Below are 114644 nucleotides of genomic sequence, written 5' to 3' on the forward strand. Positions count from 1 at the left end.
CGGTCCGACGCCCCGCGCTCCGCCCCGGCGGAACGTGGCTGCGCGTGCCGGCCGTGCCGCCCGACGGGCGCCGTCAACTCCTCCTGGGCACAGCAGTGTTCGCCCCCCGGCATCACCGCCACGTCGTTCGTTCTGTCACTCGGCCCGGCGCTGCTCTCCCGCCTGCTGCACTCCACCAGCCGCCTGGTCGCCGGGGCGATGGCCTTCGCGATGTTCCTGGCCGCCACCGGCGTCCGGTTCGCCGTCCAGCGGCTGCGCCGCCGCACGATCCTGCTGGCCGGGGCGGTGAGCACGACGGCGAGCACGGCGGCGATCGCCACGGCCGTGCACGCGGGCTCGGCCGCCGCCCTGCTGGCCGCCGCCGTCCTGGCCGGCGCCGGCCAGGGCCTGGGCCAGCTCGGCGGCCTGTCCCTGCTCAACTCGACCGTCCCGCCGCACCGCCTGGCCGAGGCGAACGCCGCGCTGAACGTGGGCGGTTACACCCTCGCCGGCACGCTCCCGGTGGCGGCCGGCTACCTGAGCGACGCGACGGACCTGACCACCGGCGCCACGGTGTTCGCCATGGCGCTCGCCGCGCTGGCGGCCCTCGGCGGCCTGATCGTGACGACGGCGGGACGGCCCTGACTCCTCTTCTGGTTCCCCCGGCTCAACGCAGGGGTTCGCTCAGCTCGATGGCGCGCAGAGCCGCCGCCAGGGCCGGTTCGTCGCCGACGTCGAGCGCCGTGTCGGTCAGCTTGATGACGTGTTCGTCGCCGTGCGCCAGGGCCCGTTTGAAGACCTCCTCGGGTGTGACGGTCTCCGGCGGGGTATAGACGACCGGGGCGTCCGGCGCGTACATCGCGGTCACCGCCGCGGAGGCCGTCCACGCGGCGCGCAGGCTCGGCGCCCACAGCGCGCGCGGGAGGGCGGGCAGGGCGCGCAGGACGGCGTTGGGAGCCGTGGCCGCGTGGACCAGCATCGTCTCCTCGCCATGGCCGTGGGTGGCATACCGGTGGGTGGCCGCCCGCACCAGTTCGGCGAGGCGGCGGCGCGCCTCGTCCGGGTCCGTGACCGAAGCGGCCCACACCGGCAGGGCCCGGACGCGGCCGAGCCGGACGGGGAAGCCGCCGTCCCGCGCGTCGATGGGCGGCACCGCGTCGAGCGCGGCGGCGGCGCCGGGCGCGCCGGTCAGCGGGGCGAGGTCGCCGACGCGGTGGTGGCGGGCGGCCCAGTAGCCGAGGCCATGGGCGAGTTCGGTCAGCCGTGGCGCCGTGTCCTGGCCGGCCAGCAGAGCGCGCACGGCGTGGCCCACCCGGATCACCGGGTGCGTCGAGCCGCCGTACATGCCGGGCAGCAGGCGGGGCCACCACTGCGTGAGCACGTCGCGCCAGGGGCGTTCGGCGATCTCGCGCTCGAAGTAGCCGATCCAGTCGGCGGCGCGGCGCGGATCGCCCAGCGCCGGACGCCAGTTGGCGGCCGTGACCGGCTCCACGCCGGAGGGGAACTCCTCCAGCTTGCGGGCATAGAGATCGAGCCAGCGGTGCACCGAGCGGGCCTGTCCGCGCGCGGCGAGGGCCTCGACGGCCATCGGCGCGTGATTGGTGAGCCGCCCGTGCCGCTCGGGTCCCGAGGTGTGCAGTCGCTGGAGCGCCTCGTCGAGGGCGCCGGTCGTATCCATGGCGAGGACGGTAGGCGGGGCGCCCCGGCGGGCGTAACAGGCGGAAGGCTTAGGACCCGGCCAACGTCACGGCTGGTCGGGGAGGGAGAAGCCCTCGGGCGGCGAGCCCTCGGCGAACAGCATCCCCACCCGGATCCTGCCCTCCCGGATCTCCCGGGCCCGCCGGTACTCGGCGGAGTCGTACCACTCCCGGATCCGGTCCATACCGGGGAACTCGATGACCAGGAACCGGGCGGAGTCCCAGGTGCCCTCGACGGGCTCGGGCGTGGGGCCCGCGACCAGGTAACGGCCGCCGTGGTCGAGGACCGACTGCTGGGCCACGCGGGCGTAGGCGAGGCCGGCCTCCTCGTCGAGCACGTCGACGTTGACGATGACGTAAGCGGGCATGGGGTTACCCCGTTTCCTTTTGACACGGCGTGTACTAATGGCACGGCGGAGACTATTGCACCCCTGTAACCTGATCAAGTGACCATCGACGAGGGCCGGCGTGTCGCGGGCGTGATGAGCCGCCGGGAGCGGCTGAGGGCCGAGACGAGCCGGGACATCAAGGCCATCGCGCTGCGGCAGATGGCGGAGGGCGGGCCCGGGGCGATCTCGCTGCGCGGCATCGCCCGCGAGATGGGGATGACCCCTCGGGCCATCTACAGCTACTTCCCCACCCGGGACGACCTGATCACGGCGTTGATCAGCGGAATCGCCGCCTCGCTCGCGGAGGCGCTGGAGACCGCCAGCAACGCCGTGCCCGACACCGACCCCGGCGGCAGGCTGCTGGCGTGGGGCCAGGCCCTGCGGGAGTGGGCGCTGGCCCACCCGGAGAGCTTCCGGCTCTTCTACGGCCACCCCGTCCCCGGCTACCAGCCCCCGGAGGACGGCCCGGTGGACCGAACGGCACGCCGCGTGTGCCGCGAGCTCACCCGCCTGGTGGCCGCCGCGTGGCCCCACGCTCGGCACCACCAGCCCGAGGACACCTCGTGGTCCGACCTGCACCCGGACTACGTCGCGAAGATCCAGGCGGACCTCCCCGACGTGCCACCCGCCGCGGCGGCGCTCGCCCTGCGCGTCTGGGGCCGCATGCACGGCCTGGTGGCCCTGGAGATCGACGGCCACATCCAGCCCGTCGCGGGCAACCCGGCCGCGCTGCACCGCGCCGAAATGCTGGACCTGGTCCGGTCGTTGGGCCTGAGCTAGCCTCCTGCCCCGGATCAGCCCCGGCGGCTCCCGGCGCGGCCGGGCGGCCGATACCGCAGGAGGACGTTGCCCGAACGGAACACGGTCACCGCCCGCGCCGTCAGATCGACGCGGTCCTTCAGGCCGGCGAACAGGCTCCGCCCGCTGCCCAGCAGCACCGGATGCACCAGGATCCGCAGCTCGTCCACCAGCCCCCGCTCCAACAGCGACACGGTGAGTCCCGAACTCCCGAAGACCGCGACATCACCGGCGGATTCGCCACGGAGCCGGACGACCTCCGCGTCGAGATCGCTGCCGTCGGTGACGCGCGTGCCCTCCCAGGGGGTGACCGAACCACTGCTCGTCACCACCGTCTTGGGCACGGCGTTCATAAAGGCGGCGATGTCCGGCAGCCGTTGGGCGGCGTCGGCCGAGGGCCAGACCTCGGCGAAGTGCTCATAGGTGCGCCGGCCCAGCAGCAGTGCGCCCACCTCACGGGTCTGTCGCAGGTTCCACTCGAAGAACTCCTCGTCGTACACGCCCCAGCCCAGCTCCCCGCCGGGTCCCTCGTGATACCCGTCGAGGGAACAGAACAAGAACGCGAACACCTGCTGGTGCGGGCGCTGCGGCGCCGGGTCGCGACTCATCTCATCTCCTTCCCATTCACCGTTGGAACACCGGGCAGACCGCCCCCGGGGACAGAACTCATCGGAAGGTGACGCACGTCGGCAGCCCGACCGCGGGCCAGGTCCTGAAGCACATCGTCTCGGCGCACAAGGCGATCACGGACGCGGCCGGAGGCGTCACGGACGAGGTCTGGGCGAACGCGGCCAAGCACGACGACGAGGAGCAGCTCAACTTGACTTGGGAGTGCGACGAGGAACGGCGAGGGCCTGCTGGGGCCATCCGGCACCGACCCCGGCAGGCCCTCGCCCGCGGGTTCAGGTCGCGGGACGCTCCGGAACGAGCTCGCCGTGAGCCTCCAGGGACAGACCCCGCCCATCGGCCCAGGTCTTGAGCCGGTCCGCGTAGGCCCGCTCGATGATCTGGTGGAATCCCTGACCGAAGAGCACCCGCAGGGGCGGGTTGTCGGAGTCGACGATCTTGAGGAGAGTCCGGGCCGCGGCGGCCGGGTCGCCGGCGGGCTTGTCCGCCGCGAGCCCGGCGAGGTGCCGGCGGAGACCGTCGTAGACCGGGTTGGTCTCGGCCAGATGGCCGTTGCTGAGCGGATCCGGGTTCTTGCCGTCCCTGGTGGCGAAGCCGGCCGGCTCGATCACGGTCACCTTGATGCCGAAGCCGGCGACCTCCTGGGCGAGCGTTTCGTTCAGGGCTTCGACGGCCCACTTCGAGACGTGGTACGCGCCGCCGAGCGGCATCGCGACGAGCCCGGCCACCGAGGACAACTGGATGATGTGCCCCGCGCCCTGCTCACGCAGGTGGGGTAGCGCGGCCTGAACGACCCACACCGCACCGAACAGGTTGGTCTCCAACTGGTCGCGCAGCTCCCGCTCGGTCAACTCCTCGATCGCGCCGATCTGGGCGTAGCCGGCGTTGTTCACGATGACGTCCAGCCGGCCGAAGTGCTCCTGGGCCCGCCTCACGCTCTCGAAGACGGCGGCCTTGTCGGTCACGTCCATCTCAAGCGGGAGAATCGCGTCGCCATGGGCGGCGACCAGGGCATCAAGGCTTCCGGTACTCCGGGCGGTCGCGGCCACCTTGTCGCCGCGAGACAGGGCGGCCTCCACGAAGCTGCGGCCCAGACCGCGCGACGAACCGGTGACGAACCAGGTCTTGCTCACGATGTCTTTCCGTTCTGCCGAAGTTGGCTGTCGGTCACGAGACACCGGAGACCTGAGCCCTGTGACAGCGGCACCTCCGTGACGCGCGTCACGGAAGGGCGCACGGACGCCGGCACACGGCGTTCTTCAATCTCCCAACGCCGGTTGCCGGGCGGTGGATCGGGGACCGTTCAGCAGCATCCCGCCCTTCGGGAGCAGGCGTTCGTCCCGGGGGTCCACCCAGGTCAGCCCACCGCACACGGTCAGCACCGGCCACGTGTACTGGTCACGCCGCCCGTTCGGCTCGATCAGGCAGCGGCCCTGTTCAAGCGCGTCGGCGAGCTCGGTGAGCCACGCCTCCAGCGGCCATCCCGACGTGAACGTCGGGATGGGCTCCGGTTCCTCGTCGACCGCCCACCGGCCGAGGTTCCCGTAGGACGGCTCATCCGGGCGGGCGTCGATGTAGCGGCCGTACCAGATGTCGCCCGGGGTACAGGAGATGGGGATACGGCCCGGCTCGCGCTCCCAGTCGCGGATCTGCACGACGTAGGCGTCCTGTAGCTGTTCAAGTCGGTACCAGCCCTGGTGTCCCGGCAGGAATCCGGCGGGCCACCAGCTCGTGCCCGCCGCCGGATCGTCGATGCCGTCGTGAAGCCCGTACCACGCCCGCAACGCGGGCGGGAACGCCACACCGATCGCCTCCTCCACGGCCGCGATATCGGTATCACCGGCGGGAGGGCGCAACAGCGCTGCCGATGCCGGAGCGTGCGTCCGGAGCCAGGCTTCGATCCGGCTCCAGGCCGCGGTGACCTGTGCGATTGAGACGGCCGGATTCCGTTGATCATCCATCCCGCCACCGTAGAGGCAGGCAGGAATGACCCCGCGGCCCATGAGTCCGGGTCGGAGGTGTGGCGATGGCCGTCTTCAGCGCTTGGTGACGAAGTCCTCGAAGGTGATGGAGCCCAGCTTGTTCTCCGGTACGAGGTTCCCGCCGTCGGCGAAGCCGCGTGCGGTTCTGCCCGGCAGGCAGAGGGAGACGATACGGCGACGGCGGCCGTGCGCCCGGTGGTAGGCGGCCGCGAGGTCCCGCATGTCGCGCACCTGCGGCCCGCCGATGTCGGGCGCCCGCCCGGCCGGGGTGCCGAGTGCGAGATCCACCAGCCGGGCGGCGGCGTCGCGGGTGTCGATCGGCTGGAACCGGAACCGCTTCAGGGCGAGAGTCAGCGGCAACCGGCGCTGATACGCGAAGACGGCGGCCAGCAGGTCGTGGAACTGGGTGATCCGCTGGACCGTCCACGGCAGCCCGGAATCCGCGACCAGCTTCTCGGCCGCCAGCTTGGCGCGGTAGTACGGAAGGGGAATGATGTCGACACCGACGATCGAGACGTAGACCAGGTGCGGGGTGCCGCCGGCGCTCACCGCGGCGTCGATCAGATTCCGGGTGGCGACGATGTCCCGCCTGCCGTTGGTGGTGGCACAGTGCACGATGGTCCCCACCCCCCGCACGGCGTCCTCCAGTCCCGCTCCCGTCCTCAGATCACCGGTGATCGTCCGGTACGGCACCCGCGAGCCGGGCGCCCGGCCGCGGCGGCTGAGCACGCGGACCACCTGCTCGCTCTCGCAGAGAAGCCGCACCACTTGCCGCCCGAGCTTTCCGGTCCCACCGGTCACCAGGAATGGCTCCATGAACGCTCCCGTCTCTTCGCGTGCGGCTGCCGCTCGGGCAGCCGGGGTTCGGTTCATGAGTGATGACGGGGACATGGGGCCGGAACGTGACATCCCCCGGCCGTTCAAGTCCGCCGCCTCGCGGACCCGCGCGCTCAGCCGGCCTCCAACGCTTCGGCTCGCCTGGTCAGTTCCGCCGCGATGTCATCCCAGTCCGGGCCGTGCAGCCAGAGGTTCTCGGCGGCCTCCCGCAGCAGTGCCGGCTCGTCCGGCCGCTGCAGGAGCACCAGCCGATAGGCCAGATTCCGGACCCAGACCGGCAGATGGCCGTCGACTGCCTGCGGGCAGAGCTCATACAGCATCGCGAGGATCGAATCCGCGTCGGCGAAGGTCAACTCCTCGATGAAGTAGTGCTCCCGGTGTTCGAGTCCACATTCGGGCACCGGTCGGTACTCGTCTCCGAAGAGACACCGGGCATGCTCCGTCAGGGTGCGGTGCATGCCCCGGAGCCCTGACGCGATCCGACGACCGCCGTCGCCCGCTGGTTCTCCCGGTGCGTTCGGGCAGCGGCTATGACCCCGTCGAGCGCGCGCCGGGTGCGCATGAGGTCGGCGATGTGCTGGGAGAGCCGGTCGCGCTCCTGCACCATCCGCTCCAGCGATGTTTCGGAGTTCTCCTCACTGGGCGACTCGACGCAGGGCAAAAGCTCGGCGATGGTGCGGCTCGACAGCCCCGCGGCGTACAACCGCTGGATGAACGTGACCCGTTCGACCTCGCTGTCCGTGTAGTGCCGCTGCCCGCCGGCGCTGCGGCTGCTCTTGAGCAGTCCCTGTTCTTCGTAGTAGCGCAGGGACCGGACGCTGACTCCGGTCCGGGACGCGAGCTCTCCGATGCGCATGCCACCCCCTGGTTGTGATCCGTGGCACAAAGCCTTGTCCCTGACATCCATGTGAGGTTCTAGCGTACCTGGCGTGCCCGGAAATCGGGCGTTTCACTTCCCGAGGGAGTCCTGACGTGACGACGCTTCTCGACAGCCATCGGCTCGGAGACCTCACCCTGCCCAACCGGGTGGTGATGGCCCCGATGACGCGGGTCCGGGCCGCCCCCGGTGGACTGGCGACCCCCTCGATGGCCACGTACTACGCGCAGCGGGCGACGGCCGGACTGATCGTGACCGAGGGCGTTCAGCCCAGCGTGATCGGACAGTCCAATCCGGGGACACCGGGACTGCACACCGAGGAACAGGTCACCGCGTGGCGCCAGGTGACCGCGGCCGTGGGCGCCAACGGCGGCCGTCTCTTCGCCCAGCTCATGCACGGCGGACGGGTCTCCCACCCCGACACCACCGGTCTGCGGCCCGCCGGTCCCTCCGCGGTCCCCGCCGTGGGGGAGGTGTTCACCCCGATCGGGCCCCGGCCCGCGCCGACGCCGCGTGCCCTGGAGACCGCCCAAGTGCCCGAGCACGCCCAGTCGTACGCCCGGGCGGCCCGCCGCGCCATCGAGGCCGGCTTCGACGGCGTGGAACTGCACGGTGCCAACGGCTACTTGATCTCGCAGTTCCTCTCCTCGAACGCCAACCTGCGCACCGACCGCTACGGGGTCTCGGTGGCCAACCGGATCCGCTTCGCCGTCGAGGCGGCCACCGCGACCGTCGAGGCCGTCGGCGCGGCCAGGACCGGCATCCGCCTCTCCCCGGGCGGGACGTTCTGGGGGGTCGAAGAGACCGATGTCCCCGCGCTCTACGCGGAGTTGCTGGCCGAGCTCGCCCGCCTGGGGCTGGCCTACGTCCACCTTGAAGCCACCGCCGACGAAGAAGTGCTGATCGGCCTGCGCCGCGCGTGGCCGGGCACCCTCATCATGAATCCGTCGATTCCGATGGGGCGCCGAAGCAGACCGGGCGGGCCGAGGCCGACCACTGGCTCGGACTGGGAGCCGACCTCATCAGCTTCGGCCGGGCGTTCATGGCCAACCCCGACCTGGTCGAGCGCCTGCGCACCGGACTCCCGATCGCCCCCGTCGACGAGGCCACGTACTACCAGGGCGGTGACGCGGGCTACCTGACCTACCCGGCGTACCAGTACACGGCCTGATGCCCACTGGGCCGGACAGGGCCTAGCCGAAGCGGACGACGAAGCGGCGCTGCCAGGGGGTTTCCACGGCCCGGCGGGCGTAGTGCTCCCTGACGTAGGCGACCGCCTCCGCGTTCGGCACGCCGTCCAGGACCGCGAGGCAGGCCAGCGCCGTTCCGGTCCGGCCGACGCCGCCGTCGCAGGCGACCTCGACGCGCTGCGACTCGGCGCGCTCCCACGTCTCGCGCAGGGCCTCGGCCGTCGCCGCGCGGTCGGACGGCAGCCAGAAGTCGGGCCAGCGCAGCCAGCGGCTCTCCCAGTCGACGGGGGACGGCTCGCGCCCCCGCAGATAGAGGCCGAACTCCGGCTGCTGTCCCGGCGGCAGCGGCCGGCGCAGTCCCCGGCCGCGAACGAGCCGGCCGGAGGGCAGCCGCAGCAGGCCCGTGGTCGTGGGCTCCCATGAGGTGTTACGCACGCCGGAGAGCTTAGGGCGCCTCGCACGCCCGCGCTGTCCGGTGTGCCGCACATTCCGGGTGCGGAAAACCGGAGCAACGGGCTCTGGGACGCCGGGCCCGCCGTTGAAGTGCCGCCCGGAAATCGAGTGCGGACCGTTGGCCCGGTGGTGTGTGATTGGGCGCATGGCAATTCGGTTGGGCAAGCCGACAGTTGACGGGCTGAGCGAGGCCGTGGGCGTGCTGCGGGAGTGGCAGTCCGACCGGGCGCCGTGGCAACTGCATCCGGGGGACCTGGGCTGGTACTGGCGGTTCGGCGCGGAGGCGACGGCCGAGGCGGTCCGGACCTGGAGCCGGGACGGACGGATCCTCGCCGTCGGGCTGCTGGACGGTCCCCAACTGCTGCGGCTCACATTCGCGCCGGACGCCCAGCGGGACAAGGAGCTGGCGCGGCAGGTGGTCGCCGACGTGACCGAGCCGGAGCGCGGCGTACTGCCGGCGGGGGAGGCGTACGTCGAGGCGCCCAAGAGCGCACTGGTCCAAGATCTGCTGTCCGGGGACGGCTGGGACACCGACGAGCCGTGGACGCCGCTGCGCCGCGACCTCAGTGAGCCGGTGGAGGATCCAGGCGTGCGGGTCGAGGTGGTCGGACCGGAGCGGGCGCACGGGTGGGCCGCCGTGCTGCGGGCGTCGTTCGACGCGTCGACGTTCACGGACGAGCGCTGGCACGCGATGGCGGCCGGATTGCCGTTCGCCGACGCCCGGTGCCTGATCGCGTACGACGACGAGGACAACGCGGTGGCGGTGGTGACGGTGTGGTCGGCCGGTCCGGGAAAGCCCGGACTGCTCGAGCCGATGGGCGTGCACCGGGAACATCGCGGTCACGGCTACGGCAAGGCGATCACTGTCGCCGCGGCGGCCGCACTCCAGGAGCTGGGCTCGTCGAGCGCGATCGTCTACACCCCGAGCTCCAATGTCGGCGCCGTCGCCACCTACTCGTCGGCCGGCTTCCAGCAACTCCCCGAGGTCCGGGACCGACGCCGGGACGCCTAGGTTCTGTCCGGCCGCGGCCTCCGCGAACGGCAGCTCATCGACGTAGCGGTTCCAGTTGACCCACCGCGACTCGATGACCGGATGGTCGTTGACGACATCGTCGCGGGAGCGGAACGGACGCGGCGGCGCCCCGCGACGGTCCGCCCGGTGGTCGCGAAAAACGGCTGGACCGTGTGGAGGAGGGGCGCCTAGCCTGGCCTCTCCATCTACGTGAGGACCTCACGCGCATGACGCCGCCCGCGCTCTGAACCTGACACCCCCTGCGCATTGGTCGCCGACGAAGCCGTCGGCTCTCTTTTCCATGCCTTCGTCAGGTCTTCAGAGAGCTCATGTCCTCATATCTTCATGCCGTGCTGCCCTGGGCCGTGCGGCGCACCCGCCTGCCCCTGCTCGCCCTCCGGTGCGTGGCCTGCCCTTCCGGCCGCGCCACCGTCGGCAAAGGCAAGTTCCGCGTCAACGCCAACGGCAAACGTCTCGACGTCTGGCTTCTGGTCAACTGCGTCTCGTGTGACCGGACCGGAAAGATCACCGTTCACGATCGCGTCCCGGTCCGCTCACTGCCCGCCGACCTGCTGGCCGGTTACTCGGACAACTCGCCTTCCCTCGTCGTGGACACCCTTCTCGCCCCGTTGATCGCCCGGCGCAACCGGTTCGCGCTCGACTGGGACGGGTGCTGGGAACTCCACGCGGCTCCCGTTCCGGTGGATCCGTGGCCCCTTGAGATCACGGTGACCTTCGACGTTCCCGTGCCGGTCCGTCCCGAGCGGCTCATCGCTCGGGGATTGGGCATCACCCGGCATGAGATCGCCCGGAGAGTCAAGATCGAGATCCCGCTGAACCGCAGGACGAAACAGGACTTCTCATTCGTCCTGGTGGGGTCGGATCAGTAGGTCGAGTGTCGATGTGACGCTCTGTCCGGCGTGGGCGGGCCGGGAGTTCCGGCCCGCCCACCGCCGCGTCACGCCGCCAGCGCTTCGGTGAGCGTCGAGGGCTTGAGCCCGAAGGTGTCGCGGATATCGCTGTCGTCCACGAGGAAGGGACGCTCGGACATGTAGCTCATCTCGGCGAACTCCCGCCACACGGGATCGGCGAAGGACAGCAGCGCCATATCCCGTTCGGTGAGCGGCTCCAGCCGCGGTTCGGGCGCTCCGTGGAGTTCGGCGAAGTCGGTCGCGGCCTGGCGCAGGGTCGTGGTGATGACCGGGGCGTGCCAGGCCCGTCCCCAGGCCCGCTCGTCGCCGCCGACCGCCACCAGCGCCGCCGCGACGTCCTCGGTGAACGAGAACGAGTGCGCCGCGTCGGGGTTGCCGTGGACGAGAGCCAGTTCGCCGTCGCGGACCCGGGGCGCGACCAGCAGCGTGAACGCCGAGACCGCGCCCGGGCCCAGGTATTGGCCGGCGCGCACTTCGGTGACCCGCAGCCGCCCCTCGTCGTGGGCGTTCTTGGCCTGCCGCCACAACTCGGCCCGCACCCGGCCCTTTCGGGTGTGCGGGGCCAGCGGGGTGCGCTCGGTGACCGGCCCGGTGGTCCGCTGATAGCCGTAGTGATTGCCGAGCATCACGTAATCGGCCCCGGCCCGCTCGGTCGCGGCGAGGATGGAGGCGAACAACGGCGGCATGGTCTCCGGCCAGGTGTGGTAGGCGGTCATGGCGGCGTTGAAGACCGTGGTCGCCCCGGCCAGTGCGTCGGCCAGCTCGTCGGTGTGGCCCGCGTCCAGGGCGAGCCGTTCGATGCCGGGGTGGTCGGGCCCACTGCCGCTCCGGGTGATGAGGCGGACTCGCTCGCCGCTGTCGGCCAGTTGCCTCGCGGTCGCGATTCCGGTCGCGCCCGCCCCGATGACGACTCGTTCAGCCATGACGGTGTTCTCCGTTTTCCCTGAAAGGTGGAACGTTTCCCGGAAGGGGGAAACGCGGTGCGCGGGGGCCCGGCCGCTCGCCCAACTCTGCCGTGCGGCCGCGAGGTAGAGTCAGTGGCCTGAATGCCATGAGCTCCAAGGATCTGGCCATGCCCCATCGTGTCGCCGTCCTGGCCGTCCCCGCGGTCAAGCCCTTCGACCTGTCCATGCCGGAGACGCTGCTCGGCGCCGCCGAGCTCGGCGGACGCCCCGGCTACGAGGTGACGGTGTGCACCGCCACCCCCGGCGTGGTCGCCGCCTCCGGCGGTATCGAGGTGGTGATTCGGCACGGCCTCGAGGCGGTCGCGGCGGCGGACACGGTGATCGTCCCCTCGACCGCCAGCCGGCACGACGCCGAGCCGGCCGCGCTGGACGCCCTGCGGGAGGCGGCCGCCGCGGGCAAGCGCGTTGCCTCCATCTGCAGCGGAGCCTTCGTCCTCGCCCAGGCCGGGCTCCTCGACGGCCGTGTCGCCACCACCCACTGGGCCCTGGCCGAGGAACTGCGGCGCGCCTTCCCCGCGGTGCGCGTGGACGCCGACCGGCTGTTCGCCGAGGACGGACGGATCGTCACCGGCGCGGGCTCGGCCGCCGGGATCGACCTGTGCCTGCACCTGATCAGCCGCGACTACGGCGCGGCCGCGGCCAACGCGGCGGCGCGCGCCGCCGTCGTCACCCCGGTGCGCAACGGCGGGCAGGCGCAGTTCGTGCAGACCCCGCTGCCGGCCGAGACCGACTCCTCGTTGGACGCGGCCCGCATCTGGGCACTGCGGCACCTGGACCGGCCGATCTCTCTGCACGACCTGGCCGGCCAGGCGAAGGTCAGCGTGCGGACCCTGACCCGCCGCTTCACGGCCGAGACCGGTGTGACCCCGTTCCAATGGCTGCTCCAGCAGCGGCTGTTGCGGGCCCGCGAGCTGCTGGAGACCACCGACCTCACCGTCGACCATGTGGCCCGCCGCAGCGGCCTCGGCTCCGGCGAGTCGCTCCGCCAGCACCTGAGCCGCCAGATCGGCATGACCCCGGCCGCCTACCGGGGCGCCTTCGCCCACCGCCCGGGCGTGAAGACCGGTCGGTGACCGCGCGCGGCCCGGCCCGGACGCGGCGTTTCACAGGCGGTCGCCGCACCACACCGCCCGCTTCGGCCCCCGGCCCGGCGGCGCCGCTGGAGTGCGCGGGCCGGTGCTCAGCTCAGGCGGGTTCGCAGGAGGCAGAATTCGTTGCCTCGGGGTCGGCCAGGACGTGCCAGGACTCCTCGCCGGTCTGGCCGACGTCGGCCGGGCGCGCCCCCAGCTTCAGGAGGCGGTCGAGTTCGGCGTCCTGATCGCGGTCGGTGGCGTTGACGTCGAAGTGCAGCCGCAGCTTGCCCGCCTTGGGCTCCGTCGTGGCGCTGAAGAACAGAGTCGGCTGCAATCCGCCGAACCCTTCCCGCGGTCCGATCTCCACCGAGCCGTCGTTCTCGGTGCCGAGCACGATGAAGCCGAGCACCTCGCACCAGAACTCCGCCAGTCGCTGCGGGTCCCGGCTGGGGATGATCAGTTCGGAAATGCGACAAGCCATGATCGGCACCCTAAGGGCGTCAATCGCACGCGGCCACTCATTGAGCGGCTCCGGGGCCGCGACGCGGCGGGCCGACCCGGCCCGCCGGGACCGTTCCGGCGGCGACGGCTGTGCCCGGCGAGGCTAGGCCGTCCGTCCCGCCCACCTCCGCAACCGGGGATCGAAGCGGCGGGAGGCCCACAACACCGTGTTCCGCGTCATCATGAATGTCTCCCCACCGGAGAACATCAACCGCTTGCGGTCAGGCGCCAATTGGACCATGTCGACCACGGTGAATATCTGCCCACCGATCGTCAACTGATCGCCGCGCCGGATACTGCGGACGTCCACCTCAACAGAGATCAGGACATGGGACGCCGGGGTGGCTATGCGGTACGCGGGATGAGAGGCCATAGTCATTCTCTCTGTGTCAGAAGGAACGATGGGCGGCCGTTGCAGGCCAGCAGGAATGCTTCGCCTCCGGCCACAGGGGCACGTGGCAATCCGGGCACTCGGACGAAGAACACTCGGCCGGTGTCTCGCTGGTGGTATCACGGGGACCGTCGGAGTTCTGCTGATCGCTTCTCCCTCCACCTGGGCGAGCGGAATCGCTACTCTGTTTCATGTCGACCTGCCTTCATTCAGCTTCAGGTTGGCCGACCCCCGGGCCTTGTAGGGAGGCCGCGGGGGGCCGTTCCTCGGGGTCGGTCACGAAGCGCCTACCAGGGGCGCTAGCCTTGTGTGTCCGACTGCTCACGTATAGCCAACCGGCGGTGCCCCGTTCGCGGCACCGCTGTCGCAGGGCCGATCTATAAAAGCTATGCAGGAGCTGCTATGACGAAGGGGCAGCCGAACACTTCCCTACGGCGCCTCATCAAGGCGACGGGGCTGTCCATCACCCAGTTCGCCGCAGTGGTGAACCGCGTGGCGCATGGAGCAGCGATGCAGCCAGCCCTCGGTCAGTCAGTGGATGAATGGGACAACGCCGCGCCCGGAGATGCGCCCGTGCATCTTGGAGGCTCTGGCCCGGAAGTTGAGCCGTCCCGTCACGTATGAGGAGGCGGGAATCCCCAGATGCGAAGACCAGCCCACCGCCCCCAACTTCAGTACCGTGGAGGAACTGATTGAGCTTGGGAGGATCGACATGGACCCGTCCCGCAGGGGCGCCCTCAGTGCTGGGCTCTTCTCCGTCGCTCTGACCGTACCCGGGTGGCCAGACGTGGTCAGCCGGATGGAGTTCGCGGTGTCCGGTCACGCCCGGCGTATCGGTAGGGCCGACGTCGAAGTCGTGGAGGCCATGACCGGAAGACTGTCGGAGCTTGACGACCAGTTCGGCGGTCGGCACGCGCGCCCGATGACAGCCTCCTTCCTGGTGAACACCGTTGGTCCGCTACTCCGTGCCGACGCATCAACAGAGGTCCGGAACGCCGTTTACTCCGCCGCTGCGTTCCTCTCCTACCTCACTGGGTGGATGGCCGTGGACGAAGGGCTCCATGGCCTGGCCCAGCGCTACTACGTGAAGGGACTGCAACTGGCCGGGGCCGCCGGAGACCATCGCACCTACTGTCACATCCTCCGGGGCATGTCCGTGCAGGCAGTCGATCTGGGGCATGGCAGTACAGCCCTTCGCCTGGCAAACGCGTCTGCGTCGGCCGCGCCGAACACCGGCCCGCGACTTCGGGCGTTCATGTCCGGGCAGGTGGCACACTCGTGCGCCGTCGCCGGTGACCGCGCTGCCGCACTTCGGAGCCTCAGGGAGACTGAAGTAGCAGTGGATCAGGCGGAGTCCAGCACTCGGACCTTCGGCGGCTACGGCCCCTCGACATTGGCATATCACACCGCACAGGTCCGCTATGCCCTGGGGGATATCGCCGGCAGCGTGTCTTCCCTGCACCTGGCCTCCCGACTCCGGGACCCGACTCGCCGACGCACCCGCGTTCGCCTGGACTCCTTCCTCGCGGAACGGCAGTTGGAGTTGGGGCAACTTGAGGCAGCTTGCGCTACGTGGGATCGGGTCCTCGACGACTATCCGTTTGTTGATTCGGCACGCGCAGACGATCGCATCGCCACTATGCGGGCCTTGCTCCGTCCACATTCCAGCGCTCCGTGTGCCAAGGAACTGCTGGAACGTACGCGGGGCATTCTGGCAACCCGGGCCAAGAAACCGTGACTTGGGCAGTCTTACGAGGGGGTGGTGCGCCCGGCGCTTGGCGACTCGTCCGCTTCGCTTCCGGTTTTATGGGTTTTACGACTCTCTCCGTGCTCCACGGTGCCGCCGCACCCATGCGCCGCGTTGTACTGAGCGGGACACGGCTCCCATCGGCCCGCCTCCTGAGGGCTGCGCCACGTGCGGGTAGATCCGACCGACGAAGGAGATCTGGTGTTCGCTCACTCAGACCGGTTGCCGACCAGCGCCCCGTTACCGAACGGCCTTGCCACTCGTCGTCCGTGGGGAGTGCGGCGCATGGCGCCGTATCCGGCCAGCGGTTCGGTGGACTTCGCTCAGGCCGTGCTGGACCCCGAGACACAGACCACGCGTTATCTGGACGCCAGCGGCGCCGTGCTGGACGCGCCGAAGCACGGCACCAGCACGGGCACCACCCCGCCGACCGGTACCGGCAACCCGAGCGACGGTTCCGGACCCGGTGGTCCCGCAGGTGGGGACCAGGACAAGGGGAACGACAACGACCAGTGAGACACGCGTCCCGCCCGGTGGTCGTCATCACGAACCTGGATGACGCCACCACTGATCTCGTGATTGCCGAGCTGCACGACCGGGGGGTCCCGGTCGTGCGGTTCGACTCCGGGGACTTCCCCGCCCTTCTGTCCTTCTCCGCCCACATTCATCGGGCAAGCTGGGAAGGTAGGTTGACGACCACTACACGGGAGATGCGCCTCGAAGACGCGCGATCTCTGCTGTACCGTCGTCCTTCCGGTTTCTCGTTCCCGCACCTGTCGGAACAAGACGCACGGTTCGCCGTGGGGCAAGCGCGCTACGGGCTCGGCGGTGTTCTGGCATCCCTGCCCGACTGTCTTTACGTGAACCATCCGAACCGCATCGGGGATGCCGAGTTCAAGCCCGCCGGCCTTGCCGCAGCCGTGCGCTCCGGATTCGCCATGGTCACCAACGAGCCTGCGGCTGCCAGGGAGTTCGCCAAGAGGTACGGGCCGGTTCTCTACAAGCCGCTCCATGTTCCGCTCTACCTGCGAGACGGCGTCTCCTGCTCCGTCGAGGTCGCTCCGGTGGCGCCCGAGGAGATCGACGACGACATCGCCGGCACGGCTCACCTTCTGCAAGTCATCGTTCCCAAGGTGGCCGACATCCGGACGACCGTCATCGGCGAGAGAGTCTTTTCCGTGCGCATCGACTCGGAAGCTCTCGACTGGCGCACAACCTACGGTCGGCACACGTATACGGTGGTCGACACGCCGCCGGACGTGGCAGCGGCGTTGTTCGCGTACCTCAAGAGTTTCGGTCTCGTCTTCGGCGCATTCGATTTCGCTCTGACCTCCGACGGTCAATGGATGTTCTTGGAATGCAATCCTTCTGGGCAATGGGCGTGGTTGGAGAAAGAAACGGGACTGGCCATGATCTCGGCATTTGCTGACCTACTTGAGAGAGGCGCCACATCATGACCGACCCGGAGAAGTCGGCGGCGCGATTGCGACGGCAGCTCGCCGATCGGCTTTCCGAAGCCGGACATCTGAAGTCGCCCCAGTGGCAGGCAGCCGTGGAGGCGGTGCCGCGTCATAAGTTCCTGAGTGGCGGTTTCTTTCGTTCCGTCCCGGGCTCGTCGCCGACTGCATACGCGCCCGTCCTGCCCGACGAGTATTCGGAAGGCTGGCTCAGTCTGTGTTACGCGGATGAGTCATTGGTGACGCAGATTGCCGGAACTGTCGTGCCGCGTGACATCACCGGCACCATCGCCCGGCAGCCATCGTCTTCGTCAACGCTGCCGTCCCTCATGGTCGACATGCTGGAAGCGCTCGACGTGGAGGACGGAAACGCAGTTCTGGAGATCGGCACCGGTACCGGCTACAACGCCGGTCTCCTCGCCCACCGTATCGGGGTCGAGAACATCACCACTGTCGAGACGGACCCCGATGTCGCCGCGAGCGCGCGGCATGCGTTGTGGGGATGTGGCTATCAGGTGGACGTCGTAGTGGCGGACGGCAGAAAAGGCTACGCGGACAGCGCTCCCTATGATCGCGTCATCGCGACATGCGGCGTCACACGCGTACGGCAGGAATGGGTAAACCAAACCAGGCCCGGCGGAATAATCCTCACCACGCTTCGGGGCGGTCTTTGGTCCTCCGGACTTGCGAAACTCACACGAACGGGAGACGGGACGGCCGAAGGTGCGTTCATCTCCGAGGCGTCGTTCATGCGTGCGCGGCAAGAAAAGCCCGAATCGAACCTCGACATCCCCGGCCCGGACGATGGAGAGCGGCGGCGTACCCACCTCGGTGGTGACATCGCCCACGACTGGACGGCGCGGTTCATCATCGACAACACCATGGACGGACTTTCACTCATCGGCGGTGTAAGCCTCGCCGGAGAACCCCCAAGTGACTACTTCCTGCACCCGGAATCAGGGTCATTCGCGGCGGTTTCCGGGAGCGGCGACGAGGGATACACCGTTCGGCAGGGCGGCCCTCTGCGGATGTGGGACACGGCGGAACGCGCCATCGGAGAATGGCGCGAGCAAGGCTCGCCAGGCGTGACCGCGTTCCGTATCCGCGTTACCCCGGAAGCTCAGACGGTGTACCTGGAATCAGCGCCCGGCGTCGCATGGGTGAAGCCGGCCGGCACAGCATCCTCTCTCTGACGCGGGCGGTCGCCTCCGCGCTCGGGAGGCCGTCCGGTACCGCCAGACACGCCGATGCCGCCGCCCGTTGGCGGCTCGGTCGCGGGCCGGTTCCGCCGGGTGGAGGCCCGGCGTCGGATGCGGCGGCGTCTCCGACTGCCGAGCCGCGCATGCGGGGGCGCGATCGTGGCCGGGTCAGCACATGACTGAACGACGTCCTCGGCAATGACGGGCGGTGGGGCAGGCCCACGGCGGCCCGACTCCTGGTCGGGACGGGCCCGTTGGGCGGGTGCCGGCCGGGGAGCGGGGGGCCGCCTCGAAGCCGTCCGCGCACGGTTATTGACGCGTTCATGGAAGCGTTGGAATACTCCCAGTGATCGCAAGCGCTTTCCCGAGCCGCCACGGGCGCTTCGCGCACCTTCCCCTCGGGCGCCATCACATCCCTGGTCAAGGACGGGTCGGTTATGAATCGATTCACGGTGGTCAGGAGTGGTCAGCCCCGGCGGCGCGTGGTCAGCCCTGTTCCCTTAACTCAACCCCCCACCAGGAGCGACACGATGGGACGCAGAGCCGCACTTCTTTCCGGAATCATCTCGCTGGTCACCGCCGCCGCGACGCTGACGGGGTCGGCCGGTGTCGCCCAGGGCGCCGATGTCGGCGCGCTCGCCTGCGGTGACGGCTCGTACCAGGCCGAGGCCGTTCGCAACGGCAACACCTGGACCGCCCCGGGCTACTCGGGCACCGACATGCTCTCCGCGATGCGGGCCGCCGTGAACAGCCTGCCGGCCGGCCGCACCTCCAAGGCGCGGGTCGTCGTGCGCGGTTCCGGCAGCGTGCCGGGCAACCAGTCGCTGGACCTGCCCAGTTACACCGTGCTCGACGTCTGCGGAACGATCAGCGTGACCGGGTCCATCGGCGCCAACCACGCGCCCATCCGCACCCAGAACACCCGGGACGTGGAGATCCAGAACGTCAACATCACCGGTGCCCCGTACTTCGCGATCTTCGTGCGCAACGGCACCAACATCACCATGGGCCAGATCAACCTCCAGATGTCCGGCGGCCTCGGCATCCGGATCGACAACCACGCCAACCGCAACGTGCGCACCCGCAACGTCCGCATCGACAACGTCTATGTGTCGGGCAGCGGCAGCCACGGCGTGGAGACCTATGGCGTGGACGGCCTGACCATCGGCACCGTCACCGCCCGCAACACCGGTGAGTCCGGCCTGCTGCTCAACGACACGATCAACGCCACCATCTCGCGCGTCGACGGCGAGGGCACTGGCGCGGGCACCGGCTACGCCGCGTTCCGCATGGCCAACCGCAACGGCCGGATCGGCGGCAGCTACCCGACCAACATCCGCGTCGGCGAGGTCATCGCCCGGGGCGGCGGGCGCGGCATCTTCTGCGTCTCGGAGAGCGGCGGCGCCGTGATCGACCGGATCACCCTGTCGAACACCGGCAACAACTCGGTGCTGATCGAGAACTGCTACAACGTGAACCTCGCCGCCCAGAGCGGCAGCGTCTCGGGCGGTGGCGAGTTCCGGCTGGCCGCGCGCACCGAGTTCCCGGGCAACCGGGACATCACGGTGCAGAACATCACCTTCACCAACTCGTCGCTGCGCGAGAGCCCCTGCGGCACCAACGTGGTGTACCGCAACCTCACCCTGAACAACACCAGCCGCAACACCTGTAGCTGAGCCTCACCCTCCACCCCCCCACAGCCCATCCCCCGGCGGAGGTGTCCGCCGGGGGATGGGCGCGCTCCCGCAAATTTTCACGGGGTTTGTCAGAACCGTTGACGTGGCCCGGGCGCCCACCTACCTTCGTGCGCACCGCACGTCGTACGCCATATGTCATATACGAGATGCCATATGCGAGATCTTTGAGGGCCGTCCCGAGTATGAACGCTCCCCTGTCCGGTGCCGCGCCGGTGCCGATTCCTTCCCGGACGCAGTTCGTCCTGGAGCATGTGACGCACGCGATCCTCACGGGTGGGCTGGCTCCTGGTTCTCCCTTGGTGGAGACGGAGTTGGCCGCCCGGTTCGGGGTGTCGAAGACGCCGGTGCGGGAGGCGCTGAAGACGCTGGCCGGGCGGGGGCTGGTGGTGATGAGCGAGTACAAGGGCGCCTCGGTGCGCACCGTGGACGCGGAGATGGTCCGTTCCGTCTACGACGTCCGGCTGCTGCTCGAACCCGAGGCGGTGCGCCGGTCGGTGGTCTCGGGCGCCGGCCTTGAGGCCGCGCACGCCGCGCTGGAGCGGGCGGACGCCGCGAGCGACGCGGCCGAACGCTCCCTGGCGAACCGGGACTTCCACCGCGCCCTGTATCTGCCGTGCGGCAACCCGCTGCTGGCGCGGATGCTGGACGACCTGCGCGACCAGGCGGCCCTGGTGTCCTCCGTCGCGTGGCAGGCGCGGCCCACCTGGGAGCGGGAGGCGGACGAGCACCGTTCGATCCTGGCCCGGGCCGAGGAGGGCGACGCGAAGGCGGCGGCCGACTTGTTGCGGGAACACATCGAGGCTTTTGTCCACCGGGCCTTCCCGTCCCCGGACGGGCAGCCGCCCCTGGACAAGCAGCGGGACGGACGGGGAGACGAGGAGAGGGCATGAACGACTTCACCGCTCAGCGTGCGGCGCTTGCGGATGTGGTGGCCATTCCGGTCAGCCCGTTCGACGCCGAGGACCGGCTGGACCGGGATGTCTACCGGGCGTTGGTCCGGCGGCTGCTGGACGCCGGTGTGCGGGCGCTGACCCCGAACGGCAACACCAGCGAGTTCTACTCGCTCACGCCGGAGGAGCGGCGGGTGGAGGTCGAGCTGACCGTCGCCGAGGCCGGTGGGGGCGCGCAGATTCTGGCCGGGGTGGGGCAGGAGGTGCCGACCGCCGTGGCCGCCGCCGTGCACGCGCGGGAGGCGGGGGCCGGGATGGTGATGGTCCACCAGCCCGTTCACCCCTATGTCTCCGGCGAGGGCTGGGTGGAGTACCACCGGGCGATCGCGGCGGCGGTGCCCGAGCTGGGTGTTGTTCCCTATATCCGCAATCCGGCGATCGAGGGTTCGCACATCGCCCGGCTCGGTGACGCGTGCCCGAACGTGATCGGGGTGAAGTACGCGGTGCCGGACCCGGTGCGGTTCGCCGCCGTGGCGCGGGACGCGGGTCTGGAGCGTTTCGTGTGGGTGGCGGGGCTGGCCGAGCTGTCCGCGCCGGCCTACTTCGCGTGCGGCGCCACCGGGTTCACCTCCGGGCTGGTCAATGTCGTGCCGGAGGTGTCGATCGAGATGCTGCACGCCCTGCGCGCCGGTGACTACCCGGCGGCGATGAAGGTGTGGGAGCTGATCCGCCCCTTCGAAGAACTGCGCGCCGAGCGGCAGTCGGCCAACAACGTCACGGTCGTCAAGGAAGCGCTTGCGGCGCTCGGCCTGTGCCGCCGCGACATCAGACCGCCCAGTTCGGAACTGCCCGAGGACCAGCGGCAGACGGTCGCGGCGATCGTGCGTGAATGGGAGGCGCGGTGAACGACCAGCCCACCAACGAAACCGACCGGCCCACCAACGAAGAGGCCGGTGCTCCGGTGTTGCGGAGTCACCAGTGGTACGGCACCGACGGACTGCGGTCGTTCAGCCACCGCGCCCGCACCCGCCAGTTGGGGTTCCTGCCCGAGGAGCACATGGGCAAGCCCGTGATCGCGATCCTCAACACCTGGTCCGACATCAACCCCTGCCACCAGCATCTGCGGGAGCGCGCCGAGGCCGTGAAGCGCGGGGTATGGCAGGCGGGCGGGTTCCCGCTGGAGTTCCCCGTCGCCACCCTGTCGGAGACCTTCCAGAAGCCCACCCCGATGCTCTACCGCAACCTCCTGGCGATGGAGACCGAGGAGCTGTTGCGCTCCTACCCGGTGGACGGCGCGGTGCTGATGGGCGGCTGCGACAAGACGACCCCGGCGCTGCTGATGGGCGCGGCCAGCGTCGATCTGCCCACCGTGTTCGTGCCGGCCGGGCCGATGCTGCGCGGGCACTGGCGCGGCGAGACCCTGGGCTCCGGCACCGACATGTGGAAGTACTGGGACCAGAAGCGCGCCGGCCGGATCGGGGACCGGGAACTGGCCGAGCTGGAATGCGGCCTGGCCCGTTCCCCGGGCACCTGCATGACCATGGGCACGGCCTCCACCATGACCTCCGCCGCCGAGGCCCTGGGCGTGACCATGCCCGGTGCCGCCGCCATTCCGGCCGTGGACTCCGGCCACAGCCGGATGGCCGCCGCCGCGGGACTGCGGGTGGTGGAGCTCGTTCGCGAGGGGGCGACGCTGTCGCGCTTCCTGACCCGGGAGGCGTTCGAGGACGCCATCACCACGGTGCTGGCGCTGGGCGGCTCGACCAACGCCGTCATCCACCTCACGGCCATGGCCGGGCGTTCCCGCATCCCGCTGGGGCTGGAGGACTTCGACCGCATCGCGCGCCGCGTCCCGGTGCTGGCCGACATCCGCCCCGGCGGCCGGTTCCTGATGGAGGACTTCCACTACGCCGGCGGCCTGCCCGGCCTCCTGGCCCGCCTGGGTGCGGAGGGCCTGCTGCATCTGGACCGGCCCACCATCGCCCACCCCACCATGCGCGAACAGCTCGCCGGCGCCCTGGTCCACGACGACGAGGTCATCCGCACCGTGGACAACCCGGTGGCCGAGCAGGGCGGGCTCGCGGTGCTGCGCGGCAACCTCGCCCCGGACGGCGCGGTCATCAAGCACATCTCGGCCGAGCCGCACCTGCTCAAGCACACCGGCCCCGCCGTGGTCTTCGACGACTACCGCACCATGCAGGCCACCATCAACGACCCCGCCCTGGGCATCACCCCGGACAGCGTGCTGGTGCTGCGCGGCGCGGGCCCGCTGGGCGGGCCGGGCATGCCCGAGTACGGCATGCTGCCCATCCCCGACTACCTCCTCAAGCAGGGCGTCACCGACATGGTCCGCCTCTCCGACGCCCGGATGAGCGGCACCAGTTACGGCGCCTGCGTCCTGCACATCGCCCCCGAGTCCCACATCGGCGGCCCCCTCGCGCTGGTCCGCACCGGCGACCTCATCACCCTCGACGTCACCCAGCGCACCCTCCACCTGGAGGTGTCCGAGGACGAACTCGCCCGCCGCCGCGCCGCCTGGCAGCCACCCCCACCCCGCTACGGCCGCGGCTACGGCGCCCTGTACGAGCAGCACATCACCCAGGCCGACACCGGCTGCGACTTCGCCTTCCTCTCCCGACCGGGAGAGGTCCCCGAGCCCTACGCGGGCTAACGAGGCCGTCAGGTCCTGTCCGGTTGGTCTTGTCGGATCAGCCCTTGGCTCCCCCAGGCCCTTGGGGACCTGGGAGGTACCCCCCGCAAGGCGCCGGATCGCCACTCGTACTTGTCCGTACTTGGGCGATTCGGCTGGGGGCACCTCCCAGACGAAGTCTGGGGGAGCAGCGAGGTGCCGTGTATGGCGGCGCGGGCCCGGCAAGACCGACCGGACAGGGCCTAGGTCGACCCACCCCCGGGACAGTCCACATCCGGGCTCGTTCACCACCATGCGGAAAGCGCTTAACACGCGGTCCGCCAAGCTGAGAACGGAGATGCGGAATGGCCGTCGCCGTCAAGGAACGGACCCGGCCCCCGCGGCGCCGCCGTGGCGGAAGCACCCCACGCTCCCTGCCCTACCTGCTGATTGCCCCCGCGGGGCTGCTGATGCTGGGCTTCATCGCCTACCCGATGCTCAGCGTCCTCTATTACAGCCTTCGGAACTACAACGTCACCAAGCCCTGGCGGAACGGCTTCGCCGGACTGGACAACTTCAAGGAGATCTTCACCGACGACCCGTTCTTCTGGGACACCCTGCTCTTTAGCGCTCGCTGGGTCGTCGTTGAGGTCGGACTCCAGTTGATCTTCGGCCTCATCCTGGCCCTGATCATCAATCAGACGTTCATCGGCCGGGGCGTGGCCCGCGCGCTGGTGTTCTCGCCCTGGGCCGTCTCGGGCGTGCTCACCTCCACCATCTGGCTGCTGATCTACAACCCCTCCACCGGCCTGAGCCGTTATCTGGCCGACGCGGGAATCGGTGAGTACGGCACCTCGATCCTGTCCGACCCGGGCACGGTCTTCTGGGGCGCGGTCCTCGCCGAACTGTGGCGCGGCGTCCCGTTCTTCGCGATCCTCATCCTCGCCGACCTCCAGTCGGTCTCGAAGGATCTCTACGAGGCCGCCTCCGTGGACGGGGCGAGCCGGCTGCGGCAGTTCTGGCACATCACGCTGCCGCACCTGAAGGACGCGATCGTGCTGTCCACGCTGCTGCGCGCGGTGTGGGAGTTCAACAACGTGGACCTGCTCTACACCCTGACCAACGGCGGCCCGGCGGGCGAGACGACGACGCTGCCGCTGTATGTCGCCCAGACCGGAATCGACGGCAACGAGTTCGGCTACGCCGCCGCGCTGACCACCGTGGCCTTCGTGATCCTCCTCTTCTGTTCGATCCTCTACCTGCGCCTGAGCAAGTTCGGAGGCGACGACAAGTGACCGCCGCAGTCATCGACCGGGACACGGTGCCCGCGTCCGCCCCTCCGGCCCCTCCGGCGAAGCGCCGCCGCCGGTCCCTCGACCAGCCGCCGCGCTGGCAGATCTTCCTGCCGCTGGGCCTCTACCTGCTGTTCACGCTCATCCCGTTCTACTGGATGCTGCTGTTCGCGCTGCGCGAGCCCGGCTCCGACTCGCTGGTGCCCTGGCCGATGACCGGCCAGCACTTCGAGAAGGTGTGGACCGAGCGCAGCTTCGACACGTACTTCCTCAACAGCACCTATGTGGGCATCGCCTCCATGCTGATGACGATGCTGGTGGCGCTGTCCGGCGGCTACGCACTGGCCCGCTTCAAGTTCCGGCTGCGGATGCCGTTCATGCTGGCGCTGCTGTGCTCGCAGTTCATCCCCGGCGCGCTGATGCTCGTCCCGCTGTTCGAGATCTTCCGCGAGCTTCAGATGCTGAACTCCATGTGGAGCGTGATCCTCGCCGAGACGGTCTTCCAGCTTCCGCTGTCGATGATCCTGATCAGCGGCTTCATCAGAAACGTGCCGGTCTCGCTGGAGGAGGCCGGCTGGGTGGACGGCTGCTCCCGGCTGCGGGCGTTCCTCGCCATCGTGCTGCCGCTGCTGCGGCCGGGTCTGATCGCCGTCGGCTCGTTCGCCTTCGTGCATAGCTGGAACCACTTCCTGTTCGCGCTGATGTTCCTCAACTCGCAGGACAAGCAGACGATTCCGGTCGGCCTCAACACGCTGATCGGCTCCGACAGCGTGGACCTCGGCGCGCTGGCCGCCGGCGGTGTGATCGCCGCGGTGCCCGTGGTCCTGGTGTTCGCCTTCATCCAGAAGTGGCTGATCACCGGCTTCAGCGCGGGGGCGGTGAAGGGATGACCGAGCCCCTGCCCATCGTGCTGGCCGGTGCCCGCGGCCACGGCCACTGGCACCTGGCCAACATCCGCCGCCTCACCACCCAGGGCCTGGTCCGGCTCGTCGGCGTCTGCGAACTCCAGCCGCTGGACGAGGCGGAGCTGGCCGGGCTCGGCCGGCCCGAGCAGTCCGACGACCTGCCCGGGCTGCTGGAACGCACCGGCGCCGAGGCCGCGGTGGTGTGCACCCCGATCCACACCCACGCCGAACTCGGCCACGCCGCCGCCCGGTTGGGCGTGCACCTGCTGCTGGAGAAGCCGCCCACCCCGTCGTTCGCCGCGTTCACCGAGCTCGCCGAGGCCGTCGAACGGTACGGCACCGTCTGCCAGATCGGCTTCCAGTCGCTGGGCTCGCACGCCATCGGCGAGATCCGGGAGCTGATCGCCGACGGCGCCATCGGCAGCGTGCGCGGCATCGGCGCGGCCGGCGCGTGGGTGCGCGAGGAGGCGTACTGGCAGCGCGCGCCCTGGGGCGGGCACCGCCGGCTGAACGGCCGCGACGTGGTGGACGGCGTGCTCACCAACCCGCTGGCCCACGCGGTCGCCACCGCGCTGCGCATCGACGGCTCGGACCGGGCGGAGGACATCGAGTCCATCGACCTGGAGCTGTACCGGGTCAACGACATCGCCGCCGACGACACCTCGTGCGCCCGCATCCGCACCACCTCCGGCCGGCCGATCGTCACCGCCGTGACGCTGGCGGCCGAGCAGCCCGGCGAGCCCTATGTCGTGGTGCACGGCGACGCCGGGCGCATCACGTTCTGGTACAAGGCCGACCGGGTGCTCCTGGAGCGCGACGGGCACAGCCCGGAGACCACCCGGCACGGGCGGACCGACCTGCTGGAGAACCTCGTCGCGCACCTGCGCGAGGGCACGCCGCTGGTCGTTCCGCTGGAGCGCACCGGCGCGTTCACCCGGCTTGTCGAGGCGGTGCGCACCGCGCCCGAGCCGGTCGAACTGCCCGCCGACGCCTGGATCACCGAGCCCGGCGAGCGCGGCCCGCGCCGCGTCATCCCCGGCATCGACGCCCTGACCGCCGACGGCGCGCGCGACCTCGCCCTCTACTCCGAGCTGGGCGCGCCCTGGGCCCACCACGCGGGAGCCCGCTCATGACCGGCCACTACTCCAACCCCGTGCTGGCCGCCGACTGGTCCGACCCCGACGCGATCCGGGTGGGGGACGACTTCTACCTCACGGCCTCCAGCTTCGGCCGGGCGCCCGGCCTGCCGCTGCTGCACTCCCGGGACCTGGTCCACTGGGAGATCATCGGCCACGCGCTGGAACGCCTGGAGCCGGCCGAGGCGTTCGCCGTGCCGCGCCACGACTGCGGCGTGTGGGCGCCGTCGCTGCGCCACCACGACGGCCGGTTCTGGATCTTCTGGGGTGACCCGGACCACGGGATCTACCGGATCAGCGCGCCGGAGATCACCGGCCCCTGGTCGCCGCCGCTGCTGCTGAAGGCCGGCAAGGGCCTGATCGACCCGTGTCCGCTGTGGACGGAGGACGGCCGGGCCTATCTGGTGCACGGCTGGGCCAGGTCCCGCTCCGGGATCAAGAACCGGCTCACCGGGCACCGGATGAGCCCGGACGCCACCGAGCTCCTCGACGCGGGCACGGTCATCGTCGACGGCGACGCGCTGCCGGGCTGGTTCACGCTGGAGGGACCCAAGCTCTATCGGCGCGACGGCTGGTTCTGGATCTTCGCCCCGGCCGGCTCGGTGGAGACCGGCTGGCAGGGCGCGTTCCGCTCGCGGGACTTCTTCGGTCCCTACGAGGAACGGATCGTGCTGGCGCAGGGGTCCACGGACGTCAACGGGCCGCACCAGGGGGCGTGGGTCGACGCACCGGACGGCTCCGACTGGTTCCTGCACTTCCAGCAGCGCGGCGCGTTCGGCCGGATCCTCCACCTCCAGCCGATGACCTGGGACGGCGACGGCTGGCCGGTGCTGGGCTCGGGCGGCGAGCCGGTGGCGGGGCACCGCCTGCCGGTGCCGGGCGGCCCGGCGACCGCGCCCGCCAGGGACGACGACTTCCCCGGGGGCGCGTTCGGCGTCCAGTGGTCCTGGCTGGCCAACCCGGCGCCGGGCTGGACGGAGCCGCACGACGGCGCCGGCCTGCGCCTGGCCTGCCGCCGCACCGCCGACGCGCACGACCTGCGCCTGCTGCCGGCCGTGCTGGCGCAGCGGCTGCCGGTCGGCCCGGTCACCGTGGAGGTGGAGCTGGCCCTGGACTCGACGGAGCCGGGGGCCAAGGCCGGACTCGCCGTGCTCGGCGACGCGTTCGGCTGGATCGGTCTGGAACGCGGTCCGGACGGCGCCGTCAGCCTGGTGCACCGTTTCGCGGAGCAGGTCTCGACGCGGGAACGGGACGCCGCCCGGCCCTACCCGGCGCCCGGCGGCACCGCGCGCCTGCGGATCGAGGTCACGGCGCACGCCCGCTGCCGGTTCTCCGCCGTGGTGGACGAACCCCGCGCTTCCGGGCCGGAGTTCGCGGCCACGCCGTGGCGCTGGGTGGGGGCGCAGCTCGCGCTGTTCGCCACCGCGCCGGAGGGCGACGGTCCCGCCGGGGCCGCCGAGTTCCGGAATTTCCGGGTCACATGAGCACCCCCACGTTGAACACCCCCATACGAACGCATTCTCATTCAGTCAAGGGAGACACACGATGAGAAGACACCTGACACGCGGTATGGCAGCCGCGGTCACCGTGTTCACTCTCGCCGCGACCGCGACCGCCTGCGGTGACGACGGGACCAGCTCGGGCGCCGAGGGCGACGGCACGGGCCAGATCACGTTCTGGGACAACAACGGCGGTGTCCGCACCGACGTCTGGAACGAGATCATCGCCGCATTCGAGGCCGAGAACCCCGACATCGATGTCGAGTACGTGGGCGTGCCGATCGCCGATGTGCAGTCGAAGTACGACGCGGCCATCCAGGGCGGCGAGGGCCTGCCCGACGTCGGCGGCGTCAGCACCGCCTACCTGTCCAACCTGGTCGCCCAGGGCGCGCTGGAGCCCGTCGGCGACCGGCTCGCCGAGAGCGGCCTGGACGAGCAGCTCATGCCCGCCATGCTGGCCGGCGTCGAGGCCACGGTGGGCGAGGAGGGCGAGTACTACTCCGTGCCGACCTCCGCCAACCAGGGCGTGCTGTGGTACCGCACCGACCTGTTCCAGCAGGCCGGGCTCGAACCGCCCACCACCTGGGACAACTTCTTCACCGCAGCCGATGAGCTGACCGACGCGGGCAACAACGAGTTCGGCTTCACCATCCGCGGCGGCGAGGGCTCCATCGCCCAGGCCCTGGACATGATGTACGCGCAGTCCGGCATCGACACGTTCTGGGAGGGCGAGGAGAGCACCGTCAACGCCCCGGAGAACGTGGCGGCGCTGGAGCGGTATGTCGAGCTGTACAACACGGTCACGCCCGAGGCCGACCTGAACAACGACTTCACCAACATGGTCGCCACGTTCACCGGTGGCAATGTCGGCATGCTCCAGCACAATTTGGGCTCGTACACCGACCACATCGCCGCCTTCGGCGCGGAGAACGTCGCCGGGTTGCCGATGCCGGCCGGTGACGACGGGGCGCACACGTTCGTGTCCAACCCGGTCGACGGGCTGGGCCTCTTCCAGTCCAGCGACAACAAGGAAGCGGCCTGGCGGTTCATCGAGTTCGCCGTCTCGCACGAGATGAACAGCCTCTGGAACGAGTCCGCCGGGTCGATCCCGAGCAACACCGCCGCGATTGACGACCCCTGGATAGCCGAGGCGCCGCCGACCCAGGCGGCCGTCGCGGCGCTGAGCGACGAGAACACCACCATCGTCCAGCTCCCGTACTACCTGCCCGACTGGAACAACATCACCAAGGCGGACACCGAGCCCAACTTCCAGCGGCTGCTGCTGGGGGAGATGAGCGCGCAGGAGTTCGCCGACGACCTGGCCGAACGCCTCAACGAGGCGCAGGCCGAATGGCAGGAACAGCGCGGCTGATCCGCCCGGCTCCCGGCCGCACCGCCCGCGCGGTGGTGCGGCCGGCCCGGTTCCCCCCACACCCCGTGTCCGTCAGGAGTCTCTTCTTCTTTTTCACTGGAGCCGCGATGCCTTTCAGATGTCATGCTCGCGTCGTTGCCTTCGCGGGCTGCGCCGCACTCACCCTCGGCCTGGCCGCGCTGCCGGGCACGACCGCCGCCGCCCACGACCGGGACCGCGCGGCCCGCGCCGTTCTCCCGGCCGGCGACGGCTGGGGCTCGGCCGAGGGATCCGTCACCGGGGGTGCGGCGGCGGACGAGAACCACGTCTTCACCGTCCGCACCCGCGAGGAACTGGCCACCGCCCTGGCCGAGGGCGGCGACACCCCCAAGATCATCCGGATCTCCGGCACGATCGACGCCAACAGCGACGCCTCGGGCGCCCCGCTCGCTTGCGAAGACTACGCCACCGACGGCTACACCCTGGACGGCTACCTGGCCGCCTACGACCCCGCCACCTGGGGCCGCAAGGACCCGTCCGGCCCGCTGGAGGACGCCCGCGCCGCCTCCGCCGCCCGCCAGCGGGAACGGGTCGTGCTGCGCGTCGGCTCCAACACCACCCTGATCGGCGCGGGCCGCGATGCCCGGCTGCTGGGCGCCACGCTGGACGTGCGGGGCGAGGAGAACGTCATCATCCGCAACCTGACGTTCGAGGACGCCTTCGACTGCTTCCCGCAGTGGGACCCCACGGACGGCGAGTTCGGCGAGTGGAACTCCGACTACGACAACCTCGTGCTCTACGGAGCCCGCCATGTCTGGGTGGACCACAACACGTTCACCGACGGGCGCCGCCCCGACGCCGAGCAGCCGCGCCACTTCGGCCGGCTCTTCCAGCAGCACGACGGCCAACTCGACATCGTGCGCGGCACCGACCTGGTGACCGTGAGCTGGAACGTCTTCACCGAGCACGACAAGACGGTCCTGGTGGGCAGCAGCGACAGCGTCACCGCCGACCGCGGCCGGCTGCGGACCACGTTCCACCACAACCTGTTCCACAACGTGAACGACCGCGCGCCGCGTGTCCGTTTCGGTCAGGTCGACGCCTACAACAACCACTACCGCCAGGACCCCGACGCCCGGTACAGCTACAGCTACAGCTTCGGCATCGGCTTCGAGTCCGCCCTCGTCGCCGAGTACAACGCCTTCACGCTGCCCGCCGACGTCGACCCGGCGAGCGTCCTGCACCGCTGGAACGCGGGCACCGGCCTCACCGAGAACGGCAACTACGTCAACGGCCGCCCCGTCGACCTGCTCGCCGCCCACAACGCGGCCAACCCGGACGCCCAACTCGGCGACGACGCCGGCTGGACCCCGGAGCTGCGCCGCCGGGTCGACCATCCCCGTGCCGTCCCGTTCCTGGTCAACGCCTGGGCGGGGGCCGGCAAGCTGCGCTGAGCGCTCCGCCGGAAGTGCCCCTCACGGGGAGCGATACCGTACCGGGATTCGTTGAGCCGGCCGGGACGAGTCGGACGAGTTGTCGAGGAGAGAGACCCATGGACATACCGGTGCGAGGCACGGTGGCGCCCGGATACGAGCCGCTGGGCGAGGAGTTCGCCGCCGTGCTGCGCGAGACGGAGGCCGGGCACGGTGCCCAGCTCGCCGTCTACGTCGACGGCTGGCCGGTGGCCGATCTGTGGGGCGGCCCTGACGCCGGCGGCGACTGGCTGACCGGGGTGTTCTCCTCCACCAAGGGCGCGGCGTTCCTGGTGCTCGCCCTGCTCGCGCAGGCTGGCGAGCTGGACCTCGACCGCGAAGTCGGGGCCTACTGGCCGGAGTTCGCCGCCGAGGGCAAGGGCACCGCGACCGTGCGCGACCTGGCCGGGCACCGTGTCGGCTCCATCGGCGTCGAGGACGGCTTCAGCCCGGCGGAGCTGACCGACGACCGCGCGGTCGCCGAACGCCTCGCCCCGCACCGGCCGTACTGGCACCCGGGCGCGGCGTTCGGCTACCACTCGCTGACGGTCGGCGCCCTGGTCGGCGAGGTGATACGCCGGGCGAGCGGGGCGACGCTCCGGGAGGTCTACGAGGAGCGGATACGCCGCCCGTACGGCGTCGACTTCTTCCTCGGGCTGCCGGCGGAGGAGGAGCGCCGCTTCGTCCCGGTGCTGCCCCCGGCCGACCCGGGCGAGCCGTCGGCGGACGCCCCCGACGGCCTGGGCGGCATCGCAGGGAACCAGCACCACAAGGAGCCCACCGTGCTGTGGGAGCTGGTCAACGAGCCGGCGGTGGTGGCCGGCGGCCCGGCCTCGGTCGGTGGCGTCGGCTCGGCGCGCGGCCTGGCCCGGCTGTACGCCGCCGCCGTGCACGGCACGGACGGGCTGCCGCCGCTGCTGACCGCCGCGACGGCGGCGGAGTGCGCCCGGCCGTTCTCCACCGGGCACGACCTGGTGCTCGACATGCCGCGCCGCTATGGCCTGGGCTTCATGGTGGGGCTGCCGTACCTCGGCGCGGACGCCTTCGGCCACGACGGCGCGGGCGGGTCGATGGCGTTCTGTGACCCGCGCGCGGGGCTGGCGTTCGGCTATGTCCGGCGTCGCTTCCCCACCCCCGGCGGCGCGGGCCCGGACGCCGACCGCCTGGCACGGGTGGCGCGCGCCTGCGCGCTCGCCACCCGCTGAAATGCGCGTTCGGCGCGTTCAGCGCGGCCAGATCGGCGGGTCGGTGACGAACGCGCCGCCGAGGTGGGCGTGGTCGGGGCGGGTCGCGGGGTCGAGCTCGCCCTGTTCGGCGATCAGCTTCGCGGCGAACGGCTCGGAGTCGTCCCGCGGCTCGTATCCGATCGACCGGGCCGAGGAGAGGTCCCAGACCTGGCGGGTGTTGGCCGAGGAGCCGTACACGACGGTGTGGCCGACGCCCTCGGCGGACAGCGCCGCGTCGAAGAGGCGGGCGCCGTCGGAGGGGCTGAGCCACACGGAGAGCATGCGCACCGAGGTGGGCTCGGGGAAGCAGGAGCCGATGCGGACGGAGACGGTCTCGATGCCGTACTTGTCCCAGTAGAGCTGGGCCAGGTCCTCGCCGAAGCACTTGGACAGGCCGTAGAACGTGTCCGGCCGGTGCGGGGTGTCGATCGGGACCGGCGCGGCGCCCGGCTCGGGCCAGGGGGTGTAGCCCACGGCGTGGTTGCTGGAGGCGAAGACGACGCGGCGCACGCCCTCGGCGCGGGCGGCCTCGTAGAGGTTGTAGGTGCCCTCGATGTTGGCGCGCAGGATCTTCTCGAAGCTGGACTCCAGGGAGATCCCAGCGAGATGGAGAATCGCGTCGGTGCCCCGCACGGCCGCCCGCAACGCCTCGCGGTCGCCGAGGTCGGCGATGATCGCGCCCGGCTCGCCCTCGACGGGAACCACGTCCAGCAGCCGCAGGTCGTACCCGCGCGGCGGGAGCAGGTCGCGCATCAGGGTGCCGACGCCGCCGGCGGCGCCGGTGAGCAGCACGGTGCGTCGTTCGGCGGGCTGACCAGCGGACATACGAATCTCCATCCTTAAATATGATTCATATATGGGGACAACCTAGGGGGTCGCCGGGGGTCCGTCAACGACTCCTTGACCGCCGATTCGCGTCTCAACTAGCGTGTGTGTTCAGCTATATGGACAAGAGTCATAATCGTGCACGGTGGGGAGAGGGACGCGCATGACCGAAGCAGCACTCGCCGGCCGGCTGGAGGGCCTGCTGTTCTTCCCCGTGACCGCCTATCGCGCCGACGGATCGCTCAACCTCGACGCCTATCGTGCCCATGTCCGGGCCGGCATCGACGCGGGCGCGGGCGCGGTCTTCGCCTGCTGCGGCACCGGTGAGTTCCACGCCCTCACCCGGGAGGAGTTCGGCGCCTGCGTCGCCGCCGCCGTCGAGGAGGCGGCCGGCGCCGTGCCCGTCGTCGCCGGCACCGGCTATGGCACCGCGCTGGCCGTCGAGTTCGCCGGCACGGCCGAACAGGCGGGCGCCGACGGCCTGTTGGCCATGCCGCCCTACCTCGTCAACGCCGGCCCGCGCGGGCTGCTGCGCCACTACAGGGAACTGGCCGCCGCCACCCCGCTGGAGGTGATCGTCTACCAGCGGGACAACGCCGTGCTCGACCCGGCCACCGTCGTCGAACTGGCCCGCACCCCCGGCATCGTCGGCCTCAAGGACGGCCTCGGCGACCTCGACCTGCTCCAGCGCGTCATCTCCGCGGTCCGCGCCGAGCTGCCGGACACGCCGTTCCAGTACTTCAACGGCCTGCCCACCGCCGAGCTCACCGGCCCCGCCTACCGGGGCCTGGGCGTGCGGCTGTACTCCTCCGCCGTCTTCTGCTTCGCCCCCGAGATAGCGCTCGCCTTCCGGTCCGCGCTGGAGAAGGACGACGAGGCCACCGTGTGGCGCCTGCTCGACGGCTTCTACCGGCCGCTGGTCGAGCTGCGCAACCGCGGCAACGGCTACGCGGTGTCCCTCGTCAAGGCCGGCGTACGGCTGCGCGGCCTGGACGTCGGCGGGGTCCGCGCCCCGCTGGCCGAGCCCGAGCCGGAGCATCTCGCCGAGCTGTCCGCCCTGCTGGACCGCGGCCTGGAACTGGTGACCCGCTGATGCGCGCCGCGGCCTTCGTCTACCCCTGGGACATCGCCGGTGACCCGGCCGCCGCCCGACGCGTCGCCGACCTCGGCGTGCGCTCGGCCACTCTCGCCGCCGCCTACCACTCCACCCGCGCCCTCACCCCCCGCCACCCCCGCCACCGCATCGTCACCGCCCGGCACTCCGCCGTGTACTACCCGCCGGACAGGGCGCGCTGGGCCGGCCGCGAGCTGCGCCCCCGCCCGCAGGAGTGGGTGGCCGGCCCCGACCCCTACGCCGAGGCCGCCCGCGCGCTGGCCGACGCCGGGGTCGAGGTGCACTCCTGGGTGATCCTCGCCCACAACTCCCGGCTGGGCGAGGAGCATCCGGGCAGCACCGTGCGCAACGCGTTCGGCGACCGCTACCCCTGGGCGCCGTGCATCGCCCGCCCCGAGGTGCGCGACTACGCCGTGACGCTGGCCGCCGAGGCGGCCGCCCGGCCCGGCACCAGCGGCACCGAGCTGGAGTCCTGCGGCTGGTACGGCCTGGAGCACCTGCACGCGCACGACAAGATCGGCGGCGCGCCGCTCGGCGGCGTCGGCGCCTATCTGATGTCGCTGTGCTTCTGCGAGGTCTGCCGCGGCGGATACGCCGCCCACGACGCCGACCCAGAGGAGCTGCGGGAGACCGTGGTCCGGGCGCTCGCCCCCGTCTTCGCCGGCCGGCCCGCGCCCGCCCCGGGCGACCGCGCGGAGGAGTGGGCGGAGATCACCGCGCTCCTCGGCGACAGGCGGGCCGCCGCCGTGGCCGGCTGGCGCGACGCCACGGCCGACGCCTTCCAGCGCGCCGCGGTCGCCGCCGTCCGCGCCGCCGCCCCGCCCGGCTTCCGCGTGCTGCTGCACGCCGACCCGGCCCCGCACCGTTGCGGCGCCAACGTCGGCACCGACCCCGCGGGCGTCCTCGCCCACGCCGACGGCGTCGTGGTGCCCTGCGCCGGCGGCCCCGCGGCCGCCACCGCGGCGCTCGGCCCGTTCGTCCCGCACCTACGCCAGGGCGGCACCCTCGCCGCGAACTTCCCGGTGGTCGCCGGCATGGGCGGCCGGCCGGCCACGCTGGCCGCCGACGCCGCGCACGCCGCCGGGCTCGGCGCCACCGAGCTGCGGCTCTACCACGCGGGCCTGGCCACCGACGAGGATCTACGGGCCGTGACCGAGGCCCTGCGCGAGCTGGACCGGGCGGGGGGCTGAGAGAGCGCATTTCGGTAACGGTGCGGCATCGTGTTACACCCCGAAAACCCGCGCCCGAAGGTGAACAGGCAGAATCCCTGAGTCCCCGAAGCCGTTCAGTCAAGGATTCAACAATGCCGTCACCCAGCGTCACCCCCGGTCGTGCCGCCGCACGCGGGCGCCTGGACGCGTTCTTCCAGATCTCCGAACGCGGCTCGACCTTCGGCCGGGAGGTGCGCGGCGGCTTCGCCACGTTCTTCACGATGGCCTACATCCTGGTGCTCAACCCGATCATCCTCGGCGGCGCCCAGGACATGAACGGCAACCAGCTCTCCGTCGAGCAGCTCGTCACCGTGACCGCGCTCGTCGCCGCGATCATGACCGCGCTGATGGGTATCACCGCCAACGTGCCGCTCGCGCTGGCCGCGGGCCTGGGCATCAACGCCATGGTGGCCTACCAGATCGCGCCCCGGATGACCTGGCCCGAGGCCATGGGCCTGGTGGTGATCGAGGGCGTCATCCTGTGCGTGTTGTCCGCCACCGGGCTGCGCGAGGCCGTGATGAACGCCATCCCCATGGGCCTCAAGCAGGCCATCGGCGTCGGCATCGGCCTGTTCATCGCCCTCATCGGCTTCGTCGACGCCGGCTTCACCGTCGGCCACGAGATGTCGCCGCCGCTGAGCCTGGGACCCGGCGGCGAGCTCACCGGCTGGCCCCTCCTCGTCTTCTGCCTCGGCCTGCTGCTCACGCTCGCGCTGCTCGCCCGCAAGGTCAAGGGCGGGATCCTCATCAGCATCGTGGCCATGACGGTCGTCGCGATCATCGTCAACGCCATCGCCGACATCGAGGACTCCGCGTGGGGCCTGACCGCGCCCAAGATGCCGGACGACCTCGTCGCCGCCCCCGACTTCGGACTGGTCGGCGAATTCAGCCTGTTCGGCGCGTTCGGCGAGATCAGCTTCATCACGGTGGTGCTGATCATCTTCACGCTGTTCCTGACCGACTTCTTCGACACGATGGGCACCGCCGTCGGCGTCACCAGCGAGGCCGGGCTGCTCGACGAGAAGGGCCGCGTGCCGCGGCTGGGCCGGCTGCTGTTCGTCGACGGCCTGGCCGCCGCGGCCGGCGGCGCCGCGTCCGCGTCGTCCAACACCTCCTACATCGAGTCGGCCGCCGGCGTCGGCGAGGGCGCCCGGACCGGCTTCGCCAACCTGGTCACCGGCGGCCTGTTCGCCCTGGCGCTGTTCCTGTCCCCGCTGGCCGCGGTCGTCCCCGCCCAGGCCGCCGCGCCCGCCCTGGTCGCCGTCGGCTTCCTGATGATGGCGCAGGTCGGCCGCATCGACTGGACCGACACCTCGCTGGCCATCCCGGCGTTCATCACCATCGCCGTCATGCCGTTCACCTACTCCATCACCAACGGCATCGGCGCGGGCTTCATCGCCTACGTCGTCCTCAAGGTCGTCCTCGGCCGCACCCGCGAGATCACCTGGCTGCTGTGGGTCACCGCCGCGCTGTTCGTCGTCTACTTCGGGATCGACCCGGTCGAGCAGTTGCTGGGCGTCGAATGAGGCGGCGACCGGCGCGCCGCACGGCGCGCGTGCTGCTGCTGGACGGCGCCGGCCGCCTGCTGCTCTTCCGGATGACGGACGCCACGCCGCTGTGGATGACCCCCGGCGGCGGCATCCGGAAACACGAGCCGCCGCGGGAGGCGGCGGCCCGGGAGCTGTGGGAGGAGACGGGCCTGCGCGTCACCCCGGACGAGCTGGGCCCGTATGTGGCCTTCACGGAGGGCGAGGCCGATCTCGGCTGGAAGAGCGGCTGGTTCGAGGACCACTACTTCCTGCACCGGACGGCCGCGCACGAGGTGGACACGAGCGGGATGGAGGACCGGGAACGCGGCAACACCGTCGGCCACCGCTGGTGGTCGGTCGCCGAACTGGCCGCCACCACCGACGCGGTCATCCCGCGGGGCCTGACCCCGCTGCTGACCGACATACTGGCCGGCCGGACACCCACCGAGCCGGTTCGGCTGCCCTGGCACCACGCGCAGAACTGACCGGGGGCCATGGCTTCCGCCGGGGGAGCCTGTCCGTCACAGATGCCGGGTGGCCAGGGCCAGCCGGTCCCGGGCGTCGAACAGCGCTTCCTTGATCAGTTGTTCATGGGCCGGGGTCAGCCGCGCCACCGGCACCGAGCAACTGATGGCGTCCCGGGCGGGGGTGCGGTAGGGGATGGCGATGCCGAAGCAGCTCAGCCCCAGCGTGTTCTCCTCGCGGTCGCTGGCGTAGCCGCGCTCGCGGATCAGCGCCAGCTCCTGGATCAGCCGCTCCCGGTCGGTGATGGTGTGCTCGGTGAGCGCGTCCAGCGTCTCGGGCAGCATCTTGCGGACCTGCTCGTCGGTGTAGGTGGCCAGCAACGCCTTGCCCAGCGAGGTGGAGTGCGCGGGCAGCCGGCGGCCGACCCGGGTGAACGGGCGCAGGTAGTGCTCGGACTGGCGGGTGGCGAGATAGACGACGTTGGTGCCGTCCAGCCGGGCCAGGTGGATGGTCTCGGTGGTGTCGTCGGAGAGCCGGTCCAGCGTGGGGCGGGCCGCGGCCACCACCTCGTCGCCGTCGATGTAGGAAGTCCCCACCAGCAGCGCGCGGACCCCGATGCCGTACCGGGTGCCGGTGGCGTCCGTCTCCACCCAGCCGAGCTCGACCAGGGTGCGCAGCAGCATGTAGAGACTGGATTTGGGGTACCCGACGGCCGCTTGGACATCGGCGAGCGAGTGCATGCCGGGCCGGCCGGCGAAAAACTCCAGCAGTTCCACCGTGCGGACTGCCGATTTGACCTGGGAACCGCCCGTCTCACCGGCTGGCATCGCCTTGACCCCTTTGTTCGAGCCGCTATAGAGTCCCCACGATAATTCACATACAGGGACGTTGTTCAATATCTCGAACGTGCACTATATCGAACGTCGCCTGTGGCAGCGGATGTTCGGGAGGATCGATTCCGGTGGCAGTACCAGTGTGGAGTGTGGACCCGCGGACCGGAAAGCAGCGGGAGCAGGTCGCGACGGAGGCCACGGCCGCGGACGTGGACGCGGCGGTGCGCGCCGCGCACGCCGCCCGCGCACCGCTGGCCGACCGGGACACCCGGATCGCGCTGCTGCGCGCCGCCGCCGACGAGCTGGCGGCCGACAGTGCGCGCATCATCGCCGCGGCCGACGCCGAGACGGCCCTGGGCGAGACCCGGCTCACCGGTGAACTCGCCCGCACCACCGGGCAGTTGCGCGCGTTCGCCGACGAGGTCGCGGACGGCGGCTACCTCGATGTCATCATCGACCACGCCGACGACTCCCTCACCCCGCCCCGCCCGGACCTGCGGCGTTACAAGATCCCGCTGGGAGTCGTCGCCGTCTACTCCGCCTCCAACTTCCCGCTGGCCTTCTCCGTCCCCGGCGGCGACACCGCCAGCGCGCTGGCCGCCGGCTGCCCCGTGGTGGTCAAGGCGCACCCCGACCACCCCGCCACCTCCGAGCTGACCGGCGCCGCGCTGCGCCGGGCCGCCGCCAAGGTGGGCCTGCCCGAGGACATCGTCTCCGTCCTGCACGGCTTCGAGGCCGGGGTCGAGCTGGTCAAGCACCCGCTGGTGACGGCCGCCGGCTTCACCGGCTCCGTCCGCGGCGGCCGGGCCCTCTTCGACGCCGCCGCCGCCCGGCCCACCCCCATCCCGTTCTACGGCGAGCTGGGCAGCCTCAACCCGGTCGTGGTCACCGAGGCCGCGGCCACCGAGCGCGCCGGGGAGATCGGCGGCGGGCTGGCCGCGTCCATGACCCTGGGCACCGGGCAGTTCTGCACCAAGCCCGGACTGGTCCTGGCCCCGGCCGGGGAGGCCGGTGACGAACTGCTCGACGCGCTGACCAAGAAGGTCGGCGAGGCCGCCCCCGGTGTGCTCCTGGACTCCCGCATGCGCGACGCGTTCCTCGCCGGGGTGCGCGCCCGCGCCGAGCTGGAGGGCGTCGGGACGCCGGTCGCCGCCGGCGAGGGCGAGGCGAACACCGTGGCCGCCGGCGTCCTCACCGTGGACGCCGAACGGCTCGCCGCCGACGGCCCGCACGACCTGCTGCTGGAGGAGTGCTTCGGCCCGGTCACCGTCCTGGTCCGCTACACCGACCCGGCCCAGGCCGCGGCCGTGCTCTCCCGGCTGCCGGGGAACCTCACCGCCACCCTGCACCTGAGCGAGGCCGAGGGCAACGGCGACGGCGGCGAGGGCGCCCGGCTGCTGGCCGAACTCACCCCGCTCGCCGGCCGGATCCTGGTCAACGGCTGGCCCACCGGCGTCGCGGTCACCCCCGCCCAGCACCACGGTGGTCCCTACCCGGCGACCACTTCCCACTCCACCTCGGTGGGCGCCACCGCCATCGAGCGGTGGCTGCGGCCGGTCAGCTACCAGAGCGCCCCGGCCGCGCTGCTGCCCCCCGAGCTTCGTGACGACAACCCGCTGGGGCTGCCCCGCCGCGTGGACGGCCGACGCGAGAGCTGACATTCCGTGCTCGCCGCCAAGTGAACCGTTACGGTGAATCGGCCGTATGTGCGGAGGTGGCCGTTCGTTCACCTTGGTGGCCACTCGGCGCCACTGTCTGCTCCTAGCCTCGCGGAAACGTCACTTCCATCACACGGCAACAAGTGAGGATCCCGCGATGGCAGCACAGCGCCCGGTTTTTCCCGAGTTCGATCCGGATGACGTGAGTTCGAATCCGTCCGGAAACCGTTCCTTCGGGGAGGTCGTCCAGCAGAGGATGTCCCGCCGCGCCGCCCTCAAGGGCGGCACCGCCGCCGCGGCGGGCTTCCTCGTCGCGGCGCAGGCGGGCACCGGGACGGCCGCCGCCGCGACGCCCGCCGGCCGCGGTGGCGGAGGTGGCCGGCCGGGCGGCGGGAGCCCGCGCGGCCTGCTCGGCTTCACACCCGTACCGACCAGCACCGCCGACGACTTCACCGTGCCGGAGGGCTACGAGACCCAGGTCCTCATCCCCTGGGGCACCCCCATCCGCCCCGGCGGCCCGCGGTGGCGCAAGGACGGCTCCAACTCGGCCGAGGAGCAGGCCGAGCAGATCGGCATGAACCACGACGGCATGCACTTCTTCCCGCTCGGCAACACCCGGGAGGGCAGCCGCCGCGGCCTGCTGGTGCTCAACCACGAGTACGTCGACCAGTCGCTGCTCTTCCCCGACGGCGCCGAGGAGATGACCGCCGACAAGGTGCGCAAGGCCCTCGCCGCGCACGGCGTCAGCGTCGTCGAGATCGAGCGGCGCCGCGACGGCGACTGGCACGTCGTCGACTCCCGCCGCGCCCGCCGCGTCACCGGCTCCACCCCGGTGGACTTCTCCGGCCCGGTCAAGGCGAGCCACCCCAGCCTGCGGGCCGACAACGAGCCGCTGGGCACGCTCAACAACTGCTCCAACGGCTACACCCCCTGGGGCACCTACCTCGCCTGCGAGGAGAACTGGAACAACTACTTCGGCACACAGGATCCCTCCTGGACGCCGACCGCCTCCCAGAAGCGGTACGGCGTCTCCGCCTCCGGCGGCGGCTTCCGCTGGCACGAGGCCGACCCACGCTTCGACCTCGCCGCCAACCCGGGCGAGGTCAACCGCTTCGGCTGGATCGTCGAGATCGACCCGAAGAACCCGGACGCCAAGCCCGTCAAGCGCACCGCGCTCGGCCGCGTCAAGCACGAGGGCTGCACCGTCACCGAGTCCCGCGGCCGGGTCGTGGCCTACACCGGTGACGACCAGGACGGCGACTACATCTACAAGTTCGTCGGCCACGGCTCCTGGCGCGTCCAGCGCGCGCTGGGCCGCAGCCCGCTGGACCACGGCACGCTCTACGTGGCGCGCTTCGACGACGACGGCTCCGGCGAGTGGCTGCCCCTGGAGCACGGCACCGGCGCCCTGACCACCGCGGGCGGCTGGGCCGACCAGGCCGATGTGCTGCTGCGCACCCGCGAGGCCGCCGACGCCGTCGGCGCCACCAAGATGGACCGCCCGGAGTGGATCTCGGTCGACCCGCGCACCAAGGACGTCTACTGCACGCTGACCAACGGCAGCGGCTGGAACAGCGCGGTCAGCCCCCGCAAGCCCAACCCGTACGGCCACATCGTCCGCTGGACCGAGCGGGGCGGCGACAACGCGGCCACCACGTTCGAGTGGGACATCTTCCTGCTGGCCGGCGACCCGGCCTACGACGACCAGGTCACCCTGGACGAGTCGAACCTCTTCGGCTCGCCCGACGGCCTGGCCTTCGACGACGACGGCCGGCTGTGGATCCAGACCGACGTCTCCAACTCCTCGCAGAACCTGGCCTCCAAGGGCTACGACAACATCGGCAACAACCAGATGCTGGCCGCCGACCCGCGCACCGGCGAGATCCGCCGCTTCCTGACGGGCCCGCGCGGCGCCGAGATCTCCGGCGTGACGTTCACCCCGGACCGGCGGACCATGTTCGTCAACGTTCAGCACCCCGGTGAGGCCACCACCGCCTGGGGCACCCCGACCCCGGAGAACCCGCGGGCCGTCAGCAACTGGCCCGACTTCGACCCCGAGGGCCGCCCGCGCTCGGCCACGGTCGTGGTCCGCCGCACCGACGGCGGCGTCATCGGCTCCTAGCCACCCGCGCCGAAAGGGCCGGGCGGGCGCGGAATCCCGCGCCCGCCCGGCCCTTGCGCGACGTCGGGCCTACGGCGCCACGCGCTCGAACGGGGTCGGCGTGTTCCCCGTCCAGCGGTAGAGGTAGACCTCGCCCTCCTGCCGCCCGTCCGGGATCCGCCGGCCCTCGGCCGCGTAGTAGTAGCCGTCGCCGAGCGCCGCCAGGCCGTAGTTGCCGTGGAAGTCCCAGCCGTACACGCCGGTGGCCGGGTCGTACCGCCCGTCCTGGACCAGGCTCAGCAGCCGCCCGCGCTCCGGCTCCGGCTGGCCCACTATCTCCCCGCGCCGGGGGCGCTCGGCGCCGTCGACGATGAAGAAGGAGTAGTTGGGGAAGCCCTCCTTGACGCCGGTGTAGACGGCCATCATCCAGTTCCCGGTGTACGCGTCGTACTCCAGGTTCTGCACGCCGTACGTGGTGTTGCCCGTGTACACGAAGTACTTCCCGTCGGTGCCGCGCGGCCCGCTGCGGTGCGGGTCGGCCTGCGACAGCGGCCGCTCGTAGCGCTCCCAGTGGTCGACGTCGTACTCCAGGATCACCTGGTGGTCGTTGTCCGTCCGGCTCGTGTTGGAGTAGACGCCGTAGGCCACCATCAGCCGCTGCTCGCCGCGCCGCGAGCCGAACGACGGGCCGAAGGACACGCCGTCGATGCCGCTGCACCCGTACCGGTGGTCGTCGGTCGCCGCGGTGTCGCCGTCGAACACGCCGTCACCGTTCATGTCGGCGGTGAAGTCCGCCACCACCTCGTCGAGGTGCACGGCCGTCATCACGCCGTCCGTCTCGGCGTTCATGCCGACGCGGTCGATCTTCTCGACGTCGAAGACGGCGATGTAGAACGCCTCCTCCGCCTTGTACTCCAGCGAGCCGTAGACGCGGCCGTCCGCCGGGTTGATGTCGATGTCCCCGAGGTGGCCGGTGAGGCCCACCACGGTGCCGAGGACGTTCCCCGACAGGTCCGTCTTCACCAGCGCCTGGGTGAACGACCAGTAGACGAGGCCGTTCTCCCGGTCGACGGTGACGCCCTGGACATGGCTGGTCGGCCACGCCCCGCCGTGGATGTGATCGGGCAGCGGCTCGGCTTCGGCCGCCGGCCGGCGCTCCTGCTGCGCCGCGAGCGCGGGCGCCGCGACCGCGACGCCCGCCAGGGCGAGGACGGCGACGAGGGTCGTTCTGGCCTTGTTACGCACGTGATTCTCCCGAGGTCGGTGCACACGTAAGCACCCGGACCCTAGGGAAGGCGGAAGGCCGGCGGTAGACGGCCGCGTGAACTCCCCGGCTGGCGCGCCGGAATGATTGGCGCTCCGTTCCCCCGCCCGCACCGGCCACGGCGCGGACGGGGGAACGGACGCGGTTTTCGTCAGATCTGGTCGCGCAGCGCCCGCGCCACGGACAGCAGCAGTTCGCGCACCTCCCTGTCGCCCAGGTCCTCGGCGCGCCGGGCGAAGCGGTCCAGCGCGTCCCGGGCCTTCCGGTCCTGACCCTCGTCGCTGAAGTCCCGGGCCGATGTCAGATACCGGGTCAGCCGCTCGCCGTTCCGTTCGCTCACCCGGTCCTCGGCGACCAGGCGTTCCACGAGGCCGATCGCGCCGTCGTAGTCGGCGACGACGGTGAACGCCACCCGGGACTCGGCCGTGTTGCCCGCCGCGTCGGTCACGGTGCCGGCCAGCACGTGGTCGCCCAGGCCGAGCGCCGCCGGGTCCAGGGCCGCCGGGGAGGAAACCGGTGCCCCGTCCAGGGTGATCTCGACACCACCGGCAACGCCGGAGGTGGTGTCCTCGGCGGACACCTCCGCCTCGACGATGCCGGCCAGCCCGATTTCGCCGCCCGCGGCCACCCCGCGGAAGGAGACCGTGGGTGCCGTGGTGTCGACGCGGTACTCCGCCGAGACGGTCTCGGAGACGTTGCCGCCGGCGTCGCGGGCGCGGACCTCCACGGTGTGCTCGCCGTCGTCGGACAGGGTGAGGGGCTCGGTGTACTCGGTCCAGGGGCCGCCGTTGATCCGGTACTCGGTGGCCACGTCGCCGTTCCCGTCGTCCTCGGCGCTCGCGGTGACCGTCACCGGGGTGGTCCACCAGCCGTCCGCGCCGGTGGGTTCGGCGGGGTCGGACCCGAGTTCGACGGTCGGCGCGGTGGTGTCCGCCGCGACCCGGAAGTAGTCGAACCGGGCCGTTTCCGAGGCGGTTTGGCCGGGGCCGAAGGCATAGACCCCGACGCGGGGGGGACTCCCACTGGCCAGGGCCGCGTTGGTCACCGGCGCCAGGCTCGTCCAGGTCTCGCCGTCCGCGCTGTAGGCGCCGGTGTAGGTGTCGCCGCGCTTGGTCAGGCGCAGGTGCCAGACGCCCTGCGTGGGCGCCGGGTCCGCGTTCGGCGCGGGCTGAAGCACGGTGTCACCGGCCTCGCCCCGCAGTTCTATCGTGCGGGAGACGGGCTCGCCGGGCGCGTTGGTCGTCAGGTAGTCGAGTTTCACGTAGGTGGTGTCGTCGGCGTAGACCATGAGTCCCGCCTGCTGGTAGCGCTCGTTCAGGGCGGAGGCGTCGACCTTCGTCTCGATGGTCCAGTCGCCCTCGGGGGCGGGCTGGAGGACGAGGTTGGTCGGGTCGGTCGCCGTTTCCTGGTAGATGTCGCCGTCGCTGGTGTCGATGTGCAGCGCCCCGTCCGCCATGAGCAGCCCGCCCGGGTCGGGCCGGACGACGTCCGACCAGCGGCACCCGTCGAGCGCGCTGCCGTCGAACTCGTCGGACGGCTCGGGCCGGGTCGCGGTGTCGTCCGGGGTGAGGGTGAAGTGGTCCACCAGGGCGGTCGCGGGCAGCGCCTCGGCCCGGTTGGCCAGGCCGAACAGGCCGATGCGCGGATTGTCGATCCCGGCCAGGGCCTTGGTCTGCGGCATCGCGGTGAACGTGCCGCCGTCCGCGCTGTAGGAGGCGCGCAGGTTCTCGCCGTCGCTGGTCAGCCGCACCCAGAAGGTGTCGGGGAACGCGGCGCCGAGCGCGGCGGTGTTGCTCTCGGCGACCTCGTTGGGGCTGCCCGCCTCCTCCCGGATGAACTGGAAGATGCGGCTGTCCGCCGACGGCTCGCCGGAGGAGCGGCCCTGGAGGACCATCTTGGCGTAGTTGTCGTCGTCGCCGTAGACGATGAGACCGGCCTGCTGGTAGGCGAGACGCGCCGGGAAGGTGATCCTGGCGGTGGCCTCCCAGGCCCCGTCGGGCAGCGGCTGGAGCACGATGTTCGGGGTGCCGCTGTTGCCGGCGCCGTAGATGTCGGTGGCGGTCAGCGGCAGAACGAGGTGGCCGTCGCGCACCGCGAGGTCCTGGTTCTCCCGGACCACCTCGGACCACCGGCCGCGGTCCAGGGCGGTGCCGTCGAACCCGTCGGACCTGCCGGTCAGGCAGGGCTCCAGCGGCGCCGGGCCGTCGACGTCGATGGCGACGGTCCCCGAGGAGCGCGCGCCGCGGGCGTCGGTCGCGGTGACGCGCGCGGTGTAGTCCCCGGGCCGGGTGTACGTGTGCGTGGCGGTGGGCCCGGTGGCGGTCTCGCCGTCGCCGAAGTCCCAGGCCAGTTCCACGGCGTCGCCGTCGGGGTCGCTCGCCTCGGCGGCGAAGGCCACCTCCAGCGGTGCGGTGCCGCTGACCGGGTCGGCGGTCACGCCGACCTGGGGCCGCTGGTTGTCGGTGACGCCGCGGCCGGTGAAGTCCACCCAGTTGACGTTCAGTTGACCGGTGGTCTTCACGAAGTACAGCGGTCCGCTCGTGGTGCTCGGGTCGCTCACCGGGGCGGTGACGTCCTGGTAGGTCTGCCAGGCGCCGGTGGCCGGGACGTGGAGGGTGGCGACCGTGGGGCCGGTGTCCGGGTCGCCGGTGCGCACCTCGACGGTGGCGCCGGCGGTCGGGGAGGCGGCGCGCAGGCCGATCTCCTCGATGCCGGTGAGGTTGGCGGGGTCCCATGCCCACCAGTCGCCGTCCTCGATGTGGCCGATGTTCTGGCCGCCGCCGGCGGTGTCGCCGGTGGCCTCCCGCTGAACGCCGGGGGTGCCGCCGCCCGTTGAGGAGGTCAGGCGCCCGGTCTCGTCGAAGTGCTCGGCCTGCCGGTGCTTGGGCTGGAGGACGAGCACCTCCTGGGAAGTCAGCGGCGGCGCGTCCCCGTTGCCCTGATCGGTATAGGTGACCGTGACCGTGCCGAAGACGTTGGCGCCGGTGTGTCCCTCGTCGCCGGGCAGCGGGAAGGCGCCCGAGCAGCCGTAGTACAGCTCGTAGCCGTGGGAGTGCTCGTCATGGCCGAGGCCCGGCTGCACGACGACGTCCTGGCAGTCCACCTCGCCGCCGTCGGGGTCGGTGACCGCCACCTCGTAGCGGATCGTGTCGCCGAACTCGAAGAAGCCGCCGTTGAGCGGGGCCTCCGCCTCGATCACGGGCGCGGAGTTGCCGGCCGTGATGTCCAGGTTCGACACGGCGCTGCGCCCGTCGGAGTCCGTGACGGTCAGGCGCGCCGTGTAGCGCCCGGCCTCGGTGTAGGTGTGGGTGGGGGCCGGGTCGGTGCTGTCGGCGGTGCCGTCGCCGTCGAAGTCCCAGGAAACGGTGATGGGTTGACCGTCGGGGTCGCGGGACCCGGCGGAGTCGAACGTGACCTCCAGCGGGAGCGGCCCCGAGGTGCGGCTCGCCGTGAACTGGGCGAGGGGCGCGCGGTTGCCCTGCACATAGTCGATGCGGTAGACGCCGGAGTCGGTGTTGTTGCCGCCGAAGCCGCTGCCCCACTCGATGACGTAGAGCGCGCCGTCCGGACCGAACTGAAGAGCGTGGGGGCGGATGAACTCCATGCCCTCCAGCAGCCGGGAGACGTCCGCGACGCCGGTGCGTTCCTCGTCCAACTGCACGGAGAACATACGGCCGTTGTTCCAGTCGGCGAAGACCGCCTTGCCGTCGAAGTAGGCCGGCCACCGGCGGGCGGAGTCCAGTTCGGGGTCGAAGGCGTAGGCGCCGCTGGTCAGCGGGGCGCCGCTGCCGCCGATCTCCGGCACCCCGGTGGAGGACTGGCCCATCCACATCTCGGCCGGGATCGCGGCCGGCAGCTCGCGGATCCCCGTGTTGTGCGGGGAGTCGTTGACCGGCGCGGCGCAGTTGAACGCCGGGCCCGGGGTGTTGGTGGCGTAGTCGAAGTCGTGGTACGGCGTGTTGTCGCCGACGCAGTAGGGCCAGCCGTAGAAGCCGGGTTCGTCGACGATGTTCCACTCCACCCGGCCGTCCGGTCCCCGTTCCGGGTCGGCGCTGCCGGCGTCCGGGCCGTAGTCCGCGACGAACAGGCGGTCCGTCGCCGGGTCGATGCCGATCCGGAACGGGTTGCGCAGGCCCATCGCGTAGATCTCCGGGCGGGTGTTCGCGGAGCCCGGAGGGAACATGTTGCCGTCGGGGATGGTGTAGGTGGCGTCCGGCTGCGGCGTGATCCGCAGGATCTTGCCGTTGAGGACCGCGCTGTTCGCGGCGGTCGCCTGCGCGTCCCACGCCCGGCGCCCCTCGCGCTCGTCCAGCGGCGCGAAGCCGTCCGTGGGGGAGCCGAACGGGTTGGTGTTGTCGCCGGTGGTGATGTAGAGGTTGCCCTGGGAGTCGAACTCCAGCGCGCCGCCCGCGTGGCAGCACTCCTGCCGCTGCACGTCGATCTCCAGCAGCACTTCCTCGCTGGCCAGGTCCAGGGTGTCGCCGGTCACGGTGAACCGCGAGACGCGGTCGACCGGTTCGGTTCCGGTCGGCGAGTAGTACAGGTACAGCCAGCCGTTCTCATCGAAGCCCGGATCGAGGGCCAGGCCCAGCAGCCCGAACTCCTGCCCGGTGTACACCGACAGGGTGCCGGCGGTCACCACCGTGCCGTCGGTGCGCACCACGCGCACCGCGCCGTTGCGGTCGATGTAGAAGACCCGGCCGTCCTCCGCGATGGCCAGCTCCATCGGGTTGCTGGTGTTGTCGTCCAGCACGACCTTCTCGAAGCTGCCGGTCAGCGACGCGGAGCAGTCGGCCGCGACCACGCCGGCGGCCGAGCGGATGCCGCCCAGCAGGTGGTCCAGGAACTGCGGCTCGGAGAACGCGGCGGCGTCGTGCCCCATCCCGGTGTACCAGGAGCGGCCGCCGTCGTGGTCCTGGCACCAGGAGATGGGGTGTTCGGCGCCCATCGTGCCGCCGCTGTAGGTGGTTTCGTCGAGCGAGGCCAGGACGTGCACGTCACCGCGCGGGTTGGCGCGGTAGTTGTACCACTCGTCCGTGCGCTCCCACTGGACCGGCAGCCCGGCGGTGGCGGGGTGCGCGGGGTCCTCGACCTTCACCGTCGCGGGCTGCGGCGCCGGGTGGCCGCTGAAGTAGGCCCCGACCAGCTCGCCGTACCAGGGCCAGTCGTACTCGGTGTCGGCTGCGGCGTGGATGCCGGCGTAGCCGCCGCCGGCGCGGATGTACCGCTCGAACGCGGCCTGTTGACCGTCGTTGAGCACGTCCCCGGTGGTCGACAGCCAGATGACCACCTCGTACTGGGCCAGGTCCTCGTCGTTGAAGACGGCCGCGTCCTCGGTGGCCGTCACCTCGAAGCCGTGCTCGGTGCCGAGGTTTTCGATCGCGGCGATCCCGGCCTCGATGGAGCCGTGGCGGAATCCGGCGGTTTTGCTGAACACCAGAGCGTTGAACGTCTCGGCCCCGTGGCCGGGATGCGCGGCGACCAGGCCCGGCGCCAGCAGCACCGAGAGGATCGCCAGAACGGCCACGGCGGCGCGCGCCGCGGTTCTTCGGACGTAGGGGCGGGGATTGCGGAATACCGTTGTCATCACGTGCTCTTTCGTGGAAGAGGTGACGGTTGGTACGTTCCCTGGCTCCGGGGTGAACCCCGGTGATCGGCCCCCCTGCGTGCGTACGAGGGGTGGTGCGCGGTCGTCCGGATGTCCCGGCTGTCGGTCCGGTTGTCGGTGGCGGGCGTTGGGTGTCGGGCGTGGGTGCCGGGGCTGGTCAGCGGCTCGCCCAGAGCAGGCCCCGCTCGGTGAGCGTGCGTACCTCGGGGATCCGGAAGTCGTCCGGGCCGTGGCCGATCGTGGACACGAAGACGCGGCCCTTGCCCCAGGTCCGGGTCCACACCGCGGGGATGGCCGCCGGCCGGGACCGCGTCTCGTCGGCGTCGACGGTGACGGTCGCCAGCACGTCGTTCAGGGGATCGCTCAGCGTCCAGTACGGTTCGGCGTCGATCTCGAAGTCGCCGAGCCCGGCGATGACCGGGTGGTCGGCGTGGTCGGCGGACAGCAGGACCCGGTGGCGGCCGGGGTTCGGGGGGCTCACGACGAACTGGCCGCCCGTCAGCAACTGGTAGTCGAGGTTCTCGCGGAAGGCGTCGACGATGCCGCCGTGCCAGCCCGCGAGTCCGGTGCCGGCGCGGACGGCCGCGATCAGGCCGGCGCTCTCCAGCGGGATGATGTCGCCGCGCGTCCAGCACTGCACGATCAGGTCGGTTTCGGCGAGGAGTTCCTCCTCCTCGTACACCTCCAGGCTGTCCTCGATCAGGACCCGGAAGCCGTTCTGTTCAAGAAAGGGGATGAAGAGGTCGGTCGTTTCCACCGGTCGGTGGCCGTCCCAGCCCCCTCGCACCACCATCGCCTGCCGGTGTCCGGAGTTCATGGGGCGTCAGCTCCTCTCGCGCTGGCGGTGCGGCCGGGACTCCGGCAGCGAAATGTTTCGCAACAGCCGGAGAGTAGAAACGCATTCACGGACCGTCAAGACCTCGGACAGGATGGTCCAGAAGCGGGCCCGCTCCGTCGGGCGCGCGGCGGGTCAGCCGAGGGGAGCCGTGCTGTCGCGGACGACCAGCGTGGTGGCCAGTTCGATGCGGGGGCTCTCGATGTCCTCGCCGTTCAGCAGCCGGACGAGCGTCCGCAGCGCGCTGCCGCCCATCTCCTTGAGCGGCTGGCGCACGGTCGTCAGGGCGGGGGAGACCCACCGGGCCTCCGGCAGGTCGTCGAAGCCGACGACGCTGACGTCCGCCGGCACGCGCAGCCCCGCCCCGGCGGCCGCCTCGTAGCCGCCGATGGCCATGTGGTCGGAGCAGATGAACAACGCCGTTGGCGGCTCGGACAGTTGGAGCAGGGCCCGGACCTGTTCCGTGCCGCTGGCCCGGTCGTAGGTGCCGTGCCGGATCAGCTCCGGCGGCACGCCCAGGCCCGCCGCCGCCATGGCCGAGTGGTAACCGGCGATGCGCGCCCGCGCGTAGAGGTGGTCCGACGGGCCGGTGACCAGCGCGATGCGCCGGTGGCCGCGTTCCAGGAGATGGGTGGTCGCCTCGTAGGCGCCCGCCCAGTTGGTCGTGCCGACGGAGACCACGTCGGGCGGCGGGTCGCTGAGCGGGTCGATGACCACGCAGGGCACCCCCGCCTCCCTCAGCCGGGCGAGCTGGCCGGGGGCCGGCTCGACGAGGCCGAGCACCACTCCGGCGGTGCCGCGCTCCAGCACGCGGTCCACCCAGTCCGGCCTGCCGTCGCCCGAACTCGCCGTCCGGGCAACGGAGATGACGACGTGCACCTTCGCCTCGTACGCCGCCGCCTCCATGCCGCTCGCGACGCTCGCGGGCCACGACCCGTCGAGCCCGCTCAGCACCAGGTCGACGGTGCGCCCCTCCGGGACGAGCGCGGTCCCCCGGCGCACGTAACGGTGCCGGCGCAGCGCGGAGTCGACCTTGGCCCGGGTGTCCCGCGAGACATCGTCCCGGCCGTTCAGGACCTTCGAGACGGTGGATATCGACACACCGGCCGTCTCGGCGATCTGCGCGAGCGTGGGCCGCCGCGTGCTGGTACCGGTCACGTTCCGCTCTCTGCTTGTCCCGACACTTTTCGAGCACTGTAGCCCGCTCAACTGGGCCTCACTCACCGCGATCCCGAGGCCGGAACGCGGGCGCGCGCCGAAGCTCTTGACGCCTCTCCCCGGCGCCGCCAAGCTTTCCTACCGATGTTTCGCAAATTCGGCCCGCCACTTATCGGCAATCTTCGCCGGAGAGGGTTCGCATGGCAACGACGCAGGCGTCCCCGGCCCCACTGCGCATCACCGTCTGGAACGAGGGCCGCCACGAGCGGCAGAACGCCACGATCGCCGCGAGGTACCCCAGCGGCATCCACGGCGCCGTCGCCGAGGGCATCGCGGAACATCTGGGCGAGGGGGCCGTCGTGCGCACCGCGACGATGGACGAGCCGGAGCACGGCCTGACCGAGTCGGTCCTCGCCGAGACGGACGTCCTGACCTGGTGGGGGCATCTGTCCCACCGCGAGGTCTCCGACGAGGTGGTGGAACGGGTGCGCCGGCGGGTCCTCGCCGGGATGGGCCTGATTGTGCTGCACTCCGGTCACTGGTCGAAGATCTTCACCCGGCTGATGGGCACGACCTGCACGCTGCGCTGGCGCAACGCCGGCGATCGCGAGGTGGTCTGGACGGTGGCTCCTTCCCACCCGATCGCGGCGGGGGTGCCGCATCCGTTCGTCATCGAACAGCAGGAAATGTACGGGGAGTTCTTCGACATCCCCGCCCCGGACGAGCTGGTGTTCATCAGCTCCTTCAGCGGCGGCGAGGTGTTCCGCAGCGGCTGCACGTTCCGGCGCGGCAACGGCAAGATCTTCTACTTCAGCCCCGGCGACCAGGACTACCCCGTCTACCACCACCCCCACGTCCGCCGCGTCATCGCCAACGCCGTCACCTGGGCCGCCCCGGACGGCCCCGCCGAGAAGCCGAGACTGATCCACAGCGAGACCGGCTGGTTCGAGACGGGCGGCGACGCCACGGCGTGAGCGAGCGGGCCTCCCCCTGCGGGCGGCCACTCCGGCCGGACACCAACTCTTCATGGGCCTCGGCCACCCGGCGCCTCGGGCGCGCACCCCACGGACGGGGTCGGCTACCGGTCGTGGCGCACCTGCGGTCGGGTGACGGGGACGACGGTGAGCAGGTCGTCGAGGCCCTTGAAGTCGTCGGGGTTGGTGGTGAAGAGAGGAAGGTCTTCGGCGATGGCGATCGCCGCGATCATCAGGTCGGCCACCCGGCGCCTCGGCTTGCGTCCGGCACCGATGACTGCCGCGCAGACCCTTCCGTAGATGCGTGCCGCTTCGGCGTCAAAGGGGATGGGGTCGAACTCGTTCTCGGCGCGCTGAAGGATGTCCATGCGCCGGGCGCGCTCGGCGTGCTCCTCGTAGTCGTTCTGCTCCTCGTTTCCGCGGACCTCATGAGGGCCGGCGGAGAGTTCGGCGAGGGTGATGGCACTAATAGCTATTTCTGCCGGAAGCTCCGCCGGGTCCACCCACCTGCGCAGGATCATGATGTTGGTGTCGAGGAGGCCCTGCTGGTGCTCAACGGGCATAGGGGTCGTCCAGCTCCTGTTCAGCGGTGGCGTCCTGGTCCGCGCGGAACGCGTCCAGGAAGACGTCCGGCGCTGTGCGGGACATGGCCGCGAACTCGCTACGCGGGACGAATCGTCGACGTCTCCGCAGGGGGATCAGCTCGCCGATACGGTGCCCGTCCCGGGTGACGGTGAAGGACTGGCCGCCCTGGACGGCGTCCATGATCTCTTTGGACTTCGTACGCAGGTCACGCTGGGTGATCTCGGGCTGTGCGGACATGGCACCATGATAGCGGTTGTGCTATCCGGTGCTACTTGGTGCCATGCGCGCCGAAGGGCATCGATGGCGTCACGACGCCGGGCGGCACTGGCGGTGCCGACTCGCTCACGGCTTTCGATGCTCACCCCGGCAGTCTTCGAGCCAGCGCCGATACTCCGGGTGCGGGGAGGCGGAACGTGCCGCGGTAGGCGCTGGGCGTCACCCCGGCGTTCTCCTTGAACAGATTGCGGAAGTTGTCCGCCGTGCCGAGGCCGCAGCGGCGCGCCACGCTCTCCACCGTCAGATCGGTCGCCTCCAGCAGCTCCCGCGCGCGACTGAGCCGGGCCTCCAGCAGCCACCGCATGGGGGGCTGCCCGGTCTCGGCGTGGAAACGGCGGATGAGCGTGCGCCGGGACACTCCGGCCTGTCGCGCCAACTGGTCGATGGTGAGCGGGCGTTGCAGGTTGAACAGTGCCCATTCACGGAGCGGCGCCAGCCCGCCGGAACGCCCCGGCCGCACGGGCAGGTCGATGTACTGGGCCTGGCCGCCGGTGCGGTGGGGAGCGGTGACGAGCACGCGTGCGCGCTGGTTCGCCACGTGGGCGCCGTGGTCCTTGCGGACCAGGTGCAGGCACAGGTCCAGTCCGGCGGCCACGCCGGCCGAGGTCAGCACCTCGCCCTCGTCGACGTACAGTGCCTTCGGCGCCACCTCCACGCGGGGGTACCGCTCGGCCAGCGCCGCCGCGTGCAGCCAATGCGTGGTGGCCCGCCGCCCGTCGAGCAGCCCGGCCGCCGCGAGCACGAACGCGCCGGTGCAGATGGACACCATGCGCGCGCCCCGGGCCGCCGCCTCCGCCAGCGCGGCGCGCACCGCGGCGGACGGCGGCCCGGGCTCGGCCTGACCGGGGACGATGACGGTGTCGGCGGTCTCCAGACAGGCCAGCCCGTGCTCGACGGACATGGCCGGAGCGCCGCCCATCGGGACGAGCCCCGGCGTCTCGGCGCACACCGTCAGCCGGTACGGGCCATCGGGCCAACTGCCGAAGACCTGGAGAGGAATGGCGAGGTCCAGCGGCAGAACCTCCGGAAGGGCGACCACGACCACATGGTGGGCGGTTGGGGGCATGGCCCGATCCTACGGCTGCCTGGCAATCGTGCCACTGTCGACGGCTCAGCCCCGGCGCCTACGGTCGCCCCATGACCACGTCGCACCTCATCCCCGCGCTGCCCGACCTCCCCACGGCCCGCCGTGCCGTTGAGCACGCCCAGTCGCACGAGAGCGAGCCCGTCGCCAACCACAGCGTCCGCAGCTACCTGTTCGCCGTCCTGCTCGCCGAACACCAGGGCCTGAGAGCCGGCGCCGACTTCGACGCCGACCTCCTCTTCCACGCCTGTGTCCTGCACGACCTCGGCACCTCGCCGTCGGCCCCCGGCCAGGAGCGTTTCGAGGTCGAAGGCGCCGACATGGCCGCCGACTTCCTCACCGCCCAGGGCTACGGCACCCGCGACGTGGACCTGGTCTGGGAGGCGATCGCCCTCCACACCTCACCGGGCATCGCCGAACGCCGGGGCCCGCTGGCCCGTCTCACGCGCGGAGGCATCGCCGGTGACTTCGGAATCGGAGTGGACTTCGTGACCGACGCCCAGGCCGAGGCCGTGCACCTGCGCCACCCGAGGCTGAACATGGCCTCCGCACTGGTCGACGACATCGTCACCCACGCCGCGCGCTCCCCGCGGAACGCGCCTCGCTTCACCATCGCCGGCGAACTCGTCCGGGAACGAGGCGAACGCGGCGGCGGCCCGACGACACTGGAGATCGCGACGCGGGCGTCGCGCTGGGGCGAGTAAGGCGGCTGTGGGTTGATCACGCCGATCGCCGCGTGCGACCATCGCCCTGGTGCGATTCCAGGTGCGGCGGTGACAGCCCGCCGGTTCTGCCCGTGGTGGTGGGACGACCCGGTGTGATTCCGGGGCCAAGCGGTATACCCCGCCACCTCTCGGGCCCGACGCGGGCTCCTGCCTTCTCCCCTGTGCGGTCGGGATATCGCCCCGGCCGTTGTCGAGAGGTGGTATCGCGTGTTCACCGGACACATTCGTGAGATCGGCACGGTCGTGGCCACCGGCCCCGGCCGCATCGTCGTTCGTTCCGCCGCGGCGTCCCCTTCCGTCTGCGTGAACGGGGTCGCCCTCACGGCGACGCCGGTCGTGGGCGAGGACGGCGTGTTCCAGGCCGCGGTGTCGCCCGATACCCGGCGCAGATCGACGCTCGGTGAGCTCCGGGCCGGCGCCCGGGTCAACGTGGAGCGGCCCGTGGCGCTGGGGGAGCCGCTCAGTGGGCATCTGGTGCAGGGCAACGTGGACGCCGTCGGCAAGGTCATGCGGATCGACGACGACGGCCCCATGCGGCGGCTGTGGATCAAACCGCCCGACCGCTTCCTCCCACTGGTGCCGAGCAAGGGGCAGATCGCCGTGGACGGCGTGTCCCTCACCGTCGCCGAGACCGCCCGTGACCGCTTCGCGGTGGCCCTGGTCCCGGCGACCCTGAACGCCACCACCCTCCAGGACCTGTCCGTCGGGGACCGGGTGAACCTGGAGCCCGACCTCGTCGTGCGCCTGGCGCGGTGGCGGGCGTCCGATCCGGGGCGGGCCGTGCGCGAGGTGGTCGCCGCGCTGCCGTGGGCCGGGCGGGTCTCGGGCGGCCGGGGCGTGCAGCAGGCCATCGCGCAACTCGCCGCGGGCGGCGCCGTCATGCTCTGGGATCCCGACCGGGAGGCGGAGGGCGATGTCATCTTCGCCGGGGCGCGGCTGCGGCCGGACGCGTTCACCTTCCTGCTCACACAGGTCTGCGGCCACCCCACCGTGCCCTGTGCCCCGGAGGTCCTGGACCGGCTGGAGCTGGAGCGCGTGCCGGGGCCCGGTGACCGGCACGGCACCCGGCCGCACATCCCGGTGGATCTGGCGGGCGGGACCGGCACCGGGGTGTCCGCGGCCGAACGCGCCGCGACCGTGCGCCGGCTGGCCCGGCCCGATGCCCGGCCGGCGGACTTCCTGCGGCCCGGGCACGTCTTCCCGCTGGCGGCGCGGCCCGGCGGGCTCGCCGAGCGGGCCGGTCACACGGAGGCCACCGTCGCGTTGTGCGTGGCGGCGGGGCTGCCGCCGGTGGGCGTGTGCTGCGAGGTCATGAACCCCGACGGCACGATGGCCCAGGCCGCCGACCTGGAGATCGCCGCGCTCCGCTGGGGACTGCCCCTGCTGGAGATGGCCGACCTCCGCACGCACCTGTGAACGGGATCACCGGCTACCGCGGCCCAGCAGGGGGACCCCCATCGACCGACCGGACAGGACCTAACCGTTGGGGCGGTAGCAGTTGAGGTAGACGGACTCGCCCTCGGCGGCCGTCTCGCCCGCGGCGGGGACCGTGTAGCCGATCGTGTCGTGCGGCTGGCAGCCCAGGTCCGGATCCGGGTAGCTGCTGGGGAGGGGCCGGAAGCCGGCGCCCTGGATGATCGAGTGCGCCTGGTCGTAGGTCAGGCCGCTGACATCGGGGATCTCGATCCCGACGGGGGCCGGCTCCACGGTCAGCGTGACGACCCCGCCGGGTTCGAGCAGCCCGCCGGCCGGGTCCTGGGTGATGACCGTGCCGGGCGTGGCGCCCGTGGACTCGGCGGCCTCCTGCCACCACACGGCGAAACCGGCGTCCGTCAGCGTCTGTTCGGCCTCGTCATAGGGTCGGCCGGTGACATCGGGCACCGCGACGGTCAGCGGATCCGTGGGCTCGTCCGGTCCGTCGGTGGGGTCCGGGTCCGGCGTCGGGTCGGCCGGCGTCTCCGGCTCCGCCGCGACCGTCAGCGTGATGGTGTCCCCCGGGGTCGCCTCCTCGCCGCCCCCGGGATCCTGCTCCAGCACCGTGCCGGGCTCCGCGTCCGCGTCCTCCTCCGTCTCCTGCGCCACCCGGAAGCCCGCGTCCTGGAGCTCCGTCAGGGCCTCCTGGAACGGGTCGCCGGTGACGTCGGGGACCTCGATCGGCTCGGAGCCGGACGACATGATCAGCGTGACGGTCTGGCCCTGGTCGATCTCCTCCCCCGCGGCGGGGCTGGTCTCGCAGACCGTCCCCTCGTCCTCCGCGCAGGACTTGCTGCCGCCCTCGGCGATCGTGAACCCGGCCTGGGCGGCCACCTCCTGGGCCTGGGCCTCGGTCATGCCGCCCATGTTCGGCACCGTCAGCGTCTCGACCTCGTCGGCCCCGCCGTCGCCGCCGTCGTCGAGCAGCAGCCGGCCGCCGAGCACGGCGCCCGCGAGCAGCGCCACGGTGAGCAGCCCGGTCAGGATCACGGGGGCCTTCGAGCCGCGGCGCCGCCGCCCGGCGCGGCGCTCGGGACGGGTCCGCGGGCCGACCGGCTCCGGCGCGGGCCCCGGCCGCAGAGCGGTGGTGGGGCGGTCGACCGCGGCCACCGGGCCGCCGCGGAGGGCGGCCTCAATGTCGGCGAGCATCTCGCCGGCGCTCTGGTAGCGGTAATCGCGCTCCTTGGCCAGCGACTTCAGCACGATGGCGTCGATGTCGGGGGCGATGCCCGGGGCGTGGACGCTGGGCGGCGGCGGCTCCTCACTGACGTGCTGGTAGGCCACGGACACCGGGGAGTCGCCGGTGAACGGCGGTCGCGCGGTGAGCAGTTCATAGAGGAGGCAGCCGGTGGAGTAGAGGTCGGACCTGGTGTCGACTTTCTCACCCCGTGCTTGTTCCGGGGAGAAGTAGTGTGCGGTGCCGATGACCGTGGAGGTCTGGGTCATGGTCATGCCCACCTCGCCCATGGCGCGGGCGATGCCGAAGTCCATCACCTTCACCTGACCGGCGTCGGTGAGCATGACGTTGGCGGGCTTGATGTCGCGGTGCACGATGCCGTGGCCGTGCGCGTAGTCCAGCGCCCGCAGCACGCCCGCGCACATCTCCAGCGCCCACTGGGGCGAGGGCGGCCCTCCGGCCTGCAACGCCTCGCGCAGGGTGGCGCCCTCGACGTACTCCATGACGATGTAGGGCGCGGTGACGCCGCCGGCCTCGTTCTCGCCGGTGTCGTAGACGGCGACGATCGCGGGGTGGTTCAGCGAGGCGGCCGACTGCGCCTCACGGTGGAAACGGCCCAGGAAGACGGGGTCGCGGGCGAGTTCGGGCAGCAGCGTCTTGACCGCCACCTCACGCCCCAGGCGCGCGTCGTACGCCAGATGGACCTCGGCCATCCCGCCGCGGCCCAGCACTTTCCGCAGCTCGTACCGGTCCGCGAGGCGAAACGGCTCACCCATGTTTTCTGCTCTCCCCGTACCGTGCCCGACCCGTGCGGGCATCCGGTGCGGCCACACCTTATCGTCAGGCAAATCACGTGGGACGAAGGGGCGTTCGAGGCCGAGCGGCGTTCCGGCGCGTCGAGGTTACCGAGAAGGGACAGGCAGGACGCAACCAGACGACTCCGCCGGGAGTCGGAGTGAGTACCACCCCTCAGCCGTCCGATCGAGGTGCCTCGTGAAGCAACGCCGCCGCTTGGTCTCCGCCGCCACCGTCAGCGCCGCTCTGGCACCGGTGCTCGTGCTCGCCGCGCCGCCCGCCCACGCGGAGGGAGCGCCGATCGAGCCGATCGACGTGGCTGAACTGCCCTGGTGCGACATGGTCACGGAGGAGCCGGTGTCCGTGTCCGTCGAGTTCGTCGACGTGCCCGCGAGCGTGCCCGCGACGGAGTGGGGCGAGTTCACCTACCGCGTCACCAACACCGGTACGGAGCCGCTGAGTCCGGTGTACGCCTACGCCATGATGTGGGCGACCGCCGAGGACGACCCGGAGGGCCCCTACCCGTTCGACTTCGAGTGGCAGGTGAACGGGGAATGGCGGGACGTGCAGTTCGAGAGCGACTACGCCGAGGGGCACTTCGGCATCCTGCGCGAGCTGCCGCCGGGCGAGTCCGCCGAGGCGCGGATGCGGGGCAGGTCCCTGGAGAACCGGTCGAGCAGCGTGGACCTGTCGGCCCGGGTCCGCTATGACGACGCGGCGGTCGAGGGGGCCTGCTACGCCACCGAGGCCGCCGACGCGTTCGTCATCGAGGCCACCGGCGGCGGCGAGCCCGGTGACCCCACCGAGCCCACGGAGCCGGCGCCGGACGAGACCCCGTCCGCCACCCCGCCCCCGGCCGGGCCCGACGCCGAGCCGTCCACGCCGGCGCCGGACCCCGGCCCGGACCTGGCCGACACCGGCACCTCGACCGCGCTGGGCGTGATCGCCGGCATCGGCGCCGTCGCGCTGGTGGCGGGCGTCGGCGTCACCGTCCTCGTCCGCCGTCGGCTCAGGTGAGCAACTCCGCCACCTGACCGGTGAGTTCGACCAGCTCCGGCGGGTCGTTGTGCAGCAGCCCCCAGTGCGCGGACTGCACCGTGCGGAACTGCGCCCAGCGGCGGGCGCGTTCGCGGTCGACGCCGGCCGCGTCCGCGAAGACGGCGAGCCGGCGCAGCAGCGCGCCGCGCAGGTCGCCGGCTCCGAGCAGGTCGACGACGCGGCTGCGCAGCACCGTGAACGCGTCGAACGCCGGGTCCCCGGCCCAGCCCTTGGGGTCGATGACGAGCCAGGGCTCGCGTTCGGCGCGCAGCACGTTGCCGCAGTGCAGATCGCCGTGGACCAGCGTGTCCGGCTGGTCGTGCCCCAGCTCGCGCACGGTCGCGACCGCCGCCGCCAGCGTGCGCCGGGCCAGCGGACGGCCCAACCGCTCGTCCTCCTCGGCGAGCTCCTTCTCCCACTCTCCCGCCCGGTCACGCAGCCGGGGCAGCCCGGCGGGCGCGGGCACGGCCAGCCGCCGGGCGAGCTGCCCCGCGACGGCCACCGCCTCGTCGGCGTCCGGGAGTTGGTGCAGGGTCGCCGGCTCGGCCCGCTCCAGCAGCATCGCGTACCGCGCGTCGTCGCGCTTGTACAGCAGCACGGCGCCGCGCCCCCGCCAGACGGCGAAGGCGTCGGGCTCATGGACGTTGCCGGGGTGCGGCAGGGAGATCTTCAGCACGGCCGGCGTGCCGTCCGGGTGCCGGACGGGCACGACAAGGCCCACCTGCCCATGCGTGACGGCGCCGTCGGGCACCAGGTCCCAGCGCGCCAGCAGGGACTCGGCCAGGCCGGGCAGGGCGGCGATCCAGTCCCGGCCGTGGTCTCCCTCACGGTCGATCGTGAGCCGCGCGAAGTCCTCGGGTATACGGATCATTCCGGCACCCTAAGGGACGCCCCGCGAGCGCCCGCTCCGGACCGGGCCCGAGCCGCCAAGTCGCCCTGTTTCCAGGCCAGTTGACCATCGACGGGCACCCCAGTCGGCTGCCCGAGGCGTTCTTGTGGGGCGGCGGAGGAGCCCGCTACCGTCGTATCACTGGGTAGTTACCCGATCATCGAGGGTGTGCGAATATGGCTCGTGCGTCCGACTGGAGTCCGGTGGATCTGGACTCCGATCCGGCCCCCGGGGAGCCGGAGGACATCCGCGAACTGGCCGACTCTCTACAGATCTTCGCCGACGATGTGGGCGAAGCCCTGGGGAAGATCCGGGGCATGGCGGGCGACAGCGCCGTACAGGACTGGGCCGGGCTCTCCGCCGACCGCTTCCGGGCCGAATTCGAGGGCGTCCCGGAGAACCTCTCCAAACTCCAGACCTCCTACGACATCTGCGCCCGCGCCCTGCACGGCTACTGGCCCCGGCTCGAAATCGCCCAGGGCATGGCCGACCGCGCGCTGGACAGCGCCATCGCCGCCCAGGCCGACCTCGCCGCGGCGCAGGTCCAGCTCGGCGACGCCGAGGGCTGGGTGGGACGCGCCGGCGCCGAGGCCGAGCGCCTCCAGGCCGAGGGCGACCGGGAAGGGGTCGAACCACCCGACGAGGACGCCGTCCGCGCCGCCACCCGCGACCACCAGGCCGCCCAGGAGGCCGCCGCCGCGGCCCAGTCCCAGGTCGGCGACGCCGAGGCGCGGCTGGCCGCCGCCCGCCAGCTCGCGCAGGACGCTCTCGCGCTGCGCGAGGAGGCCGCGCGCACCTGCGCCCAGGGCATCGAGGAAGCCTCCGACGCCGGTATCCAGAACCGGAGTTGGTGGGAGAACCTCGTCAGGTGGTTCGCCGACGCCTGGGACACCATCGTCTCCATCTGCAAGGTGATCGTCGCCGTCCTCGGCGTCATCGTGATGATCATCGGCGGGCCGCTGGCCTGGGTGGTGGTGGCCGCGGCGGCGGTGGTCCTGGTCGACTCGCTGATCAAATTCGCCCAGGGCAAGGGGTCCCTCCTCGATGTCGCCTTCGCCGCGCTGGACTGCATCCCCGGTCTGAAGGGCCTGACGACCCTGGGCGGCCTGGCCGCCGGCCTGCGGGGCCTGGCCGGAACGGGGCTGCGCGGCCAGGGTCTGGGCGCGCGGGGCCTGGGCCAGGCCGGGCGCGGTAACAGCATCCCGGTCAACAGCCGCGCCGCCTGCGGTGACCCGGTGGACATGGCCACCGGCGTGGTGCTCATGTCCACCACCGATGTGGAACTGCCCGGCGTGCTGCCGCTGGTCGTCGAGCGCCACCACATCTCCGGCTACCGGGACGGCCGTTCCTTCGGGCGTTCCTGGGCCTCCACCCTCGACCAGCGCCTCGTCCTCGACGACGGCGGAGCGCGGCTCCACACGGCCGACGGCATGATCCTGGACTACCCTGTCCCGCTCGCCGACCCCGACACCCCCGTGCTGCCGGTCGAGGGCCCCCGTTGGGGCCTGGCCTGGGACGGCCTGCTCGGCAGTCCCCTCACCGTCCGGCAGGGCACGGGCCAGACCCTCCACTTCGGCCCGGTCCCCGGCCGCCCCGGCGGCGAACTCCCCCTCCTCGCCGTCACCGACCGCAACGGCAACCGCGTCGACATCCGCCACGACCCGGCGGGCCACCCGGCCGAGCTCATCCACTCCGGCGGCTACCGCGTCGGGGTGACCACCACCGGACGCGGCCGGGTCACCGAGCTGCGGCTGCTCAGCGACCCGGAGCAGCCGACGCTCCTGCGCTACGGCTACGACGCCGGTGGAAACCTCGTCGAGATCCGCAACTCCTCCGGCGTGCCGCTGCGGTTCTTCTACGACGAGGACGGGCGGCTGTCCCGTTGGGAGGACCGCAACGGCCACTGGTACGCCTACGCGTACGACGAGGCCGGCCGCTGTGTCCACAGCACCGGCACCGACCGTTTCCTGGAGTACCGCTACGCCTACGACCCGGTGAACCACCGGACCACCGCCACCAACTCCCTCGGCCACGACACGGTCTTCCAGTTCAACGACAGCTACCAGCTCATCGCCGAGACCGACCCCCAGGGCCACACCAGCCGCAAGGAATGGGACCGCTACGACCGCGTGGCGGCGATGACCGACCCCCAGGGCCGCACCCAGACCTTCGAGTACGACGAGCGGGGCAACGTGGCGGTGGTGACCCGCCCGGACGGGCTGCGGACGCGAGCGGAGTACAACGCGTTCGGGCAGCAGACCGCGGTCGTCGAGGCGGACGGGGCCGTCTGGCGCCAGGAGTTCGACGACCGGGGCAATCTCGTCACCCTGACCGACCCGGCGGGCGCCACCACCCGCTACACCTACGACGACCGGGGCCGGGTCACCTCGGCCACCGACCCGTCGGGCCACGTCACCACCATCGAGACCGACGCCGCGGGCCTGGTGCGGACGATCACTGATCCGCTCGGCGGCACCGTCACGCACGAGTACGACGCCTTCGGCCGCCCGGTCACCATCACCGACCCGCTCGGCGCCGCCCACCACGCCGAATGGAGCGTCGAGGGCCGGCTGTTGCGCTCCACCGACCCCGAGGGCGGCACCGAGACCTGGACCTGGGACCCGGAGGGCAACTGCCTGTCCCACACGTCCGCGGACGGCGCCACTACCCGGTACGAGTACGGGCCGTTCGACCTGCCCACCGTGGAGATCCGGCCCGACGGGGCCCGGTACGTCCTCACCTACGACACCGAACTCGTCGTCACCCGGGTCACCAACCCCCAGGGGCTGACCTGGCGCTACGACCACGACGCCGCCGGCCGCCTGATCTCGGAGACCGACTTCGACGGCCGCACCCACACCTACACCCACGATCCGGCCGGCCGGCTCCTCTCCCGCACCAACAGCCTCGGCCAGACGGTCACGTTCACCTATGACCTCATGGGAGAAGTCACCGAGAAGAACGCCGACGGCCGGCGCACCACGTTCACCCTCGACCCCTATGGCCGGGTCCTGCGAGCCGTCGGCCCCGACGCGGACGTCGTCCAGGAACGCGACGTCCTCGGCCGGATCGTCGGCGAGACCGTCAACGGGGCCACGGTCACCCACACCTACAACGCCGTGGGTCAGCCCCTCTCCCGCGTCACTCCGTCCGGACACCGCACCACCTTCACCTACGACGCCGCCGGCGCGCCCGCCACCGTCACCAGCGCCGGCCGCCCGATCCGGTTCGAACGCGACTCCGCCGGCCGGGAGATCCGCCGGAGCATCGGGGAGCGGCCGGCCATCGGCCTCACCCAGGAGTGGGACGTCCTCAGCCAGCTCACCGCGCAGTCCCTCACCGCGCGGACCCGCCCGCTGTGGGAGCGTTCCTTCACCTACCGGCCCGGCCGCCGCCTCGCCGCGCTCGCCGACTCCCGGCACGGCACCACCACGTTCACCCACGACGCCGACGCCCGCGTCACCGGCGTCAACGGCCCGGGCTGGACGGAGACCTACGAGTACGACCCCGCCGGCAACCAGACCCGGGCGCGCTGGCCCGGCGAGGCCCACGACACCGAAGCGGCCGGCGACCGCGACTACACCGGGCTCCGCCTCACCCGCGCCGGAGGCATCCGTTACGAGTACGACGGCGAGGGCCGCGTCATCCTGCGCCAACGGAAACGGCTGTCCAAGAAGCCCGACACCTGGCGCTACACCTGGGACGCCGAGAACCACCTCACCGACGTCATCACCCCCGACGGCAGCCACTGGCACTACCTCTACGACCCCTTCGACCGGCGCGTCGCCAAACAGCACCTCGACGCCGACGGCACCGTTCCGGCGCAGACCACGTTCACCTGGTCCGGCTCGGAGCTGATCGAGGAATCCACCACCCGCCCGGAACAGGCCGAACGCACCACGCTCACCTGGGACTACGACCAGCTCCGCCCGCTCGCCCAGACCGAACGCACCCTCCCGGGCACCGACGAGGCGCCGCCGGGCGAATTCGACGCCCGTTTCTACGCCATCGTCACCGACCTCGTCGGCGCGCCCACCGAACTGATCGACGAGGCCGGCGACATCGCCTGGACCGCCCGCAGGACGTTGTGGGGAGCCGACGGCCCCGACGGCGGTGGGGCGGCCCGCATCCCGCTGAAATTCCCGGGCCAGTACGCCGACCCCGAGACCGGCTGGTACTACAACTACCACCGCCACTACGACCCGGCCACCGCCCGCTACACCTCGCCCGACCCGCTCGGCCTCGCCCCCTCGCCCAACCCCGTCGCCTACGTCGCCAACCCCCAGGAATTCTGCGACCCCACCGGCCTGGCCCCCTGCTGCCCGTCCCCGCACAACCGGCCACCGCACAACCACCACCAGGGCGGCCGGCCGGACGGCGAGATCGTCTTCACCGGGCACGGCGTGTTCCTGGAGACGCCCCGGAATTTCTGGGACAGGTTCCGCCGCAAGGAATTCACGGTGCCGCAGGGCACGTCCATCGCCGTCTACACCCACCACGGCGGGTCGATCGTCGGCGCGACGAACGGACGGATTCAGACGGGAAACATCGCGCCCTATCAGGTGTTCGGGCCGGGCCAGCGCATCCCCAACTACCATCTCCTGCCCCCGGACAGCTGGCGGGTACCCGTGGGGAACCCGGTCACGGTGACCTCTCCGACGCAGTTGTCCAGTCTCGTCGGGAAGAACATGGGAACGGTGCACTGGGCGGCGTGCATGACCATCCAGCGGGACGGGAGGCTGTGGGAGAGGACGACGCCGAACGGACCGCTGCTCCAAATTTGAAGATGTGATGAAAAGAGCCCGCGGGGTGGTCTCCGCGCCATCCGGTCCGGGCATACCCGTCGGGGGTGGCGTAGGAGGGGGAAACCGGTATGCGCGTGGTCGAGTTGCCGCTGTCGGACGACGGCGGCGAGCACGTCCTGGTGCAGGTCAGGGAGACGGATCCGGACGCGGAGCCGGGCGTGGTCCGGGTCGGCCGGGCCGGCGAGCCTCCCATCGGACGGGCGGCCCGGTCGCTGGACGCGATGCTGGGCGTCGTACACCCGGTCGCCGAGCGGTTCGTGGCGCGCTTCTCCGGCATGGAGCAGCCACCGGACGAGATCAGCCTCGACTTCGGCATCTCGCTGTCGGCCGAGGCGGACGTGCTGATCGCGACGACGTCGGGGGAGGCGAACTTCTCCGTCACGCTGACCTGGCACCGCCGGCAGGACCAGCCGTGACCGCACCCGAGCCCGCGCCACTGGCCGGCGGCATTCTGCGGGTGCTGCGCCCCGACGGTGTCGCGGCCGGCGCCGCGTTCCTGGTGACCGAGCGGCTGGCCCTCACCTGCGCCCACGTGATTGGAACGGGCAGCGGCGTGGGCCCGGGCCTGCGCGTCATGGTGGATGTCGGCGTGGCGGGCGGGCCGGGTCCGTTCCCCGCCACCGTGCGGGAGTGGCATCCCGAAGCGGACGTCGCCGTGCTGGAGGTGGCCGCGCCGCTGCCCGGCACGCGGCCGGTGCCGCTGGTGGAGACCGGCGACCTGCTCTGGGGCCACCGGGCCAGGACCCTCGGCTTTCCCCGGGGACACGACCAGGGCGTCTGGCACGCCGCGGTGCTGCGGCAGCAACAGGGCAACGGCTGGCTCCAGTTCGAACAGGCCGGCGACGGCCGCTACGCCGTCAGCCGGGGCTTCAGCGGGGCGCCGGTCTGGGACGACGAGCTGGCCGCCGTGGTCGGCATGGTGGTCGCGGCCGACCTCGGCCACCCGGTGGCGTTCCTGATCCCCACCGACCGCCTGGTCGCCGCCGTCCCGTCGCTGCGCGAGGTGGTCGGCCTGCCGTCCCCGTTCCCCGGGCTGGGGGCGTACCAGGAGAGCGACGCCGAAACGTTCTTCGGCAGGAAACAGGAGACCGAGCGGATCACCCGCCTGGTGCTGGACCATCCGCTGGTGACCGTTCTCGGCGCCTCGGGCTGCGGCAAGTCCTCCGTGGTCCGGGCGGGCGTGGTGCCCCGGCTGCATGAGGAGGGGCTGGCCACCTGCGTGGTGCCGCGCACCCGCGACCTGCTCGGGGCTCTCGCGACCGGCCTGACCACGCTCACGCGGCCCGAGTTACGGGGCCACGCGCAGCGGGACGAGATCCGGTGGACCCGGCGCGAGCTGGCCGAGGGGCGGCTGCCGGACCTGGTCGACCAGATCCGCACCACGCACGGCGTCGACGGCCTGGTCATCGTCGTGGACCAGTTGGAGGAGTTGCTGACCCGCGGAGACTCGGACGCGCCGCTCGCGCTGCTGTTCGGGGACAGCCCGCCGGACGGGCTGCGGATCCTGACGACCCTCCGGGTGGACTTCCTCCAGCCCGTGGAGGAGAACCCGATGCTGCGGCGCGCGGTGCGGGGCGCCACGTTCCTGTTGCCGCAGATGACGCCGGACCAGATCCGCGAGGCGGTGACCGGCCCCGTCGAGCGGGTGCCGGCCGTCTCGTACCAGGACGGGCTCGTCGACCGGATCGTCGAGCACGTGGGGAACGCCGCGGGTGTGCTGCCGCTGCTGGGGTTCACCCTCGATCAGCTCTGGCGCGACCAGCGTGCGGGGCTCCTGACTCTGCAGACGTACGCCGAGCTGGGCGGGGTCCATGGAGCGCTCGCCAAGCGGGCCGAGAGAGCCTGGGAACGCCACACCTCCGACGGCACGAACGCCGAGGCCACCGAACGCGTCCGGCGGCTGCTGACCCGGCTGATCCGGCTGCCGCCGGGCACCCACACGCCCATCCGCCGCACCGCGCGCCGCGCCGAACTGTCACCCGGCGAGTGGGAGGCCGCGCGGTTCCTGGCCGACCAGCGGCTGCTGGTGATCGCACCTCCCGAGACGGAGGAGGACGCCCGGTACGGGGAGAGCGTCGAGCTCGCGCATGAGGCGCTGATCCGGGTCTGGCCGACACTGCGGGACTTGGCGGAGGCGGACCGGGACTTCCTCGCCTGGCACGAACGATTACGGCAGGACCAGGCGCGCTGGGCGGCGGCCGGGAGCCCGGACGACCTGCTGCCGGGCGAAACGGCCCTGGCGGCGGCGGAACCGTGGGTGGCGCAGCGCAGCGACGACATAGGCGCCGCGGACCTGGACTTCCTCGAACGGGGGCGGGCGCGGCACCGCCGCCAGGCGCGCCTGCGGCGGGGGCTCTTCGGCACGCTGGGCACGGTCGCCCTGGTCATCGCCGTCCTCGCGTCGCTCTTCGGCTACCAGACGCGGGTGAGCGCGACCCGCGACGCGGAGTCGGAGTCCCGCGCCCTCGCGGCGGCCTCGGCGGACGCGCTGGCGACCGACCCCGCGCTCGCGGCGATGTACGCGCTGGCGGCGTACGAGCGGGCGCCGACCGACGAGGCGCGGGACGCGCTGCTCCAGACGTACGTCACCTACGGGTCGACCGAGCTGGTGATGTCCGGGGCGCGGGGCGGCGTCGATCGGGTCGCGGCCAGCGGCGACGGGCGGGTGATCCTGACGACCGGCAGGGAGGGGCAGGCCACTCTCTTCCTCCGGGACGAGGCCGACCAGCTCTCCCGCGAGCGTCTGCCGTTCGGCGACGACTACGCCCTCTATCCCTTCGTGTCGCACGACGGGAAGCGCGCCGGATATGTGACCCCTTCCGGTGCCCTCGTCTGGTACGGACTGGGCGAGCCGGGTGCCGAGGGCGGGGACGGGCCGCTCGGCCGGAGCCGCACGATCCCCGGCCCGGACTTCAGCATGGACGAGCTCGGCCTGACGCCCGAGCGGCGGATGGTCGCCGTCTCCCAGGACGGCGACCGCGTGGTGGCGGCGTCCCTGGAGAACCAGCTCTTCCACTGGGACCTGGACACGGAAACTGCGGGCGAGGCCGTCCTGCTCCCCCCTCTCACCGTCATCCGCAACGTGTGGTTCGGCCGGGACCGCGACTTCGCGCTGGTGGAGGTGGCGCCCGATCCCTTGCTGGAACTGGAGGACGACACCGGCGAGTTCGCCAACCACGAGGTGCTCAGGGTCAACCTGATGTCGGGTGAGGTCACCACGATCGTCGAGGACATCGTCGGCGCCGCCTTCTCCGGGGACGGCACCACCCTGGCGTTCTGCGACGCGGACGACACGCTGTCCGTGGCCCGCGCCGACGAGAGCGTGCACACGTCCATCGCCGGCGCGTGCGACAGCCTCAGCACGCTCGCGCTGGACCACACCGGCCGTTACGTGTCGAACGGATCGCAGCCGCCCGTCGTCCACGAACTGTCCGGAGACGGCGAGGCGGTCGAGCTGGCGCAGGCTCCGGGAAACGTCTTGACCGCCGGCTCGGACGACACGACCCACGGATCGATCCTCACCGACGGCGACCGGTACTTCCATCTCGTCGCCGACTCCGAGGCCGTGGTCCTGGTGGAGCAGCCCCTGACACGGGAGCCCATCCACAGTTCGCTGGGGCTTCTCGGGGAGGGGGACCGCGTGATCGCCTACACCGACGACCACGACGGCGACGGAGTCACCGACGACGGCGGCCGCTCCCACCTGGGGCTGTACGACATCACGGGAGACTCCGGCACATGGCGGCAGTTGGCGGAGGTGGAGCGGCAGGGGGCCACCTTCGTCCCCGCTGTCTTCGATGTCGTGACCACGAACCGCCGCGGTGACCTGCTGGCCGACCTCATGACCGCGGAGGGACGGATCGTGATCCGGGACACCGAGACGCTGCGACCCGTGACCGAGATCCAGACGGAGCCGCTGCCGCCGAACCCCCACCCGAACCCGATGCCCGAGATCCAGTACTTCTTCCGCGGCGACCGGCATCTGATCACCCGGTCGGGCAGCGTGGTCGAACGGTGGGACGCGCGCACCGGGCAGCGAACCGACCGCGTCGACCTCGCCGATCTCGGGCTGCTCAGCGACGACCCGCTGCATGCCGAATGGCTCCAGATCACCGGTCATCCGCGGGACGACCACATCGCCGTCGTCAACGGTGGCCCCGAGGTGCGGGTGGTGGACATGCGCGCGGGCCGCGAAGTGGCGGAGCTCCGCGCCGACACGGGCGAACGCCTCAGCACCGTGTCCTACAACGCGTATGACGAGCGGCACATGATCGTCGTACGGCCCGCCACCGCCTGGGAGCAGTGGCAACTCCCCTCGCCGCGGCGGCTCACGGGGCCGACCGAGCTGTGCGGCGGCTGCCCGGACGACTACGTGATCTCGCCGAGCATCCGCCCGGACGGCCGGTTCCAGCTCGCCAGCGCCGGCCAGGTCCGGATCTACGACCATGACTCCGCCGTCCCCGTCGGGCGCTGGGACGTCGGCCGGGGAGGGGACTTCCTCACCGCGTCGGACGACGGGGACACGCTGCTCTACGTTCCCTGGAACGACGCCCTGGCGGCGTGGTCCGACGCAGGTCAGGTGACCGTGATCCGGCTGGACGGGGTCGAGGAGTGGCGGAACGAGACCTGCCGCATCACCGGCTGGCTCACCGTCACCGATGGCGAGGAGGTTCAGGAGACGACCGGTCTTCCGGCGCGGGGCCTGTGCGACCCGCCCGGCTAGTACGGTCCGCCGCGAACTCATGGTGGCGGGCGGCGCTCGGCGAGGACCAGGATGGGCGGTGCCCTCGGCAGGGGCGCCAGGTGTGGTTGATTCCGCGGTCCTCCGAGGGAGCAACGGTGTAGTGGTCGGCGCGTGGCAGACCTCGCACAGGGATGTCGGCACGCATGTAGCGCCACAGGTCGCGGGAGGTGAACCCTGCCTCGGCCAGCGCCCGAGCGGTGAGGCCCACCACCCGCTGTCCACCGGCGAGCGACCCGCCAGCGCGTCGGCCAGCATCTCCGCCGTCGCCTCTGGTCGCCCGGCGATGCGATCCGTGTTCACCAGTCGCAGTACGGCGTTCTCGTCGCCCGCCGCGTACGACCGCACCCTCGGATGGGTCACCCGACCCGACGCTGTGACCGCCGTGCGTCCTCCCGCACTCGCCATGACGTGGAACCCCTGTCAGCGGCCACAGTAGTTGGCGGGCGAACGTCAGGAGCCGCGCACCACGGCCTTCGGCAACCGGACGCCCCACGGGCCGAGGGGCGGTGATGACGGCGGGACGCCGAACGCAACCGGCCCCGCCGCATGGGGCGGATGGGAAACAAAGCTGTGAGTGCCCCACACATCCTGCTGCCCTGCCCGAGATGGGCAGCGGTCGCCGAGAAGGCCGGCCGCCGTGCTCGGCTGTGGTCGCGGTTGCCCGGGGCGTGGCTGGACGGGCGGCCGACGGCTTGCCGCCCGCGGTGGGGCCGGGAGTGGGTGCTGGGGACCAGCGGGGGCAAGTATCTTCACTGCGCGGGGAGTTCGCTGGTACCGGGTATTCGGGAGCGGGGGAAGTGTGCCATGTGGCCGTTGAATGACAGTGATCCGCGGCGGGTCGGCGGGTACCGGCTGCTGTACCGGCTGGGCGCGGGCGGCATGGGCCAGGTGTATCTGGCGCGGTCGGACGGCGGCCGTTTCCTGGCGCTGAAGGTCGTGCACCCGGGGCTGGCGTCTGCTCCGGGGTTCCGGGAGAGGTTCGCCCGTGAGATCCGTGCCTCGCGGGCCGTTTCGGGGGACGGGACGGTGCCGGTGGTGGCCGCCGACGCCGACGCGGCCACGCCGTGGCTGGCTTCGGCATACGTGCCCGGCCCGTCGCTGGCCGAGGCCGTGCACGAGTACGGCCCGCTGCCCGAGCCGGCACTGTGGCGGCTGCTGTCCGGGCTGACCCGGGCGCTGGACCTGGTGCACACAAGCGGCTTGGTCCACCGGGACCTGAAGCCCTCGAACGTGCTGATGTCGCAGGACGGTCCTCGGCTCATCGACTTCGGGATCGCCCGCGCGATGGATGACACAGGGCTGACCGGCACCGGCCTGGTCGTGGGGTCACCCGGGTACATGTCGCCCGAACAGGCCGAGGGCGCAGAGGCAACGCCGGCGGGGGATATTTTCGCGCTGGGTGCTCTGATCGCCTATGCGGCCACCGGCCGGGGCCGTTCGGTGCCGGAGCCGGCCCCGAAGTGCTGTTCCGGGTGGTGCACCAGGAGCCGGACCTGGACGGCCTGCCGGCGGGCCTGGCGGCCGTGGTGCGCCGCTGCCTGGCCAAGCAGCCCGGCGCGCGTCCGTCCCTGGCGGAGTTGCGGGCGGCCGCCGCTGCACAGGACGGGGGAGGCCCGGACTGGCTCCCCGGCCCCATCGCGTCGGCGATCGCCCGCCGTGCGGAACAACTGCTGAACCTGGAGGCGGCCGACACTGCCCACACACCGCCACAAGGGCCTGCCGGGGGCGGCACGGACCCGAACGCGGTGCCGACGCAGGCCGCCGCGCCCGGCGGTCCCGTGCCGCAGACGGTGTGGCAACCCGCACGGGAGACCCTGATCGCTCCCTGGGTTCGCGGGGGAGCGCTGGCCCGGCCGGCGCTGAGCCTGTGGGGGCTCATCTCCTTGGGCGGCCTGCTGGTGTTCACGCCGGAGTTGCGTGCCCTGGTGCGCGACTACCCCGAGAGCGCGGACAACATCGACTTCGGCGGGCTGGCCGAGTGGGCGCAGGGCAACCAGTGGGTCACGCCGCTGACAGGAGTGTTGACAGGAGTGCTCCTCATTGCCCTGGGCTCCTTGCGGTACGCGGGCCGCCGCCTCCGCGCCTCCACTGAGCGCGGCATCCGTCTCTGGGTCGCCGCCGGTGCGGCCTACTGGCTGCTGTGGGCGGGGGCGATCGGCTTGAGTACCGTCTGGTTCCTGGGCATGGACGACGGCTTGAGCGGGGACGCGGCCCGGGCCAGTGCGGCCCCTGCCCATCTCGCTGCCCACGTGGGCGTGGGGCTCGCTCTGTCCGTCAACGCCGTCGTGGTCCCGTTCGTCGGCATTGGCGCCCTGGTACGCCTGACGCGAGCGCTGGGCGGAGAGGTGTCACTCCCGGCGCCGACCGGCTGGGAGTACGTCGACGACGACCGCCTCGCCGCACGGATGGGACGGATGCCGCCACCGCCGGGGATGCCCCATTCCTTATCGCGATCCAGTCGCTGCGAACCGGCAACTTCGCAGCCGCCGAGGTCAGTTACCAAGAGTACAACGGCGTGCTGCGGGCTCGTTCCGTGAATGCCGGCCGCTGGGAAACGTTCGCCCTGGAGTGGGATGCGGCGAGCGGGACCCACACTTTGAGATCGCTGGCCAACGGACGGTACGTCACGGTGAAGCGCGACACTGCGGTCCGAAATGCGTTGTATGCCTCATCAGCGACCGTCGGCAGAGGCGCACGGTTCCGCCTCCACGACCGCCCCACCTGAGCCGAGCAGGACTCGGCCGGTGACCCGCCTTTGCCACATGCCCCGAGGGTTTTCAGGCCACCTACGACTGGCAGACCGCGAGCGTTCTGCAGAGCATCACCATGGTCAACGGCATCGCGGTGGCGGACACCGGTACACCCTGTTCGACCGAAGCGGCGCTGCCGTGGGGATGTGGCGCTCCGCTGCCCCGGCGCGCGCTGGCGGCAGCGGTCGCGGACACGAAGCACTACGAGATCACGGGTCCACGGGCGCGGCCGGCGTTCAGGTCCTGTCCGGTCGGTCGATGAGGTACCCCCGGGGGTACCTCCCAGCGTTAGCTGGGGGAGGATCAGCCTGCGGCGTCTGGTGCGACACATCTTCGCAGTGCCTGATCCAACCATGGCATCGGGCGGCGCTCTCATCTGGTGAGCGCCGCCGAAGTCAATGACGGTTACCCGCTTCTGCATTACCAGGTGTTCAACCGGCCAGCTGTGCCTTCCAGATTTCCTCGCTGGGCCAGTGGTGGGCCCAGTCGGCCGAGACTTCGGCGTAGTCCCGGTGCGCGGGCTTGGGCGCCTGGATTTCGATCAGGTCCTCGACGATGAAGCCATGGGACCGCAGCAAACGGAGCATCTCGCCATGGGGCAGGGTGAACTCTATCCCCTCGCCCCAGTCCAGCCGACGCAGGCCGAATTGAGGGCGGAGCAGGGTCGTGGACGCCTCGCCGTCAGGTTGCCCGCAGAGCGCGAACAGCGGTGACCGGCGCGTGAACACAAGCCTGCCGCCGGGTACCAGCAAGCGCGCGGCCTCCGGGATCCACCGGTAGGGGGCACACCACAGCGAGGCACCGTAATCGCTGATCGCGAAGTCGAACGTGTCGTCGTCGTAGGGGACTTGCTCGGCGTTGCCCAGCACGAGGGGGAACGTGAGGCCGAACTCTTCTTGCATCGCCTGCGCGGTGGCGAGCTGCTTCTCCGACAGATCGATCCCGACGGGGCTTGCGCCCGCTCGCGCCAGCCATGCCGAGACGTACCCGGTTCCGCAGCCCAGCTCGATCGCACGCATCCCGGCGATGTCGTCAGGGAACACCGAGACCTGTGACTCCGGCGTCGCCCACAACCCCCAGTGTGGTTCCTCAGCCGACCACTCGCTGCGCGCGAGCGGTCCATGCCACCCCGCTGCGTGGTCATCCCAGTGGCGCCGGTTCAGCTCTACGTATTCGTCGTGGGCGCGATCGGTCATGGACACATTGAAGTGAGAGCAGCGCGCGGTGGCAACCGAATACTGGACGCGGGGCGCCGATAAAATCAACCCGCCCCGCGCCCCGGGGTGTTGACACACGAGAGGCGGACCTGTGGACGAGTTCCTGGAAGACCTGGCCGAAGAGGTCCTCGACGAGGCGGAGGACGCCCTGGAGGACATCGGCGTCGACGTGGAGATCGACGGCGACTGAGCCGGCGAGGGGGTGGCCGGCGGTGCGTCGGCCACCCCCGCACCGGTTCCCGCAGTCGGCTCAGGCCGAGTCGCGGGGGACCAGCTCGGTGGGGAGGATCACCGCCGAGGTGGCGTCGCCGTCGATCTGGGAGAGCAGGACCCGGACCATCTCGGTGCTGATCCGGTCCCAGGGCTGGCGGACCGTGGTCAGCGCCGGGCGGGAGCTCAGCGCGGCGGTGGAGTCGTCGAAGCCGCCCACCGCCACATCCTCGGGAACGCGGCGGCCGGCCCGTTCCAGCACCCCCAGGGCGCCCTGGGCCATCAGGTCGGAGGCCACGAACAGCGCGTCCAGGTCCGGGCGCCGGTCCAGCAGCCGGGCCGTGGCCGCGGCGCCGCCCTCGCGGCTGTAGTCGGCGGTGACGATCAGGTCGTCCTCCACCGGCAGCCCCGCCTCCGCCAGCACCTCCCGGTAGCCGGCCAGCCGGTCCACGCCGCCGGAGGTGTCCAGCGGGCCGGTGACCGTGCCGATCCTGCGCCGGCCGGCGGCCACCAGGTGGCCGACCATCTGCCGGGCGCCGTCCCGGTCGTCGGCGGCGACATGCGCCAGGCGCGTTCGCCCCATCGGCTTGCCGCACATGACCACCGGGATGCCCGCCCGCACCAGCTCCTCGGCCACCGGATCGCCGGTGTGGCTGGAGATCAGCAGCACCCCGTCCACGTGCCCGGCCGCGATGTAGCGGGTGAGCCGCCGCTGCTCCTCGCGGCTGCCGGCGATCATCAGCAGCAGCGGGATGTCGTGCGCGGCCAGCGCCTGGGTGCAGCCGCGCAGCAGGACGTTGAAGTTCGGGTCCTCGAAGAACTTCTCCTGCGGCTCGGTCAGTAGGAACGCGGCCGAGCCGGAGCGGCCCGTGATCAGGCTGCGGGCGTGCCGGTTGACCACGTAACCCGTCTTGCGGATGGCCGCGTTGACCGCCTCGGCGGCGGCCGGGCTCACGTAGTGGCCGCCGTTGAGGACGCGGGAGACGGTGCCGCGGGAGACACCGGCCTCCCGCGCCACGTCGTGGATCGTCGGCCTGCGGCGCCGCGCCGGGTTGTTCGGGGTCACGTTCACGACTTTACGGCGCCGGAGAGCAGGTCAAGGCTCCAGTACCGCTGGATGAACAGGAACAGGGCGATCAGCGGCAGCACTGCCAGCAGCGAGCCGGTGATCACCAGGGTGTACAGCGCGGGGCTGTTGGAGCCCTGGTTGAGCAGGGTGTAAAGGCCCAGTGTCATCGGGAACTTCTCGTCGTCGCTGAGCATGATGAACGGCAGCAGGAAGTTGTTCCAGATCGCCACGAACTGGAACAGGAAGATCGTCACCAGTCCCGGCAGCATCATCGGCACGGCGATCGTCCGGAAGATGCGCCACTCGCCCGAGCCGTCCATCCGGGCGGCCTCGATCACGTCCTCCGGCACCGCGGCGGCGGCGTAGATCCGGGCCAGATAGATGCCGTAGGGGGACAGCAGCACCGGGATCAGGACCGACAGATAGCTGTCGGTGAGGCTGGCCTCGGCGAGCAGCAGGTACTGCGGGACGGCGAGGATCACCGGCGGCATCAGCACGCCGGCGAGCAGCACCCCGAACACCGCCTCGCGGCCGGTGAACGAGTAGACGGCCAGGGCGTAGCCGGCCAGCGCGGAGACCGCGCAGGACAGCGCGGCCCCGACCCCCGCGTACAGCACGGAGTTGGCCATCCACTGCCAGTAGACGCCGTCGCGGTAGGCGGACAGGTCACCAATGTTCTCGAAGAGGCCGGTGCCGGGCACGAAGGTGAACGTGGAGAACAGCTCGTCGCCCGCCTTGGTGGAGGCGACCAGCACCCAGGCCACCGGCACCAGGCAGTACAGGGCGCCCAGCAGCAGCGCGGCCGTGGGCAGCAGCGCCACGCGGCGCGTCGCGTTCATCGGGCGGTCTCCTGGCGGTTGCGGGAGCCGACGGCGCGGAGGAAGCCGAAGGACAGGAGCAGGGTGACCACGGCGATGATCACCGCGGTGGCGGCGGCGGAGTGGATGTCGCCGCCGTCGAACGCGTCCCGGTAGACCTTCATCAGCGGGCTCCATGTGGACGAGACGCTGTTGGTCAGCGGCCGGAGCGTGGTCGGCTCGCTGAAGACCTGAAGCGTGGCGATGATCGAGAAGAAGAAGGTGAGCACGAGCGAGGGCGCCACCATCGGGATCTTCACGCGCAGCGCGATCTGGAGCTGCGAGCAGCCGTCCAGCTTGGCGGCCTCGTGGACCTCGGCGGGGAGGGCGCGCAGCGCGGTGTAGATCACGATCATGTTGAAGCCGGTGCCGCCCCAGACCGCGATGTTGGACAGGGCGATGAACAGGGCGTTGCCGCCCAGCAGATCCGGCTCGGGCAGACCCAGGCTGTTCAGCACGTGGTGCAGCGGGCTGACGGACGGCAGGTAGAGGAAGCCCCACAGCAGCGCGGCGATCACGCCGGGCACGGCGTAGGGCAGGAAGATCACCAGCCGGCTGAAGCGCCGGCCGCGCACGCGGTCGGCGTCCAGCAGCAGCGCGAACAGCAGGGCCAGGCCGAGCATCAGGGGCACGACGATCAGCCCGTAGACGCCGACGCGCGCGGCGCCGGCGAGGAGTTCGCTGTCGCCGAGGGCGTCGGTGTAGTTGGACAGGCCGGCCCACACCTCCTGGCGGGCGCCGCTGCCCAGGCCCAGGCCCTGGACCTCGATCGTGCGCAGGCTCAGATAGACGGCGTAGCCGATGGGCAGCGCGAAGAACAGCGCGAACAGGATGACGGCCGGGGCGAGGAAGGCGAACGGGGCGCGGCGACGCGCCCCGCTGGTGGCGCGGCGGCTCACTCGGCCACCTGGAAGCCGTGCGACTCCATGTCCTCGACGGTGGCGCGCTGCATGGCGGTCAGCGCCTCGCCGAAGTCGCCGCGGCTCTCGGCGGCGGAGCCGAACGCGTCGTTGAACGTCGAGTAGGCGACGTTGACGTTGGGGCCCCAGGCGGCGGGGGCGGTGCCCTGGGCGATGGCGGCGGCCTGCTCGTAGAAGTCGGGCTGGTTCTCGAAGAACGCCGGCGGCTCGGCCAGCGCGTCGCCGGTCTGGGCGGCGGTCGCGGCCGGGTAGATGCCGCCCTCGCGCACCATGGCGGCCAGCGCCTCGGGGTCGGTGTTCAGCCAGGCGGCGAACTCGGCGGCGGCTTCCTGGTCCTTGGCGTCATTGGTGACGGCCGTGGTCGAACCGCCCCAGCTTCCGGTGGCGTTCGCGCCCTCCTCCCACTGCGGCAGCGGCGCCATGGCCCACTGGCCGGCGGTGTCGGGGGCGGCGGTGGACAGCGTGCCGGGGGCCCAGACGGCGCTGACCCAGGCGATCTGGTCGCCCTCGTTGAGGGCCTGGTTCCAGGCGGGGGTGTACATCGGCTCGTTGAGGATCACGTCCTCGGCGACCAGGCCGCCCCAGAAGTCGGCGACGCGCTGGGTGGCCTCGTCGTCGATGGCGACGCGCCAGGTCTCGCCCTCGGTGGTCCACCACTGGGCGCCGGCCTGCTGGGCCAGCCCGGCGAAGAGGCCGGCGTCGTTCGCGGAGAACGTGGTCAGGTACTTGTCGGGGGCGACGTCCTTGAGGGCGCGCGCCGTCTCGGCGAACTCGTCCCAGGTGGTGGGGACGGTCAGGTCGTACTCCTCGAAGAGGTCCTGCCGGTAGTAGAACATCATCGGCCCGGAGTCCTGCGGCAGCGCGTAGACGGCGTCGGTGCCCAGCGTGACCTGCTGCCACAGGCCGGGGGCGAACTGCTCCTCGGCGTCGGCCACCTCGCCGGATATGTCGGCGAGAACGTCGTTGCTGACCAGGGTGGGCAGCGCCTGGTACTCGGCCTGGACCAGGTCGGGCGCCTCGCCGGCCTGGGCGGCCGTGATCGTTCTGGTGACGAGGTCGTCGCCGGCGGCCTGTTCCTTGACGGTGACCTGGATGTCGGGGTTGGCCTCGTTCCAGATCTCGACGACCTTCTCCATCCCCGGTGCCCAGGTCCAGTAGGTCAGGCTGACCGGGCCGTTCGAGCCGGAGTCCCCGTCGTCGGAGCCACCGCAGGCGGTGACGGCGACGGCGGTGAGCGCGGCGGTGAGCGAGACCGCGACGGTGCGGTAATGCATGATTCCTCCTGTGCCGGGGAGCTGTGAGCGTTCACAGTAGAGAAACAGATCCGACACCTGTCAATGCTTGGTACTACGTCGTTATATTGGCTGTGCACGTTCACAGAGAGGGCCCGGAAGATGCGCATGGAACGACTCGCCTTCGGTGGGGACTACAACCCGGAGCAGTGGCCGGAGGAGGTCTGGCCCGAGGACGTCGCGCTGATGCGCGAGGCGGGCGTGAGCCTCGTCAGCCTCGGGATCTTCTCCTGGGCCCGGCTGGAGCCGCGCGAGGGCCACTTCGAGTTCGGCTGGCTGGACCGGATCATCGACCTGCTGCACGAGGGCGGCATCGGCGTCGACCTCGCCACCCCCACCGTGGTGCCGCCGGCCTGGTTCTACCGCGCCCACCCGGAGGCGCTGCCGGTCAGCCGCGAGGGCGTGCGCTGGGAGTTCGGCTCACGCGGTGCGATCTGCCACAGCTCGCCCGCCTACCACGAGGCCGCCGCCCGGATCACCCGCGCGCTCGGCGAGCGCTACGGCACTCACCCCGCGCTGGCGATGTGGCACGTGCACAACGAGTACGGCGTGCCCGTCCTGGAGTGCTACTGCGAGACCTCCGCCGCCCACTTCCGGCGCTGGCTCGCCGACCGCTACGGCACCGTCGACGCGCTCAACGCGGCCTGGGGCACCGAGTTCTGGGGCCAGCTCTACGGCGACTGGGAGGAGATCCAGCCGCCCCGGCTGACTCCCACCACCGCCAACCCGGCCCAGCGCCTGGACTTCGCGCGCTTCGCCAGCGACAGCGCCCTGGCCAACTTCCGCCGCGAGCGCGACCTGCTGCACGAGCTGTCCCCGGGCGTGCCCGTCACCACCAACTTCATGGTCTCGCCCACTCAGTGCGACACCATCGACTACTGGGCCTGGGGCCGCGAGGTGGACATCGTCACCAACGACCACTACCTCCGCGCCGAGGACGACCGCAACCACATCAACCTCTCCATGGCGGCCGATCTGAGCCGCTCGGTGGGCGCCGGCCGGCCCTGGCTGCTGCTGGAGCACTCCACCAGCGCGGTCAACTGGCAGCCCCGCGGCATCGCCAAGCGCCCCGGCGAGATGGCCCGCAACAGCCTCGCCCATGTCGCGCGCGGCTCCGAGGGCGCCATGTTCTTCCAGTGGCGCGCCTCCCGCGCCGGGGCGGAGAAGTTCCACTCGGCGATGGTCCCGCACGCCGGCACGGACAGCCGCATCTGGCGCGAGATCGTCGAACTGGGCGCGAGCATCGGCGCGTTGGCCCCGGTCCGTGGCACCCGCACCGTCGCCGACGCGGCCGTCGTCTGGGACTGGCAGTCCTGGTGGGCGCAGAAGCTGGAGTGGCGCCCCAGCGAGGACCTGGACACCCGCGAGCGCGCCGAGTCCTGGTACGCCGCGCTGTTCGACCGCCATCTCACCATCGACTTTGTCCCGCCCGAGGCCGCCGACCTGGCCGCCTACCCGCTGGTGGTCGTGCCCGCCCTCTACCTGACCACGCGCGCCGCCGGGCAGAACCTGCGCCGTTACGTCGAGGGCGGCGGCACCCTGGTCGTCTCCTACTTCTCCGGCATCGTCGACGAGCACGACGCCGTCCACCCCGGCCCGCACCCGGGCGCGCTGCGGGACGTACTCGGCCTGACCGTCGAGGAGTTCCAGCCGCTGCGGGCGGGCGAGACCGTGCGGCTGGCCGGACCGAACGGCGGGCGGCTGGCCGCGGACGTCTGGGCGGAGACGGTGGTTCCCGCGGGCGCCGAGCCGGTGTGGACCTACGCCGACGGCCCCGCGGCCGGCGGCCCGGCCATCACCCGGCACCAACTCGGCGCCGGCACCGCCTGGTATGTGTCGGCCCGCCTCGGCCAGGACGGCCTGGACGCCGTTCTCGCCGCCGCCTCCGACGACGCCGGCCTCGCCCCGCGCGACGACCTGCCCCGCGACGTGGAGGTGGTTCGGCGCGCCGGCGAGGGCGGCACCTTCGTCTTCGCCATCAACCACACCGCCTCCGAGGCCAAGGTGGAGCTGGCGGCGCCCGGCACGGAACTGCTCACCGGGGAACGCGTGGCCGGCCCGCTGGCCGTGCCCGCGGGAGCCGTGCGCGTGGTGCACCTGGACCAGTGACCGCCGGGCGGCGCGCCGGCCGGTGGCTCACGGCGCCCGCGCCGTGGCCGACTCCTCCCCGGGCACCCAGGTCGCGCTGCACCTCGCGGAGGGCGGCGACAACGGGGGCACCGTGTGGTGGTTCGACAACGCGCGGTCCCGGGGCGTGCCGTTCGACGTCATCGCCCTGTCGTTCTACGGCTACTGGCACGGCACGCTGGACGACCTCCGGTACAACGTGAACAGCGTCGCTAACCGCTACGGCAAGGACCTGATCGTCGCCGAGACGGCCTACCCGTTCACGCTCGCCGACTCCGACGGGCACGCCAACATCATCGGCAGCCAGAGCCAGTTGGTGTCGGGCTTCCCGGCGAGCTCCCAGGGCCAGGCGAACTGGATCCGCGCGGTGTCCGACGTGCTCGCCGGCGCCTCGAACAGCCGGGGCCGGGGCCTGTTCTACTGGGAGCCGGCCTGGATCGCGACCCGCGGCAACGGCTGGGACCCCGCCGACCCGTCCTCGGGCAACGCCTGGGAGAACCAGGCGCTGTTCGATGACAACGGCCGCGCCCTGCCGGCCGTGCGCTGGGGCTGAACACCCGAAGGGCCCGGCCCCTCCCCTTCCGGGAGGGCCGGGCCCCGCGCGGTGCGCGCCGCCGGGGTTCAGCGCACCGGGGTGAAGTCCCGCGCTCCGATGAACTCCGGACGGCGGACCGGGGCCGCGAACGGCTCGACCGCCGTGTTCTCCACGCTGTTGAAGACGATGAAGACGTTGCTGCGCGGATAGGGCGTGATGTTGTCCCCCGAGCCGTGCATGCAGTTGCAGTCGAACCAGGTCGCCGAGCCCGCCCGGCCGGTGAACAGCTTGATGCCGTGCCGGTCGGCGAAGCCGGTCAGCGCCTCGTCGGAGGGCGTGCCCGCGTCCTGCATCTGGAGCGACTTCTTGTAGTTGTCCTTGGGCGTCTCACCGGCGCAGCCCAGGAACGTCTGGTGCGAGCCGGGCATGATCATCAGCCCGCCGTTGGTGTCGAAGTTCTCGGTGAGCGCGATCGACACCGACACCGCCCGCATCCGGGGCAGCCCGTCCTCGGCGTGCCAGGTCTCGAAGTCCGAGTGCCAGTAGAATCCGCTGGCCCCGAACCCCGGCTTCACGTTGATCCGGCTCTGGTGCACGTACACGTCCGAGCCGAGGATCTGCCGTGCCCGGCCCACCACGCGCGGGTCGCGCACCAGCTCGGCGAACACCTCGCTGATCCTGTGCACCTCGAACACCGACCGGATCTCCTGGGACTTGGGTTCGACGATCGAGCGCTCGTCCGCCCGGATCGCCGGGTCGGACACCAGCCGGTCCAGCTCGGCGCGGTAGGTCAGCACCTCGTCCGGGCCGATGAGCTGCTCGACGGTGGCGAACCCGTCCCGTTCGTAGGCCGCCAGTTCGCCCGAGCCGAACGGCCCCGGCGCGTCGGGGGCGGACCACACCACCGGGTCCTGGCGCGGCGTCGCCACCTCGGCCGCGCCTCGGGTGGGATACAGGTCGGCGGTGCGTTCGGGTGCGGTGGTCATGCTGGTAACTCCCTTCCTCACGCCTCGGTCAGCAGCGGGTAGACGCCGTTCTCGTCGTGGTCCTCCCGGCCGGTCACCGGGGGGTTGAACACGCACAGCACCCGGAAGTCGGTCTTCGGGCGCAGCGTGTGCTTCTCGTGCCCGTCCAGGAGGTACATGGTGCCGGGCCTGATCCAGTGCTTCTCGCCGGTCTCCTCGTTGGTGAGCTCGGCCTCGCCCTCCACACAGAACACGGCCTCGATGTGGTTCGCGTACCACATGCTGGTCTCGGTGCCCGCGTAGAGCACGGTCTCGTGCAGCGAGAAGCCCACGCCCTCCTTGGCGAGGACGATCCGCTTGCTGCGCCAGGTGCCGGAGGCGGAGTGCACGTCCCGGTCGGTTCCCTCGATGTCGCTGAGCGACCTGACGATCACGGTGTTGTTCTTCCTTTCAAACGTTCCTGTCGAGTGCGGCTGGTCGAGTGCAGCCTGTCGAGTGCGGGCGGGTGCTCAGGCGGTCTCGCGGACGGCCCGTTCGAGCACGCGCAGCCCCTCGTCCAGCTCCTCGGGGGTGATGGTCAGCGCCGGGAGCAGCTTGACGACCTCGCTCTCCGGTCCCGACGTCTCCAGCAGCAGGCCCAGCTCGAACGCGCGGCGGCACACGCGGGCGGCGCGCCCCGGGTCGTCGAACGTCAGGCCCCACACGAGGCCGCGGCCCCGGTAGGAGGCGCCCGCGGACGCGTGCTCGGCGGTGATCTCGCGCAGCGCGGCCTCGGTCTGCTCGCCGCGGCCGAGGGTCTGCTTCTCCATCTGGCCGTCGGCCCAGTACGTGTCCAGCGCGGCGGCGGCGGTGACGAACGCCGGGTTGTGGCCGCGGAACGTGCCGTTGTGCTCGCCCGGCTCCCAGATGTCCAGCTCCGGCCGGAACAGCGTGAGCGCCATCGGCAGCCCATAGCCGCTGATGGACTTCGACACCGTCACGATGTCCGGCACGATGCCGGCCTCCTCGAAGGAGAAGAACGGCCCCGTGCGCCCGCAGCCCATCTGGATGTCGTCGACGATCAGCAGCATGTCGTGCCGCCGGCACAGGTCGGCCAGGCCGCGCAGCCACTCGGGCCGGGCGACGTTGACGCCGCCCTCGCCCTGCACCGTCTCCACGATGGTGGCGGCGGGCTTGTTCAGCCCGGAGCCGGCGTCCTCCAGCAGCCGCTCGAACCAGATGAAGTCGGGCGTTCGGCCGTCCAGGTAGTCGTCGAACGGCATCGGCGTGCCGTGCACGAGCGGGATGCCCGCGCCGGCGCGCTTGAACGCGTTGCCGGTGACGGCCAGCGAGCCCAGCGACATGCCGTGGAAGGCGTTGGTGAACGAGATGATCGACTCCCGGCCTTTCACCTTGCGGGCCAGCTTCAGCGCGGACTCCACCGCGTTGGTGCCGGTCGGGCCGGGGAACATGACCTTGTAGTCCAGGTCGCGCGGGCGCAGCACCACGTCCCGGAACGTCTCCAGGAACGCGCGCTTGGCCGTGGTGGACATGTCCAGGGCATGGGTGATGCCGTCGCGCTCCAGGTAGTCGAGCAGGGCGCGTTTCAGCACGGGGTTGTTGTGTCCGTAGTTGAGCGAGCCGGCGCCGGAGAAGAAGTCGAGGTAGGTGTGGCCGTCCTCGTCGTGGAGGTGGCTGCCCCGGGCGCGGTCGAAGACGGTGGGCCAGCCACGGCAGTAGCTGCGCACCTCCGACTCCAGGGTCGTGAAGACGCTCAGGTCGGGCTCGGTGATGGTCACAGCGGTCTCTCCTGGTCTCAGGGGTTCTCTCGCGGGGCGGACGTGGTGTCGGGTTCAGCGGCCGGTGGTGGCGCGGCCCGGTATGGGCCCGATCCGGTACAGCACTTCCGGCTGGTGACCGCGCTCGGGGAACACCCCGGCGTCGAAGAGCACCTCGTTCTCCACGGCGGCCCCGTGCCGCTCGGCGAAGGAGGCGAAGAGGCGGTTGGAGGCGGTGTTGTCCGGTGTGATGGTGGTCTCGATGACGTTCACCCCCAGCTCCCGGCCCGTCCGGCGGGCCAGGGCGTCCAGCATCGCGGCGGCGAGGCCGCGTCCGCGCCGCCCGGCGTCGACGGCGACCTGCCAGATCAGCAGGGTGTGCGGCGCCTCGGGCCGGGTGTAGCCGGTGATGAAGCCGACCGGGGCGCCGGTGGCGTCGCGGGCCACGATCGAGGTGGCCGCGTAGTCACGGCACCACAGCAGGTAGCTGTAGGACGAGTTCAGATCCAGGGCCTCGGAGTCCCGGGCGATGCGCCACAGGGCGGCCCCGTCGTCCAGCCGGGGCGATTCGAGTGTCAGTCCTTCCAGCCCTGCGGGAATTCCACTGTCGAGCAAATCTGGTGCGGCACGTGCATGGTCTGCTTGTGCGGGGCTCATGCGGATTGAATTTACCGAGCAATAGCCGAAATTGCATCGCCGGACGGGGTTAACACGGGCCGGTGGATGTGTTATCGCGCGCGCGTGGACCCCCCCGGTTGTCGGCTGTGAAAAGTCCTGTTCTGTCCGTTAGTTACCGGACAAAACGGTCAATCGTGTGGGGTATGTCACATGTTTGCAACGGAGGTGTGACGCTCGTGATCCGTTCCGGTGATGAGTCAACATCCCGTGGATCGGCCGTTTAGGACCGCGAAAAGCGGGAAGAAGAGCGCCGCAAGCTGTCTCGGAATTAGCACGGGAAACGGCAGTTGAATTTCTTCCGAAAGGGCCGGAGAGGCCGAACGGCGCGAGCGCGAATTATCCGGTGGCAGCGCCGAAGCCGCCACTCGCGGACACCGTGCCCGCCGGGCCCGACCCCGTCACCCGGTAGCGGTCCCCCGACGGGTCGCGGGCGCCCAGATCATGGTCGAACTGGCCCGCGAACATGTGCTCGCCGGGCGGCACCTCCGCCCCGGGGCGCAGCTCCCAGCGGAACACCAGGTCGCCGCCCTCGTTGGCGACCGACAGATCGAAGTCGTTGCCCGGCAGCGTCCGCCACGCGCCCGTCGGCCGCACGCCCTCGCCCGTCACGACCCGCAGCTCCACCGTGAACGACGTCAGCGGCTCGGCCGTCTCCACCGTGATGTTGCTCTGCGACCAGTGCGGGTTGCTGCCCGGATCCACCACCCCGGACGACGGCAGCCGCGTCTCCGCCGCCGCCGGCCCGGCGCCCCCCGGCCCACCGCCGCTCCACCCGGCGATCAGGGCCGCCGCGCCCAGCGTCACCGCCAGCGCCGCCGCCGCGCCCGCCACGCGCAGCCAGCCGCCGCGCCGCGCCGGGGCCGCGGCGATGGCGCGCTCCACGCGCGCCAGCATCCGCCGCCGGTCGGGCTCGTGCCCGGCCGCCGCGGCGCGCAGCATCTCCCGTACCTCGGGGCGGTCTGCCATGGGTCCTCTTCCGCGTTACCGGCGCCGCTCCGGACGCCGCTCACCAACTCCTCCGCTCCACCGGGCCGGTGCGCAGGACGCGGAGGAACTCCTGCGCATCGCCCTCGCCTTCGGGGGCGGCGACCTCGGTGAGCAGTCGTTCCAGCTCGGCCATGCCGCGCGAGGTCTGACTCTTCACGGTACCCACCGAGATCCCGAGGGCGCGCGCGGTCTCCTGCTCGGAGAGGTCGAACGCGTGCCGCAGCACCACACAGGCGCGCTTGCGATACGGCAACCGGCCCAGGGCGGCCCGCACATCGAGCACCGCGGGCACGTCCGGCCCGTCCGCCGACTCCCCGGCGCGGGACCAGAAGAGCGCGATGCGGCGGCGCTCGCGCGTTCTGCTGCGGATCCGGGATCTGGCGAGGTTCGCCACCACGCCGCGGGCGTACGCCAGCGGGTACTCGGCGGTACGCACGCGGTCCCAGTGGTGCCAGATGGCGACCAGTGCGTCGGCGGCCAGATCGTCAGCGCCCTCCGCGCCGTCCGTCCCGCCCAGCAACAGGCGGGCGAGCCGGGACAGTTCGGCGTGGTGCTGCTCGAAGAAGGCGCGGAACTCCTCGCTGGGGCCGGCCACGCCAACCTCCCTCGGTCAACGTCTCAGTGTCCAGCCGAAAACGTTCGACTGGCCGTGCGATGTTCGTCCCTGCGTCAGCCCCCGGCGAGCGTAGCAGCCAATTTGTAGGCTGCCGAGTATGAATGACGGACCGACCGCTCGACCTGCGGATCCGCCGGTGCTCCACATCCGGGGCCGGGTGCTGGCCGGCCCCGGCACCGACGACAGCGGGCCACACGTGCGGGACGAGATCTGGGTGGTCGGTGGCCGGATCACCCACGACCGGCCGCGCGCCGCCCGCGACGTTCTCACGCTCACCGGCTGGGTGCTGCCCGGCCTGGTCGACGCGCACTGCCACGTCGGCCTCGACGCGCACGGCGCCGTCGACGAGGCGACCGCCGAGAAGCAGGCCCTGGCCGACCGCGACGCGGGCGCGCTGCTGCTGCGCGACGCCGGATCGCCCGCCGACACCCGCTGGGTGGACGACCGCGCCGATCTGCCGCGCCTCATCCGGGCCGGCCGCCACATCGCCCGCACCCGCCGCTACATCCGCAACTACGCGCACGAGATCGAACCGGACGAACTCGCCGCCGCCGTCCGGGTCCAGGCCCGGCGCGGCGACGGCTGGGTCAAGCTCGTCGGCGACTGGATCGACCGCGAACGCGGCGACCTCGCGCCCTGCTGGCCCGCCGACGCCCTGCGCGCCGCCATCGCCGCCGCGCACGAGGAGGGCGCCCGGGTCACCGCCCACTGCTTCGCCGAGGACTCGCTGCGCGACCTGGTCGAGGCCGGGATCGACTGCGTCGAGCACGCCACCGGGCTCACCGAGGACACCATCCCGCTATTCGCCGAGCGCGGCGTCGCCATCGTTCCCACCCTCGTCAACATCGCCACCTTCCCCGACCTGGCCGCCGTCGGCGAGGCCAAGTACCCGCGCTGGGCGGGGCACTTGAGGCGGTTGCACGCGCGCCGCCACGACACCGTGCGCGCCGCCCACGACGCCGGGATCCCGGTCTTCACCGGCACCGACGCGGGCGGCTCGCTGCCGCACGGGCTCATCGCCCGGGAAGTGGCCGAACTGGTGACCGCCGGCATCCCGGTCCTGGACGCCCTGTCCGCCGCCACATGGGGCGCCCGCGCCTGGCTCGGCCGGCCCGGACTGACCGAGGGCGCCCCCGCCGACCTGGTCGTCTACGCCGCCGACCCCCGCGAGGACGTGCGCGTGCTCGGCCATCCGGAGCGTGTGGTGCTCAGGGGACAAGTGATCGCCTGAGTTACCCCATTCGGGTGAAGAGCGGGAGCGGGCGGGACAACTGCCTTACGAGCAACGAAAGATGAGCGGCGTCCCAGTCAACTTCCTGTTGGAGTCTCACCCGTGAACAACCCCGCATGCCGTCGCTCCGCCGCAGCCCTGCTCGCCGCCACCGCCCTCCTGGCCCCGGCCGTCCCGGCCGCCGCCGACGAGGGCGGAAGCGGCGGGGAGGGCACGGCGAGCGCGGCCGTGCTGCGCGCCGGACTCGACGTCTCGTTGCTGAACGACGGCGTCCGGCTGCCCCTGGCGGCGAGCCTGAACGAGGTCACGGCGCCCGCCGGCGGCGGCAGCGCCGACGAGACGCTGCTGACCGCGACCCTCGACGGGGTCGACGAGGGCCGGCCGTTCGAGATGCTGAGCGCGGAGGTCGCCTCCGCCACCGCCACGACGGACGCCGGCGGCGCGACGGCGGAGGCGTCTCTCGCCAACGCGCGCGTCCACCTTCCCGGCCTGCCGCTGCTCTCTCTCATCGAGCTCGACGCCGTCTCGGCGCGGGCGACCTGTGTGCCGGGCGAGGAGCCGACGGCCGAGACGGTGATGCCCGCGGCGATCACCGCGCTGGGCCAGGAGGTCGACCTCACCTCGGCAGGTACGACGACCCTGACGGCGCCGGGCGTCGGGGAGGTCGTGCTCGAACTCTCCAGCCAGGAGACGGGCGACGGCACGGCCGCGGCCACCGCGCTGGAGCTGTCGGTCAGCGTGAATCCGCTGGATCTCAACGTCGCGGAGGTGACGGGGACGGTGACGCTGGCCTCGGCGAGCTGCGGTACCCCTGCCGGGGGGGCCGACGAGGAGGCCCCGGCGGGGACTCGGCCGCAGACGTCCGGTGAGGAGCCTGACCTCGCCGAGACGGGGGGTGGGTCGTCGACGCCGTATGTGGTTGGTGGCGGGCTCGGCCTGCTGATGGCCGGTGCGGCCGCGGTTCTGGTCGCGCGGCGGCGTGCGGCGGCCTCCGGCCGGGGGTAACCCTTCGGGGCGCGTCGTTGGGGATCTGCCGTTGGCACTGTGCGGGTTGTGTTGGGTTGATCGCGCGGTTCCCCGCGCCCCTGGGGGGATCTGCCGTTGGGACTGTGCGGGTTGTGTTGGGTTGATCGCGCGGTTCCTCGCGCCCCTTATGGGGCGGCTTGGGTCAGGGCCCGGGTGAAGGCGTCGGATGTTGTCCGGTCGCGGACCGCGATGCGGAGCCAGCCCGGGGTCAGGCCGGGGAACGTGTCGGCTCGGCGTACTGCCCAGCCCAGGGTGCGGAGGCGTTCGCGCAGTGCGGTGCCCTGGGGGTGGTGGATCAGTACGAACGGTGCGCGGGGGGCCGGGGTGGCGGTGCGGATCGTGGGGAAGGTGGCCAGGCGGGACAGGAGATGGTCCCGGTGCGCCGCCGTCTCCCGGGCCGCCGCCGTCGCCTCGGCCAGTGCCCGGGGCGTGGAGCACGCCGCCGCGGCGGCCAGCGCGGGTGCGGCCACCGGCCACAGCGGCTGCCCCTCGGCCAGTGCCTCGACGATTCCCGGCTCGGCCAGCACATAGCCGATCCGCAGCCCCGCCAGGCCCCAGGTCTTGGTGAGGCTGCGCAGCACCACCAGCCCGGGCAGGGTGCCCACGGCCGGGGCCAGTGACTCCGGTTCGCCGGGCACCGCGTCCATGAACGCCTCGTCCACCACCAGCAGCCGCCCCGGCCCGGCCAGCTTCGCCAGATCGGCGGCCGGGTGCAGGACCGAGGTGGGGTTGGTCGGGTTTCCCACCATGACCAGCCCCGCCCCGGCGGGCACGGCCGCGGGGTCGAGGCGGAAGCCGTTCCGCTCGGGCAGGAGCACCCGCCGCACCGGGTGCCCGGCCGCTCGCAGCGCCGCCTCCGGCTCGGTGAACTGCGGGTGCACGACGACGAGTTCGCCGTCGGTCGGCAGCCGGTCCAGCGCGCGGGCCAGCAGGACGAACGCCTCGGCCGCGCCCGCCGTCAGCAGCACGCACTCCTCCGGCAGCCCGTGCCGCCGCGCCACCGCCCGGCGCGCCGCCCGGCCGTCGGGGTAGGCGGCGAGCGAGTCCAGCGAGGCCGCGATCGCCTCCCGCAGCCAGCCCGGCGGGGTCCCGGCGCGGACGTTCACGGCGAGGTCGATCAGCTTCCCGGCACCCGGCCCGCGCAGTTCGGCGTCCCCGTGGTGCCGCAGGTCAGTGGACATGCGCGTGCCCGTGGTCGCCGGGATGGTGGTGCGGTCGCTGCGGCTGCCCGACCCGGTCGGCGAAGCCGGGCAGCGCGACGCGGTAGACGCACGCGTCGCAGTTCATCCGGATGTCGCCGTGCACCGTCTCGCGGTACCGGGCCAGCACCAGGGCCCGCACGCGGTCCGGCAGCACGACGATCCGGCACGCGCCCAGCGCGCGGCAGCGGTCCAGGCCGGTGGCCACGTCCGGCGCGGCCAGCGACACGAACGCCGTCTCCACCCCGGCGAACGCTCGTCCCTCCCACAGCAGTCGGGCCGCCTTGAACACCTCCGCGTTGGCGTCCGGGGCGGTCGAGCCGCGCCCCACGAGCAGCCCCGTGGTGCCCGGCCGCGCGTCCGGGGGCGCCACCTCGTCGACGCGCCGCTCCAGCACCGCCAGCAGATCCGGGTGCGGGCCCAGCGGCTGGCCGTGGGAGCAGAACGCGACGGCGAGGCCGGCCTCGGCCGCCGCCCGCACCCGCCGTTCGACGACCTCCCACGGGGCGTGCAGGTCGGAGCGGCTGATCGTGGCGTGATCGTGCCCGAACGGCGCGCCGAGCCCGGAGGCGAGCACCCGGGGGCCGGGGCGCAGCAGATCGGTGATCCGCGCCAGGTACTGGTCCAGCCCGACGACGGCGAGCCGGCCGCGCGGGCGGCGGCGAACGGCGCGCCCGCCTCGGCGGCCGGGTGGCCGGGCAGCGGAACGCCGAGCTGGCGGGCGGCCTCGACGAGCCCGGGCTCCCCGGTCCTGGCGTGCACGGTCGCCAGCTCGGCGACTCGTCATGGCGCTCCCGGCGGGATGAAGGGGAGGCCGCCGGGAGCGCCCTCCTCGATGAGCCGCAGCAGGGCGGCGGTGTCCGCGTGTTCCTCGATGAGGTCGCCCAGCTTGTCGAGCTGCGCCTCGCGCAGCGCGCCGAACGCCGTGCCGGGCGCCGGCGTGAAGTCCCGGCCGGCGTCCGCCGCGATGCGGGCCAGGAACGCCCGGCGGAACGCGTCGCTCTCCAGCGAGCCGTGCCAGTGGGTGCCCCAGACGGACCCGACGCGGCAGCCGTCGAGGAACGGCTCGCCGCCGGTCACCTCGGCGACGCCGTGGTGGATCTCGTAGCCCGCCACGGGCGCGCCCAGGGCCGAACCGGCTGGGCGCGCCAGGGCCTTCTCGGCGGCGAACCGCACCCGCACCGGCAGCAGGCCGAGCCCGGCGACGGTGCCGGCCCGGGACTCCACGTGGTCCTCGATCACTTCGCCCAGGATCTGGAACCCGCCGCAGATCCCCAGCACCGGCCGTCCCTCGGCGGCCCGCCCCAACAGTGCGTCGGCCAGGCCGCGTTCGCGCAGCCAGGCCAGCGCCCGCACCGTGCCGCGGGTGCCCGGCAGCACCGTCAGATCGGCGTCGGCCGCCTCCTCGGGCCGGTCGGTGAAGCGCACGGCGACGCCCGGCTCGGCGGCCAGCGCGTCCACGTCCGTGAAGTTCGACATCAGCGGCAGCGCCACCACGGCGACCCGCAGCACGTCGCGGCCGTGCGGCGGGGCGGTCTCCGTCTCCCGGAGGGTGCCGCGCAGCGACAGCCGCAGCCCGTCCTCCTCGTCGATGCCGAGGCCGTGCCGGTGCGGGAGGACGCCGAGCACCGGGCGGCCGGTGAGGCCGCGCAGCATGTCCAGGCCCGGGGTCAGCAGCGCCGGGTCGCCGCGGAACTTGTTCACCAGATACCCGGCGACCAGCCGCTGGTCGGCCGCCGACAGCAGCGCCGTGGTGCCGAAGAAAGAGGCGAACGCGCCGCCGCGGTCGATGTCGCCGACGATCACCACGGGCAGGCCGGCGGCGCGGGCCAGCCCCATGTTGACGATGTCGCCGTGCCGGAGGTTGATCTCGGCCGGGCTGCCCGCCCCCTCGCAGATCACCGCGTCGTAGCGGGCGCGCAGTTCGGCGAGGCAGTCGGTCACGGTGCCCAGCAGCCGCCGTTGCCGCTCCTCGTGGTAGCCCCGGGCGCTCACCTCGCCCACGGCCCGGCCCAGCAGCACCACCTGCGAGCCGCGGTCGCCGCCGGGCTTGAGCAGCACCGGGTTCATCAGGGCGGTCGGCTCGGTGCGGGCGGCGGCGGCCTGCATCGCCTGGGCCCGGCCGATCTCGGCGCCCTCGCGGGTGACGAACGAGTTCAGCGACATGTTCTGCGCCTTGAACGGCGCGACCCGCACGCCCTTGCGGGCCAGCCAGCGGCAGATCCCGGCCGTGACCACGCTCTTGCCCGCGTCGGAGGTGGTGCCCGCCACCAGCAGCGCCCCGCCGGTCACCGCCGTCCCTCCCCGGTCACCGCCGTCCCTCCCCGGTCACGCGTTCCCCGGTCAGGCGCTCCCCGGCGGCGCGCGCCGCGCAGCACACGACGAGCGCGAGCGCCCCCACGCGGCGGGACAGCGCCACGGCCCGTTCGATGTCGGCCACCTCGACGGGCCTTCCCCCGGCGTTGAGCACCGGGCGGTGCTCCACCCGCCCGCCGTAGGACAGCGTCCCGCCCAGCCGCACCCCGAGCGCCCCGGCGAACGCGGCCTCCACCGGGCCGGCGTTGGGGCTGGGGTGGCGGTGCCCGTCGGCGCGCCAGGCGCGCAGCGCGCCGCGCGGATCGGGGCCCGCGGCGGCGGCCAGCGCGGCGGTGAGCCGGGCCCCGGGCCAGCCCGCCAGATCGTCCAGCCGGGCCGAGGCCCAGCCGAAGTTCCGGTGCCGCGGCGAGCGGTGGCCGACCATCGCGTCCAGCGTGTTGACCGCCCGGAACGCGGCCAGCCCCGGCACCCCGGCCGCGGCGCCCCACACCAGGGCGCCGACGACCGCGTCGGAGGTGTTCTCGGCGACCGACTCCACGACGGCGCGGGCCAGCGCCCGTTCGTCCAGCGCGGCCGGGTCGCGCCCGCACAGCCGGGGCAGCAGCTCCCGGGCCCGGTCCGTGTCGCCGGCCGCCAGGGCGGCGCCGACGGCCCGCGCCTCGCGCGCCAGGCCGGTGCCGCCGAGCACCGCCCAGGCGGTCGCGGCGGTCAGCGCGGGGGCGCCGGCCCGGCCGGCGCGGCGGGCGAGCAGCGCGGCGAGGGCCGCCGTGCCGCCCGCGCACAGCGCGGTGTACAGGGCGCCGGCGGCGCGGTGGTCGCGCCACAGGCGCCGTTCGAGGGCGGAGGCGGCGCGGCCGAAGCCGGCCACGGGGTGGCCCCGGCGGGGGTCGCCGGTGAGCAGGTCGCCGAGGTAGCCCAGGGCCATGCCGTACGCCGTCGCGTGGGGTACGCGCATGACCTCAGCCGCCCGTCGTCACACCTCGCGGGGGTGCGGGCAGGGCAGGGGTGGGCGGGGAAGCGCCAGTCATAACGGGGTGTCCTCACTCAGGGTCCGCGCCCTGGTTCGACGTGACCGGCGGTGAGAGTCTCCTGGCTCCCGGATCGACGCTTCCCCCGGCCTTCCAGCTCCGGGATTCGGTGGGGCCGTGACGCACGGTGGGGGAGGGCTCCCCGGTGACAGTGGCGGGACCGCGCCGGATTCGCACCGGCTTCCTCTCCTGCCGCCGTTTGGCACCGAAGAGTCCACCATGTGCCGCGGAACGCCGTCAACCTCGCCTTCCCGGGAGGACGTTCCCCCGGCTCAGGTGGCGACGATGAAGATGCCGTAGCCGACCGCCGCCGCGCACAGCGCGAACGACAGGTATCCGGCCGGCCGCGTCCGCGAGGTGGCGGAGCCGGTCCGGATGCCGACGGAGAAGAGGCCGACCAGCGCCACGGTCAGCAGCACGGAGACGAGAACGACCTGGCCGAGGACGGCCCATTCGATGTGCACGGATGACCCCGGACTTCAGGAGAGGGCGGAGGAGGCGGACGGGGAGGGCGACGGCGCCGCGGCGGGAGCCGGAACGGTCACCGGGGCGGGCCCGGCGGGTGCGTCGATGTCACCTTCGCGGTCACTGTCGTTCACCTCGGTGTCGTTCACATTGGAGTGGTCGACCGGCTTGCGGCGGGCCAGCAGCCAGATGCCGACGCTGGCGACGACCAGCAGCGCGGCGACAAGGGCCACGCCCCAGTCGCCCCGCTCGGCGAGCAGCGCGCCCAGGGCGCCGATGGTCCCGGCGGCCGGCAGCGTCATGCCCCAGGCCGCGACCATGCGCGTCGCGGTGGACCAGCGCACCACGCCGCCCTTGCGGCCCAGGCCGCTGCCCATCACGGAGCCGGAGCAGACCTGGGTGGTGGACAGCGCGAAGCCCATGTGGGACGAGGCGAGGATCGTGGTCGCGGCGCTCGTCTGGGCGGCGAACCCCTGCGGCGGCTCGATGTCGGTCAGGCCCCGGCCCATGGTGCGGATGATGCGCCAGCCGCCCAGGTAGGTGCCCAGTGCGATGGCGGCCCCGGCCGAGGTGATGACCCACAGCGGCGGGTCGGCGCCGGGCGCCAGCGAACCGCCCGCGATCAGGGCCAGCGTCATCACGCCCATCGTCTTCTGGGCGTCGTTGGTGCCGTGCGCAAGGGAGACCAGCGCGGCCGAGGCGATCTGCCCGGTCCGGTACCCCCGGGCGCTGTAGCGCTCGTCGGCACCGCGCGTGAGCCGGTAGGTGAGCCGGGTGGCCAGCAGCGCGGCGGTCCCCGCGACCAGCGGCGCGGCGATGGCGGGGATGACGACCTTGGCCACGACGGCGTCGCCGTTGACCGCGCCGGTGCCCACCGAGGCCACGGTCGCGCCGATCAGGCCGCCGAAGAGGGCGTGCGAGGAACTGGAGGGGAGGCCCGCGAGCCAGGTCAGCAGGTTCCAGAGGATGGCCCCGACGAGACCGGCGAAGATGACTTCGGGCGCGATGCCCGCCTCCTCGTCGATGATGCCGCCGGAGATGGTGCGCGCGACCTCGACCGAGAGGAACGCGCCGACGAGGTTCAGCACCGCCGACATCGCCACCGCCGCGCGCGGTTTCATGGCCCCGGTCGAGATGGTGGTGGCCATGGCGTTGGCCGTGTCGTGGAAGCCGTTGGTGAAGTCGAACGCCAGGGCCGTGATGATCACGATCGCGATCAGCAACGTTATGTGTTCCATGTATCGGACAATCATTCGGCGGGTCGGGGGCAAGCGCCGTTAACGTAGGGTGAATAGGTGAACGAGAGATGAACTTGTGGCGGCGTGTTCCCGCCGAATGGCGGCGGGCCTGGAAAGAACTGATCGAACACGCCCGGCGGACGGTCGCCGACGGCCTCGTCGTGGGCACCTCGGGCAACCTGTCCGTGCGCCTCGGCGACACCGTTCTGGTCACCCCGAGCGGCGTCCCGTACGACCTGCTGCGCCCCCGCGACCTGCTGGCCGTGGACCTGGCGGGCCGCCCCCGCGCCGGCACGCTGCCGCCGACCAGCGAGCTGCCGATGCATCTGGCGGTCTACCGCACGACGGACGCCACCGCCGTGGTCCACACCCACGCGGTGCACGCGACGGCCGTCTCCACGCTGGTGGACGAGCTGCCGCCGATCCACTACATGACCGCCGCCCTGGGCGGCCCGGTCCGCGTCGCGCCCTACGCCATCTACGGCAGCGACGAGCTGGCCGCCCACATGCTCACCGCCCTGCGCGACCGCACCGGCTGTCTGCTGCGCAACCACGGCACGGTCGTCCACGGCCACAGCCTGCGGCAGGCGTACGACAACACGGCCCAGTTGGAGTGGATGTGCCGCCTCTGGCTCACCGCCACCGCGAACCCCGGCCGGACCCCCACCCTGATATCCGAGGCGGAGCTGACCCGCGTCGGGGAGAAGTTGCGCCACTACGGGCGGCACCGGCCCGCCGCGTAACAGACCCGCCGCTCCGGTGGCACGGCACGCGGTCCGCCACCATGCTTGGGGGCATGCGTCGGCGCACGACGGCGGCCGTGGCCGCCACCACACTGCTGAGTGCCGGGGCGGTCGTGGCCGCGGTCGCCGCTGGGCGGTGGGCCTATGACGCCGCCCGCGTCCGGCGGCCGCCCGGGTTCGCGGGGGCGCGGCTGTCCGTGCACTCCACGGCGGCCGGACAGGTCACCCTCACCCGCTCCCTGCACTCCCTCCGCCGCGGCACCTACGGCCTGGCGGGCAAGTCCTGCCACGCCGTCGTCGGCCCCCCGCTGGAGGTGCGCGCCGGCCCCGACAGCGTTGTGCGGCGCCTGGAGCGGGTCGACCACGGCGAGCTGACCCCCGGCGCCCCGGTCACCCTCACCCCGCAGCTGCACCTCGGCACCCCCGAGTCCGCCCTCGGCATCACCCACACCGACGTCTCGATCCCCGCCCCCGACGGCCCGCTGCCCGCCTGGTTCATCCCCGGCTCCCGCGACACCTGGGTGATCGCCCTGCACGGATTCGGCGCCACCCGCGAACACCCGCTCAACATCGTGCCGTTCCTGCACGACCAGCACCTCCCCGTACTCATCCCCGCGCACCGCGGCGCCTGGCGGGACGCCGACGCCGCCCTCGGCTACGCCCTCGGATACGGGGCCCGGTGCGTCGTGCTGTACGGCTGGTCCACCGGCGCCGCCATGGCCCTGCGCGCCGCCGCCCACTCCGAGGCCCGCGACCGCGTCGCCGGACTCGTCCTCGACTCGCCGGTCCTGGACCCGGCCGCGACCCTGCGCGCCCTGGCCGCCCGCCGCGGCGTTCCCGGTCCGCTGCTGCCGCTGGTCACCGGCGGCCGGCCGCAGAAGGCCGCCGAGCCGCCGCCCGCGCCCCCGCCGCCCGGCGAGAGCGGCGCCCCCGTGCCGGTCCTCGTCCTGCACGGCCCCGGCGACACCGTGGCCCCCTGGGACGCCTCCCGCGACCTGGCCGCCCGCCACCCCGAGAGCGTCACCCTCCACGTGATCGCCGACGCCGAGCACGCGGCCATGTGGAACGCCGACCCGCCCGCCTACGAGGAGCGGCTGCGCCGTTTCCTGACGCCGCTCATGTGAGCCCGCCGAGCGCGTCCATATGCCCCTGCGGGGCAGGGGGTTTGGGCTTTCCCGGCCCGACCGGTGAAACTGCTCACGTGACGTCCCGAACTCCGCGTGAGCCCCGGTTGCGACTTGTCCCACAAACCCCTCCCCAGCGCGCCGCGACGAGCAGGCGCCCGCAGGCCGGCAGACGCACGCCCACCCCGCCCAGAGGCGTCGCCCCCCAGGACGAACTGGCCCGCCGCGCGCGCGTTCTGCTCGCCGACGCCGTCCGGCTGGCCCACTGGGCGCAGCGCACCAACACCTCGCCGGAGGCCGCCGCCGACCGCGCCGCTGCCGAGCTCGGACTGACCGTCGGCCAAGTGCGCGACCACTGGGGCCGCGCCCGGCTGGCCGGCCTCATCGAGCAGGGCGGCGAGGGCGCCGAGGCGGTGCGCGCCGGCTGGCGGCTGCGCGCCTGGGACCGCGACGACACGGCGGCGCTGCGCGGCTGGGTCGCGCTGTTCGACGCCTGGTCCCTGGCCCGTCCGGCCCCGCCGGACGCCGACCCCGGCGCGGTGGCCGACGTCGTCGCCGCCGTGCCCCAACTGCTGTCCGTGATGTATCTCTCCGACGGCCCGGTCACCGGCGCCGGGCTCATCGACCTGGTCCGGCAGCGCATCCTCGAACTGCGGGCCGACCGCGGCCCGGCCGACGGGATAACGGACGAGGGCGACACCGCCGAGCTGGTCCGGCTGCTGGGCTGGGCGCTGGACGCCCTCGCCTCCGTCGGCGCCCTCACCCTCCACGCACGCGGCCACCACCCCGAACGGGCCCGCCTCACCGAACTCGGCGGCTGGGCGATGTGGACCAAGCTGGAGCACATCTGCATCGCCGCCCAGAGCCCGGCCGGGAACATCGAGCAGTCGGCCGTCGCCATGCTGCGCGGCTGCGCCGGCCTCACCCCCGGCCCGGCCCGCGCCGAGTACCGCGCCTGGCTGGCCGCCCGGCCCGCCGGCCCGGCCGTCACCGAGCTGCTGGAGGCCGCGCGCGGCGAGGACGCGCTCATCCGCGGCCTCGCGTTCGAGGCGCTGCGGGTGGTCGGCGCCCCCGCGCTGCCCGCCCTGCGCGCCGCCGCCGACGAGCCGGTCCTGCGCCCCTACGCGCTGCTGTGGCTGGCCGACCACGAGGCGGGCGACCCGCGCGACCACACCGACTCCCCGCACGGCGTGCTGACCCGGGCCGAGGCCACCTGGCTGTGGGTGGACACCGCCTCGGCCGCCCAGGAGCACGGCGCCGAGCGGCTCCTGCTGGACCACCTCGACGCGGCGCCCCAGCCCAATGTGGCCGACCTGGTCAACGAGATCCGCACCTGCGGCCACCCCCGCACGGTGCAGGTGCTGCTCGCCCTGGCCGCGGCCCACCCGGACCCCGCCATCGCCAAACGGGTGCGCCGGGCCGCGTTCCAGGTGCACACCGGTGGCGCGTGACCGCCCGCACCGCGACGGGGATATCCGCTTGCGCCGCGCCGTTAGAATGAACCGCATGGACATTCTGCTCCTCGTGCATTAGCGGACGTACGCCCTCCACCCGACCCGAGCCCGTACGTTCCCTCCCGCGTTCCTGGAGTCCGTCCATGATCACCGCCTCCGGCATCGAGCTGCGCGCCGGTGCCCGCGTTCTCATCGAGTCCGCGTCGTTCCGCGTCGCCCAGGGCGACCGCATCGGCCTCGTCGGCCGCAACGGCGCCGGCAAGACCACCCTGACCAAATGCCTCGCCGGCGAGGGCGTGCCGGCCGGCGGCACCATCACCCGCGGCGGCGAGGTCGGCTACCTGCCGCAGGACCCGCGCACCGGCGACCTCGACGTCCTGGCCCGCGACCGCATCCTGGCCGCCCGCGGCCTGGACACCGTGCTGCGCGGCATGCGGGAGAACGAGCAGCGCATGGCCAGCGCCCAGGGCGATGTCCGGGACCGCGCGATGCGCCGGTACGAGCGGCTGGAGACCGAGTTCCTCACCAAGGGCGGGTACGCCGCCGAGGCGGAGGCCGCCACCATCGCGGCCAGCCTCGGACTGCCCGACCGCGTGCTCGGCCAGCCCCTGCACACTCTCTCCGGCGGCCAGCGCCGCCGTGTCGAGCTGGCCCGCATCCTCTTCTCGGATGCCGACACCCTGCTGCTGGACGAGCCGACGAACCACCTCGACGCCGACTCCGTCGTCTGGCTGCGCGACTTCCTGAAGACCTACCGCGGCGGCCTCATCGTGATCTCCCACGACAACAACCTCATCGAGACCGTCGTCAACAAGGTCTTCTACCTCGACGCCAACCGCGCCCAGATCGACATCTACAACATGGGCTGGAAGCAGTACCAGGTCCAGCGCGAGGCCGACGAGAAGCGCCGCAGGCGCGAGCGGGCCAACGCCGAGAAGAAGGCCGCCGCCCTCAACGCCCAGGCCGACAAGATGCGCGCCAAGGCCACCAAGGCCGTCGCCGCGCAGAACATGGCCCGGCGCGCCGAGCGGCTGCTGGCCGGCCTGGAGGGCGAGCGGCAGCAGGACAAGGTGGCCAAGCTCCGCTTCCCGGACCCGGCCCCCTGCGGCAAGACCCCGCTGATGGCCGGCTCGCTGTCCAAGTCGTACGGCTCGCTGGAGATCTTCACCGACGTCTCGCTCGCCATCGACCGGGGCTCGCGCGTGGTCATCCTCGGCCTCAACGGCGCGGGCAAGACGACGCTGCTGCGGCTGCTGGCCGGGATCGAGAAGCCCGACTCCGGCGAGGTCGTCCCCGGCCACGGCCTCAAGCTCGGGTACTACGCCCAGGAGCACGAGACGCTGGACGAGAACCGCACCGTGCTGGAGAACATGCGCTCCGCCGCGCCGGACATGGACATGGTCGACGTGCGCAAGACGCTGGGCTCGTTCCTGTTCTCCGGCGACGACGTCGACAAGCCGGCCGGGGTGCTGTCCGGCGGCGAGAAGACGCGGCTGGCGCTGGCCACCCTCGTCGTCTCCTCGGCCAACGTGCTGCTGCTGGACGAGCCCACGAACAACCTGGACCCGGCCAGCCGCGAGGAGATCCTGGGCGCGCTGCGCAGCTTCACGGGCGCCGTCGTGCTCGTCACCCACGACGAGGGCGCGGTGGACGCGCTCCAGCCGGAGCGCATCATCCTGCTGCCCGACGGCGTCGAGGACCTGTGGAGCGCGGACTACGCGGACCTCGTCGCCCTCGCTTGAGGCGGCCGGGGTCCGTCGTTTGTGATCATGCGGGATGGATCATTCGGCCGACGCTTGATCATTCATCTGAGTGAGAGGCGTCGTACTTCGGCGTGTCACCGCGACTGACCCGGCTCTGCCCCTTCGAACACCGCTGACCTGCCCGTTCACCCCCGTCCAGGGGCCCGGCGGCGGCCGTCCACGCACCGGGCCGACGGCCGCCGCTGTCCGCTTGTCGTATGGACGCGGATGAATGGGTGGCCAGGAAGCTGGATAGGGGTGATCATGAGAGTCCAGAGCGCACTTCGCACGAGGAGGCACGAGTGGCCGAGACTCTGAAGAAGGGCAGCCGGGTGACCGGCACCGCGCGCGAGAAGCTCGCGGAGGACCTGAAGCGGAAATACGAGTCGGGCGCGAGCATCCGGGCGCTGGCCGAGGAGACCGGCCGGTCGTACGGCTTCGTGCACCGGATGCTCAGCGAGGCGGACGTCACGCTGCGCGGCCGGGGCGGCGCCACGCGCGGCAAGAAGGCGGCCCCCACCCCCTGATGGGGCGGGCCGGACCGAAGGCCCTGTCCGGCCGATCTTGCCGGGCCCGCGACTCCCCCAGACTTCGTCCGGGAGGCCCCCAGCACGCACGCTCGCCGCGTTGCCGAATCGCGCGAGTACGTCCCCCAGCTAACGCTGGGAGGTGCCCCCATTCGTACGAGCTGCGATCCGGCGTCTTGCGATCGCACGCACCAGACGTCGCAGGCTGATCCGACAAGATCGACCGGACAGCACCTGGGCGGTTACGCTGCGGCTGTCATTACCGCTGAGTAACCCCGGAGGCCGGCATGAGCCTGCTCGACAGGGACGGTGTGCGTGTCACCGTCCGGGACGCCGTGGCGAGCGTCACCCTCACCCGCCCGGACAAGCGCAACGCGCAGACCCCGGCGATGTGGCGGGCCCTGGCCGCGGCCGGTCGCCTGCTGCCGGGCGACGTCCGGGTGGTGGTACTGCGCGGCGAGGGCGTCTCGTTCTCCGCGGGGCTCGACCGGCGTGCGTTCACGCCCGAGGGCATCGACGGCGAGCTGTCCTTCCTCGAACTCGCCCGGGCCGGCGACGCGGAGATCGACGCCGCGATCGCCGGCTTCCAGGAGGCGTTCACCTGGTGGCGGCGCAACGACCTGCTGACCGTGGCCGCGGTCCAGGGGCACGCGATCGGCGCCGGCTTCCAGCTCGCGCTGGCCTGTGACCTGCGGATCTGCGCGGACGACGCGCGGTTCGCCATGCGGGAGACCTCGCTCGGCCTGGTGCCCGACCTCGGCGGCACCCGGCCGCTGGTCGCCCTGGTCGGTTACGGCCGCGCGCTGGAGATCTGCGCGACGGGCCGCTCGGTGCACGCCGAGGAGGCCGAACGCATCGGCCTGGCCAACCTCGTGGTCCCGGTCGCCGACCTGGCCGCCGCCACGGACGACCTGGCCGCCGCGCTGCTGGCCGCGCCCCGGGACGCCCTGATCGAGACGAAGGCGCTGCTGCGCGACGCCGCGGGCCACGACTACGACGAGCAGCGCGCGCGTGAACGGGCCGCGCAGGCCCGCCGGTTGCGCGACCTGGCGGGCCTCGGCGAGTAACCCCCGACCGCACACCCGTTCCCCTCGGCGCGCTAGGGTGTTGATCTTTCCATGACATGAAGGAGAGATCGGCATGAACGGGGGCAGGGGCGCACGGACCGCGATCGTGGGCGGCGTGCTGCTGATACTCACCCTGGCGCTCACCGCCGGGGCCTGCGGGGGAGACGACGACTGCGAGTCCGCGCCGGCCGGCGCGGTGTGGGACGAGGGGACGTCGGCCGACGGGGCGTCGGCCGACGAGGTCCGGGACGAGATCCAGACCGTCGCCGCGCCGGAGCGCTCCTCCGGCGGGTCGGGCGGCGGGGGCCGCGGCGGCGGCAGCCGCTCCCGCACCTCGACCACCGGCGGGGGGCACTCGGACGACGACTGCGACGATTGACGCTCCGCTGCGGCAAGGCAAAACGCGGTGCGGAGGGTGCGGGTCGTTTGTGGCTGGTCGCGCAGTTCCCCGCGCCCCTTGGGGTGGATCTGCCGTCGGGATGGTGCGGGCCGTCCTTGGCTGGTCGCGCAGTTCCTCGCGCCCCTTACGGGTGGATGTCCGTGATCAGCACCGCGACCCGGGGTGGTGGCGAACCCGCCGCCCCGGCCGCGGCGCGGGCCGCGGCCCGCGCGATGTCGAGTGTCCGGCGCTCGGCGCCGACCGCGAGTTGCAGCCGGATCAGCGGCTCCTCGGCCGCGATCTCCACCGCCCGCGCCGGGCCGCCCAGCGCGCCGGACAGGGCGCGCACGCCCGGCACCGCGAGCACCGCCTCGGCCACGTGCGCGCCCGGCCCGGACGGCGGCGGCGTTCCCCGCACCGCGCGGTCGGCCGGCTCCGGCCGCGGCGGCTCGCCCGCCAGCAGGTCCGTCACCTCCAGATCGATGGCGACCACGTCCAGCCCCAGCCGTTCCCCGGCCGCCGCCGCCAGCGCCGCGCGCACCCGCTCGGCGCACTCCCGCAGCGGAATCCGGTCGTCGGCCGCGAACCGCGCGTCGATCAGCAGCGGCCCGGGCGGCAGCGCGCTCGGCGGCGGCGGCACCGCCGGCTCACCGGCCGGCTCGCCCGCCACCGCCAGCCGCAGCTCCGTCACCGCCACGCCCGGCACCGTCGCGGCCGCCCGGCGCAGCACCGGCGCGGCCGCCCGCTCCGCGAGCCACGCGCCGTCCCCCGGACCGCCCAGCGGCACCAGCCTGCCCAGGCTCAACTGCCGCCGCACCGTCGCCAACAACCGGTCCGAACCCGTGTCGCTCACCCTGAGTGCCACCCTTCGTGCTCAACCGGCCGGGGCTGGGTACAGCATCTCGTATGCATGCACTCGCGTGGCCGCACGGCACTCGCGTGGGCACACTTGATGGGCACGGGGAACAGCGGGCGACCGCCGTTCGGAAAGGGGCGCAGGCGAAGTGACCGACATCGGTACCGAGGAGAGCTCGACCACGACGATCGATGTGCCGGGCAAGCAGCTCGGCACGCGCCGGGGCACGGGCGATCCCGCGACGCGCGGGCGCACGACCATTGCCGACGGGGTGGTGGCGAAGATCGCCGGCATGGCGGCCCGCGACGTGGTGGGTGTGCACGCCATGGGCAGCGGCCTCGCCCGGACATTCGGTGCCGTGCGCGACCGGGTGCCCGGCGCGGCCAGGTCCGCGACCCGCGGCGTCAAGGCGGAGGTCGGCGAGGTGCAGACCGCGCTCGATCTCGAAATCGTTGTGGAATACGGCGTTTCCATCGCCGAGGTATCCCGTACGGTACGGGAGAACGTCATCTCCGCCGTGGAACGGATGACCGGTCTCGAAGTCGTCGAGGTCAACATCAACGTCAGCGACGTGAACCTCCCGGACGGCGACGAGGAAGACGACGAGCGGCCCCCGTTGCAGTAGCGGGAGCGGAAGCCAGGAGCGCGAGATGAGCATGGCTGTGGTCGGCATGATCGCCGGCATGGCACTGGGCTTCGCCACGTACTTCGGCGGATTCGGGGCCTTCCTGCTGGTGGCGGCACTCGGCACCATCGGCTTCGTCGTCGGCCGGTTCGCCGACGGCGATCTGGACCCGGGCGACTTCTTCCGGGTCCGGGAGCGCGACGACGACCGGCGGCGGTGACGCGGTGGACATCCAGGTGCCACCCGCCGACCGGGGCGCGACGAGAATCGCCGAGCGCGTCGTGGCCAAGCTGGCCGCGCAGGCGGCCCGGGAGGCGCTGCGCGCCGACGGCGCCGCCTCTCCCGTGCCGCCCCGCCGGGGCGGCGGGCCGCACGCCACCGCGGTGGTGCGCCGGCCGCCCGACACTGACGGCACCGGCGGCCTCGCCAGCGTCCGGGTCGCGGTCGAGCTGCCCTACCCCTCGGACATCGGCGCCCAGTGCGGCGCCGTCCGGCGCCATGTCGCCTCCCGCATCCAGGAGTTGGCGGGGATGGAGGCGGCGGAGGTGGCCGTCGCGGTGGAGCGGCTGCACTCGGCGCACTTCACCGGCCACGTCCCGGGGAGGGTGCGGTGAGCGATCCCGCGAGCGATCCGGTCGGCGAGCCGGGGGACGGCGGCGCCGGGACCGCGCCCACGCTGGAGAAGGCCACGCCGGAGGGCGAGGCCACCGGGGGTATGGCGCAGGCCGCGTCCGAGGCTCGGTACGAGCCCGATGGTGAGAACGACGGCCCCGCCAGACGTTTCTGGTCCGAGCGCCGGGCCCCCGCGGCCTTGGTCGCCCTGACGCTGCTGGTCGTGGCCGGGCTGTTCCTCTACGACATCGCCTCCGTGCGGGCCGACCGCCCCGCCGCCTCGTGGCGGCGCACCCTCGCCGACGAGCTGGCCACCCGCCGGCTGGACGACGCCGCGGTGGTCTGCGGCGCCGTCGCGGCGATGCTGATCGGCGTCTGGCTGGTCGTGCTGGCCGTCACGCCCGGGCTGCGCGGGCTGCTGCCGATGCGGCGGGACAGCGAGCTGATGCGGTCCGGCATCGAACGCGCCGCCGTGGCCGTGGTGTTGAGCGACCGGGCCATGGAGGTGTCCGGCGTGCGGTCGGTCCGGGTGAGCGTCGGCCGCCGCCGGGTGCGCGCCCTGGCCGAGGCGCACTTCCGGGAGCTGGACGTGGTCCGGGCCGACCTCGACGCCGTGCTCGAACACGGCATCCGCGAACTGGGCCTGGCCCGGCAGCCCGCGCTCAGCGTGCACGTCCGCCGGCCCGCGAGACGATGAGGTGGCCGCCCCGATGCTGCGGATCGTGAACCGTGTCCTGCTCGTCCTGACCGGGCTGTTCCTCTTCGGCGTGGGCCTCGTCGCCGTGGTGGCCGCGCTGGACCTGCCGCGCCGCTGGGGCTTCTCGATGCCCTCCGGCTGGTCGTGGCGCTCCCCGCGCGATGTGCTGCTCACCCGCGCCGACCGCGTCCAGTGGCGCGACGAGGGCTGGTGGTGGCCGGTCGTCATCGGCGGCCTGTCGCTGCTGGTGCTGCTCGCGCTGTGGTGGCTGCTGGCCCAGTTGCGGCGGCAGCGCCTGGCGGAGGTCCTCGTGGACAGCGGCGACGGCGTGGGCGCGCTGCTGCGCGGGCGGGCGATGGAGGAAGTGGTGGCCGCCGAGGCCGAGTCGCTGCCCGGCATCGACCGGGCCAGGGTCACTCTGGTGGGCAGGCGCGGTCAGCCCCGGCTCCGGGTCGGCCTGCTGCTGACGCCCCAGGCGCGGCCGGACGAGGTGGTGCGGCGCCTGCGCACCGAGGCGGTGGAGCACGCCCGGGCCTCGGCCGGGCTGGAGGCGCTGCCCGCCGAGGCCCGGCTCCGGTCGGCCAGGCACGAGGTGGAACGGGTCAGCTAGGACGTGGCCGGGGCCGCGTCCGCCGGGCGCCGCCCGGCCGCTTCCGCGTCATCGCCGTTCCCGCCGCCGTCGCCGTTCGCCTCGTCCCGGCGGGCCCTGGCCGCCGCCTTCCGCCGGTCCTGGACCTCGCGCCGCAGCAGCAGCGCCCACCCCACCGGAACCCCGGCGGCGAACAGCCACCACTGCACCGCGTACGCGAAGTGCGCGCCGATCCCCGTGTGATCGGGCTCCGGCAGCATCTCCGGCTGGGCGTCCGCGTCCGCCGGGGCCGGCTCCGTCCCGGTCAGCTCCAGATAGCCGCCCAGCACCGGCGCGCCCAGCGCCTCGGCCCGCTCCTGGCTGCTGATCATCATCACCATGCCGTCCGGCAGCCCGGACCGCTCCCGGATGCCGGTGGTGCCCGTGGTCTCGTCGGCCATCAGCCGGCCGGTGACCGTGACCTCGCCGCCCGGCGGCTCGGCCACCTCGGGCACCCGCGTCACGTCGTTCCCGGCGGGGACCCAGCCGCGGTTGACCAGCGCGGCCGTGCCGTCGGCCTGGATCAGCGGGGTCAGCACGTAGTACCCCATGGCCCCGTCGTCGTTCGTCCGCTGGCGGACCACGACCTGGTGCCCGGTGTCGTAGACGCCGGTGGCGGTCACCGGGCGGTAGCGGTCGTCCGGGTCGACCTCGCCGTCCGCCGGGGACAGCTCGGCCATCGGCACGGGCGGCGCCGCCAGGCTGGCGGCGATCAGGTCGTTGCGCGCGACGCGCTGCTCATGCCGGTCGAGCTGCCAGAACCCCAGCCAGATCATGGCCGGGATCAGCAGCAGCGCGACAAGGGTGAGGATGACCCACTGCCGGGACAGCAGAAAGCGGTACACAGCTCACGACCGTACCCGAACGGGGTCAGCCCTCCGGCGCCGGGGCCACGTCCCGCAGGAGCTGGGTGAACGCCGCCTCGTCCAGGATCGGCGTGCCCAGCGCCCGCGCCCGGACCACCTTGGCGGTGACGGCGTCGGGATCGTTCGTCACCAGGAGGCTGGTGAAGCGCGAGACGCCGGCCGCGATGTGCAGCCCGGCCTCGAACGCCTGGTCCTCCAGCAGCTCGCGGTCCACCGAGGTGTCCCCGGAGAACGCCACCCGCATCCCCTGGATCAGCCGCCCGCCCGTCTCGTACCGCCCGGGGTTGGGGAACGGGCACGGCGGTCGCCGCTTGCTCTGCCGCCAGCCCCGCCAGCCGTCCCGCCAGGCCGTCTCACCGCCCCGCGGGCCGGACCCGGCCGCCGGGGACTCGGTCCACTCCGTCAGCGGGCGGCAGGCGTGCAGGGGCAGCGGCAGCCGCTGCCGGGCCGCCCGGTGCAGGCTCGGCCGGAACGCCTCCGCCAGCACCCGGGCGTCGTCCAGCGCGTGGTGCGCCCGCCGCTGCGTGACGCCGAAGTACGTCACCAGCGTCTCCAGCTTGTGGTTCGCCAGGGGCAGCGCCAGCGCCTTGGACAGCGCGATGGTGCACAGCCGCTGCTCCACCGGCACCGTGTGGTCGGTCCGCGCGTACTCCCGGGCAATCATCATCCAGTCGAACACCGCATTGTGCGCGACGAGCACGCGGCCCGCCAGCCGCTCGGCGAACTCGCCGGCGATCTCCGGGAACAGCGGCGCGTCCGCCAGCATCCGCGCGGTCAGCCCGTGGATCTGCGTCGGCCCCGGATCGCGCTGCGGATTGACCAGCGTGTACCAGTGGTCCTCGACCTCCCCCCGGGCGGTCAGCCGGTACACCGCGGCGGACACGATCCGGTCCTCCCGGCGCAGGCCGGTGGTCTCCACGTCCACCACGGCGTACCCGGTCGGGTAGCCCGAGGGCCATGGCTCGTCGGCGGGCGGCTGGACGGGGACACGTGCCTCGGCTGCCTGGTGGTCTTCGAGCATGGTCCCTGAGGATACGGGCCGGCACCGACAGTGCCCGCGGCAGCGGCCGGAGTTGAGGCCCCACCGGCCGCCGCCGGCCCGGCCGGCCAGGATCGCCGCCCCCGTTGTCGGCGTCCTGACGTACGCTGCGAGACATGCTGCTCGACACCTATGGGCGGATCGCCACCGACCTGCGGGTCTCGCTCACCGACCGGTGCAACCTCCGCTGCACGTACTGCATGCCGGAGGAGGGGCTGTCCTGGCTGGCCAAGCCGGAGTTGCTCACCGATGACGAGATCGTGCGGCTGGTGGACATCGCCGTGACGCGGCTGGGCGTGACCGAGGTCCGCTTCACCGGCGGCGAGCCCCTGCTGCGCCCCGGCCTCGTCGGCATCGTCGAGCGGTGCGCCGCGCTCCGGCCCCGCCCGAAGCTGTCCCTGACGACCAACGGGATCGGGCTGGAGCGCACGGCCGCCGCGCTGCGCGACGCCGGCCTCGACCGGGTCAACGTCTCGCTGGACACCACCGATCCGGCCGTCTTCGAGCGGATCACCCGGCGCCGGCGCCACGGCGACGTGCTGCGCGGCCTGGCCGCGGCGAAGGCCGCCGGCCTCACCCCGGTCAAGGTCAACGCCGTGCTGATGCCCGGGCTCAACGACACCGAGGCGCCCGGCCTGCTCGCCTGGGCCATGGCGCACGGATACGAGCTGCGGTTCATCGAGCAGATGCCGCTGGACGCCCAGCACGGCTGGCAGCGCGCGGAGATGATCACGGCCGGGGACATCCTGGCCTCGCTGCGCACCCGGTTCACCCTCACCCCCGAGGAGACGGAGCGGCGCGGCTCGGCCCCCGCCGAGCGGTGGCTGGTGGACGGCGGGCCGCACCGCGTGGGTGTCATCGCGTCCGTCACCCGGCCGTTCTGCCGGGCCTGCGACCGCACCCGGCTGACGGCCGACGGCCAGGTGCGGACCTGCCTGTTCGCCACCGAGGAGTCCGACCTGCGCGGCGCGCTGCGCTCCGGCGCGGGGGACGAGGAGATAGCCGCGCGCTGGCGGGCCGCGATGTGGGGGAAGAAGGCCGGGTCCGGGCTGGACGACCCGGAGTCGTTCGAGCAGCCGAGCCGCCCGATGTCAGCGATCGGCGGCTGACCGCCACTCCTCCAGGGGCACGACGTCCTTGAGGAAGCCGCGGATTCCGAGGAATTGGGACAGGTGCTCGCGGTGCTCCTCGCACGCCAGCCAGGTCTTGCGCCGGTCCGGCGTGTGCAGCTTGGGGTTGTTCCAGGCGAGCACCCAGACGGCCGCCGCGCGACAGCCCTTCGCCGAGCAGACCAGCGTCTCGGTGGTGGATTCGTTCGACACGAAACCCATCCAACACCCTCGAAAGCACACACGGGAAATACGGATCACACAGGAAATGCAGATGGCGACGCCGGGCAGCCACGGGGGGAGCCGCCCGGCGTCGGTTCGTCGCTCCGACGGGGGATACGGAGCGCCTTTGAAGTATGACATGCAATGCCCCTATCGGCGCAGCCGATCCGCCCAATCCAGCTGAGCATTTCTTGAGCTTCGCCGGGCGGAAGCGTCAACTCCGCTTGTGAGGATCGCCGTTCTCCGGCGGCAGCGCCGACCGTGATTCCGCGGACAGAAAGGTCGAGGGCAGCGAAGGCACGTTCTCCCGGCCCGCGTTGGCGATCACGACGGCGACATAGGGCAACACCGCGCCCAGCACGAGGGTCACGGCGGCGAGCGGCAGGCTGACGTTCCACAGCAGAACGGTGAGGATCACCGCCAGGGTGCGGACGAGCATCGAGATCACATAACGGCGCTGCCGCCCCCGGACGTCGTCGTCGAGGCTCTGCCGGGCCCCGGTGATCCGGTAGACCGTCGAGCCGGCCGTCTTGCGCTTGGTCCCGCGTCGCACACGCATGGCCTCACCACCCGCCACCAGGCTAGCCGGTGATCTGGGCCAGCTTGCGACCGGCCTTCAGGTACACGCCCGTCGGCTTGGCGTCGCCGGCGGCCACGTGCTTGCCGATGACCTCGCCCAGCGGGCGCAGCGCGTCCGCCTCGCCCAGCACCGCCGTGCGCTGTCCGTCGCCGGTCTCCAGGACCAGCCGCAGCCCGTTCTGCTTGGCCAGCCGGCGGGCGGCCGACGCGCTGGGCGTGAACTGGAGCACCTTGGTCAGCACGGTGGCGATGCCCTCGGTGCCGTGCTCGCCGAGGTCGACCTCCGGCAGCGTCTCGACGTCGGCGAAGCTCTTCCTGGAGAACTGCGCCGTGAAGTCCGCGCGGGCCTTCATCGCGGCCTCGACGCCGTACAGCGCCGTGACGACTTCGCCGGCCAGCACCTTCTTGAGGTCCATCGGGTGCAGCGAGGAGTCGGCCAGCCGCGCCGTGACCGCCGCCAGCTCCTCGTCCGTCCACTCCGTCCAGGCCCGCAGGTAGGGCTCCATCAGCCGGTCGGGGATCGACATGACCTTGCCGAACACGTCGTCGGCGGGCACCGAGAGCCCGATGTAGTTCCCCTTGGACTTGGACATCTTGGCGCCCGAGCCGTCGGTGCCCTCGATCAGCGGCATGGTGACGATCATCTGCGGCTCCAGGCCGTAGATCTCCATCACGCGGCGGCCCATCTGCATGTTCAAGAGCTGGTCCACGCCGCCCAGTTCGACGTCCGCGTCGATCTCGGCGGAGTCGATGGCCATGGCCACCGGGTAGATCAGCTCCGACATGGTCAGCCCGTGCCCGCCCTCCAGGCGGTTGCGGAAGTCCTCGCGCTGGAGCAGCGAGGAGGCGGACACCTGGGAGAGGATCCCGATCAGCCGGGGCAGCGTGATGCCGGCCAGCCACTCGCTGTTGTGCCGGAAGCGCACCTGCTCGAAGTCGAAGAACGGCCGGACCTGTTCGCGGTATCCGGCCAGGTTCCGCTCGATGTCCTCGTCGGTCAGCGGCGGCCGTTCCGTGGAACGCCCCGACGGGTCGCCGATCTTGGCGGTGATGTCCCCGATGATCAGCGTCACGTCGTGCCCCATGCGCTGGAAGCGGCTGAGCACGATGATCGGGACGGCGTGCCCCAGGTGCACGTCGGTGGCCGTCGGGTCGATCCCCAGCTTGATGTGCAGCCCGCGCCCGGCCGCCCGTGCGGCCGCGATGCCCTCGGCCAGCTTGTCCGCCGACGGCAGGATGTCGACCGCGCGGCCCGCGATCAGCCGCGCCTGCTCCTCGGCCGGCAGGTCCGACAGGTCCAGATAGCGACGCGCGCCCGTCTCCTCCAGCAGTTGCCGCACGGTGGTGTCGGAGGAGAGATCCTGCGCCAGCAGACTGCTGGCGCGCTGCACGGATTCGCCGAGGCGTGTCACGTTCTGTCCCGAAAGGTCGAGGTGGGATGCAGGTCGTGACCATCCTACGGCGCCGGGCCCGTGGCCAGGCCGGGCCCGTCAGGCGTCCGCCAGCCGGAACGCCAACTGCGTCTCCCACCGGTTCATGTCCGGCTCCGTCGCCGGGTCGGTGCGGTAGATCTCCAGGCGGCAGCGCCAGGCGTGCCCCTCGGGGGCGTCCCAGGCGTCCCACACCAGATTCCGGTCCGCCGCCCACTCCAGCAGGGCGGCGGTGACGTCCACCAGCCCGTCGGGGTGGCCGACGTGCGTGACCGTCGCGTACCGGCCGGCGGGCAGCACGCCGGCGATCAGGCCCGGGGCCGGCTCGACGGGCGCCGCCACCGGCACGCCCGCCTCGATCTCCAGCCGCCGGGCCATGTCGATGACGTCGTACTTGAAGAACGGGGCGTCCACCGGCTCGACGCCGCGAGCACCGAGGAAGCCGAAGACGTCCGGCAGACGGTCGGCGACCCGGCCGATGGTCTCCATGGTGACCACCTCGCGGGCCGCCACATAGTGCTGCTCCGGGCGTTCGACGACGGCCGGGGCGAACTGCGGTTGCTGTGTCATGCCGATAACGACCCGCGCGGGGCGCCGGACTCATCGGTCCCCGCGCGGATCGCCGCGGCCCGTTCTCACACCCCCGGGCTGACCGAGCTCATGTTGAACTCCGGCACCCGCAGCGCGGGCATCACCGTGCGCGGGAAGTACTCGCCCCACTCGCGGGAGTGGCAGCGTTCGCTCCGGCCGGCCTCGGTGGCGCGGGCGAGGATGTCGAGGGGCGACTCGTTGAAGCGGAAGTTGGTCACCACCCCCGTCACCTCGCCCTTCTCGACCAGGTAGACGCCGTCCCGGGTCAGCCCCGTCAGCAGCAGCGTCTTGGGGTCCACCTCGCGGATGTACCACAGCGACGTGACCAGCAGGCCGCGCTCGGTGTCCGCGACCAGCTCGGGGAGCGAACGCGTGCCGCCCGCGTCCAGCAGCAGGTTGTCCGTGAGCGGCGCGACCGGCAGCCCGGTCAGGCCGGCGGTGAACCGGTTGGTGGGCAGGCCGCGCAGGACACCGTCGCTGATCCAGTCGGTCCGGGACAGCGGCAGCCCGTTGTCGAAGACGGACACGGCCGGGGCGAAGCCGGCGGCCGAGCTGTGCGCGATGACGAACGGGGGCGCCCCGACGCCGGCCGCGCCCGGGTCGCTGTACAGGTTCAGCGGCAGCGGGGACAGCCGCTCCCCGGCCCGGGTGCCGCCGCCCGGCTTGCTGAAGACCGTGCGGCCCTCGTGGGCGTCCCGGGCGTCCGACATCCAGTACTGGTAGATCATGAGGTCCGCCACCGAGGTGGGCGGCAGCAGCGTCTCGTACCGGCCCGCGGGCAGGTCGACGCGGCGCTCCGCCCAGCCCAGCCGGACGGCCAGGTCCGCTTCCAGCACCGCCGGGTCCACATCGGTGAAGTCGTCGGTGGGCACGGCCACGAAGGAGGACCGGGCGCGGTCGGCGGACTTGGCGTTCAGCTCCACGTGGCCGGCCGGCTGGTCGTGCCGCAGGCGCAGCCCGGTGGAGGTGCCCAGGTAGGTGGAGACGACCGTGTGCTCGGCGAACCCGAACAGCTCCCGGCCCCCGGCACGGGCCCGGGCGAACGTCTCGCCGAGCGCGGGCGCGAACCCGGCGAACACCTCCGGGGCGGTCTCGGCCGGCGGCGCGGTGAAGTCGGGGGAGCCCGGCCGGTCCTCGATCAGCGGGCCGGCGTCCTCGGCGGCGGGCGCCTGCCGCGCGGCGTCCTCGGCGGCCCGCACCAGCGGCTCCAGCTCGTCGGCGGTCACCGCGGAGCGGGACACCACCCCGGCGGCGGTGCCGGTCGCGCCGTTCACCGTGGCGATGACGGTGAGCCGGCGACCGCGCGTGACGCCGTTGGTGGTCAGGGCGTTGCCCGCCCAGCGCAGATTCGCGGAGGACTCCTCGTCCGCGATCACCACGGTGCCGTCCGCGCGGGACAGCTCCAGGGCGCGCTCGACGATCTCGTGCGGCGCGCCCGTTGCCTTGACGGTCATCTGCCCGACTCCCGAGTGGTGTTGAGGATGTTGATGTCGCGGAACAGCGCGGAGGGGCAGCCGTGCGAGACGGCGGCCGTCTGCCCGGGCTGGGCCTTGCCGCACATGAACGAGCCGCCCAGCACATAGGTCTCGGGACCGCCGACGGCCTCCATCGAGCCCCAGAAGTCGGTCGTGGTGGCCTGGTAGGCGACGTCCCGCAACTGCCCGGCCAGCCGCCCGTTCTCGATCCGGAAGAAGCGCTGTCCGGTGAACTGGAAGTTGTAGCGCTGCATGTCGATCGACCAGGAGCCGTCGCCGACGATGTAGATCCCGCTCTCCACGCCGGAAATCAGCCCCGCGGTGTCGGGCCCGCCGGGCGCGGGTGCCAGCGAGACGTTCGCCATGCGCTGGAGCGGGACGTGCGAGGCGGAGTCGGCGAAGGCGCACCCGTTGGACCGCTCGAAGCCGGTGAGCCGCGCGATGCGCCGGTCCGTCTGGTAGCCGACGAGGACGCCGTCCTTGACCAGGTCCCAGGACTGGGCCCGCACGCCCTCGTCGTCCCAGCCGATGGTGGCCAGGCCGTGCTCCACCGTGCGGTCGCCGGTGACGTTCATGATCTCGGAGCCGTAGCGCAGGGTGCCGAGCTGGTCGAACGTGGCGAACGAGGTGCCCGCGTAGGCCGCCTCGTAGCCCAGGGCCCGGTCCAGCTCGGTGGCGTGGCCGATGGACTCGTGAATGGTGAGGAACAGGTTGGAGGGGTCGATGACCAGGTCGTACCGGCCGGGCTCCACGGAGGGCGCGGCCATCTTCTCGGCCAGCAGGCCGGGGATCTCGGCCAGTTCGGCGTCCCAGTCCCAGCCGGTGCCGGTCAGGTACTCCCAGCCGCGCCCGGCCGGCGGGGCCAGGGTGCGCATCGAGTCGAACCGGCCGCTGTCGGCGTCCACGGCGATCGCGTTGAGCTCGGGCTGCACGCGGACCCGCTGCTGGGTGGTGACCGTGCCGGCGGTGTCGGCGTAGAACTTGTTCTCCTGCACCGCCCACAGCCGGGCGTCGACGTGGCTGACGCCCTCGGCGGCCAGCAGCCGTTCGCTCCAGTCGGCCAGCAGATCGGTCTTGGCGGAGTCGGGGAGGTCGAACGGGTTGATCTCGTACGAGGAGACCCAGGTCTGCTCGCCGTAGGAGGGCTCGGGCGCCAGCTCGACCCGTTCGTCGGAGCCGGCCGCGGCGATGATCTTCGCGGACAGCTTCGCCATCGCCACCGCCTGAGCGGCGACGCGGGCCACGGCGTCCATCGACATGTCAACACCCGCCGCGAAGCCCCAACTGCCGCCGTGGACCACACGGACGGCGTACCCGAAGTCGGTGGTGTCGGACGAGCCCGCCGGTCTGGCGTTCCGCAGCACCCAGTGCGCGTTGCGGATCCGCTCCAGCCGGAAGTCGGCGTGGTCGGCGCCCAGCGCCCTGGCCCGGGCCAGGGCGGCGTCGGCCAGCCGGCGCAGGGGCAGGGCGAGGAAGGAATCATCGATGGGTCTGGGCACGGTGTCTCCTGTCCGTAGCCATCTCTCGTGGGCGGAGCGAGGGGGAGCGCCCCGGACTCCGATCATGCCTGGCCGGTGTACGCCCTGGACAGGGGGTGTTGACAGCGGAAGTGGCAGGCGCCGACACCGGCGGATTTCACCCTGCGCCGATTCCCCGTCCGCCGCCGCCCACGACACCGGCGACGCGCCCCGCCGGCGCGCCGCCTTCGGCCGGATGGCCGTTCCGCCATGGCCGCAACGCCCCCGGGCGCGGGCCGCACGGCCGGACGCCACGGGCCGGGCGCGCCCGCCGGCCGGTCGCCGTCGTGGTGCGAGCGCCACCGATCGCGGCCACTCTGTAGGAATCCCACAGGGCCTGCTTGACCCCCCTGTCACGCCCCGCCCCCCACCCCGCCGGGCCGGGGAGCTAGCGTTTGTGCGGTACACACGACGCAGAGAGAGGGTGGTCCCTTGAGCCGCTCGGTACTCGTCACCGGAGGAAACCGCGGCATCGGCCTGGCCATCGCCCGCTCCCTGGCCGACGCTGGCGACAAGGTCGCCATCACCTACCGCTCCGGGGAGCCCCCGAAGGAGCTCGTCGAGCTGGGCTGCCTGCCGGTGCGGTGTGACATCACCGACGCCGAGCAGGTGGAGCAGGCATACAAAGAGATCGAGGACAGCCACGGCCGCGTCGAGGTGCTGGTGGCCAACGCCGGCATCACCCGGGACCAGTTGCTCCTGCGCATGTCGGAGGAGGACTTCACGGCCGTCCTCGACACCAACCTCACGGGCACCTTCCGGGTGGTCAAGCGCGCCTCCAAGGGCATGCTGCGCGCCCGCGGCGGCCGGATCGTGCTGATCTCCTCGGTCGTCGGCCTGCTGGGCTCGGCGGGACAGGTCAACTACGCCGCCGCCAAGGCCGGCCTGGTCGGCTTCGCCCGCTCCGTCGCGCGCGAGCTGGGCTCGCGCAACATCACCTGCAACGTCATCGCGCCCGGCTTCGTCGACACCGACATGACCCGGGCGCTGGGCGAGGAGCGGCGCGCCGAGATCGTCGGACAGGTACCGCTGGGCCGTTACGCCCGGCCGGAGGAAGTCGCCGCCGCGGTGCGCTTCCTGGCGTCCGAGGACGCCGCGTACATCACTGGAGCCGTCATCCCGGTTGACGGCGGATTGGGCATGGGGCACTGAACATGAGTGGATTGCTGGCAGGCAAGCGCATCCTGGTCACGGGGGTGCTGACCGAGGCCTCGATCGCCTTCCACGCCGCCCGGCTGGCCCAGGAGGAGGGCGCCGAGGTGGTGCTCACCGGCTTCGGCCGGCTGAGCCTGGTGGAGCGCATCGCCAAGCGGCTGCCCAAGCCGGTTCCGGTGATCGAGCTGGACGTGCAGAACCAGGAGCACCTGGACGGCCTCGCCGACCGGGTCGCCGAGCACCTGGGCGAGGGCATCGGCCTGGACGGTGTGGTGCACTCCATCGCGTTCGCCCCGCAGGACGCCCTCGGCGGCAACTTCCTCAACACCGGCTGGGAGTCCGTCGCCACCGCGGT

The 114644-nt window shown here is 72.2% G+C and carries 100 protein-coding genes, 4 pseudogenes and 1 riboswitch (2 of these 105 only partly in view); of the genes and pseudogenes, 56 read left to right on the forward strand and 48 right to left on the reverse strand.

All coding sequences use genetic code 11. The features are described from left to right. Nucleotides 1-624 (forward strand): annotated as a pseudogene (locus RM590_RS19490) (MFS transporter) (it extends 607 nt beyond the left edge of the window). Between the two features lie 22 nt (nucleotides 625-646). On the opposite strand, the gene RM590_RS19495 reads toward RM590_RS19490, so the two are convergent. Continuing rightward, the gene (locus RM590_RS19495; protein WP_311705904.1) at nucleotides 647-1657 is read right to left on the reverse strand and encodes a questin oxidase family protein; all 1011 of its coding nucleotides are present in this window, start codon (nucleotides 1655-1657) and stop codon (nucleotides 647-649) included. 66 nt (nucleotides 1658-1723) lie between these two features. Then, nucleotides 1724-2044, reverse strand: coding sequence for a DUF1330 domain-containing protein (locus RM590_RS19500; protein ID WP_311705905.1), 321 nt, complete (start codon nucleotides 2042-2044; stop codon nucleotides 1724-1726). Nucleotides 2045-2122: 78 nt separating this feature from the next. On the opposite strand from RM590_RS19500, the gene RM590_RS19505 reads away from it, so the two are divergent. Further along, entirely contained in the window at nucleotides 2123-2845 is a 723-nt protein-coding gene (locus RM590_RS19505; RefSeq protein WP_311705906.1) for a TetR/AcrR family transcriptional regulator, read from the forward strand. Between the two features lie 14 nt (nucleotides 2846-2859). Here RM590_RS19505 and RM590_RS19510 read toward each other — a convergent pair whose 3' ends face one another. After that, nucleotides 2860-3471: a dihydrofolate reductase family protein gene (locus tag RM590_RS19510; RefSeq protein ID WP_311705907.1), complete on the reverse strand. Its 612-nt coding sequence runs from the start codon at nucleotides 3469-3471 to the stop codon at nucleotides 2860-2862. A 134-nt stretch (nucleotides 3472-3605) separates the two neighbouring features. Here RM590_RS19510 and RM590_RS19515 point away from each other — a divergent pair. Then, nucleotides 3606-3680 (forward strand): annotated as a pseudogene (locus RM590_RS19515) (carboxymuconolactone decarboxylase family protein); the annotation flags it as partial. An 85-nt stretch (nucleotides 3681-3765) separates the two neighbouring features. On the opposite strand, the gene RM590_RS19520 reads toward RM590_RS19515, so the two are convergent. From RM590_RS19520 to RM590_RS19540, 5 genes are all read right to left on the reverse strand, one after another. Next, nucleotides 3766-4623, reverse strand: a complete 858-nt coding sequence (locus tag RM590_RS19520) for an SDR family NAD(P)-dependent oxidoreductase (protein ID WP_311705908.1) — start codon at nucleotides 4621-4623, stop codon at nucleotides 3766-3768. Between the two features lie 126 nt (nucleotides 4624-4749). Continuing rightward, nucleotides 4750-5451 (reverse strand): SMI1/KNR4 family protein, encoded by a 702-nt coding sequence (locus tag RM590_RS19525; RefSeq protein WP_394813910.1) that lies wholly within the window; start codon nucleotides 5449-5451, stop codon nucleotides 4750-4752. A gap of 75 nt (nucleotides 5452-5526) precedes the next feature. Further along, a complete protein-coding gene (locus RM590_RS19530) occupies nucleotides 5527-6288 on the reverse strand; it encodes an SDR family oxidoreductase (protein WP_311705910.1) in 762 nt (253 codons plus the stop codon). A gap of 134 nt (nucleotides 6289-6422) precedes the next feature. Then, the gene (locus RM590_RS19535; RefSeq protein WP_311705911.1) at nucleotides 6423-6767 is read right to left on the reverse strand and encodes a hypothetical protein; all 345 of its coding nucleotides are present in this window, start codon (nucleotides 6765-6767) and stop codon (nucleotides 6423-6425) included. Beyond that, the gene (locus tag RM590_RS19540) at nucleotides 6752-7165 is read right to left on the reverse strand and encodes a MerR family transcriptional regulator (RefSeq protein ID WP_311705912.1); all 414 of its coding nucleotides are present in this window, start codon (nucleotides 7163-7165) and stop codon (nucleotides 6752-6754) included. The genes RM590_RS19535 and RM590_RS19540 overlap by 16 nt, the downstream gene beginning before the upstream one ends. A 116-nt stretch (nucleotides 7166-7281) precedes the next feature. Here RM590_RS19540 and RM590_RS19545 point away from each other — a divergent pair. Beyond that, nucleotides 7282-8357: pseudogene (locus tag RM590_RS19545) on the forward strand (alkene reductase). 22 nt (nucleotides 8358-8379) lie between these two features. On the opposite strand, the gene RM590_RS19550 reads toward RM590_RS19545, so the two are convergent. Further along, nucleotides 8380-8811: a protein-tyrosine phosphatase family protein gene (locus RM590_RS19550; protein WP_311705913.1), complete on the reverse strand. Its 432-nt coding sequence runs from the start codon at nucleotides 8809-8811 to the stop codon at nucleotides 8380-8382. 163 nt (nucleotides 8812-8974) lie between these two features. Here RM590_RS19550 and RM590_RS19555 point away from each other — a divergent pair, with 163 nt between their 5' ends. Both RM590_RS19555 and RM590_RS19560 read left to right on the forward strand, forming a co-directional pair. Then, nucleotides 8975-9841, forward strand: a complete 867-nt coding sequence (locus tag RM590_RS19555; RefSeq protein ID WP_311705914.1) for a GNAT family N-acetyltransferase — start codon at nucleotides 8975-8977, stop codon at nucleotides 9839-9841. Between the two features lie 329 nt (nucleotides 9842-10170). Beyond that, entirely contained in the window at nucleotides 10171-10731 is a 561-nt protein-coding gene (locus tag RM590_RS19560) for a DUF1062 domain-containing protein (protein ID WP_311705915.1), read from the forward strand. Between the two features lie 68 nt (nucleotides 10732-10799). On the opposite strand, the gene RM590_RS19565 is transcribed toward RM590_RS19560, so the two are convergent. Continuing rightward, nucleotides 10800-11696, reverse strand: a complete 897-nt coding sequence (locus tag RM590_RS19565; protein ID WP_311705916.1) for an NAD-dependent epimerase/dehydratase family protein — start codon at nucleotides 11694-11696, stop codon at nucleotides 10800-10802. 149 nt (nucleotides 11697-11845) lie between these two features. Here RM590_RS19565 and RM590_RS19570 point away from each other — a divergent pair, with 149 nt between their 5' ends. Beyond that, a complete protein-coding gene (locus RM590_RS19570) occupies nucleotides 11846-12811 on the forward strand; it encodes a GlxA family transcriptional regulator (RefSeq protein WP_311705917.1) in 966 nt (321 codons plus the stop codon). Nucleotides 12812-12918: 107 nt separating this feature from the next. Here RM590_RS19570 and RM590_RS19575 read toward each other — a convergent pair. Continuing rightward, a pseudogene (locus RM590_RS19575) lies at nucleotides 12919-13292 on the reverse strand (VOC family protein). Between the two features lie 1090 nt (nucleotides 13293-14382). Here RM590_RS19575 and RM590_RS19580 point away from each other — a divergent pair. The 15 genes from RM590_RS19580 (at nucleotide 14383) to RM590_RS19650 (ending at nucleotide 32182) form a co-directional block, all read left to right on the forward strand. Continuing rightward, on the forward strand, nucleotides 14383-15441 hold the full coding sequence (locus RM590_RS19580) for a tol-pal system YbgF family protein (protein WP_311705918.1): 1059 nt from the start codon (nucleotides 14383-14385) through the stop codon (nucleotides 15439-15441). Nucleotides 15442-15735: 294 nt separating this feature from the next. Then, nucleotides 15736-15966 (forward strand): putative ATP-grasp-modified RiPP, encoded by a 231-nt coding sequence (gene tgmA / locus RM590_RS19585; protein WP_311705919.1) that lies wholly within the window; start codon nucleotides 15736-15738, stop codon nucleotides 15964-15966. Beyond that, on the forward strand, nucleotides 15963-16907 hold the full coding sequence (gene tgmB / locus RM590_RS19590; protein ID WP_311705920.1) for an ATP-grasp ribosomal peptide maturase: 945 nt from the start codon (nucleotides 15963-15965) through the stop codon (nucleotides 16905-16907). Before tgmA ends, tgmB begins: the two co-directional genes overlap by 4 nt. Next, a complete protein-coding gene (gene tgmC, locus RM590_RS19595; protein ID WP_311705921.1) occupies nucleotides 16904-18100 on the forward strand; it encodes an ATP-grasp peptide maturase system methyltransferase in 1197 nt (398 codons plus the stop codon). Before tgmB ends, tgmC begins: the two co-directional genes overlap by 4 nt. Before the next feature lie 536 nt (nucleotides 18101-18636). Continuing rightward, nucleotides 18637-19782, forward strand: coding sequence for a right-handed parallel beta-helix repeat-containing protein (locus RM590_RS19600; RefSeq protein WP_311705922.1), 1146 nt, complete (start codon nucleotides 18637-18639; stop codon nucleotides 19780-19782). 203 nt (nucleotides 19783-19985) lie between these two features. After that, nucleotides 19986-20693, forward strand: a complete 708-nt coding sequence (locus tag RM590_RS19605) for a GntR family transcriptional regulator (RefSeq protein WP_311705923.1) — start codon at nucleotides 19986-19988, stop codon at nucleotides 20691-20693. Then, nucleotides 20690-21598 (forward strand): dihydrodipicolinate synthase family protein, encoded by a 909-nt coding sequence (locus RM590_RS19610; RefSeq protein WP_311705924.1) that lies wholly within the window; start codon nucleotides 20690-20692, stop codon nucleotides 21596-21598. Before RM590_RS19605 ends, RM590_RS19610 begins: the two co-directional genes overlap by 4 nt. Continuing rightward, nucleotides 21583-23364: an L-arabinonate dehydratase gene (araD, locus tag RM590_RS19615; protein ID WP_394813905.1), complete on the forward strand. Its 1782-nt coding sequence runs from the start codon at nucleotides 21583-21585 to the stop codon at nucleotides 23362-23364. The genes RM590_RS19610 and araD overlap by 16 nt, the downstream gene beginning before the upstream one ends. Before the next feature lie 323 nt (nucleotides 23365-23687). Beyond that, the gene (locus RM590_RS19620) at nucleotides 23688-24617 is read left to right on the forward strand and encodes a carbohydrate ABC transporter permease (protein WP_311705925.1); all 930 of its coding nucleotides are present in this window, start codon (nucleotides 23688-23690) and stop codon (nucleotides 24615-24617) included. Continuing rightward, the gene (locus RM590_RS19625; protein ID WP_311705926.1) at nucleotides 24614-25504 is read left to right on the forward strand and encodes a carbohydrate ABC transporter permease; all 891 of its coding nucleotides are present in this window, start codon (nucleotides 24614-24616) and stop codon (nucleotides 25502-25504) included. The genes RM590_RS19620 and RM590_RS19625 overlap by 4 nt, the downstream gene beginning before the upstream one ends. After that, the gene (locus RM590_RS19630) at nucleotides 25501-26652 is read left to right on the forward strand and encodes a Gfo/Idh/MocA family protein (protein WP_311705927.1); all 1152 of its coding nucleotides are present in this window, start codon (nucleotides 25501-25503) and stop codon (nucleotides 26650-26652) included. The genes RM590_RS19625 and RM590_RS19630 overlap by 4 nt, the downstream gene beginning before the upstream one ends. Continuing rightward, nucleotides 26649-28139 carry a glycoside hydrolase family 43 protein gene (locus tag RM590_RS19635; protein WP_311705928.1) on the forward strand — a complete coding sequence of 497 codons (1491 nt, stop codon included), beginning with the start codon at nucleotides 26649-26651 and terminating at the stop codon, nucleotides 28137-28139. Before RM590_RS19630 ends, RM590_RS19635 begins: the two co-directional genes overlap by 4 nt. Nucleotides 28140-28200: 61 nt before the next feature. Further along, nucleotides 28201-29526, forward strand: coding sequence for an ABC transporter substrate-binding protein (locus RM590_RS19640; RefSeq protein WP_311705929.1), 1326 nt, complete (start codon nucleotides 28201-28203; stop codon nucleotides 29524-29526). A 107-nt stretch (nucleotides 29527-29633) separates the two neighbouring features. Beyond that, a complete protein-coding gene (locus RM590_RS19645) occupies nucleotides 29634-30959 on the forward strand; it encodes a pectate lyase family protein (protein ID WP_311705930.1) in 1326 nt (441 codons plus the stop codon). A 98-nt stretch (nucleotides 30960-31057) separates the two neighbouring features. Beyond that, nucleotides 31058-32182 carry a serine hydrolase domain-containing protein gene (locus RM590_RS19650; RefSeq protein ID WP_311705931.1) on the forward strand — a complete coding sequence of 375 codons (1125 nt, stop codon included), beginning with the start codon at nucleotides 31058-31060 and terminating at the stop codon, nucleotides 32180-32182. A gap of 18 nt (nucleotides 32183-32200) precedes the next feature. Here the strand turns inward: RM590_RS19650 and RM590_RS19655 are convergent, their stop codons facing one another. Continuing rightward, nucleotides 32201-33028, reverse strand: coding sequence for an NAD-dependent epimerase/dehydratase family protein (locus RM590_RS19655; RefSeq protein ID WP_311705932.1), 828 nt, complete (start codon nucleotides 33026-33028; stop codon nucleotides 32201-32203). 163 nt (nucleotides 33029-33191) lie between these two features. Here RM590_RS19655 and RM590_RS19660 point away from each other — a divergent pair, with 163 nt between their 5' ends. The 4 genes from RM590_RS19660 to RM590_RS19675 all read left to right on the forward strand — a co-directional run bounded on the left by RM590_RS19660 (nucleotide 33192) and on the right by RM590_RS19675 (nucleotide 37367). Next, nucleotides 33192-34121: a 5-dehydro-4-deoxyglucarate dehydratase gene (locus tag RM590_RS19660; RefSeq protein ID WP_311705933.1), complete on the forward strand. Its 930-nt coding sequence runs from the start codon at nucleotides 33192-33194 to the stop codon at nucleotides 34119-34121. Continuing rightward, nucleotides 34121-35332, forward strand: a complete 1212-nt coding sequence (locus RM590_RS19665) for a hypothetical protein (RefSeq protein ID WP_311705934.1) — start codon at nucleotides 34121-34123, stop codon at nucleotides 35330-35332. The genes RM590_RS19660 and RM590_RS19665 overlap by 1 nt, the downstream gene beginning before the upstream one ends. A gap of 113 nt (nucleotides 35333-35445) precedes the next feature. After that, a complete protein-coding gene (locus RM590_RS19670) occupies nucleotides 35446-36879 on the forward strand; it encodes an NCS2 family permease (protein ID WP_311705935.1) in 1434 nt (477 codons plus the stop codon). Then, the gene (locus RM590_RS19675; protein ID WP_311705936.1) at nucleotides 36876-37367 is read left to right on the forward strand and encodes an NUDIX hydrolase; all 492 of its coding nucleotides are present in this window, start codon (nucleotides 36876-36878) and stop codon (nucleotides 37365-37367) included. Before RM590_RS19670 ends, RM590_RS19675 begins: the two co-directional genes overlap by 4 nt. A 36-nt stretch (nucleotides 37368-37403) precedes the next feature. On the opposite strand, the gene RM590_RS19680 is transcribed toward RM590_RS19675, so the two are convergent. Then, the gene (locus tag RM590_RS19680) at nucleotides 37404-38174 is read right to left on the reverse strand and encodes an IclR family transcriptional regulator (protein ID WP_311705937.1); all 771 of its coding nucleotides are present in this window, start codon (nucleotides 38172-38174) and stop codon (nucleotides 37404-37406) included. 134 nt (nucleotides 38175-38308) lie between these two features. On the opposite strand from RM590_RS19680, the gene RM590_RS19685 reads away from it, so the two are divergent. After that, nucleotides 38309-39838 carry an aldehyde dehydrogenase (NADP(+)) gene (locus tag RM590_RS19685; protein WP_311705938.1) on the forward strand — a complete coding sequence of 510 codons (1530 nt, stop codon included), beginning with the start codon at nucleotides 38309-38311 and terminating at the stop codon, nucleotides 39836-39838. Nucleotides 39839-39995: 157 nt separating this feature from the next. Beyond that, nucleotides 39996-41960: a PhoX family protein gene (locus tag RM590_RS19690; protein WP_311705939.1), complete on the forward strand. Its 1965-nt coding sequence runs from the start codon at nucleotides 39996-39998 to the stop codon at nucleotides 41958-41960. A gap of 69 nt (nucleotides 41961-42029) precedes the next feature. Here RM590_RS19690 and RM590_RS19695 read toward each other — a convergent pair whose 3' ends face one another. The 4 genes from RM590_RS19695 to RM590_RS19710 form a co-directional block, all read right to left on the reverse strand. Next, nucleotides 42030-43184: a hypothetical protein gene (locus RM590_RS19695; protein ID WP_311705940.1), complete on the reverse strand. Its 1155-nt coding sequence runs from the start codon at nucleotides 43182-43184 to the stop codon at nucleotides 42030-42032. 170 nt (nucleotides 43185-43354) lie between these two features. Beyond that, entirely contained in the window at nucleotides 43355-48790 is a 5436-nt protein-coding gene (locus RM590_RS19700; protein ID WP_311705941.1) for a ThuA domain-containing protein, read from the reverse strand. A 178-nt stretch (nucleotides 48791-48968) separates the two neighbouring features. Continuing rightward, entirely contained in the window at nucleotides 48969-49628 is a 660-nt protein-coding gene (locus RM590_RS19705) for a ThuA domain-containing protein (RefSeq protein WP_311705942.1), read from the reverse strand. Nucleotides 49629-49781: 153 nt separating this feature from the next. Next, nucleotides 49782-50804 carry a LacI family DNA-binding transcriptional regulator gene (locus tag RM590_RS19710; RefSeq protein WP_311705943.1) on the reverse strand — a complete coding sequence of 341 codons (1023 nt, stop codon included), beginning with the start codon at nucleotides 50802-50804 and terminating at the stop codon, nucleotides 49782-49784. Nucleotides 50805-51004: 200 nt separating this feature from the next. On the opposite strand from RM590_RS19710, the gene RM590_RS19715 reads away from it, so the two are divergent. Then, nucleotides 51005-51778: a ThuA domain-containing protein gene (locus RM590_RS19715; RefSeq protein WP_311705944.1), complete on the forward strand. Its 774-nt coding sequence runs from the start codon at nucleotides 51005-51007 to the stop codon at nucleotides 51776-51778. A gap of 104 nt (nucleotides 51779-51882) precedes the next feature. On the opposite strand, the gene RM590_RS19720 is transcribed toward RM590_RS19715, so the two are convergent. The 3 genes from RM590_RS19720 to RM590_RS19730 all read right to left on the reverse strand — a co-directional run bounded on the left by RM590_RS19720 (nucleotide 51883) and on the right by RM590_RS19730 (nucleotide 53705). Beyond that, on the reverse strand, nucleotides 51883-52341 hold the full coding sequence (locus RM590_RS19720; RefSeq protein ID WP_311705945.1) for a type II toxin-antitoxin system VapC family toxin: 459 nt from the start codon (nucleotides 52339-52341) through the stop codon (nucleotides 51883-51885). Beyond that, nucleotides 52331-52600, reverse strand: coding sequence for a type II toxin-antitoxin system Phd/YefM family antitoxin (locus tag RM590_RS19725; protein WP_311705946.1), 270 nt, complete (start codon nucleotides 52598-52600; stop codon nucleotides 52331-52333). The genes RM590_RS19720 and RM590_RS19725 overlap by 11 nt, the downstream gene beginning before the upstream one ends. 121 nt (nucleotides 52601-52721) lie before the next feature. Then, entirely contained in the window at nucleotides 52722-53705 is a 984-nt protein-coding gene (locus RM590_RS19730) for a GlxA family transcriptional regulator (protein WP_311705947.1), read from the reverse strand. 71 nt (nucleotides 53706-53776) lie between these two features. Here RM590_RS19730 and RM590_RS19735 point away from each other — a divergent pair, with 71 nt between their 5' ends. Next, nucleotides 53777-54427 (forward strand): HD domain-containing protein, encoded by a 651-nt coding sequence (locus RM590_RS19735; protein ID WP_311705948.1) that lies wholly within the window; start codon nucleotides 53777-53779, stop codon nucleotides 54425-54427. 228 nt (nucleotides 54428-54655) lie between these two features. After that, entirely contained in the window at nucleotides 54656-55864 is a 1209-nt protein-coding gene (locus RM590_RS19740) for a 3,4-dihydroxy-2-butanone-4-phosphate synthase (RefSeq protein ID WP_311705949.1), read from the forward strand. Nucleotides 55865-55924: 60 nt separating this feature from the next. Here RM590_RS19740 and pknB read toward each other — a convergent pair whose 3' ends face one another. After that, a complete protein-coding gene (gene pknB, locus RM590_RS19745; protein ID WP_311705950.1) occupies nucleotides 55925-57874 on the reverse strand; it encodes a Stk1 family PASTA domain-containing Ser/Thr kinase in 1950 nt (649 codons plus the stop codon). Between the two features lie 217 nt (nucleotides 57875-58091). Here pknB and RM590_RS19750 point away from each other — a divergent pair, with 217 nt between their 5' ends. Continuing rightward, nucleotides 58092-58910 carry a hypothetical protein gene (locus RM590_RS19750; protein WP_311705951.1) on the forward strand — a complete coding sequence of 273 codons (819 nt, stop codon included), beginning with the start codon at nucleotides 58092-58094 and terminating at the stop codon, nucleotides 58908-58910. Here RM590_RS19750 and RM590_RS19755 read toward each other — a convergent pair. Then, entirely contained in the window at nucleotides 58903-59802 is a 900-nt protein-coding gene (locus RM590_RS19755) for an aminoglycoside phosphotransferase family protein (RefSeq protein ID WP_311705952.1), read from the reverse strand. The genes RM590_RS19750 and RM590_RS19755 overlap by 8 nt on opposite strands. A 194-nt stretch (nucleotides 59803-59996) precedes the next feature. Here RM590_RS19755 and RM590_RS19760 point away from each other — a divergent pair, with 194 nt between their 5' ends. The 5 genes from RM590_RS19760 to RM590_RS19780 all read left to right on the forward strand — a co-directional run bounded on the left by RM590_RS19760 (nucleotide 59997) and on the right by RM590_RS19780 (nucleotide 71906). After that, nucleotides 59997-64604 carry a DUF6531 domain-containing protein gene (locus tag RM590_RS19760; RefSeq protein ID WP_311705953.1) on the forward strand — a complete coding sequence of 1536 codons (4608 nt, stop codon included), beginning with the start codon at nucleotides 59997-59999 and terminating at the stop codon, nucleotides 64602-64604. Between the two features lie 89 nt (nucleotides 64605-64693). After that, nucleotides 64694-65041, forward strand: coding sequence for a CU044_2847 family protein (locus RM590_RS19765; RefSeq protein ID WP_311705954.1), 348 nt, complete (start codon nucleotides 64694-64696; stop codon nucleotides 65039-65041). Further along, nucleotides 65038-69348 (forward strand): serine protease, encoded by a 4311-nt coding sequence (locus tag RM590_RS19770; RefSeq protein WP_311705955.1) that lies wholly within the window; start codon nucleotides 65038-65040, stop codon nucleotides 69346-69348. Before RM590_RS19765 ends, RM590_RS19770 begins: the two co-directional genes overlap by 4 nt. A gap of 834 nt (nucleotides 69349-70182) precedes the next feature. Further along, nucleotides 70183-71043: a serine/threonine-protein kinase gene (locus tag RM590_RS19775; protein WP_311705956.1), complete on the forward strand. Its 861-nt coding sequence runs from the start codon at nucleotides 70183-70185 to the stop codon at nucleotides 71041-71043. Between the two features lie 71 nt (nucleotides 71044-71114). Then, nucleotides 71115-71906: a hypothetical protein gene (locus RM590_RS19780; protein WP_311705957.1), complete on the forward strand. Its 792-nt coding sequence runs from the start codon at nucleotides 71115-71117 to the stop codon at nucleotides 71904-71906. Between the two features lie 644 nt (nucleotides 71907-72550). On the opposite strand, the gene RM590_RS19785 is transcribed toward RM590_RS19780, so the two are convergent. From RM590_RS19785 to RM590_RS19805, 5 genes are all read right to left on the reverse strand, one after another. Further along, nucleotides 72551-73315, reverse strand: coding sequence for a class I SAM-dependent methyltransferase (locus RM590_RS19785; RefSeq protein WP_311705958.1), 765 nt, complete (start codon nucleotides 73313-73315; stop codon nucleotides 72551-72553). A gap of 271 nt (nucleotides 73316-73586) precedes the next feature. Continuing rightward, entirely contained in the window at nucleotides 73587-74612 is a 1026-nt protein-coding gene (locus tag RM590_RS19790; protein WP_311705959.1) for a LacI family DNA-binding transcriptional regulator, read from the reverse strand. 2 nt (nucleotides 74613-74614) lie between these two features. Further along, entirely contained in the window at nucleotides 74615-75454 is an 840-nt protein-coding gene (locus tag RM590_RS19795; protein ID WP_311705960.1) for a carbohydrate ABC transporter permease, read from the reverse strand. Then, nucleotides 75451-76371, reverse strand: coding sequence for a carbohydrate ABC transporter permease (locus RM590_RS19800; RefSeq protein ID WP_311705961.1), 921 nt, complete (start codon nucleotides 76369-76371; stop codon nucleotides 75451-75453). The genes RM590_RS19795 and RM590_RS19800 overlap by 4 nt, the downstream gene beginning before the upstream one ends. After that, nucleotides 76368-77666: an ABC transporter substrate-binding protein gene (locus RM590_RS19805; RefSeq protein WP_311705962.1), complete on the reverse strand. Its 1299-nt coding sequence runs from the start codon at nucleotides 77664-77666 to the stop codon at nucleotides 76368-76370. Before RM590_RS19805 ends, RM590_RS19800 begins: the two co-directional genes overlap by 4 nt. 126 nt (nucleotides 77667-77792) lie before the next feature. Here RM590_RS19805 and RM590_RS19810 point away from each other — a divergent pair, with 126 nt between their 5' ends. Beyond that, nucleotides 77793-79793, forward strand: coding sequence for a beta-galactosidase (locus tag RM590_RS19810; RefSeq protein WP_311705963.1), 2001 nt, complete (start codon nucleotides 77793-77795; stop codon nucleotides 79791-79793). A gap of 22 nt (nucleotides 79794-79815) precedes the next feature. After that, nucleotides 79816-80364, forward strand: coding sequence for a glycosyl hydrolase 53 family protein (locus RM590_RS19815; RefSeq protein WP_311705964.1), 549 nt, complete (start codon nucleotides 79816-79818; stop codon nucleotides 80362-80364). Between the two features lie 68 nt (nucleotides 80365-80432). On the opposite strand, the gene thpD is transcribed toward RM590_RS19815, so the two are convergent. The 6 genes from thpD to RM590_RS19845 form a co-directional block, all read right to left on the reverse strand. After that, nucleotides 80433-81332 carry an ectoine hydroxylase gene (thpD, locus tag RM590_RS19820; protein WP_311705965.1) on the reverse strand — a complete coding sequence of 300 codons (900 nt, stop codon included), beginning with the start codon at nucleotides 81330-81332 and terminating at the stop codon, nucleotides 80433-80435. Between the two features lie 17 nt (nucleotides 81333-81349). Beyond that, complete coding sequence (locus RM590_RS19825; protein WP_311705966.1) at nucleotides 81350-81745, reverse strand: ectoine synthase; 396 nt, start codon at nucleotides 81743-81745, stop codon at nucleotides 81350-81352. Between the two features lie 75 nt (nucleotides 81746-81820). Beyond that, nucleotides 81821-83089 carry a diaminobutyrate--2-oxoglutarate transaminase gene (gene ectB / locus RM590_RS19830; RefSeq protein ID WP_311705967.1) on the reverse strand — a complete coding sequence of 423 codons (1269 nt, stop codon included), beginning with the start codon at nucleotides 83087-83089 and terminating at the stop codon, nucleotides 81821-81823. Nucleotides 83090-83143: 54 nt separating this feature from the next. Continuing rightward, complete coding sequence (gene ectA / locus RM590_RS19835; protein ID WP_311705968.1) at nucleotides 83144-83725, reverse strand: diaminobutyrate acetyltransferase; 582 nt, start codon at nucleotides 83723-83725, stop codon at nucleotides 83144-83146. A 357-nt stretch (nucleotides 83726-84082) separates the two neighbouring features. Continuing rightward, the gene (locus RM590_RS19840) at nucleotides 84083-84712 is read right to left on the reverse strand and encodes a hypothetical protein (protein WP_311705969.1); all 630 of its coding nucleotides are present in this window, start codon (nucleotides 84710-84712) and stop codon (nucleotides 84083-84085) included. Nucleotides 84713-84752: 40 nt separating this feature from the next. Then, nucleotides 84753-85328, reverse strand: coding sequence for a SigE family RNA polymerase sigma factor (locus RM590_RS19845; RefSeq protein ID WP_311705970.1), 576 nt, complete (start codon nucleotides 85326-85328; stop codon nucleotides 84753-84755). Nucleotides 85329-85446: 118 nt separating this feature from the next. On the opposite strand from RM590_RS19845, the gene RM590_RS19850 reads away from it, so the two are divergent. Beyond that, on the forward strand, nucleotides 85447-86580 hold the full coding sequence (locus RM590_RS19850) for an amidohydrolase family protein (RefSeq protein ID WP_311705971.1): 1134 nt from the start codon (nucleotides 85447-85449) through the stop codon (nucleotides 86578-86580). Nucleotides 86581-86682: 102 nt separating this feature from the next. Further along, entirely contained in the window at nucleotides 86683-87585 is a 903-nt protein-coding gene (locus RM590_RS19855; RefSeq protein WP_311705972.1) for an SCO1860 family LAETG-anchored protein, read from the forward strand. Between the two features lie 146 nt (nucleotides 87586-87731). Here the strand turns inward: RM590_RS19855 and cobC are convergent, their stop codons facing one another. The 6 genes from cobC to RM590_RS19885 all read right to left on the reverse strand — a co-directional run bounded on the left by cobC (nucleotide 87732) and on the right by RM590_RS19885 (nucleotide 93852). Further along, nucleotides 87732-88787, reverse strand: coding sequence for an Rv2231c family pyridoxal phosphate-dependent protein CobC (cobC, locus tag RM590_RS19860; RefSeq protein ID WP_311705973.1), 1056 nt, complete (start codon nucleotides 88785-88787; stop codon nucleotides 87732-87734). Beyond that, a complete protein-coding gene (locus RM590_RS19865; RefSeq protein WP_311705974.1) occupies nucleotides 88777-89592 on the reverse strand; it encodes a CbiX/SirB N-terminal domain-containing protein in 816 nt (271 codons plus the stop codon). Before RM590_RS19865 ends, cobC begins: the two co-directional genes overlap by 11 nt. Next, nucleotides 89589-91097, reverse strand: a complete 1509-nt coding sequence (locus tag RM590_RS19870; protein ID WP_311705975.1) for a cobyric acid synthase — start codon at nucleotides 91095-91097, stop codon at nucleotides 89589-89591. Before RM590_RS19870 ends, RM590_RS19865 begins: the two co-directional genes overlap by 4 nt. 16 nt (nucleotides 91098-91113) lie before the next feature. Next, nucleotides 91114-92076 (reverse strand): cobalamin biosynthesis protein, encoded by a 963-nt coding sequence (locus tag RM590_RS19875; RefSeq protein ID WP_311705976.1) that lies wholly within the window; start codon nucleotides 92074-92076, stop codon nucleotides 91114-91116. Between the two features lie 128 nt (nucleotides 92077-92204). Next, nucleotides 92205-92335, reverse strand: a riboswitch (cobalamin riboswitch). 86 nt (nucleotides 92336-92421) lie between these two features. Next, nucleotides 92422-92613 (reverse strand): hypothetical protein, encoded by a 192-nt coding sequence (locus tag RM590_RS19880; RefSeq protein ID WP_311705977.1) that lies wholly within the window; start codon nucleotides 92611-92613, stop codon nucleotides 92422-92424. Between the two features lie 15 nt (nucleotides 92614-92628). After that, complete coding sequence (locus RM590_RS19885; RefSeq protein ID WP_311705978.1) at nucleotides 92629-93852, reverse strand: inorganic phosphate transporter; 1224 nt, start codon at nucleotides 93850-93852, stop codon at nucleotides 92629-92631. 68 nt (nucleotides 93853-93920) lie between these two features. Between RM590_RS19885 and RM590_RS19890 the strand changes: the two genes are divergently transcribed. The 7 genes from RM590_RS19890 to RM590_RS19920 all read left to right on the forward strand — a co-directional run bounded on the left by RM590_RS19890 (nucleotide 93921) and on the right by RM590_RS19920 (nucleotide 100888). Next, entirely contained in the window at nucleotides 93921-94595 is a 675-nt protein-coding gene (locus RM590_RS19890; protein ID WP_311705979.1) for a class II aldolase/adducin family protein, read from the forward strand. A gap of 53 nt (nucleotides 94596-94648) precedes the next feature. Further along, nucleotides 94649-95719, forward strand: a complete 1071-nt coding sequence (locus RM590_RS19895; RefSeq protein ID WP_311705980.1) for an alpha/beta hydrolase — start codon at nucleotides 94649-94651, stop codon at nucleotides 95717-95719. 77 nt (nucleotides 95720-95796) lie between these two features. Next, nucleotides 95797-97170: a hypothetical protein gene (locus tag RM590_RS19900; RefSeq protein ID WP_311705981.1), complete on the forward strand. Its 1374-nt coding sequence runs from the start codon at nucleotides 95797-95799 to the stop codon at nucleotides 97168-97170. 146 nt (nucleotides 97171-97316) lie between these two features. Continuing rightward, nucleotides 97317-98915 carry an ABC-F family ATP-binding cassette domain-containing protein gene (locus RM590_RS19905; protein WP_311705982.1) on the forward strand — a complete coding sequence of 533 codons (1599 nt, stop codon included), beginning with the start codon at nucleotides 97317-97319 and terminating at the stop codon, nucleotides 98913-98915. A gap of 302 nt (nucleotides 98916-99217) precedes the next feature. After that, on the forward strand, nucleotides 99218-99442 hold the full coding sequence (locus RM590_RS19910) for a helix-turn-helix domain-containing protein (RefSeq protein ID WP_311705983.1): 225 nt from the start codon (nucleotides 99218-99220) through the stop codon (nucleotides 99440-99442). A gap of 287 nt (nucleotides 99443-99729) precedes the next feature. Next, a complete protein-coding gene (locus tag RM590_RS19915; RefSeq protein WP_311705984.1) occupies nucleotides 99730-100509 on the forward strand; it encodes an enoyl-CoA hydratase/isomerase family protein in 780 nt (259 codons plus the stop codon). Nucleotides 100510-100582: 73 nt separating this feature from the next. Then, nucleotides 100583-100888, forward strand: a complete 306-nt coding sequence (locus tag RM590_RS19920; protein WP_311705985.1) for a hypothetical protein — start codon at nucleotides 100583-100585, stop codon at nucleotides 100886-100888. Nucleotides 100889-101033: 145 nt separating this feature from the next. On the opposite strand, the gene RM590_RS19925 is transcribed toward RM590_RS19920, so the two are convergent. After that, nucleotides 101034-101741: a nucleopolyhedrovirus P10 family protein gene (locus RM590_RS19925; protein WP_311705986.1), complete on the reverse strand. Its 708-nt coding sequence runs from the start codon at nucleotides 101739-101741 to the stop codon at nucleotides 101034-101036. Nucleotides 101742-101931: 190 nt separating this feature from the next. On the opposite strand from RM590_RS19925, the gene RM590_RS19930 reads away from it, so the two are divergent. From RM590_RS19930 to amaP, 5 genes are read left to right on the forward strand one after another with little or no spacing between them, the layout of a single operon-like run. After that, nucleotides 101932-102369 (forward strand): Asp23/Gls24 family envelope stress response protein, encoded by a 438-nt coding sequence (locus tag RM590_RS19930; protein ID WP_394813911.1) that lies wholly within the window; start codon nucleotides 101932-101934, stop codon nucleotides 102367-102369. A gap of 25 nt (nucleotides 102370-102394) precedes the next feature. Further along, entirely contained in the window at nucleotides 102395-102589 is a 195-nt protein-coding gene (locus tag RM590_RS19935; RefSeq protein WP_311705987.1) for a hypothetical protein, read from the forward strand. A gap of 4 nt (nucleotides 102590-102593) precedes the next feature. After that, a complete protein-coding gene (locus RM590_RS19940; RefSeq protein ID WP_311705988.1) occupies nucleotides 102594-102983 on the forward strand; it encodes an Asp23/Gls24 family envelope stress response protein in 390 nt (129 codons plus the stop codon). Continuing rightward, nucleotides 102980-103678, forward strand: a complete 699-nt coding sequence (locus RM590_RS19945; RefSeq protein WP_394813906.1) for a DUF6286 domain-containing protein — start codon at nucleotides 102980-102982, stop codon at nucleotides 103676-103678. Before RM590_RS19940 ends, RM590_RS19945 begins: the two co-directional genes overlap by 4 nt. A 13-nt stretch (nucleotides 103679-103691) precedes the next feature. Beyond that, complete coding sequence (amaP, locus tag RM590_RS19950) at nucleotides 103692-104288, forward strand: alkaline shock response membrane anchor protein AmaP (protein WP_311705989.1); 597 nt, start codon at nucleotides 103692-103694, stop codon at nucleotides 104286-104288. On the opposite strand, the gene RM590_RS19955 is transcribed toward amaP, so the two are convergent. Both RM590_RS19955 and RM590_RS19960 read right to left on the reverse strand, forming a co-directional pair. After that, the gene (locus tag RM590_RS19955) at nucleotides 104285-105151 is read right to left on the reverse strand and encodes an SURF1 family cytochrome oxidase biogenesis protein (RefSeq protein WP_311705990.1); all 867 of its coding nucleotides are present in this window, start codon (nucleotides 105149-105151) and stop codon (nucleotides 104285-104287) included. The genes amaP and RM590_RS19955 overlap by 4 nt on opposite strands. A 25-nt stretch (nucleotides 105152-105176) precedes the next feature. After that, entirely contained in the window at nucleotides 105177-106193 is a 1017-nt protein-coding gene (locus RM590_RS19960) for a DEDDh family exonuclease (protein WP_311705991.1), read from the reverse strand. 134 nt (nucleotides 106194-106327) lie between these two features. Here RM590_RS19960 and moaA point away from each other — a divergent pair, with 134 nt between their 5' ends. Then, nucleotides 106328-107320 carry a GTP 3',8-cyclase MoaA gene (gene moaA / locus RM590_RS19965; protein ID WP_311705992.1) on the forward strand — a complete coding sequence of 331 codons (993 nt, stop codon included), beginning with the start codon at nucleotides 106328-106330 and terminating at the stop codon, nucleotides 107318-107320. Here the strand turns inward: moaA and RM590_RS19970 are convergent. From RM590_RS19970 to RM590_RS19995, 6 genes are all read right to left on the reverse strand, one after another. Beyond that, on the reverse strand, nucleotides 107303-107542 hold the full coding sequence (locus tag RM590_RS19970; protein ID WP_311705993.1) for a hypothetical protein: 240 nt from the start codon (nucleotides 107540-107542) through the stop codon (nucleotides 107303-107305). The genes moaA and RM590_RS19970 overlap by 18 nt on opposite strands. A gap of 214 nt (nucleotides 107543-107756) precedes the next feature. Next, nucleotides 107757-108101, reverse strand: coding sequence for a DUF3099 domain-containing protein (locus RM590_RS19975; protein ID WP_311705994.1), 345 nt, complete (start codon nucleotides 108099-108101; stop codon nucleotides 107757-107759). 22 nt (nucleotides 108102-108123) lie between these two features. Beyond that, complete coding sequence (gene tyrS, locus RM590_RS19980) at nucleotides 108124-109533, reverse strand: tyrosine--tRNA ligase (protein ID WP_311705995.1); 1410 nt, start codon at nucleotides 109531-109533, stop codon at nucleotides 108124-108126. A 78-nt stretch (nucleotides 109534-109611) separates the two neighbouring features. Next, nucleotides 109612-110121: a GyrI-like domain-containing protein gene (locus tag RM590_RS19985; RefSeq protein WP_311705996.1), complete on the reverse strand. Its 510-nt coding sequence runs from the start codon at nucleotides 110119-110121 to the stop codon at nucleotides 109612-109614. A 65-nt stretch (nucleotides 110122-110186) separates the two neighbouring features. Next, the gene (locus tag RM590_RS19990) at nucleotides 110187-111596 is read right to left on the reverse strand and encodes a metallopeptidase TldD-related protein (protein WP_311705997.1); all 1410 of its coding nucleotides are present in this window, start codon (nucleotides 111594-111596) and stop codon (nucleotides 110187-110189) included. Beyond that, the gene (locus tag RM590_RS19995) at nucleotides 111593-113116 is read right to left on the reverse strand and encodes a TldD/PmbA family protein (RefSeq protein WP_311705998.1); all 1524 of its coding nucleotides are present in this window, start codon (nucleotides 113114-113116) and stop codon (nucleotides 111593-111595) included. The genes RM590_RS19990 and RM590_RS19995 overlap by 4 nt, the downstream gene beginning before the upstream one ends. 450 nt (nucleotides 113117-113566) lie before the next feature. Here RM590_RS19995 and fabG point away from each other — a divergent pair, with 450 nt between their 5' ends. Together fabG and fabI are read left to right on the forward strand one after the other, a co-directional pair. Then, the gene (gene fabG / locus RM590_RS20000) at nucleotides 113567-114286 is read left to right on the forward strand and encodes a 3-oxoacyl-[acyl-carrier-protein] reductase (RefSeq protein ID WP_311705999.1); all 720 of its coding nucleotides are present in this window, start codon (nucleotides 113567-113569) and stop codon (nucleotides 114284-114286) included. Between the two features lie 2 nt (nucleotides 114287-114288). Then, on the forward strand, nucleotides 114289-114644 hold the beginning of the coding sequence (gene fabI, locus RM590_RS20005) for an enoyl-ACP reductase FabI (protein WP_311706000.1). The gene runs 424 nt beyond the window's last position; 356 of the gene's 780 nt are visible here — the first part of the coding sequence; its start codon is at nucleotides 114289-114291; its stop codon lies off the right edge, out of view.

Origin of the sequence: Streptomyces litchfieldiae (assembly GCF_031845365.1) — a bacterium.
GTDB classification, from domain to species: Bacteria; Actinomycetota; Actinomycetes; order Streptomycetales; family Streptomycetaceae; genus Streptomyces; species Streptomyces litchfieldiae.

What these genes read in the sequence shown, in the direction of transcription:
- RM590_RS19760 (WP_311705953.1), top strand. Translation starts at nt 59,997, where the DNA reads ATGGCTCGTGCGTCCGACTGGAGTCCGGTGGATCTGGACTCCGATCCG.
- tgmA (WP_311705919.1), top strand. Translation starts at nt 15,736, where the DNA reads ATGGCGCCGTATCCGGCCAGCGGTTCGGTGGACTTCGCTCAGGCCGTG.
- RM590_RS19890 (WP_311705979.1), top strand. Translation starts at nt 93,921, where the DNA reads ATGAACTTGTGGCGGCGTGTTCCCGCCGAATGGCGGCGGGCCTGGAAA.
- RM590_RS19600 (WP_311705922.1), top strand. Translation starts at nt 18,637, where the DNA reads ATGGGACGCAGAGCCGCACTTCTTTCCGGAATCATCTCGCTGGTCACC.
- RM590_RS19970 (WP_311705993.1), bottom strand. Translation starts at nt 107,542, where the DNA reads ATGGGTTTCGTGTCGAACGAATCCACCACCGAGACGCTGGTCTGCTCG.
- RM590_RS19530 (WP_311705910.1), bottom strand. Translation starts at nt 6,288, where the DNA reads ATGGAGCCATTCCTGGTGACCGGTGGGACCGGAAAGCTCGGGCGGCAA.
- RM590_RS19610 (WP_311705924.1), top strand. Translation starts at nt 20,690, where the DNA reads ATGAACGACTTCACCGCTCAGCGTGCGGCGCTTGCGGATGTGGTGGCC.
- RM590_RS19650 (WP_311705931.1), top strand. Translation starts at nt 31,058, where the DNA reads ATGGACATACCGGTGCGAGGCACGGTGGCGCCCGGATACGAGCCGCTG.
- RM590_RS19735 (WP_311705948.1), top strand. Translation starts at nt 53,777, where the DNA reads ATGACCACGTCGCACCTCATCCCCGCGCTGCCCGACCTCCCCACGGCC.
- RM590_RS19635 (WP_311705928.1), top strand. Translation starts at nt 26,649, where the DNA reads ATGACCGGCCACTACTCCAACCCCGTGCTGGCCGCCGACTGGTCCGAC.
- RM590_RS19725 (WP_311705946.1), bottom strand. Translation starts at nt 52,600, where the DNA reads ATGTCCGCACAGCCCGAGATCACCCAGCGTGACCTGCGTACGAAGTCC.
- RM590_RS19540 (WP_311705912.1), bottom strand. Translation starts at nt 7,165, where the DNA reads ATGCGCATCGGAGAGCTCGCGTCCCGGACCGGAGTCAGCGTCCGGTCC.
- moaA (WP_311705992.1), top strand. Translation starts at nt 106,328, where the DNA reads ATGCTGCTCGACACCTATGGGCGGATCGCCACCGACCTGCGGGTCTCG.
- RM590_RS19865 (WP_311705974.1), bottom strand. Translation starts at nt 89,592, where the DNA reads ATGACGAGTCGCCGAGCTGGCGACCGTGCACGCCAGGACCGGGGAGCC.
- RM590_RS19875 (WP_311705976.1), bottom strand. Translation starts at nt 92,076, where the DNA reads ATGCGCGTACCCCACGCGACGGCGTACGGCATGGCCCTGGGCTACCTC.
- cobC (WP_311705973.1), bottom strand. Translation starts at nt 88,787, where the DNA reads ATGTCCACTGACCTGCGGCACCACGGGGACGCCGAACTGCGCGGGCCG.
- RM590_RS19985 (WP_311705996.1), bottom strand. Translation starts at nt 110,121, where the DNA reads ATGACACAGCAACCGCAGTTCGCCCCGGCCGTCGTCGAACGCCCGGAG.
- RM590_RS19935 (WP_311705987.1), top strand. Translation starts at nt 102,395, where the DNA reads ATGAGCATGGCTGTGGTCGGCATGATCGCCGGCATGGCACTGGGCTTC.
- pknB (WP_311705950.1), bottom strand. Translation starts at nt 57,874, where the DNA reads ATGGGTGAGCCGTTTCGCCTCGCGGACCGGTACGAGCTGCGGAAAGTG.
- RM590_RS19680 (WP_311705937.1), bottom strand. Translation starts at nt 38,174, where the DNA reads ATGCCAGCCGGTGAGACGGGCGGTTCCCAGGTCAAATCGGCAGTCCGC.
- RM590_RS19960 (WP_311705991.1), bottom strand. Translation starts at nt 106,193, where the DNA reads ATGCTCGAAGACCACCAGGCAGCCGAGGCACGTGTCCCCGTCCAGCCG.
- RM590_RS19665 (WP_311705934.1), top strand. Translation starts at nt 34,121, where the DNA reads ATGCGCGCCGCGGCCTTCGTCTACCCCTGGGACATCGCCGGTGACCCG.
- RM590_RS19990 (WP_311705997.1), bottom strand. Translation starts at nt 111,596, where the DNA reads ATGACCGTCAAGGCAACGGGCGCGCCGCACGAGATCGTCGAGCGCGCC.
- RM590_RS19895 (WP_311705980.1), top strand. Translation starts at nt 94,649, where the DNA reads ATGCGTCGGCGCACGACGGCGGCCGTGGCCGCCACCACACTGCTGAGT.
- RM590_RS19640 (WP_311705929.1), top strand. Translation starts at nt 28,201, where the DNA reads ATGAGAAGACACCTGACACGCGGTATGGCAGCCGCGGTCACCGTGTTC.
- RM590_RS19975 (WP_311705994.1), bottom strand. Translation starts at nt 108,101, where the DNA reads ATGCGTGTGCGACGCGGGACCAAGCGCAAGACGGCCGGCTCGACGGTC.
- RM590_RS19565 (WP_311705916.1), bottom strand. Translation starts at nt 11,696, where the DNA reads ATGGCTGAACGAGTCGTCATCGGGGCGGGCGCGACCGGAATCGCGACC.
- RM590_RS19495 (WP_311705904.1), bottom strand. Translation starts at nt 1,657, where the DNA reads ATGGATACGACCGGCGCCCTCGACGAGGCGCTCCAGCGACTGCACACC.
- RM590_RS19705 (WP_311705942.1), bottom strand. Translation starts at nt 49,628, where the DNA reads ATGAACTCCGGACACCGGCAGGCGATGGTGGTGCGAGGGGGCTGGGAC.
- RM590_RS19670 (WP_311705935.1), top strand. Translation starts at nt 35,446, where the DNA reads ATGCCGTCACCCAGCGTCACCCCCGGTCGTGCCGCCGCACGCGGGCGC.
- RM590_RS19570 (WP_311705917.1), top strand. Translation starts at nt 11,846, where the DNA reads ATGCCCCATCGTGTCGCCGTCCTGGCCGTCCCCGCGGTCAAGCCCTTC.
- RM590_RS19765 (WP_311705954.1), top strand. Translation starts at nt 64,694, where the DNA reads ATGCGCGTGGTCGAGTTGCCGCTGTCGGACGACGGCGGCGAGCACGTC.
- RM590_RS19885 (WP_311705978.1), bottom strand. Translation starts at nt 93,852, where the DNA reads ATGGAACACATAACGTTGCTGATCGCGATCGTGATCATCACGGCCCTG.
- RM590_RS19630 (WP_311705927.1), top strand. Translation starts at nt 25,501, where the DNA reads ATGACCGAGCCCCTGCCCATCGTGCTGGCCGGTGCCCGCGGCCACGGC.
- RM590_RS19555 (WP_311705914.1), top strand. Translation starts at nt 8,975, where the DNA reads ATGGCAATTCGGTTGGGCAAGCCGACAGTTGACGGGCTGAGCGAGGCC.
- RM590_RS19605 (WP_311705923.1), top strand. Translation starts at nt 19,986, where the DNA reads ATGAACGCTCCCCTGTCCGGTGCCGCGCCGGTGCCGATTCCTTCCCGG.
- RM590_RS19720 (WP_311705945.1), bottom strand. Translation starts at nt 52,341, where the DNA reads ATGCCCGTTGAGCACCAGCAGGGCCTCCTCGACACCAACATCATGATC.
- RM590_RS19525 (WP_394813910.1), bottom strand. Translation starts at nt 5,451, where the DNA reads ATGGATGATCAACGGAATCCGGCCGTCTCAATCGCACAGGTCACCGCG.
- RM590_RS19645 (WP_311705930.1), top strand. Translation starts at nt 29,634, where the DNA reads ATGCCTTTCAGATGTCATGCTCGCGTCGTTGCCTTCGCGGGCTGCGCC.
- thpD (WP_311705965.1), bottom strand. Translation starts at nt 81,332, where the DNA reads ATGACCACCGCACCCGAACGCACCGCCGACCTGTATCCCACCCGAGGC.
- tgmC (WP_311705921.1), top strand. Translation starts at nt 16,904, where the DNA reads ATGACCGACCCGGAGAAGTCGGCGGCGCGATTGCGACGGCAGCTCGCC.
- RM590_RS19700 (WP_311705941.1), bottom strand. Translation starts at nt 48,790, where the DNA reads ATGACAACGGTATTCCGCAATCCCCGCCCCTACGTCCGAAGAACCGCG.
- ectA (WP_311705968.1), bottom strand. Translation starts at nt 83,725, where the DNA reads ATGAGCCCCGCACAAGCAGACCATGCACGTGCCGCACCAGATTTGCTC.
- RM590_RS19690 (WP_311705939.1), top strand. Translation starts at nt 39,996, where the DNA reads ATGGCAGCACAGCGCCCGGTTTTTCCCGAGTTCGATCCGGATGACGTG.
- RM590_RS19510 (WP_311705907.1), bottom strand. Translation starts at nt 3,471, where the DNA reads ATGAGTCGCGACCCGGCGCCGCAGCGCCCGCACCAGCAGGTGTTCGCG.
- RM590_RS19805 (WP_311705962.1), bottom strand. Translation starts at nt 77,666, where the DNA reads ATGCATTACCGCACCGTCGCGGTCTCGCTCACCGCCGCGCTCACCGCC.
- RM590_RS19920 (WP_311705985.1), top strand. Translation starts at nt 100,583, where the DNA reads ATGAACGGGGGCAGGGGCGCACGGACCGCGATCGTGGGCGGCGTGCTG.
- RM590_RS19560 (WP_311705915.1), top strand. Translation starts at nt 10,171, where the DNA reads ATGTCCTCATATCTTCATGCCGTGCTGCCCTGGGCCGTGCGGCGCACC.
- RM590_RS19655 (WP_311705932.1), bottom strand. Translation starts at nt 33,028, where the DNA reads ATGTCCGCTGGTCAGCCCGCCGAACGACGCACCGTGCTGCTCACCGGC.
- RM590_RS19500 (WP_311705905.1), bottom strand. Translation starts at nt 2,044, where the DNA reads ATGCCCGCTTACGTCATCGTCAACGTCGACGTGCTCGACGAGGAGGCC.
- RM590_RS19535 (WP_311705911.1), bottom strand. Translation starts at nt 6,767, where the DNA reads ATGCACCGCACCCTGACGGAGCATGCCCGGTGTCTCTTCGGAGACGAG.
- RM590_RS19755 (WP_311705952.1), bottom strand. Translation starts at nt 59,802, where the DNA reads ATGATCCGTATACCCGAGGACTTCGCGCGGCTCACGATCGACCGTGAG.
- amaP (WP_311705989.1), top strand. Translation starts at nt 103,692, where the DNA reads ATGCTGCGGATCGTGAACCGTGTCCTGCTCGTCCTGACCGGGCTGTTC.
- RM590_RS19810 (WP_311705963.1), top strand. Translation starts at nt 77,793, where the DNA reads ATGGAACGACTCGCCTTCGGTGGGGACTACAACCCGGAGCAGTGGCCG.
- RM590_RS19715 (WP_311705944.1), top strand. Translation starts at nt 51,005, where the DNA reads ATGGCAACGACGCAGGCGTCCCCGGCCCCACTGCGCATCACCGTCTGG.
- RM590_RS19675 (WP_311705936.1), top strand. Translation starts at nt 36,876, where the DNA reads ATGAGGCGGCGACCGGCGCGCCGCACGGCGCGCGTGCTGCTGCTGGAC.
- RM590_RS19840 (WP_311705969.1), bottom strand. Translation starts at nt 84,712, where the DNA reads ATGGCAGACCGCCCCGAGGTACGGGAGATGCTGCGCGCCGCGGCGGCC.
- RM590_RS19795 (WP_311705960.1), bottom strand. Translation starts at nt 75,454, where the DNA reads ATGAACGCGACGCGCCGCGTGGCGCTGCTGCCCACGGCCGCGCTGCTG.
- araD (WP_394813905.1), top strand. Translation starts at nt 21,583, where the DNA reads ATGGGAGGCGCGGTGAACGACCAGCCCACCAACGAAACCGACCGGCCC.
- RM590_RS19905 (WP_311705982.1), top strand. Translation starts at nt 97,317, where the DNA reads ATGATCACCGCCTCCGGCATCGAGCTGCGCGCCGGTGCCCGCGTTCTC.
- RM590_RS19850 (WP_311705971.1), top strand. Translation starts at nt 85,447, where the DNA reads ATGAATGACGGACCGACCGCTCGACCTGCGGATCCGCCGGTGCTCCAC.
- RM590_RS19915 (WP_311705984.1), top strand. Translation starts at nt 99,730, where the DNA reads ATGAGCCTGCTCGACAGGGACGGTGTGCGTGTCACCGTCCGGGACGCC.
- RM590_RS19660 (WP_311705933.1), top strand. Translation starts at nt 33,192, where the DNA reads ATGACCGAAGCAGCACTCGCCGGCCGGCTGGAGGGCCTGCTGTTCTTC.
- RM590_RS19620 (WP_311705925.1), top strand. Translation starts at nt 23,688, where the DNA reads ATGGCCGTCGCCGTCAAGGAACGGACCCGGCCCCCGCGGCGCCGCCGT.
- RM590_RS19785 (WP_311705958.1), bottom strand. Translation starts at nt 73,315, where the DNA reads ATGACCGATCGCGCCCACGACGAATACGTAGAGCTGAACCGGCGCCAC.
- RM590_RS19730 (WP_311705947.1), bottom strand. Translation starts at nt 53,705, where the DNA reads ATGCCCCCAACCGCCCACCATGTGGTCGTGGTCGCCCTTCCGGAGGTT.